Origin of the sequence: Ensifer sp. PDNC004 (assembly GCF_016919405.1) — a bacterium.
In the GTDB taxonomy this organism is placed as follows: Bacteria; Pseudomonadota; Alphaproteobacteria; order Rhizobiales; family Rhizobiaceae; genus Ensifer.
Genome location: NZ_CP070353.1, coordinates 394,073 through 502,680, shown reverse-complemented (window position 1 = coordinate 502,680; position 108,608 = coordinate 394,073). Strand labels below are relative to the sequence as shown.

Here is a 108,608-nt window from a genome sequence, read left to right as displayed (position 1 = left end):
TGCCAGATCGATTTTGACAGGAGATTTTCGGCAGAAGGAGACCGCCAACAATCAGCAAAAACAAAGAGATGCATCGGTTTCCGGACTCTGTTTGTGACGCATTTCCAGCAGGACCTCACGCGGATCAGTCGAAGTCGACGCCCATCGCGTCGCGGATCGAGCCGCTTTTTGTGAGCCGCTTCATCGCTTCCCGGCTCCGCCCCGGTGCCTGCCCGGCCTTGCCGGCCGGCCTTGGCCTCGCCACTGGCGCTGCCGCCCTCTGCAGCTTGCTCATCGCCCGTTTCTTGGCCTGCTCGGCCGCGAGGCCGAGACGGGCATAGTGGGCGAGCTTGAACAGGCGATGGTCAGTGACCTCGCGCACCTCGGCTTCGGAAAAGCCGAGTGCTTCGGCCACGTCGAAGGCGCCGGCGAAGAAGGAAAGCCGCCCCTCGCCATCGGCGATCTCGGGAAAGGCTTCGATCAGCTTGGCGTTTTCCGCCTCGAGCTGTTCGTCGCTCGCCGCATCCGCCAGCGCCTCCACGACCGTCGCCGGCGCCTCGGCAATCGAGAGGATCTCGTCGATCCTGTCGAGCCCCGCCTGGTGCAGCGCCCATTGCCGGCGATAGCCGTCCGGGTCGAGGGCGGCCATATGTTCCGGCGGCTCGGGCGGGATCTGGCTGGCGATGAGATTGGCAAAGGCATTGGCCGATTGCGCCACCCGGCTTGCCATGCCTTCAAGCGCCCGCCCGCGATTGGCGATGTCCTGCGTCTTGTGGCGATAGTCGCGGTCCCGCATGTAACCGAGCTTCAACTCGGAAAACGGCACCTCCTCGCCGCCCTTGAGCACGACCAGAAAATCCGCGGCGTCGTTGGCCGCCGCGTCCTCGTCAGGCTCGCTCGGCTCGTCGTCGGAATATTGCGGGTCGTCGTGGCCTTCGCCGCGAATGTCGTCCGCTCCGTACTCGTTCAGCTCTCCCTGCTCCAGGTTGGCCTCGTCGTCTTCGGGCTCCCAGAAATCGAGGTCGGCATCGTCAAGCCCGGTTGCGGGATCAACGGTTTTGCTCCCGCCAAATGGCAGGTTGGCACTATCGTTCGTCATGGCGTGACCTTCTTGAGTAAAAAAGACATTCGCACGCGGTTGCTTCCGCTTAGGAATGCCCAATAAAAGCGCTTGCCCGTCAGGCGGGTGCGCCCTTGCCGTCGGCCTTGGCTTGTTCCGTCAGGAACTTGAGCTTGGCCCGGAAGTTTCGGATGGCGCGGGCCTCGGCGGCATAGGCCGCCCGGCCGGTGTCGTCGGTAAGGCCGGCATGGATGCAGCCGTTGATTGCCGCCCATTCCAGCTCGTTCATGATGTCGTCGAAAAAGCGCACGTCGAGAATGTCGCGCGCAGCCGCCGCCCGTTCCTCTGGTTTCATGCTTTTGACCTCGGTTGGAGAGCCGTCGCTTTCGATCGAAATTTTCGTCGAACGCTGCCTTGATTCTGCTTTTGTTCCGCGCCACCGCTGTGCGAGCTGGAGCAGTTTGCCACTCCAGGTCACATTGCAATAACCAAACGAAGATGCCTTCCCAGCCGTTTCAGCATCAAACGCCTCTGTCCGGATGCCGGTCCCGGCGCAAGTGGTGATCGGAGCGGATGGCCGGCACCAGTCACAGACGTGCGCGTCTATCGAACGAGGAACCCATGAGAAGACGATCGAGCTTGGTATTGTCAGCCCTGCTTCTCGCCGCCGCGATTTCGCCCGCATCGGCGGACGGCCAGTTCGGCAAACCGCGCAACCTCGTCAAGGCCTTCCTGCTCAAGGACGACAAGACCTTCGATCACGCGACGAACTGGTGCGGCAATGAAAGCATCTGCACCCTCACGGTCGGCGATTATGAAATCGGCTTGCGCTTCTTCATGGGCTACGAAAGCTACCGCCTGCGTGTTGCGTCGTCGTGGGATGGCGACAATCCCTGCTGCTTCTTCGCGGATGGAACTTACGAGACCTCCGTCGCAAGCGGCCGCCCTCATGGCGAAGCGCTCTATTACAAGACAGACACCGGCCGCCTGAAACTCGGCACACTCTACATCGCGCTCGAAAGCCTCCATTAGCCAGAACGACCGCCTGCGCGAGGGATTGATTCTGCTTTTGTTCCGCGCTACCGTTATGCGAAGCCGAAGAAGAGATGCCACTTAACCGGGCATAACCGTGAGGCCCTGAAGATTTTTCCAGCAGGAGTTCGCGATGGAAAAGCAAAGCAAGAAGCGATGGTTCGAAATGCTCGCGCTCGATAGCGCCTTCTGGCTGACGATGGACAACATCGGTTGGCTGGTTGCCGAGTTTTTCCTTTATGGAACTACCCGCCTCATTGTTCGCCTTTTCAGCTTCGGCCGGCTTGTCATCGAAGGTTTCTACGACAATCAGCCCGGATTTAGTCGGTTCGGTCTGAAACGTGAGGCGGGTGGACGTCTGTTGATGAGCGCAGACGCCGCAAAGATCGTGGCCCTCTGCTTCTGGGCACTGTGCCTCGCCGCCATCGGCTTTACCGTTAGGGGATTTGGAGCGTGAAAAAAGTAGGCGTTGCATTGGACGCGATCGCCGGGGTCGCCTTCAATATTCTCGATATCATCGTCGTCGGCTTTTTGCTGCACCGCGTGGCACGTTTCATCGTGCCACTGTTCAGCTTCGGTCGGGTACAGGTCGAAGATATCTATGCCTCGGGCAGCGGCTTCAACTGGCTGGGCCTGAAGCGCCAGGAGGACGGACGCTTCCTCCTGAATTCCGACATGAGCATGGTCGCAGCCGCGCTTTTCTGGGTTCTGTGCCTTGTCGCATACCTGACGGTAACCCGCGGGTTTTAGCGAAGAGCGGCTGACGTCGCAGATTTATTCGCGCCACCGGCCTTGTGCCTCTCGCAGCGAGGAGCGGCCAGGGAATAGGTTTTCCCAAAAGCCGCGCCCGGTGGACTCCATTTCACCGGCAGGTTTTTCTGGGGCAGGTGTTTCCGGCAGTCGAGATGTCCGGGACAGTGGAGTCATTCTCGGGGCTCCTTTGAGTTCCTGCGCGTCCTTCCCGTATGCCCCTTCCCAGAATTCAGGATTCTGGCGGTAGATTTCATAGGCATCGTGCCACTCATTGCCAAATTCCTGGGCAATCCTGTCGGCATAGGCCTCGGGCACGTTGAGGGTATCGTTAAACATCGACTTGCCAAGCTTCCTTCCGACCCGCTTCAAGCCCTGATTGATTAGAAAATTCATCGCACTCTCCTTGTCACCTGCGAGCCCCTAAAGGGCCCCAGTGGTTGCGTAAGCTGATGTTGTTTGGTCAGGTTCGATCCCTGGGCCGAGCCGTTGATCCTGGCCCGGCGCTAATTCGGATAGCGATTCTGTAAACTCGCTCAGGTGGTCCAGGCCGGTCACTCTACAGTTTCGACAACTCGCCCTCAGCGTGCAATTGTCAAACGTGCTCACATCGCCGAGGTCATCCGATGTCCGAAAAGTCCAAGACGTTCGAAGTCTTCCGTGCCGCAGTCGGCATCGCGTTTGTGCTGCTGGTTTCAAAATGGATTGATCAAGCTCTTCCGGACTCGTCGTTCTGGGTAAAGGTCGCTGCCGGTCTTGCTGTGGTGGTGCCCCTCGGCCCTGCGCTTGATGCGTGCCTAACGTTTGGGTACAGAACCTGGAGACGTCGATAACAGGTCCGGCCGCTGGAAGAGCGGACTTCGTGCGACATTCGCCAATCGCGCCTCGTTTCGTAGAGGAATAGGCAGGAAACCAGAGCCGGCCTCAAACGTTTGTGGCGCCCTCACGGCTTCGCAAGCATCTCTTGGGCGCTCCGTCGCAATACCGACAGGTAAGCGACTTCCGGGACCCCAACCCGATCCCCTGCGCTCCCGCAAAAAGGCCTAATCGTCGCGCTCTATTTGCTCGCCCGCTTCGTGCATCGGTTCTCTTGGCTGATGCAGGCGATCTCCGCCGTCGAGCATTGGGCAACGCCATTGACGACCGCGCAGTGCGAGCACTGATCGGTGAATTCAAGGCAATCCGGATTGGCCTTGATGAAAGCCTCAAGGCTTGCATTCTCGGTCTGCTGCGGTTCAGGAACGGCATCCACAGCCGGCTTATCCGCCGCATGAGCGGTCGCCAGCCCCGCCATGGCAATTACCAGGCAAAGCGCTACGCGAAAGCTGAAATGCCTCATCTCCTGCTCCCCCGGAAGGCAAATCCGGACGCCGCACAAAACGGCGGTCCGTTGTTAATTGCCAGAGAGTGCCGTCACCGCGGCGATCGTGCAAGCGGCCTTCCGCCGCCTACCCTCACCCCAGTTCGTTGCGGATCGCCCGCATGAACACGCTGGCGCCGATGCCGATCAGATCGTCGGGAAAGTCATAGTCCGAATTGTGCAGCCGTGCGTGGTTTTCGCCGGCCCCCAGAAAGAACATCGCCGATGGCGCCACCCGGCCGAAGAGCCCGAAATCCTCCGACCCCTTCATCGGCAGCACGCCCTCGCCCGTGTCGTGGCTCACGCCCTCCTCGTCCATGGCGCGCTCGAGCGCGGCGACGGCGACCTCCGCGTTGCTGCACTGGTGAAACACGTCCTCATAGCCGATCGTGACCTTCAGCCCCGCAGCGCCCGCCTGTTCGGCAACCAGCGCTTCGGCGCGGGCGACGAGATCGGCCATACGCTCGTCGGTCAGCGTCCGAAGCGTCGCCCAGATCTCGGCATAGCCGGGGCTGATGCCGAAAGCTGCCTCGCCAAGGCGGGCATGGGTCACCGTCACAAGCGTATAATTTTCGTCGAGCGGCCCGTTGTTGCCGAGCGCCGTCAGCCCGGAAAGCAGCGACGCGACAGCAAAGGTCGGTGCGATGCCGTCTTCCGGCGTCGAGGCATGCGCCGTCTTGCCCGAAAGCGAAATCCGCATGCCGCGCGAGGCGCAATTGACCGGCCCTGACCGAAGCGCCGCATGGCCGAAACCGAGGCCCGGAAAATTGTGCAGCGAGAAGGCCAGATCCGGCTTGATCTCGGCAAATTTCGGATCGGCAAGCACGGCTGCCGCCCCGGCACCATTCTCCTCCGCCGGCTGGAACATGAGGATCGCCCGGCCCTTCGCCGGCCGCTCGCGCCCCAATCCCCTGGCAAGCGCCATCAGGATCGTCATGTGTCCGTCGTGGCCACAAAGATGGCCCTTGCCGTTGATCTCCGAGCGATGTGCGATCTCCGAGATCTCCTCGATCGGCAGCCCGTCGAGCTCGGCGCGCACCATGACCGTCGGCCCCGGCTCTCTGGCCTCATAGATCGCCGCTACCCCATGCCCGCCAAGGCCCGTCATGATAGCATCGGGCCTCGTCTCGGCCAGCGCCGCAGCGATCGTCTCCGCCGTCTGCCGCTCCTCGCCAGACACCTCCGGCCGCCGGTGCAGGTCACGCCGAAAGGCAGTGAGCGCCTCGAGTTCACGATCGATCAGAAACATTCACACCCCTCCTATGGAATGCCTGCTCTTAGCAGGTCCTGGAGGGTGCCGCCATTCGCGTCGTCTCGCTTCTCTCTGGCCAAAGAGCCGGAAGCGCCTCCTATAGCACGAAGCCCCGTCTCAACGTTCAACCTGGTCCCGCTTCGCCTGCAAAGCCCGCACCGGCTAAGCATCTTGCCATTGAACTGAATAATGTCCCGAAGCTCGGGATGCTCATTGACATAAGACCGAATGCGCGCGGCCGTTTCCGGCGCCATCGTCTTCATCGTGTTCGGATTGACCATGCGAGCGCCCCAGTCTTCGGCCGGTTCATTTCTCAATTGGCCAGCGCGGATAAATAGTCCCTTTCGCGCACCAGTTTGGCCCGGATCGCCTCGGCATCGTAAAGAAATTCGCCGCCTTCGCCGCCTTCCGGACGATACATGGCAAGCATGCCTACCAAATCCTGGACATAGTCGTTATCCGGGTAGGCATCATCCAGTGCGACCTCAATTTCGTTCGCCAGGAGCATGCTGGGCCGGTCTGCGGCAATGAACGCGTCCAGCATCGCCTCAATAGCCTTGTCCATCAAACTATCGCCTTTTCGGATTGATAACAGTCGCCCCCGGTTGTCCGGCTGCAGTCCGGCAAAGATTCAGCTAGGTGGACGGAGCATTCCAGCTCGGGCATCGCAATCTCGACGTTCGCATTCGGCCTGCCAACACTGATCGACGATACTTTGGTAACGTTCGCAAAGTTCGAGCCAGCTTTTCGCATCCGCCGGGGTGGAGACAGCCGAGTCGGCGGCGTGGCGGTGAGCGCGTATCACTTCGGCTTTGGCTTCGCAAAGGCATTCGAGATCACGCAGTTGCTCCGTAAGAGTGTGCAGGACCGCTGTGTCCTTCGTCCCCCCAGCCGGGTCACCGATTCCGGGTTCCGGATCACGCCTTCCTGCACGATCAATTGCTGGCGACGGGCTGCTGGAGCCAATCCCGACCCTGCCCTATCCTCGCTTATTTTTCGGATTGCGCCAGCGCAGCTCTAACATTCTTACCAGTCGCCTTTCTGCATTCCACCGACGAAGATCGGAGCTATCCGGCTGTCTGCAGCTATCCCCCCCGTCAAGCTCGACCCGTTCGCATTCTGCGCTCCAGCATTCGGTGAGGAACTTTTCAAACCACTGGCATTGTGCAAGCCAGTTGCGCGCCGCCCCCCGGTCGCTCGCATCAGGATCGGTGGCATGCAAGTCCGCCCGCGCCAACTCCGCCTTGATGCGGCAGAGCCAATACTGACCACACGTTGCCTCGTCGAGCTTCATACCGAGACGTAACCACCGGTCCCATCTGGGAGCGTTCCCCTCCCCGATAGCGGGCCTTCGCCCGTATCTCTTGTCACGAAGCCGCAGGTCCGCGTCCCACCATCGTTCCTGTTGCTCAAAAGCGTTGCGCCACGATGCAAAATGCTCGGATTCGGCGTGCCAACGTTCATCACCCTCGGGATCGACCTCTCGAAGTGCCGCACATTGGCGCATGAAGGATTCGATCTGCTCGCTTTTCTCCGGTTGCCAAGCCCACTTTGGCCAAGGATTGAAAGGGCCATCGTCCTCGATCACGACAGTGTCCCTGCGCCGGGGGCGCTCAGCGGTCCAACTCTCACCCTTCACTGAAGGTGCCGGCTTAACCTGCTTCATTCCACGCGCCCTCCGACGACCACCAAGGAAAATACTCCTAGGTTTTCATCGAATGTCAAGTTCCCGCAGGCTGGGCCTCCTGCATCCGCCGCTGGATTTCCTCGGGCGTCGACTTGGTGAAGTAAAGGCGGGCGATTTCAGCCCCGCCGCCGCCACCGTCTTGGCGATGCCGTTTTAGAGGTTGTCTGGCGAGACGTAAGGATTGACTCGAGCGTCGCGATAGTGCCACGCGTCTTGCAAGACGCACAAGGTCTCCTTCGCGCACGGCCTAGCCCATCTACCTTGGTTCTGATCGGTGTTGATCAATCAAGGCAGCCCAGGTTTTCAGCGGGAGTTCGAGGCACAGATAGCTTACCAGGAACACCACATAATGTGGCCCGAACAATGCAATAGCGAAGATGAGTGCGCCCTCGTCGAGGTTGGGGGGCAAATGGCCGGTGCTCAGGTAAACGTAGACCGTGACGCTTGCGAGGTAAAGCGCGAGCAGTCCTGCGACCGTCAACGTGATCAGCAATATCCTCTTAAGGACACCGATGCTCGGGAGATGGATGAAGGAGAAGGCATAGAAGGCAAAAACGAACGCAACCGCCTGAAAACTGAAGAAGCGCGGATAGAAGAACCAGCAGAAAACCGCCGTGACCGTGTACGCCAGAAAAACTCGAACTGCATTCATCGCGGCGTACTGCATCATGCCCTTCCCTCCAACAGCGAAACCCGCTCGACAAGCCGTTCGTCGCTACCTTTACGTGCAATATGGCCTTTCTATTGCAGGTAACCGATTCAAGCCGTTGAACATCCGCATTAAAATTTATCTTTGTATCTTTTCGCTCGTTCCAGAGCGTCATTCAGCCGGCTCGGGAACGCGGTTTTCTCAACTGGCCCGAACGGGCCAATACCATCGATTGCCTGTGATACGCCCGCGGTGCATCCGCCAATAGCGACAGGAAACCAATCCCAGGGCAAAGGATTGCCGCCTATGCGCTCTGCGCGGCTCATAATCTCCTGTTCTTCTTCGGGCGTCGTTTCATACCTGCGAACGACGACGTCCTTCCCGCCCGTCTTCTGGAAGTTCACATATTTGTCCAACGACACGCCTGGTCCGGTCAACACCCGGCCCTCTCCCATCTCCTTGTCAGGATAGTGTCCGGCTGGATCATAAATGTAGTTCGCCCACGGATCTCCTTTGCGATTGAGAATGACGATACCGCTGTGTCCTTCGTCCCCCCAACCGGGAACCTTGTTCTCAGGGTTGGTGTTTGAGATTACATAGGTGTCCGCCACCTCGATGCCTTTATCGCGCCCACGCTCCTTGCCCCAGTTCGGCAATCGGCTGTTCGCCTCTTCACCGAAATCGCGCAACTCCAGCGCCGTAGTCGACCTTTGGCCAGTCTCGTAGGTGTCGTCGTCCGGGGTAAGACCGAAGGTGTTGAAGCCGCGTCTGGTGTTTCTAATCATCCCGGCATCCCTCCAATATGCGCAGCAGTCAGCGCCGTTCCACCGGCCATTTCGGCCAGGTTCTGCTCGCGTTTCAGGTTCAGTTCGGCGTCGATCTGGTAGCGCTTGAGCGCCCCGTTCTGCTGGATTTCCGCCAGCTTCAACTCGCGCTCCATCTCCAGCTTGCGCTTGGCGGTCTCACCCTCCATGCGCGCCTTCTCGTTCGCCAGCTGCATTTGCATCTGCAATTGCTGCATGCCCACATCCTGCTGCGGCTGGGCCGCCTGCATCCGCTTCTGGATGTCCTCGGGCGTCGGCTTGGTGAAGTAGAGGTCGGGCGATTTCAGCCCCGCCGCCTCCACCGTCTTGGCAATGCCGTTGTAGAGGTTGTCGGGCGAGACATAAGGGTTGTCGGGCCCGAGCGTCGTCAGCAGCTTCTCCTGCAACTGCTGGATCATCTGGATCATCAGCATGTCGCGCTCGCGGGTGCCGGCACCAAGCCCGGTATTGACCGTCGCATCCATGCCGGCGTTCCAGTGGCGTGGATCGAAGCTCACCCATTTGCCGCGCAGGCGCACGGCCCGCGGCCGGTCCTGGTGTTGGATCGTCAGCCCCAGCAGACCCTTGAACACCCGCCGCAAGCCTTGCGCAAAGGTGCGCACCATCAGCTCCGTCTGGCCGATGCCCGCCTGTTCGACGAGTGCCGTCGCCTTCGCCGTCATGTTCTGCAGCGCGTCCGGCGCCAGTCCGCTCGAAGCGTCGGAAATACCGGTGCGGTCGGTTGCCTCCTGGTCGAGATAGCCGAGCATGGAGAAGGATTCGCGCGCCACGAACGGCACCGCCGTATAGCCGACGGCGCCGCGCACATCGACGCCCTGGCCAACGCGGATCGGCTGGCCGAATTTTGGGTTCAGCACCGATTCCGGGTTCTGGATCACCCCTTCCTGCACGATCGGCTGCTGGTTGTTCTGCCAGTAGAGATTGTCGAGCGTCTGGCGCAGAAGCACGGTCTTCACCCGCTGGATCTCCGCCATATCGTCGGTGATCGCATTGCCTTCGCGCTGGTGCGGCCGCCGCTCGGTGATGAGATCGGCAAAGGGCACTTCGTCCCATTCCGCATCCTCAAGCAGATTGTCGGCCCCGGTGCCTCCGGCAAAGACCAGGCGGCGCAGTTCCGCAATGCCGTCGTCGTCGGCATCCACCTTCACATAGAGCTCGTAGTAGTCCACCTCCTGCAGCGCCGTCGCCGTCTCCTCGCCGTCGCCGAAGATGCCGCGCCTGCGGGCAAACTCTTCGTCCTCGCCATCGGCATCGCCGGCAATGGCAAAGCCTTCCACGAGGTCGCGGTCATAGCCCATGGCGATGAGATCCGAGCGGCGCATCCGCCGCTTGATGCCGGCGATCGGGCTGTCGTCGATCGAGATCGCGTCCGGATGCACGAGGAATTCTTCGAACGGCACGGCGGCAAGCCTTGTTGCCCCACGCTCGGCGGTGCGACGGATCTTCACGGTGAAAACCGGCTGCTCCACCGGCCCGGTCGGCAGCTCGATCTTTTCGACCGATTGCGCCTGCTCCAGCACCTCCACCGTGTCGTCGGCGATCAGCTGCACCAGCGCCGCCTCGTCGAGCCCGCTATGGGTCGAAACGTCGACGCTTTTCTTCCTCTCGTACCACCAGCGGATCACGCCGTTGCCGAGCTTCAGCGCGTCGTGCGCCGCATCCTGCACCGCGTCATAGCCGTCGCTTTCGGGAAAGACGATGTAGTTGATGTAGTCGGTCGCCTGCTCGGCCCCCGCCTCGTCGCCCTGGTTGACCGGCTGGTATTCCACCACCTTGTCATTGCCGAGCACGGTGCGGATCAGCGAAGGCAGCACCTTCTTCACCGCCGCCCGCACGTCGCGCGAAACCACCTTGGAGCGGTTGGCCTCCGCCGGCACGTCGGCCATCACGCCGTCATAATATTCCATCGCCCGCACCCGCCCTGCGGAAAGCTGGTCGCGATAGTCCTCGCAATCCCTGACGAGCTGGCTCACCATCTCTGTCAGTTCCGTTTTCGTCATCGCAGCCATCTAGAGAACCTTCCGATCGGTAAAGGCCCAGGCGGCGCTGTCGGCCTTCACCCGGGCATGGCGTTTCATCATCAGCGCGTAGCGGCTGGCCGAAATCACGTCGTCGCGTTCCTTGACGATCCGGCCGTCCTTGCGGTGGTAGAGCCTGAATTCCTCGAACCAGTCGCCGGCGGTGGAAAACACCTTGAAGCGCCCGGTCTGCATCCGCTGCAGCATGTCCAGCACCCCCGCCTCGACACCGTTGCTGCCGTCGTCGAAGGTCGCGCGTTCGGGCAGCATGGAAAGCCCCTGCCCGCGATATTGCGCCGCCAGCTGTTCGCCCGAGCCCTTGTCGTGCTGCAGGCCGTCATGCGGCCAGGCCCAGGGCAGCCAGGGCCCCCAAGGCTTCAGTGCGGCCGCATGGATGATCGGCGTCGCCTCGCGCTCGCGGTAACAGCGGGTCACGTAGAAGACATCGGCGTCCCGGTCCCAGGCACAGAGCACCGCTGCGAACGGATGGTCCCAGCCGAAATCGAGCCCGCCGATCTGCACCCAGTGTCTCGGGATCTCGAAAGGCTCGACCCGGATCTGCTCCTCCGTCACCGGGAAGATCCGGCCCGAACCGAGCGTCGGCACGCCCTTGGTGCGCGCTTCCTTCTCATGCGCCGGATAGCTCGCGACGATCTTCGCCCGTTCTTCCGGCGTATAATGCGCGGCATCGTCGATCGTCATGGTCACCACGGTCCGGTCCTCCGAAGGTTCGAGCAGATAGCGGCTGACGACCGAGCTCATGCCCTTCAGCGGCGTAAACGTCACGGCAACCGAGCCGCCGGTCGCATTGGTGCGGGTGATGCCCTCGAAATAGACATCCTCCGGCGGCTCCTCGTCGAACCAGACATAGTCGACCGTGTTCGCCTGCCACTTCGCCCGCCCCTGCTCGTAGGCTTTCAGAAGCAGTGTCGAAGTACCGCCACTCGCATGGCGCACCGTCACACTGTCGAGCGCACCCGAGGCGCTGGAGCGTCGGGTCCAGCCTGCAAGCGCCGATTTCGGCAGATAGCCGGTGCCCCATTCCTCCTCGCTCATTGGCGGGCCGACGAGCAGCCGCTGCACGCCATCGCGCGTCAGCTCGTGCGATTCCGAGCCGCCGATCATCGTGATCGGCCGGTCGAACCGTCGGCCCGCCCACCAATGAGGATAGTCCCCGGTCAGGTGCATTGCTGCCTCGGCAGCGCCCGCCAGCGTCTTGCCGAGCTGGTTGCCGGCCATGAACAGCCGCTCGCGAAAGGTTGCACCCGCCGCGTGAAATTCCGTCTGCTTTGCATAGGGCTGATAGTAGGAAAGCCTATTCGTGTTCTGCCGCCGCCCGATCTCCATCGCCAGTTCCATCCGCTCCCTGAGAAGCGAGGAAAGGCTTGATGGTCTGGTCGAGCTTGCGGATCCGCTCGAGAAGTTGCTCATCCGTCATCTCGCCGATCTGGTTGGCATTGATGGTCACGTCCTTCGGCATCAACGCCGCTATCGTCTTCAGGAAATCATTCGGGTTCTTCTCGATCAGCGCGTGGATCGCAGCCGCACCTCTGGCTTCCCAGGCCGAAAGCATGTCTTCGAGAAAGAGCTCGCCAAGCTTGTTGCGCACCGCCTTGCGGGCGCGCGGCCGCGGGATGGCGCCTACCCGATCGGCGCGCGGCAGAAAGCGCCCGGTTTTCGGGTCCTTGGCGGGTTTCACTGTCATGGGGATTTGCTCCTGGGCACGAGGAAAATGCTCCTCCTGCGCAAGTTGGGTCGGCCACCGCTTGACCAAAAGTTGCATTCTGCCATCAATACCGCCCACCGTTCCGGTAGCGGTATTGGGAGGCGATCACAGGTGATCCGGCGTTTGTGGACGAAACTGCATGGCATGTTCGAAAGGTCGGCTCCGCCCCTGGCCGAAGTCGGCGAGCCGACATCTGCGAAGGTCTTGGCGGCCAAGTCGGGAACGCCGATGTCTGCGGGTAACACCATCGTGTCGCCGCGGCTGTTCGAGCTTGCCCAAGCGGGTGATGTCGATGCCCAGGCCGCGCTCGGCGAACATTACTTTGGCGACCGCGAGGAACATTATGCCGCCAGTTTCCAATGGAACGGGCTCGCGGCCCAGGCGGGACACATCGGCGCTCAGGGCCGGCTGGCCACGATCTATCACGAGGGGCTCGGCGTGGAGCGCGACCCGGAGAAAGCGTTTCGCTGGTGGTATAGCGCTGCCCGACAAAATCACCGCGGCGCACAATTGATGGTCGCCGCAGCCTATGTAGGCGGTACCGTCGTGAAGGCTGATCTGCCGGAAGCGGCCTATTGGGCGTCGCCCTCCTATCTCAATGCCCGAGACGATCCGCAACAATTGGAACTCGTCGATCCCTATTACCGGTGGGTCCTGAACAAGTTGACCGACGAACAAAAACTGGCGCTCATAGAGCGGCTCGAGCGTCAGATGAAGCGGGATTGACGGGCGGCACTTCGATCGCAGCGCCCCCTCCTCGCACACAGCAGGCGTGACAGCCGGTCACAGAAAAATGCGTGTGTCACGCCTGATGTCACGCTTGCAACCTTGACTTCAGGTTGCATCCAGTCATCAATACCGCTCACCGGGTTGCTCCCCATCGGGTGCTTCTGGCGCAATGCATCGCAAGCGCCCCTGCTTTACCGGCAGTGGCCAGGAAAAAGCCAAATTAGTTCAAGATTTTGAGTAATTTTTCGGCCTAGCAGTCCAGCCGCGGGAACCATGCAATGAATGCAACAGGTGCCAGATGATCCGCAACACGTTCAGCAAGTTGAAGACCATTTTCACCCCGCGGCCGTCCGCAACGAATATCTCGCCCAGGTTGCTTGAACTGGCGACGTCAGGAAATGTCGACGCCCAGGCAAAACTCGCCGAAATCTATTTCAACGATGGCGGCGCGGAACACTATGCCGCTTCGCTTCATTGGAACCGCCAGGCCGCCCGCCAGGGTCATCCGGCTGCCCAGGCCCGCCTCGTGACCATCTATCAGAGAGGCCTTGGCGTCGAACGCGATCCGAAGGAAGCCTCGCGCTGGCTGCGCAGCATCGGCCAGCCCCGCCCCCGATATGAGGCCGGCGCCGCCGTCTCCGGCAAGATCGCCAAGCAGGAAGCCTAAGGTTCTTCGCGTAAAAGTGCGCAGCGTTTTGCGACACCAGCATGCGGGCGCCAAAGACGAAAACCTAAGTGCGAACCCTAAAAATTGCGCGTCCCGGTGCCGTACCAGCCGCCGCCCGCACACGGTCACATGTCGCAGCCGGCGCGGATTTGAGTTTTTGAACATCGGCATCAGCGCACAGGCACAAGATCGCACCCGACTCGCCGGAATCAAAAAGGCCGCTTCAATGACGAAACGGCCAGCCTGTAATATCCTTAGCCCGCTTCCGGTCGCTTGGCAAGCCCCTTTGCCAAAATTTGTTTCCGTTTTGTTCGATTTTTTCAGTTGCCCGAAAGCGTCTGCCCCGTGCCTCTAAAGGCCCTTGCGCTCGATTGGTGATATAATCACAACCACCATGCAAAGCCGCTTGCGCTGCCGGTCCATCGCCAAAGGATCTCGGACCACGCGGCTGAATGACGATCCGTTTCGATGAGGCGGCGCGAACGCCGGTCTCGCGACCACGGGAGGTTCCCATGTCACGACAATACCTGATCGCCGCCCTCTGCGCGGCGCTTCTCGTGGCTGCCGGCTGCACCACCGACCAGACGAGCCGCACCAGCACGCCTGCTCCGAGCCCCAGCTACCAGGGCATGCAAGGCGCCCAGGGCATGAGCCAGGGCGGCGGCGGCGCTGGCGGCTATTGAGGCGCTGATGCCCGGAAAACGCAAAGCTGGCCCGGCTCGACCTTGGTCCAAGTCGCTTGCCCGCGCAGTGTCGCTCCCGTGCAAAGCCTCGGCCGAACGCGCCGCGCAACAGCGCCATTCGGATTGAACAAGTTGGGCCGACATGCGTTGAGTAACCATGACGCGCATTCTCGCTGCCGCGCCATTTGTTTGCGCGCATTCTGTGTTAAGCTTCCCCTTGGGAGGAAAATGCCATGGAGAATTTCTTCGCACTCGCCGCCATCGTCGTCGGCTCCGCAATCCTGGGGCTCGCGCTCGCCTACGGTTTTCGTCGCAAGGACGCGCACCGCCCTCCCGAACATGACGACGCGCGATTGAAGTTCTAACGCGCGAGGCTCCCACAAGACCACTTCGCCCCGAAGCGACACCTGCGGCGCTTAGCTGCTCGACGCTCGCTAGCGCAGAGCCAGCGATGCGCTTTTGCAATCCTTGCGAGAATCATTCACGCGCATAACCTGCGCGTTCTTGCAAGGTCCCTTCCATTAAAACCCTCGCCCGCCTGTTGATCGCCGGCATCGTCGCCCGCGTCACCGCTTGATGCTGCGGCCGAACTCTCCCCCGCAAACCAGACGTGGGCGAGACAGGTCAGGGAGCCTCTCGTGAGGCCGCTATCGTCCAAAGTCGAGGTATCCAGAAAGCGGTAGCGCGCCTCATGACTCACACGAACTCCTTCGCGGCTCGACCGTGCAATGGAGGTTGTCTTCCTCCCCTTGCTCGCTCTTAACCCGCCCCATCGGAACCTTTCCCGTCCCCTCGCCTTACTCCTTCGACAGGACCAACTGAGGAGATGCGAGAATGAGCAAGGCGAACCCGGAAACGCGTGATCTCAGGCAGCCAGCGGAAGAGGTCGCGCAACCGGCCGAACCGACGATCATGCCAATAGGCAAGATCCCGCCGCTCCCCGTCGACCAGATTCCCGCGGGTGACGACCCGACGCCAACCGACCAGGGTCGCGTGCCGCCCGTTCCGAGCCGCGACGAAGCCAATGTCGATCCGGACGATGCCCTGCCTGACGACCGCGAAGAGAAGATCCTTGAGGATGATCCGGGGCGCGAGAAGACCCGCTTCGACGAGGAGATGCCGCGCAGCAGTCGATAGCGGCTGCCTCCCCCCCCCCATGCATGGCCGCGTTCCTCAGCCGATTTGAACGCCTGAAGACAAGAAGAGGCCCGCCGGTCAGAAACCGGCGGGCCTCCGTTGAAACACGCTCGCCTCAGAAATAGGGCGAGTAGCACTGCTGGCGCGGGCCGCCATAGGGCTGGAACGAATTGTCCCAGGCGCGGTAGGAGCGATAGCGCGAATAGCACCAGTCGGCATGGCGCGGGTTGACGCCGGTCTCGTAGCGGCGCGCCGGCGGAGCGGCAATTGCGCCACCGATCACGACCCCTGCGCCAAAGGCGGCAAGCGGATACCACCAGCCGTCATTGTGGCGGCGATAGCCATAACGCTCGGAGCGATAGCCGCGGTAACCCCGGTAGTAGCCATAGCGGTCGCCGCCATGCCAGCCTTCCCGGTAGCCGGGCCGGTATCTCGGGCGATAGTCGTCGCGCCAGCCGCGCGGATAGCGCCGGTAGTCCCGGTCGCCATGCCAGCCGCGGTCGCGCACCAGCTCGACGTCGCTCTTCTGCACCCGCTCGATCGCAACAGCCGGCAGGGCGTTTGCCGGCGTGATGCCCGAAAGAGCCGTTATCGCCGCAAGCACGACGATGCCAATCTTCTTCATTTCATCACCTGTCCGTTTGTAACAGGTGCGAGTTTTGGCCGGGGCGACGTGAACCCACAATGAATGCGACAATCCTAATATGCAACGCAACTCATAGGTTGTTTTTCTGTATTGACGCAGCCGCACCCTCCGGGGCCGAAAAGCTGTCCCCGGGGAGGCCCGCCATACCCGGGGCGCGCGCCGTCATCCGCTCACGCCGGCGCATCCGCCTTTCCGCGCAGCTTCAGCGCATGGGCAATCAGCGTCTCCACCACCTGGCCATAGGCGATGCCGTCTGCCGCCAGCGCCTTGGCGTACATGCTGATATTGGTGAAGCCGGGAATGGTGTTGATCTCGTTGATCATGAGGCTGCCATCGACGCGCAGGAAGAAGTCCACCCGCGCCATGCCGGCGCAGGCAAGCGCGCGGAAAGCCCGCGCCGCCATGTCCTTGGCCTCGGCGATCACGTCATCGGAGAGTTTGGCGGGCGCCTCGACGACCGCGCCGCCGGCATCGACGTATTTGGCGTCATAGCTGTAGAAGCCGTGGCTGGCAGCCGGAATAATTTCGCCTGGCCGCGACACGGTGAGCCGTCCTTCGGCATCCTCCAGCACGGAGCATTCGATCTCGCGTGCCTGGACGAACTCTTCGATCAGCACCTTGTCGTCGTGCCGAAACGCCTCGTCGAGCGCCGCCTGTAGCGCGTCCGGGCTGTCGACGCGGCTGACGCCAACGGAAGATCCCTGCCGTGCCGGCTTGACGAAAACCGGAAGTCCCAGGCTTTCGAGGATGGTTTCGCTCGAATAGGCCTCGCCCGCATGCAGGCCGATCGCCCGCGCAACGGCAATGCCTTCAGCCACCAGCAGCCGCTTGGTGAGCGCCTTGTCCATGGCGACCGCCGAAGCCGCGACACCGCAGCCGACATAGGCGACGTCGGCCGTTTCCGCATAGCCCTGCACGGTCCCGTCTTCGCCGAAGGGGCCATGCAGAACCGGAAAGATCAGGTCGATCGCGGGCAGCAGCCCTTGGCTGCCGTCGGCACCAATGGTCACCGCCCGCCCCCGCCCGCCCGGGATCAACGCCACCTGTGTTCCCGATGCCGGGATTGCCTTCGGCAACTCCCCGTCTTCGAGATCGACCAGCATCCAGCGGCCGTCCCTGGCGATCCCGATCGGCACGATCTCGTAGCGCGTGCGATCGAGCGCCGCCACCGCGTTGCGCGCCGACATCAGCGAAACCTCATGCTCCGCCGACCGGCCACCGAACAGCACGGCAATGCGCAACTTACCTGTCATGATCCTTTTCCCTCCAGAATCGTGGTGCATCCTGCGCAACCAAGCGAGCGAACATGGCAAGAAGAGGTCGAGACACGCGCCATCGTTACGGAAGGAAAATTTTCCTCTCTCCGGCAACCTTGCCGCTTGAATTCATCCGGACGAAGTACAAGTGATGCGCGAACACAGATTTGAAGGAGAAACTGCCGATGGCCGAGGTCCTCGTATTCCACCACGCCCAGGGGCTGACACCCGGCATGCACGCCTTTGCCGACGACCTGCGCGCAGCCGGCCACGTCGTCCACCTGCCCGATCTCTTCGAGGGGCGAACATTTGCGAGCATCGAGGAGGGAGTTGCCCATATCGAGGCGGTCGGCTTTGACGAGATGCGCGAGCGCGGCGTGCGCCTTGCGGATGCCTTTCCGGAAAACCTCGTCTATGCCGGCTTCTCCTTCGGCGTCCTGGCGGCGCAGAAACTCGCCCAGACCCGCCCCGGCGCGGGCGGCGCCCTGCTGTTTTACTCCTGCATCCCGATCAGCGGCCAATGGGCCTTCGGTCCCTGGCCGGAAGGCGTACCGGTGCAGATCCATGGCATGGACAACGACCCGATCTTCGTCGGCGAAGGCGACATCGACGCCGCCCGCGAGATCGTCGAGAAGGTCAGCGATGCCGAACTTTTCCTCTACCCCGGCGACCAGCACTACTTCGCCGACAGTTCACTGCCCTCCTATGACGCGGCGGCAACGGCGCTTTTGACCAAGCGCGTGCTCACCTTCCTCGAGCGGGTTTGAACCCTTGCGAAACGCTGTGGTGGATGCAGGCCATACCGCGCAGGAGGCACGAAGCGCGTCGGGCACATGAAACCGGCCGCCCTCAGGGAACCGCTTTCTTGACCAACAGAGCCGTCAGGATCGCCGCCACCATCAGCTGGAACGTCAAAAGCACGCCCATGCTGACCGCAAAAAGATAGGTATCGCGCCATAGGCGGATCGCGTCGCCATCGATCTGCGCGTCGACCATCTGGTTTGTCCAGCGAAGCGCGACAAGAGCGACGAGAAAAAGTACGACGAAAATCCCGGCGGAGACCCACGATCTCGTCTTATCCGGCGGGGATCCGAGAAAAAAGCAGTAGATCAGCACCAGCCCCGCGCCGGCCGCGCAAGACATAGCGATCGCCTGACCACTCCAGCCGTCAAACAAAAGGGGTTTCAGGAGTTCGGTGTAAGAGGACAGCCACACGACCAGTGGACCGGGCAGGATTGTCAGGAAATGAAGCCGCTCCATCATCGCCCCCTTATTCCAGCACGGGCACGAAGAGCGCCCGCTTGGTCCCATCCTCACCCAGGCTCCGTAGCGTCACCGCATCTTCTCCAAGGTCCAGCTCGGCGTTGTAGGGAAGCGTCATTGTGAATGTCTTGCGCTCGTTTGGGCGGATTCGCGCCAGTTCCTCGTTCCAGCCCTGCTGCTCGAACTGCCTGGAAAGCACGAATGGCGGGAACAGTTCGAACCCGGAGACAAGTTCGAAGGCGCCCGGATCAAGCTCCTCCAGATGGAAATCGATCTTGTAGCTGTAGGTCTTGGCCTCGCTCGCCAGGGTGAAGCGCGTATCGATGACGAAGGCGACCAGTTTCTGCGACTGCTCGGACCGGTCGGCATCGAGAACGGTGAAGCTCCTCCAGAAGAATTCGCCCACACGCCGCAGAAACTCGGAATATCCCGGCCCGCTCTCGGGTGGATTACCATTGCCTCCCTGCCGAACCAGACCGGCACAACTCGCGTCCGGAAAGCCGTTCGTCATCTGCCTGGGCGTCGGCAGATAGTTTGCGTCCTCCTGATGTTGCCACCTGTTTCCGTATCGAATGCAAGTCGTCACGAAGTCGGGCCTCTGCGCTCCTGGCTTCGGATAGTTTGCGGGCCGCTGTTTCCGGAAGGCACAACCGTCGGGAACCATCACGTCGTCCATTCCCGCAGCATACCAGCTCAGGGCCAGCGCGCGCCCGGAGTCATTCTTGACGCAGCTTTCGTATACATCCACGTTTCCGGCAGTATTGTTTCTTCGGATGGAAGACGTCGTAAACACAAATCCGCTCTGGCCGTGATTATCATGTATGTTGCCGCGGCATGACTCGGCGAAGAATTCGCCCCGCGTGTAATTTGGCGGACACTGTTCTTGCGCTATGCCGGGCGTTGAATAGCCAATCGCTGCAGCAACGATGAAGAAGCACCAGGCTGGTTTCATAACCCCCTCCAAATTTGCAGCGAAATCCGGCCTCCTTGAAGGTATATGAGCGCTTGTTTATATGCAATCACAAGACGAAAACCACGGCTAATCAGTTGTAGCTATTCGGACGGTCCGCCGCGGGGAACTTGAGGCAAGCACCACGGCCGCAAGGCGTTACAAGGCCTGCGAGGCGCAATCATCTTTTAGCGCTGGAAATCAGACATATTCTAGAATTACTATAGCAATGCCAGAAGACAGAAATAATGAACCCTCTAGATCTGAATTATACTAATACAAATTCTGAAATAATTCCGGAGAAGCCGTGCTTATCTATTCGGACGAAAACCTCGAGGTCATTCACCGCGAAGGCGCATCGCCCTACCTGCTCGTCACCTTCAACGAGATGGAGATCCAGGCAAACGGAAGCCGTTACTGGGGCCAGCGCTTCTGCGAGAAGGCGGACATCTCGGCGCTCGGCTTCATCAGCCGGCGGCCCAACTGGTTTCCTGCGGCAAGCGTGGTCAAGGCGGTCGAGGCCGCAGCCCCCATCCTGAAGGCAGCGCCCGAGCGCATTCTGTACGGCCATTCGCAGGGTGGTTATGCGGCGCTTCGCTATCGCCGGCGCTTCAATGCCACCACGGCCATCGCCTTTTGCCCGCAGGTCTCGATCGATCCGAAGTCCGTTCCCTACGACAATCGCTTCATCAGGCATTTTTCGCCCGAACTGCACGGCAACATGGGCATTTCGCCCGACCAGGCGGCCGGCCGCGCCTACATCTTCTACGATCCCTTCCACGCGATCGACCGCCGCCACGCCGAGCGCATCGCAGCACTTCAGGCCGAAACGCATCTCGTGCGCGTTCACATGACCGGCCACGGCACCGTCCGTGTCTTTACCGGCACCGAGCGTGCCCTTTCGCTGATCGCCGCCTGCAGAACCCATGACGTTTCGCGCCTGAGGGGCCTTGCCCGCGCCGCCCGGGTCGATGCGCCCATGCGTCCCTATCAGGTCGCCGTCGCCGCCATGGCCCGGCATCCCGCCTGGTCCGACGCGCTCGACGCCCGCTTCGGCGACCGTTTTGCGCCAACGGAGCGGGTCAACTTCCTTTATCACCGCGCCAATCGCCACATCGGCGACGGCGATCTCGTCACCGCACGCAATATGCTGGCGAAGGCTCTTGCCCTCCTGCCCGGCGATCCCGCCCTCACGCACCGGCTGAAGGAACTCGACGCTCGCATCCTGCGCGAACGGAAGGTTGCGAGGAGCCTCGTAGGGTAGGATAGGCGATGTTATTCGGCCGGCTGCGCGTTGCTTAGCTTTCCTCGTGGGGCGGAGCGCGTCGGAGATAGACCTCATCGACGGCTGCCAGGAGAGAGCTTTCGGTTGAGGTAGACAAGTTGAACTCGAACATAAGAAACCGGGCAAGATGTTCGGCGCAGCTTCCCTCCCGCGGTATCTGGTGCTCCGCGCAGGTCGCCTCGAACACACACCGCAGCAGCTCGATTTCCGCGACGCTCATCAAGACATTTCCATTCGCGTCAGACACGGGCGTTTACCTCGCCTTCTTCAGGCCCGCTGGGGTGCGTTGAGAAGCACAGCGGAGGCCAAATTGCTGGTCGAGGCTGGCCATAGTCCAGGAGCCGATATACAACCGCGCTCCCGTCCAGGACCCGTCACGTTCCACACGCCTGCCATATTGATCGAGTTCGCCCGTGTTGCCGGTTGCCCCACCGTTTCGCAGCCAAAGCGCGAGGCCAATCTGATGTGTGCGATGGAGCGGTTTCATTGGCGTCTATCTCCTTGTCTTGACGCAGATCCGTTGCTCTACAAAAGCCGGTGGCGCTCCTGCGTATCCCGGCTGCGCTTCAATATGCCGGAGCTGTCATGACGTTCCTGCGGCCTGTCGCGTGCCTTTTGACTGGCCGGCTTTGCGACCGTCAGCACAAGACCACGGTGACGGATTTCAGGTTTAACCCGGAATAGTCGCTTCAATGTTTCGACATAGCGCATGGCATTCCTCAGTGGCTGCGGGTCATTCCCCAGTCGATCGGTTCCAGATTGCTTTCAGCGCTGACCCGCTCCTGTCCGAGTTCATCGTTGCGAATTCGATATTGAGGGGCGTTGTCGCGTAGCGGCATCTTTGCGGTGATGCGATAGGTTTCAGCGGTTCTCGGTGAGAGATTATGACGGTCTCGCAGGCGAACGGACAGCCCGACGGGATAGCGATGTTGGGACATGGTTCTATCCTCACTGTCCGGGCGCATCTGATATCTCGGCGCCGCTGAGCGCGACCAAACGCGCCAACTCGTCTGGTTCGATTTGTATCAACCGCATGCGGTAGTGGTTCTCGACTGTCGCGGGCAACTTGATGAAGGTGGCAACACGGCGGTAGGCGAGCCAGGAAAGCCCTTCGATCGGCACCTCGTCGTCATCGATTTCGTAGGCGCCGGCGACGATCGTCTCATCGACGCCCGGCAATCTGAACGGTCGGTCGAAATGGATTGTCCGGTGAATCGTTCGGTCGAACATGACATCTCCTCCCGATACCGGCAGTCGCCGGCACGCGATCTCGTTTGATACCGCTGCGTGCGGCAGCGCTACGACGCGGCGATCTAAGGGGGAAATGGCGGGTCGAGGTTCTGACGCCGCGAGAAGCCAAGCAGGCTTAAATCGATTTAATCAGGGTGCGCGTCAATTGAGGTCTATTCAAGGCCAAGATGAGGCAAACCCTTCGTGGCCTGGATACCCGGGCGCAGGCGGCTGGCGACCGCTGACGAAGCAATCGGCCGCTTCAATGACGCGAAAGTCTGGCATGCGGTCAACGAAAAAGCCCGGGGCGAAATCGCACCGACCTTCCTCATCATCGCTCTTACACCAGTGCCAGCCCATCCGTGGTCAAAAGTCTAAAGCGACACGGCAATTGCGAGCGGCGAAACGTTCAGCGCTCACCTGCATGACGTTTCCTACGAACCGGAGGTGGCCGCCACGCCGGAAGGGAGAGCCTTCCGGGGATAATCGTTACCTTGCCTGAGAGACCGGCGCGCGCCCCATCCACACGGCTCCGGTCGCGTCCGCCCGCCCCCCTCAGGCCGGTTCGAGCGTCGCGTGTTCAGCCGAACATGCGACGCTCGTCGCGGTGCGCAGCCGCGCTGACGCGAAGGCATTCGAACCCGCCATCGCGGCAAGCGGCGCGGCGAAGCGCGAGCCGGCTTGAAACCGCGCCACTGACAGCGGCCGATCCGCGCCGCTCGCGTTCACGCCCCTTCCTTCTCCCGCGAAAGCCCCAGCTGCCAGTGCAGCTCCATCAGCCCGCGCTTCAGCCAGGCGAGCTGCGGTTCCGGCATGGTGCGCAGCATCTCGTAGTCCATGATGCAGACGTTGAAGACCGTGGTCTTCACCTGCGGCCCGTCTTTCAGCTTCAGCAGCACGCCTTCGAGTTCCATCATCCGGTTTGCCGCCTGGCGTGCGCCGCGGGCGCGCTCGGCGCTGGTCTCGCCGGCAAAGCCCTTGACGTCGAACAGCGACTGCGCCCGCACGCTCGGGAAAGGAATGCCCGTGAGGCTGTAATAGCGCGCCATCTGCCGGCTGTATTCGTCTCCCGCCTCGCGCTCATGCGCCGTCAGCTTGCCGTCGAGGAACATGCGGCCGAGCGTGTAGCCGGCAAAGGGGCTGGCAACATCGGCGTCGCGTCTGCCGGAAAAATGCATGCGCCGGCGCGCGTCCATCGCCACGGAGCAGACCTCGCGCTCGCTTTCGCCATGCTTGATCTGGCCGCCCGGATAGCGCGCCACATTGGCCTTGCGCGGCCGGCCCGCCCGGCTGGCGCGCTTGATGCGGATGCGCTCTGCCTTGGATGTCATCGTCTCTTCTCCTTTTGCAATCTGCATGTGCCCTCGCCCGCTGCACCTGTCTGCGACTGCGGGCGGATGAAACGCGTCTGGAAATCAAAGTGCCGGAGCGCCGATCCCGTCGGCACCGGCATTCGCGGGCAAATGGCCCGGCCGCTGCGCCCGACCGCACCGCCGCTCCTTGCCGGGCTCGCGCTTGTTGACGGCGTGCAGCACAGAGGTGTGGTCGCGCCGAAAGATCCGCCCGAGCGCCGGCAGCGAAAGATCCGGCCGCTCGTCGTAAACGGCGGTCATGCAGCGGTGCCGCGGCTCGACCAGCCGCCGCTCGCGGGCGACGCCGATGATCTCCTCGAAGCTGATCCCCGGATAGGCGACAAGCACCTCCTCGATGATCGCCCGCACCGGCCGCCGGTTGAACAGGTCGCTGTTTGCCGCCGCCGTCGCGCCGCAGATCAGCCGCGCCTGCGAGAGGATGCGCGCTTCGGCATCGGCAAGCGCCAGCTCCAACTCCTGGATCCGGCTTGCCTGCGCCCGCACCTGAACGGCGACGATGCCGACGAGATCGTCGAGCGTCGCCGGCTTTGCCGCTACGCTCCCCGCGTCGTCCGCCCCGAAGGGCATCGTGTCCGCCACCCCTTCCGCTACCTGTCCTGTCGTAAATTCAGTGCCTTCAGACCGCATGGAAAACCTACCTCGAAATGGCTGGATTGAGATTTGCGTGCTCGACGCCCGCCGCGGCCGAACCGCGAAAGGCGTTTGCCACGGCCGGGGTGTGCGCGGCGGCATGATCAGTGCGCCCATCAACCGCGCCCCTATCGGCCGCTATGTTCGCACCTTGCGCCCGCCCGTCAGCGGAAACGCCGTCCTTGGCTGCCGCATGCGCCTGACGGAAGCCTTCGACCAGCGCCCGCACCCGGATGCGGCTTGCCGGCGATCGCCGATCGTCTGCCGGGCGTGGCGTCAGCGCCGCAACCATCTCGCGCTTGCGGGCAAGATCCGCCCGGAGGCCCAGCGCTTCCGCCTTGGCGAGCGCTGCCAGCACCGGCGGCTTGGGGATCGTGCCCAGAAGCACGTTCGGATTGGCGGCATAGTCGCCGCGGATCAGCTTCTGCGTCGCCGCCGAAAGGCCCGAGGCCGGCACGCCGGAAAGCGCATAGTGGTAGACCGCAACGATCTTCCTCGGTTCGATCGTCGGGGGCATGGTCATGCCGGCCGTCTGCATCGCGTCGAGGCTGCGCAGCACCGCCGCCTCGCTGACACAGGCCAGCCGCTCAGTGAGCGCGGTAATCTCCCGGCCCAAGGTCGAAAGCCGGGCCTCCGCCGGCGAAATCATCATTTCTGAATAGGTCATTGGTCTCGTTTCCGTTCAGTTGGTTTTCGATTGTCTGCCTGCATTCCCGCTGATGGCGGGCAAAGGCGGTTTCCTGTGGCGGCGCCTGGGGGTGATGGCCGCGACGGGTCTGCCCGCCGCCGCGCAAGCCGCGGCCGCCGGCGTTGCGCATCCAGTTTCGCCAGGCGGCGGCCCAGTCGAGCTTGGTCGCATCGCGTCCGGATTTGGCGCGCCAGTAGTCGCGGAACTTGTCGAACTCGACGCCCGCCTCGGCCCGGCCGAAACCGAGCCCGGCGGCAAAGCCCCAGTCGGGCTCGAAATCTTCGGGCAGCCGCGTCGCCCGGCCGCTCCCCTTGGGCCGCGAGCCTGCCGCGTCCGGCACGGCTGCGGCCCCACCCGGATTCGGGTCGGGAGAGTTAGTTTCTTTAGGGGGTACGGGGGAGCTTTCTTTATCAGAGAGGGTACCGTTCGCCGTCACCGTGACATCGCGTGACGTCACGCGCGCCCGGCGGCGCTGCTGCCTTTCGCGGTCACCTGCCCGGCGACGCTCGATCTCGGAGACGTGCCCCGCTTCGGCAGCGCGCACGGCAGAAAGGATCATCTCGGGCGACGCGCCCGATTGAACCAGAGCTTCGACGATTGCGGTAATGCGCATTTGCTCAACCCCTCGCCGGCGGGCAGGAATGAAGGCGCCGCGCCTGACGGGAAACAGGGCTCGACACCTCGCTGCGGCGACGAAGGCTAGCCTTGGAACCGGCCTCTCCGCTCGCCAGCCGCACCCGAGTTCCACGCATCGGCAAAACCCCGCGCCCTCCCGGCGCCTTCCCTGTCACATCATCGTCAGCCATGCCGTTTCCCATGCCTTCCCCATTTGGCCGTACCCATTGGCACGGCCATTCGTCGCGCCTGCCGCGCGCCCGCTTCCGATTGTTCTTCCCGTCCCCGCCCGGCTGCCCACCGTCAGGCAGCAACCGGTCGTCTTTCAGTTCCGGCACCTCCCGGTGCCGAGACGCCACGCCCAAGGAGGGGCACGTCAACGGCCGGAGCCCGCGACCTTGGAGCACCCGGCGCGCACGATCCGCGCGCAGGGTGCCGGATGCCGACGGGGCGCACGTCACCGACCGCGGACCATCATCGGCCCGCGTGGCAAACCCTGCGCCGGCGCACCGGCATCGATTGGAAAAGCGAGAGGTCGCCGGGGAGGAAACGACGACCTCTCGCCTGGACCACCGCACAGAGTGCGGCGATCGATACTGAACGCGCCCCCGGTCGGCATCGGCAGGAAGCGGATCGATGATCCGCCCCGTGCCGTTCGCCGGCCCCGGTGGCGCCATGACGGATACTGCAGCGGTTTCTGCTGCTCATTTCCGTTGACATCCTATTCATAGTAGGATTTCTTATTGTCATCAAGAGGAAAATTCCTATTGGACGACAGAAACGGAATCTGGGATGCCAGTGTCATGGACGAATTGCGCCACCTCATCCGGGAAGCAGTCGACGCGAAGAAGACGACCTACAAGGATCTGTCGATCGCGATCGGGAAGAACCATGCCTATATCCAGCAGTTCGTGGAGCGGGAGACGCCGCGGGAACTGCGCGAGCGCGACGCCCGCGCGATCGTCGAGCTGATCCAGGGCGCTGCGACCGCCGGCGAGGCCGCGCCCAGACGCGCGCCGGGTTTTGCGCCGCAGATCGTGCCCGGCGAGCAGCTCGTCGGCCATCGCGATCTGCCGATCTTTGCGGCCGCGCAAGGCGGCGACGGCCATGTGATCGTCACCTTCGATGCGGTCGAATATGTCAAGCGCCCGTCCGTACTCGAGGGCGTCAAGGGCGCCTATGGCATTTACCTGACCGGTAGCTCGATGATCCCGGCCTATGAGCCGGGCGACATGGCGCTCGTCCACCCGCATCTGCCGCCGGCCCGCGACAAGGACGTGGTGCTCTACCATGTGCCGCCTGCCAACGATGCCGAGGCGATCATCAAGCGCCTCGTCTCGTTCAACGACCGCGAATGGACGCTGAGGCAATACAACCCCTTCCTGGAGTTCACCGAAAGCCGGGTCGAATGGTCCTTCTGCCACCGGGTCGTCGGCAAATACAGCGCGCGGTAAACGGGGCGAGCACCACAAACAATCACAGGATTTTAAAGAGATTGAGCGGCAATCCGGTCGGGATCGCCGAGTAGCCGCCCGTTAAGGCACGCCGCAATCTTCCAGCCCCCTCGTCGCGCTTTAAGTCTTTGATTTCTCGCCCATCGCCGCCGCAAACAGCACAAATATGCGAATTGCCTTAGTCGGAACACCGATCGACCAAGGCCTGAAAAGCAGCATCAACCGCTGTCCGAGGGCTGTTTGCGACCACCCAGATCGGATCGGCCGCAGCGACGACCCTATCACCGGAACCACCAAGGTCAGCCGCCCGAACCGCCTCGAAAATGGCGCAGGCGCGCTTGCTCCTGCGATTGTACGCAAGCTCGAACATGGCCTCTGGAGGCCCGGCAGGATCGGCAAAAACCTGCACGAAATAGGCCCGAAATCCGCGCCTGTCGTCGCAAAAATTGATCTGTCGCAGGAGAGTGGGGCTCAACTCGGCCTCGTCAACCGGAATGGGCGAAGACCAATATTGACCGGTAGACGGCTCGCCGCTTGCACGACTGTCGACGGACATCATTTCACGCCTCCCAACATTGCGCGACGACATTACCACGCCGCGCCCAGCTCGTAACCAATAAACGTTGAGTGGCTCCCAAGCGGTGAGCGCCTTATTCGACCGCTCACGGATGTGACCGTTACGGGCCACCCCTGCTCGGCGACAGCCGTCACGCCGCCATCGCCTCCTCGATCTCCGTGGGCAGGTCGCCGATCGTAAAGAGCACCCTGGCATCCTCGAACTCACCGGTCGCCAGGTCGCCCGAGCGGCTGAAGGCGATCACCCCCACCTTGGTCGCCGACAGCCTTTCGGCCAGCCGTTGCGCATGCTCGGGCCCGGTCGCCTGCACCGGGTCGTCGGCGAGAAATGCGCCGCGGCTCCCCAGCGTGAAGCTCTGAACGACGAAGTAGGTGATCATCCCATGCTCCTTTTCCGCCACCTGGAATGGCGGCCCCACAGTGGCGCAATCCTCCGAACAAAACAAGAACAAACGGCCCGTCATCGACAACTTGCGTGAGGCGCTTCCTGCCGGCAGTGTTTTTCCTATTGACTTGTGGATAGGATTTTTCCTATATTCAGCACGGAAACACAACCGGAGGGGCCGACAGGAAACCCGCGAAGGGTGTTCCAGCCTGCACCTCGAACAGACGAGGTGAACGATGTCGGATGCGATCTCCGTGGGCGCCGCAAAGGCGATGAGCGCTACGCCCTTTCTCCAGCGCCGAGAGATCATTCTCGCCATGATGACGCTCGGTGCCGGCACCTTCTTCGATGAGACGGACACGACGGGCACCACCTACAAAACGGCAGCCGATTGGCTCCATGTGCATGACGGCGAGCATGTGGAGCGGTTGATCCGCTTCGATCTCGACGCACTTCATGGCGAAGACGTCACCGAGAGCGTCGCCGATGCCTGGCTGAACGGTTTCGACCAGAGCCCCGAGCAGGAACACAGACTGCCCGCCTTCGTGCGAACATCGCAGGCCTGGGAACGCTGGTGCGCCGATTTCGGTGTCCGGCGCGCACCGTTCAGCCAAACCGCCCACGGCACCCTCAACCACCGCCAGCAGTTCGGAACCAGCCTGCGATGACCGTCACGCTCGACAGATCCGCCCTCTTTGCGGCCATTGAAGCCTTCTGGGAAACCGAAGGCGGCAACGATCGCGGTATCGAGGCGGCGATTTCGGCCTACCTGCAGCGCCAGGGGCTTGCCACCTTCGATGGCATGGCGACACGCAAGCGCGCCGCACTCGCCGCCGCCACCGCCCGGCCCGCGTGACCTCCGCCCGCCGGAACGCCCTCACGCGCCCAATATTGGCAATCTCCATTCATTTGCGAACATGCTAATAAATAAACAAGGCATCGCGGAGGAGAATCCATGCCACGGCTTGCGCAGCTCTATTTCAAGACCGCAATCATCTTTCTGATCATCGGCCTCTGCATGGGCCTGCACATGGCGATCAGCCAGGACCATGCGGCAACACCGGCCCACGCCCATACGAACCTGCTCGGCTGGGTGACGATGGCGATCTTCGGCATCTATTACGCGCTCAACCCGGCCAAGGCCGAGCGGCGTCTGGCCCTCGTCCAGTATTATGTCTACACGTCAGGCGTCGCGGTGCTCGTGCCATCGCTCTACCTGATGACGACAGGCAGGCCGGAGATCGAGCCCATCGTCGCCGTCGCGTCGATCGTCGCCTTCCTTGGCGTGCTGCTATTTGCCGTGGTGATCTTCAGCAGCGCTGAAAGTCCCGCGCGCGCCAGCACCGCCCCATCGCGGTAGATAGGCCGCCGCAGCCCCGGGCGCCTCGTCTCGCGTCACTTCGATGTTGATTTCAGCACGCGATGGGTCGCATCGTCCAGCGCGTGGCCGGTTTCGACACCATCCTGCCGAAAACCGCGCGCCGTGTTGGCGCAAGCCGAGAGCGTAAGCACCGCCAGGCACAGGAGCGTCAGCATTGCTTTTGACATGATCGTCTCCGTCATTTCCTCCAATCGGAAATGAAGCGCTGACCGACAAAGTCAATCGATCGCCTTGAAAACCGTACAGTAGAGCGACCGCAGGGCTGGCCTGCCCGCCACCCGGCCGGGCCACTTTATTTTGGCAACCGTACCAGAATCGGCGAATCCGGCCTTTCCCGCGCCGGCGGATGCACGTTAGCTTCCGTACCGCGCAGTACGTTCTTTCTGGACTGCGCTTCCCCGCACCCCGAGCCATTTTGGGTGCCTGCTTGCCCCGCCCTCGTGCGGGGCTCTTTCTTTTCGCGGGGCCGCCGGGTCGTTATCCCCGCTCATTCGCCCCTCACCTCACTCCACTTTGAACACCGCGTCGCCGACAAAGACGATGACATATTGCCCGCCCTCACCCTCGCGCGCCCAGCCCTGCAGCACCTCCGCATAGGGCGTGCGCCTCCAGGCGTCCGGGTGATCCGGATCGACGAGAACCGTCACCTGCGGCCCCTGGCGATAGATCATCATATGCGCGTGCGCCGGATCCCACGCCTCGCCGAGCGTCTCGTCCGTGCGCCAAAGACAGAGAAAGTCGCGGCAAAGCTGCGGCCGATCTTCGTAGATCCGGCACCCAGTACCCGTACAGTGCCGACACCAGGCATTGGCCGGCTTCTCCAGCGCGTCGATATCCGGCAGCCGGCAGCAGAGCGTGCAGGTGCCGCAGGCGCGCTCGGCAAGCGGGATGGCGCTGAAATCGGAAGATGCGGTCATGCGGCGTGGTCTATCACCGCGGCCGGCCGCAAGGAAACCGGCAAAACATCGAACCTACCGCGGCCGCCGACGCCGAGCGATTGCCGGCGTCAGCCTAGACGAGAGAACGAAGGCGATGCGACCGCCCACCCGTTACCCGATCCGCGGACAGCCGCTGCGGTTGGCCAGATAGATCCGTGCATATTGGCCACGTCGGGTTTCGCCTTCGACGACGATCCGGTTGCGGCTCATCGCGGCAATTTCCGGATCACGCAACCCGGCGCGATAGGCCCGGCGCAACGCCTGGCCGGAGCTGCAGCCACGCGGGCGCACGTAATCTTCGTCGTCGTAGCGCCGCTCGCGGCGGAAGTCGTCGCCGTAATAATCCCGGTCGCGCCCGATATAGAGGTCGAGCGATTGCGCCGGCGAAACGGCCGGCATTGCGGTGACCGATCCCGCGGCCACCAGGGCCGCCATCAATAGCTTGCTCATCAAGTTTGTCATGTCTGCCTCCTCCACTCCTGGCGCTTCAGCGCGAACGTGGATGAAGGAGAAACAGGGCAGCGGGCGAAAAGTTTCGAGGAAAAACAACGAAACGCCATCCGCAGGCCCGGGCTCGATGCCGTCGGGTATCGCCGGCGAAGGGCTTTTGCACCCGCAGAGACTGTGGCGCCACGGCCCGCTCAACGTGTGCGGGCCGATGGAAAGGCACCTTCCCGATCCCCATATCCGTGCAATCGTATGGATTGCCACGTCTGTGCTTTTGATTTAGTCCGGGATTATATTATTTATGACAAATGTCGGAATGAGCATGACCGATATCGCTTATCCCTTCCAGAATCGTTCCGATGCCGAGTCGATCACGGATCGAAGCTTCTTCGATCGCATCGCGACCTGGTACGAAACGACCAAGGTCGAGCGGCGTGAGCGCAGGATGAACCATGCGGTCGATCTGCGCTGCGTTAGCCCCCAGGGGCAGACGTCGCTCTATCCCGATGACCTGCCGCTGATCTTTTTGACCCGCAACGACGCCAAGCTGATGCCGGGCTTTCTCGCCCATTACCGGTCGCTCGGTATCACCCGCTTCATCTGTGTCGACGATGCCTCCAGCGACGGCACGCGCGAGTTCCTGCTCTGTCAGCCGGATGTCGATCTGTGGGCGTCCTCGGTCCGTTACAAGGATGCCCGGCGCGGACGCGCCTGGAGAGAATCGCTTTTTGCGCTTTATGGCGGCGAGCGCTGGTATGTGAACGTCGATTCCGACGAGTTCCTGATCTATGACGATTGCGAAAACCGCACGCTCTGGTCCGTCATCCACGCGCTCGAGGGCCTGAAGATCTCGCGCCTGCCGGCGCCGATGCTGGACATGTACCCCGTCGATCTCGGGGCCGCCGACATCGACCAGCTGAAGACCAGCGCCCCTTGGGAGGTCGCCGATCACTTCGACAGCCGCGGCTACACCCTGACGACGACCAAGCGGGCGATCACCATCAAGGGCGGCGCCCGCCACCGCGAATTCGAATCGGACCTCGAGCTGATCAAGTATCCGCTGATCTTTTGGGACGAGGACTGTCGCTTCGGCCCCAGCATCCACCAGCCGCTCCCCTACCAGCGCAACTTCTCATCTATTCTCGGCACGTTGCTCCACTTCAAGTTCTTTGCCGACTACCAGAAGGTCATCAACGACGCGGTGGCCGATGGGCAATATTTCGACGGCTCGGCGGCCTACGCCAAGATGACGGATGCGCTGTCGAGCACCGGCGCGCTGCAACTCTTCTCCGAATCCTCGCTGAAGTTCGATGGATCGAAGCAATTGCTGCGGCTCGGCTTCATTACCGCGGTCCCGAAGGCGGCCGACGAAGGCCGTTAAAGCGCGTTTGTTGGCTCGCGCTTGCAGCTTCATTTAGCCGGCTGTCTTTGGGGTAAAACCACCTCGCCGACCCCCACACACCAGTTGCGGATGCATGTGCCGGGCGGTACCAGCCTCTCCGCGCCACGCTCGGCATGTCTTTTTCAACCGACCCGCGAACCGGCCTGTTGATAATTCGACCAACCGCTCCATTTACAGCTTCAAGGCACTTAACCTGAGGAGAAGCCTTGATGAATCGAAACACCATCATCGGTATCGTGGTTGTCGTCGTGCTCATTGTACTTGCAGTGATGTTCCTCAAACCGGGGGCGAACCAGCAGGCAACCGAGACAGCACCGGCAACGACGACGACACAGCCAGCAACCACCGAGCAGCCAGCGACGACCCAGCAGCCCGCAACGACAGACCAGTCGGCGACACCGCCTGCAACAACCACGCAGCCGTCGACGACGCAGCCTGCGACGAGCCCGTAATCGCCCGATAGCGCCCGGCGCCGAAAACGCAATCACCCACGGGCGGCGCCCGTGGGTGATCTTTATCCGGATTGCGAAAGCGAAGTGGCGACGGGGTATCGCCCCGTTCGCGAGCTAGGCCCGCGCTATTTCCTCACCACGGCTTGAATATTGGAAGGCATCATCGAATCGATCTTGTGATCGTCGGTGTATTTCCACGTCGTATCGTACTGCTGAGTAATGAAGACGTCGAAGAACCGGGCCGAGCGCGCCATGAGTTCGATGAACGGCCGCGCCAGCGGAAACACGTCGCACTGCAGAAGGATGCGCTGCATCAGAATGCCGATCGTCTCGAACGGCATGCTCGAGCCGCGCAGGTCTTCGATCTCGCTCCAGTCCTTGAACAGCATCTTGAAGGAGAAGGGCGTGAAGTGGAAATAGTTCTCGGGCCCCTCATGGAAGGAGAACACCGCCGAGGCGGAGATGATCAGCTTGCCGTTCGGCTTCAAAATCCGGCGCATGTCGTCGATCAGCCGCTGCGGATCGGGAACATGCTCGAGCAGGCCGGTACAGAGCACGATATCGTAGCTTTCGCTCTCGATCGCATCGAGATGGTAATGCGTGTCGACGACGAGATCGGCCTTCTTGCGATCGGACTTCGAGACCAGGAACGAGTTCGGGAAAAACTCAGTATAGTCAACGTCTTCGGTGTGAACGATGATCGTGCGCTTGTTCGAAGCATTTTCCTGGCATAGCCGCACCAGGTTCTTCGTCGAAAGCTTTCCCCCGAAGTAGTTCTTACGCGAGAGCTTTTGCCAGCGCGTGCGTTTCGCCCGCTGTTCCTTGCCGCTGAGTTCCGGGGAAGTCATTTCCGTCATGGATTACCCGCCTTTGTTTTGTGGCGCTGGCATATCTTATCGGCGGTAAGCATTGCAAGCGCCATGACTGTCAGTACTGGATTGGCGTAGCCGTAGGACGTGAAGACCGAGGCGCCCGCCGCATAGAGGTTTTCGACGCCGTGCACCCGGCCATCGCGATCGATGACGGACATGTCGGCCGAGCGGCCCATGCGCGTCGTGCCCATGAAATGGGAATGGATGCCGGTGATGTCCCAGGGCTTGCCCACCGGCGGAAGCGTCGGGATCAGCTTGCCGATATTGTGACGCAGCAGCAGCCCCGAGAGCTCGTCGAGAAATTCGCGGATCGACGCCTGGTCCTCCTCCGTCAGCGACCAGCGCACGACGCCCTTCGGCAGCCCATGGGGATCGCGCGCCTCGCTCAGCTCGACCCTGTGCTCGGCATTGGGATGCTGGTCGAAGAAACCGCGCACGACCAGGATCGAACCGCCCGGCCCGAGCAACCCCATCTTGCCGATGACGTTGAAGGCGACCTGGCCGACAACCGCCAGCACCGAGGTCAGGCGACGACGCAAGGTCGATTGCGGGCGATCGCCACCCTCGCCGGCAGCCACCACGTGCTGCGCATGTTCGAGAAGCTTGAGCCCGATCGATTCAAACCGTGGCGAAAACTGAACATAGTGGTTCAGCTGGTCTCTCTTCCGATCCTTGCGCACGCCGACACCAAAGCGCAGCGAGCTGCTACCGCTCTTGTGGTCGCTGAACATTGGCCCCGCCGTCTTCACCGTCTTGAACAGATGAATGCGCCCGACATTCGCCTTCGGATGGGTCGAAAAGAAGCGGCCGATATTGTCGTTTGCCAGAAACCCGCCCTGGCGGCTGTTCAGCATGATGCGCGGGTTTTCAAGCCCGCCGGCGCAAAGCACGAATTCCGGGGCGGAAAGCTCCACGGTCCGCCCCTCGCCGATCGCCGCCCGCACTGCGCCGACGCGATCCCCGGCAGCGGTCGGGATCACCTGCAGCACCCGGCAATTATAGACGATGGTGAGATCAGGGTTCTTGCCCGCAAGCGCCTTCAGATAGTCCTGACCGTTGAAGGCCGGGCGGCTCCACTGGAATCGCTTGACCGAGACCGCCGGGTCGGAAACGAAATCCCGCCAAGGCGCCGCGCCGCCGTCATAGGCGGGCACCCGGTCGATATCGTCGATCGGCTTCAGTTGCAGCAGCTCGATCGCCTGCTGGTAGTAGCCGTCGAGTTCCGCCCGCTCCAGCGGCCAGTCGTTGCATGACGTCAGGTCGACGTCTTCAAGCGGCGCGACGCGCCCGGACCAGAGGTTGGTCGCCCCGCCGATCTGGAATGAAAGCCCGAACGGTTCCTGGTTGGCGATCTCGAAGAAGGGCGAGCTGTCGGAGTTGACGAGGTTGTCGCCGGTTTCTAGCAACGTGACCTTCAACCCTGCCGCCAGAAGCCGCGTCGCCATGGCGCAGGCCGCGGCCCCCGATCCGACGATCAGCACGTCGGAGCCGATCGCCTGCAGGGCCTCGTCGCTGCGCGCGCGCGCGTCAATAATATTCGTGGTGCCCGTCATCGCTGCTGCACTTCCACCCGCGGTTTCAGATGCCGGATGTCCCGACCTTGTTACCGTCATAGCTAATTGAGCAAAGCGGGCAAGCACGCTCGTCGATATAATCAGGGAAAACCCGCCCATGCGGCCGGCGGGAGGCCGTGGTCACACGTCGGCCCGATCTCGCAGAAAGTCATTTGCCTTCCCGAAACATAGGACGCTAGCCTGCCAAGCCTGATTGGTCAGGGGCTGCCGTGCGGCCGGCCCCCGTCGGGCTAACCTGTTGGCCGGTTCACCACCCTGTTCCCTTCTGGCTTGCCAATGCTATGAATTCAACACCACCCGTGGAGCCCTGAATGCGCGTCGTCTTCCTCTGTTCGCTGCTGCTTCTCTCGTCCTGCATCCCGCACATTCCGGAAGAGGTTCTCGATGCAGGCTGGTGCCGGGACATGGCGGCAGCAAAGGCCAAGGCGACCGGCAAGGGGCGGGAGAACCTTGCCGCGGCAATGATCAAGCATGACTGCGCGGCCAAGCTCGCCGCGCCAGTCCCCCAGTGAGCCGATTGTCCTTGGACCCGACGTTCATCGGCCGCCGGTTGCTGCGGGAAAAAAGGCCCGCCGAAGCGGGCCTCAATTGTGTTTGATCATCACCGGGTAGCCGACCGGCATCTGCCAGAGCGAGATGTCGGCGATTTCCGGCTTCTTCATGCCTTCTTCCGCTTCCGCGCCGATGTCGCGCAGCATGCGGTCGGAGAGGTGGCTGATCTGGTTGAGCGTCCGCTGACGCCTCCAGACGGCACGGAGGAAAGCACCGACCGTACGGCGGAAGCCGAACGTTCGAAACAAGTCGTCCATGATCGCCGGCAGAGTGCCGGCGGCGTTCAAGTGCAATTCGCGCATGATTGTTTCCCGCCGCGCAAAGCGGTCGGGCCCTCTAGATTATAGATGCGCGCGGACACGGAAATACGTTCCGGGAACCGGTCACATCAAGTCAAAATGGAAAATACGAAAAGGCGGAACGTGGGCGACGCTTATGCGCCAAAGTAACCCATAGCATTGCGGCGTGGTCGTCGTGACGAGCATGCCACTCCACCAGAGGCAAGCATCTGCACAAAATTGATCTTCATCGTATGCCTCCTCTAGTTTGAGTTCCGATTTGGCGAAAATTACACGAGTTTACTTCCCCGGCAAGAGGACAATCTGCAGGCGCAGGATTGGTGACGCACCTGTTGCATGACGGCAACAGGTGCGTCTGGCGGATGACAAAGCCCCCGCCCGGCCGCGCCATGCCCACAAGCCCAGCCTTTTACCAACCCGATCAAAGAACCATTCCTGACGGCGCCTTGACTATCCCTGGTTGCATGCGAAAGATGTCTGTCGGGATGATTGAACGGAAGCGACGGGGGAACAGAAATGTCGACAGGAAGGTGGAACGGCGCGCTCCTTGCGCTCACAGTAGCGGCTACAACAGCAATGGCGGCACCGGCGTCAGCCGAGGCCTACGCGCTTTATCGCGGTGTGACGGCCACGCTTCCGGCCGGCACCGTGTCCTGGGTCGCCGCGAACTTCGGCGTCAGCGGCTCGCCGCCGATGCTGACGTTTTTCCACTTCGCCAGCGACGATGCGGCGCGCCTGGCCATGCCTTCGGCCCAATGTATCGTGAAAGTTGATATTGGCGCCGTGGTAAACCCGGCACTCGGCGCGACAGCGCAGATCGGTGACGCCGATATCCACGTCAATGCGGCGCGTGTTGACCAACCGCTTGCGTTTCCGTGGACGGCGACGTTCGACAACAATCCGGCCGGTCACTGGGCAATAGCAAAGACGGTCCTGGTGTCGCCGACCAGCAATGCTGCGGCCAGCCGGGTCGCTGCAGCGGGCTTCATGAGCCTTGCGACCGCCCCCGGTTCGGGTGTGACCGTCATCAACGGACTCTATCCCAACTGCACCGTCGATTGACTGGGCCTGCGGACCTCGAAAGCATGGCGGCAACGGAAGCCTGACGGCGCTGACGGTCCGGCCGCACAAGTGGCCTCAAGGTTGTCGCGCCGACCGGTAAGCCTCCGATACGCTGCCTTGCGGCCAGCACTTGAGGATCCTTGATCCAGCCCGTATGGAACAGGCATCAATTCGGCTCAGACCAGACGGATGTTTTCCATGAATTTCGACGCTCAGGACCTCAACGGCGCCTGCCACTGCAAGACGGTTCGCTTCAATGTTCGGCTAAAGAATGGTCTTCATACGGCCCGCCGCTGCACCTGCTCCTACTGCCAGCTGAAGGGCGCAGTTGCCGTCTCGGCGGCCAAGGACGGGGTGACCGTGCTTTCGGGCGGCGAGGCCCTGACCAGGTATCAGTTCAACACACATGCAGCAGAGCACTTCTTTTGCTCGAAATGCGGCATCTACACCTTTCACAAGCCGCGCTCCAACCCCGATTTCTACGGCGTCAACGCAGCCTGCCTGGAGGGTGTAAGCCCCTTTGATTTTGAAGAATTGCCGGTCAACGACGGCATCAATCATCCGATGGACACCAAGGGTTCGACCGGCCCCCGGCTCGCCGGAACCCTGCGCTATTTTCCGACCAAGTGATTCACGCGACTTGCAAGATATGGCAGCGACGGCGGCCCAGCCGTCGCACGTGTCGAGCGAGACGTTGAGCGCGGCAACAGCAGTATCGTCGCTTGCTTGGCGAAAGGCCGATCACGCTGGCACAGTCCTGTCCTCGCGATCCCACGCGCCGCCCGCCCCGCGGGCCAGCAGGGCGCGCTCCGCACTGGGCTCGCAAGATCGAACCGGCTTGTTTTGAGAACGGAAAACGCGCCGCGACATTTGCCCCGGAACCCGAGCGCACGCGATAGTCACGAGTGTAGGAATTCTAATCTAATCAGCGCTTTAGGAGAAGTTTTGGTGGGTGATCACGGGCTCGAACCGTGGACCCGCTGATTAAGAGTCAGCTGCTCTACCAACTGAGCTAATCACCCATCCGCGACCGCTGCGGTATGTCCCGCTGCTGTCGTGAGGGGGCGTATAAAGGCGTTCGGCTTGGTTGTCCAGCGCCTTTGTGAAAATCTTTTGAAAAATTTCATGGGGCTAGCGCACCCCCTGTGGAGAACTTGCCCTGCCTCCGCCAGGCGCGTTACGACCAGCTCCGCGCGCCCTGCAGGTACAGGCCAAAGGGGAAACGCGACGAAAGACCCGTTTGACGCGAGCCGCATGCTCGGCATACTGCAACGAAGCGGGGCAGACGATACGAGCGATGATTGGAGAGGTTATCCCCATGCGCAGTACGATCGCCACAGGAATGCTCGTCGGTATCCTTGCCGGCGTTGCCACGGAGGCGAGAGCAGACCTGCCGTTCTTCAACGCCAGCTGCCCCGGCCGCATCGAGGTCCACGCCGATCGGGGCGGTCCCGTCTACATCAACGGTAGCGAAGCACGCCTGAAGCGGTTCAGCAAGGACTACTACGAGGCGAGCTAGGGACGAACCACGGTCTCGATCAGCGTCAACCGCGATGGTTCGCCCTCGATCAGTTACACCCGCCGGGGCGCCGGCAATGGCGTCTGCCGTGTCACGTCGGCCGGCGGAAACACACGGCCACGCCCGGAGCGGCCGCCGCAATATGACGACACGCAACAGCCGGATCGTGTCGACGCAAGGATGATGCCGCGCTTCTGCCAGGGCGAAGCCTCCGCCGCCTTCGGCGTGCGCCCCAATCGCATCACCGTCAACATGGCCTTCCGAAGCGGCCGCTATTATTGGGTGCAGGGCAACTACGATGGCAGCCGCGGCGCCACCTTCTTCAATTGCCGCTTCGACCTCAGGGGCAACTTCATCGACGTGCGCTGAGCCCGGGAACGATTGAAGGCAAGACTCTGGCCGTTTCCGACCGCTCCGGCGGAAACGGCTGTGAGTTTCTCATCGCGAGATGCAAATACCCTCTTGAGTGTGATGAGGTCGTGCGCTAAAGCGACGCCATGGATGGGTGATTAGCTCAGTTGGTAGAGCAGCTGACTCTTAATCAGCGGGTCCACGGTTCGAGCCCGTGATCACCCACCAAAACTTCTATTAAAGCGCTGATTAAGCTCAATTTTCCAAAGCATACATCTATGCCTCAGAGGTAGAGTTCGCCGGCTGCGATCTTCACTGCATGGCCACCGATACGGGCATTGCTGATCTCGCCGCCCGCAATGTCGAGATGCAGGTGGATGAAGGACGGCCGCCCCATTTCCACGCCCTGCTCGACGAGCACCGGATGATGTCCGTCGACGAACTGGTCGAAATAATGGATCGCGCCGGAAAGGGCCGCGACGGCCGAGCCGGTCGCCGGATCCTCAAGGTTGCCGGCACCGGGCCCGAACTTGCGAGCATGGAAGCGCGCCGTGTGGTTCACGCCGCCGCGACAATAGACGTAAGCCGCGGCAAGCCGACCCTCGGCCATCGGCGTCAATTGCTCCCAGCGCAGCGAATCGAACTCGATCGACGAAGCGGCCGCAACATCATGCACCGGCACCATGACGAAGGGTGCGCCCGCGCTCCAGAACGAGGGCACGTGATTCTCGAAGCCGATCTGCGAGAGCTTCAGGCTCAGTGCATCTGCGATCGCCTGTCGGTCGAAGCGTGCGTCGAGCCTGACGGATTTGCGCGGCAGGTCGAATTCGGCAAAGCTCGCCTGCCCGGCCTTGAGCCGCACGGCACAGCGCACCGGCCCCACCTTTTCCTCCAGTACCTGAACGAGGTCGATGCCCTCTTCGATCGCGCCGTGCTGCGCCTCGGCGATCGCCACGGCCGCGCCGACGGTCGGATGGCCGGCAAAGGGCAGCTCCTGACTGGGCGTGAAGATCCGCAGCTTCGCCGTATGTGCGGCACCACCGGGCCTGCGAATGAACACCGTCTCGGACAGGTTGAATTCCTGCGCGATCGCCTGCATCGCCCCGTCCTCCAGCCAATCGGCACCGAAAACCACCGCCAGCGGATTGCCCTCCAGTCGCCTGTCGGTGAAGACGTCGTAGATCGCGTAGCTGAGCGCCATTCATGTCCCCTTGCGAATATGCCCGAACTTTGCAGCGTTGGGACGCGGGCGGCAAGACTTAAAAGCACCGGTACACAACTCGACGCGGATCACGTTTTCTTTAGCTCCCACTCCCGCAGCATGCCTCGCCGTCCAAGCGGCCAAAAGCCCGCCCGGACTCAGCCGGCGTCCATCCGCCGTCGCGCAGCCATCAGGAAACCCGCGCTAAAGCACGCGAATACAAGAGGATACGACGCCCCGTTGACTCAAAATCAGAGCGGCTTCTCACGCCGGAACAGCCAGTCGAGGATCGGCGGGATGAAGGGCGGATAGTTGTGCGCCACGGGGTCCGGGCCAAAAACCGCGATCGCCTCGTCGATCTCCGGTTCGGGATCGACGGCGATATGCGCGGCAACGCGCGCAACCAGCGCTGCCGCCTTCTCCGGATAGCGATAGACGCGGATGAGCGTCACGGCGCGGCCCATATGCAGCAGGTGATAACCGGGCTCCACCGTCGCGAGCGAAAGGTCGATGCCGGTTTCTTCCATCGCCTCGCGGCGGATATTGCCGTCGATGTCGCAGCCGCCATCGACGATATCCTCGGGCTCCAGCGAACCGGAGGGGCTGTAGACCCGGCCGGGATTGGCGGTATGCCCGCCCATGCGCACCAGAATCAGCGCACCGTCGGAGGAAAGGATCGCCGGCATGGCGAAGAGATGAAAGGCACCCTTTGCCCGCGTCTTCCGCCACCAGAGAAAGGTCGAATAGGGCACCACATGCCCCTCGCCCCGTAGCCGGCCGTCGTCGATGCGAAGCGCCTTCAGCAGCACCATGCGCCCATCGAAGAGATGCGGATTGGCGGCGATCTCCCGTTGCCAGTTTTCCTGTGCGCGCTCCACCTCCTCCAGGTGAAACGGATGGGCTGCGCCGGCAACGCGGACATCGACCGCATCGATCGGGATGATGGCGCCTTCGGCTGGCCACTCAGCCGTGTTGCTCTCAAGGGCGCTCATGTTCACACATCCAGGGTGATGGCCACGGGGCAATGGTCGGACGCCTTCGGCCTGTCCCAGCCGGTGCGCGGATAACGCTCCACCTCCAGCTCCGGCGGAAAGATCGTGCGGAACGGCTGGCCGCCGCGAATGACCTCGGGCACCTGGTGTGCGTTGCGCTTGGCAAGCGCCGGCGACAGCCAGATATAGTCGAGCTGGCAGAGATGCCGCTCCTGCGGCCCGCGGCTGTGAAACAGCGTCCAGCGGTCCATCACCGGCCGGCGCAGCATCGGGTTTTCGGCGAAGCCATCATGAGTGAAAACGTCGAGCGAACTCGTCTCCTCCTCATGCGGAACGAACTGGTAGCCCGTGCGCCGGTCGCCGAGGATGTTCACCTTCTCCTGGTAGTCGTTCAAGTCGCCGCAGATCGCAAACATCTTGTCTGCCGTGTGCCCGCGGCCAAAGCGGCTTTCGATGATGTGGCGCACGGCCGAGGCTTCGGCGACGCGCAGCGGCATCGTCGCCTGCCGGCCGTCGAGCCCTTCGCGCGCCGGCCCCATCGATTTGAAATGCACCACATAGAGCGTCAGCGGTCGCCCGCCGATGCGAAGATCGAGCTCCAGGCAGTCGCGCTTGAAGATCCGGTCGGCCGGCCGGTTGGTATGGGCGATCTGGTCGTTGAAGAGGTCGAGGTCCTCATAGGTCAGCCCCGCATGGCTTTTGACCTCCAGGCACTCGATCGGCTGGCCGTCGCGCGTCTCCTCGCGCATCAGCACAGCCACATCGATCCCGCGCGAATCATTGCCTTCGATCAGGTACTTCTGGCGATAGCCGTTGCCGACCATGCGGAAGAGGTAGTTGTATTCGAAGGCCTGCAGCGAGGCCATGTTGTCGGCTTCCTGCAGGCAGAGGATATCCGCATCGCAATCGGCGATCGCCAGCGCCGACATCTGCCGCGTATCGTCCGTATGCGCAATCGTGCGCGCCTCCTCCAACCGCTGGTACTCGGCTTCCGTCTTCACGTCGAAGAGCCGCAGCACCCGGTCCTGTTTCAGCTGGTTGCGAAATCCGGAAAAGTCGAAGCGGCTCAAAAGGTTTTCGATATTGAAGGTGGCAAGGCGAAGCGACATTTATCAATTCCGTGGCATGAAATGCCGGGAGCTTAAAGCAATTCCAGGAAAAGTGCGAAGCGGTTTTCCGTCCGGAATCCATTGAAATCCCGTACACCTCAGCGGCCTTTCGCTTCGAGCGCGACCTATCGCGTCGGACCGCCACGCAAATATGATCCATGTCATTCAGAACACGAACCAATGTGCTCATATGGCATTATCGCGTTGTCTATCGCACTTGTTGGAGGATGGGGTTGAACACGGAAATCGAAATCAAGCTCGAGCTTCTCCCTGAAGATCTCGATCGCTTTACCGAATCCGGGCTTCTGGGTGAGCCGGCAAGCGTCGAAAGCCAGCGGTCGGTCTATTTCGACACGCGTGCCCGCGACCTGTTCCAGTCGGGCTTCACCCTGCGCATCCGCACGGTCGGCTCTGCCCGCACCCAGACGATCAAAGCCACGGGCGCGAGCGCCTCGGTCTTTGCCCGGCCGGAATGGGAGCAGCCGCTGGGCAGCGACGAGCCGGTGGTCGACCACACCACGCCGCTTGCCGCCCAGTTCGACCTTGAGCCGGGCGATCTGCAGGCGCATTTTGCCGTCGATGTCGAACGCACCAGCTGGAAGGTGAAGCAGGATGGCGCCGACATCGAGGTCGTGCTCGACCGCGGCCGGATCACCGCGGGCACCCGCCAGACCACGATCGGCGAGATCGAACTCGAACTCAAGGACGGCGCGCCCGAGGCGCTCTTCACGCTTGCCCGCCGCATCGAGGCGATCGTTCCCATCCGCTTCGGCGTCATGTCCAAGGCCGAGCGCGGATTCCGTCTCATCGATGCCGAGCAGATGGTCTTCAAAGCCGAGCCGGTCGAACTCGACCGCGAGATGCGGGTGGCAAAGAGTTTTCGCACAGTCGCCCTTTCCTGTCTTCGCCACCACCGCCTGAACGAGGACGTGCTGCGCGTGCGCCAAAACCCGGAGGCGCTGCACCAGGCCCGCGTTGCCCTTCGGCGCCTGCGTTCGGCCTTCTCGCTCTACAGGGATCTGCTTCAGGACGATGAAAGCACGCGCCTGAAAGGCGAGCTGAAATGGCTGGCAGGCGCCTTCGGCAAAGCCCGCGACGTCGACGTTCTCCTGGGCCGCGCATCGCAGCCGGAACTTGTCGACCGGCTGAAGACTGCCCGCGTCGCCCGCTATCGCGAACTGTTCGAAGCGCTCGACGACGGTCGTGGCCGCGCCCTGATGCTCGACCTCTACGAATGGCTGCATTGTGGCGCCTATCTCTCGTCACCGCCCGCCGAACTTCATGATCGTCCGGTGACCGATTTCGCCGAGGCGGTGCTCGACCGCGAGCGCCGGAAGCTGAAGAAGCATGGTCGTGCGCTCGCCAAGGTCAACGACGAGGAACGGCACGAGGCCCGCAAGGACGCCAAGAAGCTGCGTTATGCCGCCGAATTCTTCGCGACGCTGTTCGACGACAAGCGCGGCGCCAGGCGCCACAAGCGCTTCACCACGGCCATGGCCGCGCTGCAGGATGAACTCGGCACGCTCAACGACCTGGTCTCGTCGCCGCACGTGCTGAGCGATATCGGCCTTGAGGACCACCCGGACGCCGGAACGCTCGTCGTAGAGGCGAACAAGGACAGGCTCATCGACCGCGCACAGGCCGCGCTCGACGATGTGATCGACGTCAAGCGTTTCTGGCGCTGAGCGCCTGCCAGCCGGTCGGTGTCACTCGGGAAAGAGAAAGGTGATGCCGGCCCGCACGCCCCAGCCGTTCGGGCCGTTGTCGGGCGAAGCCGCCCAATAGCGCGCGCCAAGCTGAAGGCTCACCGGCTGCTCGCCGAATTTGGTGAGCTTCGACACGGAAAAATTGATCGGCACGCTCCACTGGTCGTTTTTCCAGTCGTAGGTGCTTTCCGTGTTGAGCGCGAAGGTCCAGGCATCCGGTGTGGTGTAGGACAGGAACGGCTGCAGGAAGGTCGAACTCACGTCGTCCCGGTTGTGGTCGCCGGCAACCGACCAGATGTGGTTGGCGAGCACGCCATAGGTCCAGTGGTTATCCTGCTTGAGCAGTACGGCCGTCGGCCCGACGCCCCATTTTTCGCCGCCGAGCAGATCATCCGTCGCCGTCGGCAGCAGGAACGCCGGCCCCGCGCCCCAGATAAGGCCGCCGGATGTCGGCTCCTTGGGCGAGAAGAAGAAGCTCTGCAGCGTATCGCCGAGGCCGAACTGGTGGCCACTGTCACCGGCAATGTCGTTCTGCCAGGCGACGGGCAGGATGGTGCGGGAGATGACCGTCCAGTCGTCGTTGAGCGAAATCGGGATGACCGGCTGGATGTTCAGCGTCACCTTGTTGCCGTCATCGGGGCCGTAGCCGCGGTCGTAGTTGAACTGGAAGGGCACGCTGATCAGCGAGGCGACCGGGTTCGAGAGCTTCTTGGCGAGGTCGGCGCTGGAATCCTGCGCAAAGGCATGGGGCGCGGCGAGCAGCGCGGCAACCAATCCCGCCGAAACGACACGTGGATGCATCGACAGTCTCCGTTCCGAAACACGATCTTTGCCGTTCAACTACACACGAAATCGCGAAACGGAGCCAGAGAGCGCAAGGGATTGCCGGAGCGGGTTCACCCCGGCGCCGCTTCCGCCAGGGCCTGCCGTGCCGACGTCAGGCCGAAACCGTGATCTTCGGCGGCTGCCAGGAGCCGTCGAGGATCTCGTCCTTGCCCCAATAGGCGCGAATATAGAGCGAGAAGATCCCGTGCGGCGCCGGCAGCCAGTTGCTGTCCTTCTCCCCGCCGGGGCGCTCGGCGCTGACATAGAGCGTCAGCGAGCCATCCTCATTGTGCTTCAGCTTGTCGCTCTTGGTGCCCAGCGAGTAGCGCTTGAAGTCGTTGGTGTGGAAGAGGTGCTTGTCGTTATAAAGGGTCAGCGACCAGAAGCCGTGCACCGGCGGCTCCTCGCCGGCGGCAAAGGTGATTTCGTAGAGCTTCACGCCGGTCAGCTGGTCGCCGGCGCCGTCGAAATCAGTATAGAAATACTGCGTCTCGTTCGGCCGGTTGTTGAACATGTTCGACCTGGCGGTGCCGGTCCGGTTGAAGTAGTCGATGCCCCATTGTCCATTGTTGACCGAGCGGTTCCAGCCATTGCCGGCCGGAAGCCCGTTGCGCTGCCATTCGAAGAAGGGGCGGATGACCTTCTCCTCCGTCTCGATCGCCGTGTCGACGAGCATGCCTCGAAGCTCGGGATCCCGCTCGGCCGCGTCGAGCAACAGGCGGAACTGGGCAAAAAGCGCCTCCTCCCCCGGCAGCGGATCGACCGCGGCGATGGCGTCGCCGAACTGGTCGAAGAACGTCTCCGGCGTCACCCATTTGGTTTCGCCGTCGGTCGCGCCGCCATTCAGGGGCGGCGCCGGAATGTCGGTCAGCTTCGCCCAATCGATGGTTTTCGCTTCGCCGGTGAATTCCTTCAGCGGATAAAAGACCACCTGGTTGATCAGCGGCTGGATCGCCTGGTTGTCGTCGCTGACATCGGTCTGGAAGATGCGGGGAATGGCGCTCGCAAGCGATGTCGGGGAGCGGATGATGTCGGTGATGCCGGCGGGCTTCAGCCCGTCCCAGTCGGGGCCGACAAGAAGATAGAAGCCGGGCCGCGTGCCATAGGGCTTGCCGAGCTGGCCGAACTGATCGGTGCGGGCATCGTAGAGCGAATAGAGCCAGAAGCGGTCGCCGAAGTCGGGCACCTGCGCGACGACAGGCTCGTCGTCGAGCTCGAAGAAACCGAGGCCATAGACGACGTCCTGGTTGGGGCATGTGACGAAGGTTTCCGACGGCTCGATATAGTCGTGCAGCATGCCCACCTGGCCGCGCGGGGCCACCGGCGAGAGCCCGCCGAGCAGGCCCGCATAGGGCGCCTGGGTGATCTTGGCCCGGCGGTTCAGCATGTTGACGATCGGCCAGCCCCAGATATAGGCCATTTGCCCGATGGTGCGGGCATAGCCCGGATGCATGGCGACGCCGGTGACCGGCAATGTCGGCGCACCCGGCCCGAGCGCCTGTTGTGCCGCGGCGGGCGTGGCCGAGGTCGCGACCGAGGCGGCCGTCAGCGCCGCCGGAACGGCCGCTCCGGCGCCGATCGCGGCAAGCGAGGCTGCGCCGATCCCGCCTTTCATCATGTCGCGTCGAGTGACTTCAAGATTGCTGCCGGATGTCTTCATCATCGTCTCCAGGCGTCCTGATCAATCAGCTTTGGGACGGGCAGCCGCACAGGCGCCCCGTTTTTGGCATACCATCCATCTCGCCCGGCTTGGTCCTCGCGCCGGGAAACCGGCTTTCGCCCTCACCCGTGACGGTTCAGGGCACGGATCGCTCGCAAGAATGGTTCTCTGTTTTTTTCCTCAACTGCGGCATTTCAATGCCCGGCAGCACGGTCCGCGCAGCGCCATCGGACACCGCGCATAAGGACCGCTATCCTGCCGAAACAAGCCGTTCGGCGAAAGTACGTAACTGTTAAAATACGATGCAAATGGCGGCGCAAAGCAGGGCGATCTTGCGTTCACCGACCGCCCCGCTTTGGGAAACCGTCACAGGCTCAGCGCCGGCCGTCCTGCGCCGCCATCGCCTTTTCGATCCTCAGCGCCAGGTCATCGCTGACCGGCACCATCGGCAGGCGCATCTCCGCACTGTCGATCAGACCCGCGCGCCACAGCCAATGCTTGATCGGCCCGGGGCTCGGCTCGGCAAAGAGCAGCCGCGGCAGATCGGCAAGGCGCTGCCAGGCGGAAAGTGCTCCCGCCTGGTCACCGGCAAGGAGCCTGTTGCGGATGTCGGCAAAGGCTGCGGTCTGCACATGGGCGGACGCAGTGATCCCGCCTTCCGCCCCTTGCGTCAGCGCCGTGTAGAACAGCGGATCTTCACCGGTCAGCACGGCGAAATCGCTGGGCTTGTGACGCAGCAGATCGAAGGATTGCATCGCATCCGCTGAACAATCCTTGACGCCAACGATGTTTCTCCGCTCCGCCAGTTGCAGCATCGTCTCGTTGCCGAGGTTGACGCCCGTCCGGTAGGGAATGTTGTAGATCAGGATCGGCCGGTCCGTGGCGTCGGCAAGCGCCGAGAAATGCGCATAAAGACCGCGCTGCGACGGCCGGGTGTAATAGGGGCAGGCAATCAGATAGCCATCGGCGCCCCAGGTCGCCGTCCGCTCCAGCGCCTTCACCGACTTCCGCGTATCGCTACCGGAAAGCCCGAAATAGACGGGGATGCGCCGCCCCGCTGCAGCCAGGGTCTCGTTGGTGATCGCAACCACCCGCTCGCACTCCGCCTCGTCGAGCGCCATGCCCTCGCCCGTGGTCGCGCCGAGAATGAAGCCGTCGATCGGCTCGGCCGCATAGTGGACGACCAGCCGGCGGAGCGAGCGCTCGTCCAGTTCACCGTCGCGAAACGGCGTGATCAGCGGCAGCCAGAGGGCGCCAAGGCCCGGCGATCGTGTTGAAGCTGTGCTTTCCATAAAATTCCATCTCCTTTGAAAAACCGGAGACGGAGAGCGCAAGCGAAAACCCCGTCCGAACCGGCGGGGTCGATCTGATCCTTGTGCTTGCTATGCTCTGCGCGCAACGACCGTCAGCCCCGGATACGGGGCTTTTTTCATAGTCGTCAGTTTTGCGAGGCGGCAGGTCATGGTGGTGAAGGTCGAACAGTCCGGCTGCCTTGTCAAGGAGGACCGGTGCCGCACTCAGTCCGCACATCTGCCTTCGCTCAGTCTGGACATTCCGCGCCGGTCTCCACCCAGGCGGTGATCAGCGCGGCGAACTCCGGTTGCGAACCGGGCGGCGCACTGCGGCCCTCACCCGGATGCCAGGCCCAGCCGACCAGGTGATCCTCGCCCATGTGCTTGATGAGATCGGCATGGGAGCGGTTGCCGTTACGCTCGGTGTCCTTCACCTGTTCGCAGATCTCGCGAACGGTGAGGCCCTGCCAGGCCATGCTTTCGGGCGCCAGCTGCCAATGGGCGTTGCCGGGGATGGACTTCAGCCGGCTGCCGACGATCGCCCGGTTCACCGCGCCGTGGCAGGTGCTGCAGGCAAGGCCGGCCGGCCCCATCGAACTGTCGGCGGCGATCATCAGAGGCACATGCGGGTGCATGTCCTCGCCCTGCGTCGGGCTGCGCGTTGCCGGGTGGCAGTTGATGCAGCGCGGATGGGTGAGCACCCGGCTCGCCTCGGCAAAGATCGCCTTCGAGCGCTGGCGCGCATCGGTGATCGAGGCAAAGTCGGCCGCGCCTTTCAAGGCGCCGCCGCTGGCGGTTTCGGCAAAACCGCTGACCGGCTCGAAAGTGGCGATGAGACCTGCCGCCACGAGCGCGGATGCAAGCGAGAGAGCAAGGGCGGGCTTGTTCATGGTCACACCCTCCTCAGGTCGCCCTGGTCGATCGGGAGGGTTCTGAGCCGCTTGCCGGTCGCCATGAAGATCGCGTTCAGAAGCGCCGGCGCCACGCCGGGCGTGCCCACTTCGCCGATGCCGCCGGGCGCCTCGGCGCTCGGCACGATATGCACCTCGATCGGCGGCGTCTCGTGAATGCGCAGGACAGGCGCATCGTCGAAATTCCCTTCGACCACCGCGCCGTTTTCGACGGTGATGCGCCCGTAAAGTGCCGCACTCAGGCCGTAGACGACGCCGCTCTGGATCTGTGCTTCGACCGTGTCCGGGTTGATCACCTGGCCGCAATCGACCGCGCAGACGATACGCTCGGTCTTGAACCTGCCGTTCCCGTCGAGGCTGACTTCGGCGACCATCGCCGCGAAGCTGCCGAAATCCTCGGCAACCGCGATACCCCGCCCCCTGCCCTTGGCAAGCGGGGTCGACCAGCCGGCCTTCTCGGCTGCAAGGTCGAGCGCGCCGAGCAGCCGCGGCTTGTGCTGCAGCAGCCGCCGCCGGTATTCGAGCGGATCGATGCCCGCCAGTTCCGCCAGTTCGTCGATTCCGCATTCGACCGGGGGAATGTTGCGGGTGGCGCCGACACCACGCCAGTTGCCGGTGAGCATGCCATCCGGCGCCTCTTGGCGGGCAAAATCGGTCTGCCTGTTTTCGATCGCATAGGGCGTTTCGGCCCCCGCCATCTGGTCGAGGTCGACACCGTCCTTGGTAAAGCCCGGGAACCAGCGCGCCATGACCGACGGGCCGATGACCCGGTGCCGCCAGGAGACCGGCATGCCGTCGGCCCCGAGCGTCGCCGTCACCTTGCTGTAGTTGAGGTAACGATAGCAGTCGTGACGGATGTCCTCCTCCCGGCTCCAGGTCACTTTCACCGGGCCCTTCACCTGCTTGGCGATCTTCGTCGCGAGGATCACGCCGTCGACATCGAGCCTGCGGCCAAAGCCGCCGCCGAGCAAGTGGTTGTGCACCACCACCTTTTCGACCGGCAGGCCGGTCACGTCGGCCGCCGCCTGCCGTGCCCGGCTCATGATCTGCGTTCCCACCCAGACCTCGCAGCCATCGGGGCGCACATGCACGGTGCAATTCATCGGCTCCATGGCGGAATGGGTCAGGATCGGCATGCGGTAGACGAATTCGTGCACCGGCCCATGCTCGGCCTCGGCCTTGGCGACATCGCCTTCGCTGACATGCGGCAGGGCTTTGCCGTCGATCGCCGCATCCATGAGGTGCTCGAGTTCGGCTTGCGAAACCGAGGCGCTCGGCCCCGGATCCCATTCGATCGAAAGGGCCGCGAGCCCCTTCCGCGCAGCGCCGGTATTGTTGGCGACGACCGCGACGGCCTCCTCGATGCGGACCACCTGACTGACGCCCTTGATCGCCATGGCCGGGGCCTCGTCGACTGAGCGCAGCTTGCCGTTGAAGTGCGGACAGATCGCGATCGCCGCATAGGAGACGCCATCCGGGCGGGCATCGATGCCGAATTTCGCCGTGCCGTTCACCTTCTCCGGGCTGTCGAGACGATGCACCGGCTTGCCGATCACCCGGTAGCTGGACGCCGGCTTCAGCGGCACCTCCTGCGGCACGACTTCAGAGGCCGCAGCCGCAATCAGGCTGCCATAGGCGGCGCGCCGGCTGCCGGCGGTCTCGACCACATGTCCCGCCTCGGCCTTGCAGGCGTCGGGCGAAACGCCCCAGTCGCGCGCCGCAGCACCGATGAGCATGATGCGGGCCGCAGCACCCGCCTTGCGCATCTGCTCGTAGACACCGCGGATCGCAAAGGAACCGCCGGTGATCTGGTCGCCCAGCAGCGGATTGGCATATTGCTTGGGGTCGGCCGGCGCATGTTCCAGCACCACCTGGTCGAGCCCGACCTCCAGCTCTTCGGCAAGCATCATCGCGACCGCCGTATAGATGCCCTGCCCCATTTCCACCGAGGGCATGACGAAGGTGATCTTGCCTTCCTGGGGAATGCGGATGAAGGCGTTCGGCGAAAAGGGCTCGCCCGCTGCGACGGCCGCCTGCGGCCTGAAGCTGATCACCAGCCCCGCACCGGTCAGCGATGCGCCGATCAGAAGCTGGCGGCGCGATAAGGAAAGGTTCGTTCTGTCGAAGATGGACATGGCATCACCCCCGCGCCGCAAGCTTGATGGCTGCACGAATGCGCGGATAGGTGCCGCAACGACAGATGTTTCCGGCCATGACCGCATCGATGTCGTTGTCATCAGGCGTGGGATTGGCGGCAATGAGCGCGGTCGCCGACATGATCTGCCCGGATTGACAGTAGCCGCACTGCACCACGTCGATGTCGAGCCAGGCCTGCTGCACCCGTTTGCCCTCGGGCGTGTCGCCGATCGCCTCGATCGTGGTGATCGATTTCTCCGCCGCCTCGGACACCGGCATCACGCAGGAGCGCGCCGCCTGCCCGTCGACATGCACCGTGCAGGCGCCGCACATGGCGATGCCGCAGCCGAATTTGGTTCCGGTAAGCCCTATCGCGTCGCGCAGGACCCAGAGCAGAGGGATATCGCCGTCCACATCGACGGCATAGCTCTTTCCATTGACCGTGAGGTTGTAAGGCATGCGACCATCGGCCCCTCAGGGCCGCTCCCCTGTACATGCGAAGGCGCGAAAATACCAACAAGGCGGACGATCGGCCAAATTACATTCTTGTGAGGTCCCGTCGGGAAAATCCCTCCGCCACCGCCGCCGGACGCCATGCGTAGAGGAACGAGCGCTGCTGAAACGAAATCGGGATGCGCCGCGGCTGGTGACCAGCTCCGGCACATCCCGATGATATCAATAGGTTTTTTTAAGCGGAAATCAGAGGAGATTGGTCTCGACGTCGATGTTGCCGCGCACCGCCTTGGAGTAAGGGCAGATATCATGGGCGGCGTGGATGATGTCGTGCGCAACGTCGCGGTCGAGACCATCCAGGCGAACGTTCAGCCGGGCACGCAGGAAATAGGAGCCGTCGTTGACGTTGAGATCGATCTCGGTATCGACCTGCGGCCCGGCCGGGAGCTTCACCTTGCGCTGCAGCGCTGCAAGCTCGATCGCGCCCAGGTAACAGGCCGACCAGGCGGCGCCGAACAGGTTTTCCGCCGCCGGATGCGGCTGGGTGAGCTTGAGTTCCAAAGTGCCGTCTTGGCTGATGGTGCCGCCGTCGCGGCCGCTGGTGTTGTGGGTCTTGCCGGTGAAAAGGAGCTTCTCGGTCATGTCATTTCCTCTCTGTTTGATTTTTTATCGGATCCGCTTTAATCGGATGCGATGTTTATAATTGAACCACGGGATACCGTCAACACAATTGCGATTTAATCGGATGCGATTTATATTAAGTGCAGACAACGAAAAGGAAAAAAGATTCCCATGTCCACGTCCAAGACTGCCAAGGACCCCGGCACTGCATCGCCCAAGCGCGGCAAGAAGCTCTCGAACTTCCTGTGCTTTGCCATTTACTCGGCAAATCTTGCCTTCGGCCGTGCCTATAAGCCCCTGCTGGACAAGCTCGGCCTGACCTATACCCAATACGTCACCCTGGTGGCTCTGTCGGAGGAAGACGACCAGACGGTGAGCACGCTTGGCGAAAAGCTCTTTCTGGAATCGAACACGCTGACGCCGATCCTGAAGAAGCTCGAGGCTGACGGTTACCTTCAGCGTCGCCGCGATCCCACGGACGAACGCCAGGTGCGGCTGACGCTGACGCCGGCCGGCCAGGCGCTGGTGGATGCCGACCCGGGTGCTGCGCTGACCGACGCGATCGGCCTCGGCGACGACTTTGCGACGGTGCAGCAGTCGGTGGCAAAGCTGCGCGACAACCTGCTGAACGCCGGCCAGGCCGGAAACAGGAAATAGCAAAGGTCGCCGAAACGCCCGCCCGCCGCCACCGCGATTATCGTTCGCATAAAAAGGTCGGCGCCCTGATCGGCGGATTTCAGCATTGCACTGGAGGGCGGCGCGCCGCCCTTGCCGCTTGGCACGATCAGGCGCTCAAGCATTCACGCGGCGCCATCATTTCCGCGGCCTTGGCGTAGCCGCCATCCATGCCGTCGAGAAAATGCAAGTGCGCATCCGGCCGCGCCGACGGCACAAGGCAGGTCATCAGCGCGTGGCTCTGCCGATGCAGCCCGAAGATGACCTCGCCGCGCGCCTTGGCCGCCGCAAGGATCGCCTCGATGCGGTCGATCTGCTCCGCAGTGCAATCCACCGTCAGGCGCAGTCCGTCGTCATATTTGCGAAAATCGGAACTGGCAGCCACGCCCGCCCAGCGCTCGGGCGCAACCTGCACCCGCGCGTCCTTCGGCACACCCATTTCCTCCGGCAGAGGATGCGACTGCCGCGGCCCCTGATCGAAGACGGCGATCACCGCGCGCGCAACGGCGGCAAAGCGCTCGGGCGTGACGTCGTCGGCGGGTTCTGCCAGCAGCGACAGGATCTGCCCCTGCCGGCTTGGAAACGGCCGCCATTCGCACGCAAGGCCGGTCAGATCCGGCTCGCTGCCGTGGCTTTCCGGCGACAGCAGGTAGCGCCCCTGCTTCAGCTGCCGCTCCGCCCATTTGAGCCCGCCGCCGGCAAACATCGCATAGGTCGCATGCTCCGATGCGGCATAGCGGGCGATCCGCACATCCTGGCCATGGTCCCTGACGTCCCGGACCGTCAGCAGGCCGACACGCAAATCGAGGTTAAACCGGTCCCTTGCCAAGGCCGCGAGCTGCCGCAGCGCCGAACGCGCCATGGCCTCCCCGCCCGGCGCCAGCGCAAAGGCCGCGCCATCGCCGCGAAACACGAAGGGAAAGTCGAAATCGCCGCGCGCGTTGCCGATGGCGGCAATCGCCGAGGCGCCGACATAGTTGACGTCCTCATAGCGCCCGGCCCGGATCGCGCCGGTGGAATTCACGACGTCGGTGATGCCGATCAGCCAGTCGTCCGGCAGCGGCACGTAGACATCGGGATCAAGCACGCGGGAAAACTCGCGATAGGCGCGAACGGGCGCAGCGTCACCAGTGTTGTGCATGTCCATTCTCCGTACCGACGAACCCGAGCAACCCTCTTGACCGCCTGCCTCCGGCAGGCGCTTCCGATCATCCGGCACCGCCAAATTAGATCGGACGCGATATAAATACCGACCAACGACGGAATGTCAAGATTGCACTATTAAATCGGATACTATTATTATAGCTGCAAACCGGCGTCATCACGCCGGCACGTCAGGGATCAGGAAATCGCCAAGACCTCGAGTTCCTGGTCGCCGACAGTGACGAGATCGCCCACCGACTTGCCCATCAGAATGCGCGCCACCGGCGCCACATAGGAGATCGACCCCGCCTTGGGATCCGCCTCGTCCTCGCCGACGATCCGGTACTTCTGCACCCGCCCGTCGTCACGGCTGAAGGTCACCGTGCTGCCAAAGGCGACGATCTCGTTGGAGGCAGGTTCGGGCATCAGCTGTGCGGTGCGCAGCCGTTCGGAGAGATAGCGCACGTCCCGCAAGGGTCCCGCCTGCTGCCGCCGCTTTTCGTTCACGTCGTCGATCGTGGCTGCCGCTTCATAGGCGACCCGCGCCTCCTGCATCTGCGCCTCCAGCGCCGTCAGCCCCGCCTTTGTCACCAGGTTCGGATGCGGCGAAACCGCCCGGTCCGGCAGCAGCGTCTCGGCGGCGGTTTCGGCACTTTCTTCCTTGGTGAAGGCAACGCTCAATCTTCAAAACTCCGTATCGCGGGCAAGAGGCCGGTTTCATATCGGCCCCGGACCGGCCTATCAACACTATAAGCCGCTTGCCCACCCGCCGGCCACCGGAATGTCCACCTGCTGCCGCGTGGCCGAAGCCGGGCCGCGATTGCACCACGCGTGCATCCTGCCCTCTCCTAGTCGCCGCCGGAGACCACCAGCTTTTGCTTCGCGCCGCCGCCCGAACGCGCGATCGCATCCACCACCCGCACACGGAACTCCGCGGGTTCGGCTTCGACCGCCTCGAGTGCCGCACGCACGCCCAGTTCGACGGCAGCGTGGACGGCGGCCGCATCGGCGCCTTCAAACACGGCGATCGCGATTTCCAGACCACCAGACAGTTGCACGAACTGGAATTGCCGCACCCCGGCCGCACCCGTCAGCGGCGAGCGAAGCCGGTGGGCGTGCACATTGACCGTTCCGCCACCACGCCTGGGCAGCCGCAGCGTCTCTTCCCTCCGCCCGGCAATCGACCCGATCCGCCAGAACGGCAGGCCGCAGCGGCACGGCTCGGTCGCCATCGCCACGATGTCGGAGATCTCGTAGCGCACCAGCGGCAGCGCGCGATTGGCAAGGGTCGTCACCAGCAGCTTCGCGCCCTCCACGCCGTCGGGTACCGGGCGGTCGTCTCCGTCCACCACCTCGAAGACGAAGCTGTCTTCGGCGAGATGCAGCCCGTCGCCAAGCAAGCATTCGTGGCCCATGGGTCCCGCCTCGGTGCAGACATAGCTGTCGGCGATGGACGCCTGCCAGGTTTCGGCCGCAAGCTCGCGCACCTCCTCCGTCAACGTCTCGGCGCTGGTTCGGAAAAGCCGCGGCCTGATCCTCAGCCGCCCCGCCTGCTGCTCGCCCACCAGGACACGCACGAAGGACGGATAGGTCGAGATCACCTCGGGCTGGTTCAGGTTGAGGCCCTCCACGATCTCCTCGATGGGCATCAGCACGTTGAACCGGGGCGCCGGGGGCCTCAACGCCCGAAGCTCCACGCCGATATGGTAGGAAATATGGACCGGCGACGAGGCGAATATGGCAACACTGCGCGTCGTCTCGTCGATGCCGACGATCGCCTGGAAACGCACCATGTTGGCGATGGCCGATAGCCAGGCTGCGGGATCGAATACCGCGACCCCACGCTCGCCGGTCGTGCCGCCCGTGGCAACGGCTCTGTATTCACCAAGCAGAAGCGAGCCGGAAGACTGTCCGCTGAGATGCCCCTCGACCAGTTGCCGGCTCAGCCTCGGGTCGGTAACGATCCGGTCGAAATTCTCCATAAGCGCCCGCTTCGTCAGCACGGGCAGATCCTTGAGTGCGGCCCCCTGCGCCAAGCGGTCGCCAATGGTTTCGCGATAGTAGGGTGACGCACTGACCGCATGCCTAAGGGCGGATTGCAGCGCGCCGCCTTGAAACGATCGCAACAGCTCCCGCGACCATTCCGAGCGCAGCAGACGCTCCCGTGCCGTCTTCAGCAGAAGGTCGCGATCGAGCGTCGGAGACGCGGCGGTGACTGGCGACATCGGATCAATCCTCGTGTCCTGCTTCAGCCTGGAACCGCGCCAACTGCAACCGGGCACGGTCAAAAGGTCGGCATGCGGACGAACCGTCGCTCCGGCAGATGGAACCGGAGCCCCTTGCCGCGAAAAGCGGAAACGGTCTGCCTGCCCGCTGCAACCGGGATTTGCGGCGAAACGTCCAATTGCACCTCAGGGCCTTGATTGTATCGCGAAAGCGGGGATCTATGCGACTGCAATGCGGAATACCCGCCCCGCCCCCAGTTTCGACGCAGGGCGACCAGGCTTCGGCCGGATTCGTCGCGGCACGACCAGGAGGAGAAAAGCAGTTGGCCGAACCCTTTGTCGTCTATGGAGCGTCAGGCTCCGGCTCCGTGCCGATCGAGGCGGCCCTCAGCCTGCTCGGCGTACCCTATCGCGTCGAGGATCACGCGCCCTGGGACGGAAAGCAGGAGGCGGACAGGCTGGCCCGCATCAATCCCCTGCGCCAGGTTCCGGCGCTCGTGCTCCCGAACGGCGAACTGATGACCGAAAGTGCCGCGATCCTGATCTGGCTCGCCGACGCCCACCCCGAGGGCCGCCTGGCCCCGGCCGTGAGCGACGCAAGGCGACCGGCTTTTCTCCGGTGGATGACCTTCGTATCCGCCGCCATCTACGCCCTCTATTGGATCGCCGACGACCCGTCCCGCATCGCCGAACGGGAAGAGGACCACGCCACTGTCAAGGCGCGCGTGTTCGACCGCGTCGCCCACTGCTGGCAGCGAATGGGCGCGGAGCTGCAACCGGGAAAATATCTTCTCGGCGACGAACTGTCGGTCCTCGACCTCTATGTCGCCACCGCCTCGCGCTGGTCTCCCGGCCGCCGCCGCTTCTACGAGGTCGCCCCGAAGCTCGCAGACGTCATCCGCCGCGTCGATGCCGACCCGAAGCTGGCCACCCTCTGGGCGGAACGCTTTCCTTTTACGCAGGGCTGGGAGCGCTGAACGCGATGGGTTGGCCGTCGTAACCCATACTGACAACGATTGGCTCTCTTTACGATACGCCCGTGGCTTTACGGAAATTAGTCTCGTGATTGCCAGCGTCAACCGAACCTACCGGATTCGGGAAGGTGCGACGACGTTCAGAGATGTCGCCCAGCCGTGACGGGCGTCGGCAAACATTCGGCCAATCAGCGTCTCAGCGACGAGATCTTCGCCTGAAGCTCAACGGCACCGATGCCTGCGAGGGTGCCCCCGTGAAAGAAGGCGTCGTCAGTGATTTCCAGGCCGCTCCAGGGCGGCGGAGCCAGGGCCATCAGCGTTTCGGCCGAACCGGCCTCGACCTCCGACAGGATCAGCCCGGAAAGCGCGCCTTCAAAGACGTCGATGCTGTAGACCAACCCCTCGAACTCGCGGCGGTAGCGGCGCTTGCGAACCCTGTTTCCGGGCAGTTTCGACAGCAGTTCATACTCTTCGGCAGTCAGATAGATGTTGACGATCGGCTGAGATGTGGTGCTGTCCGACGGGTATTTCTTGCAGAACTTGAACTCGGGCGGGCGGGCATCGCTGAAGGTGATGGCACGAGCCCGGAGCCGGCTCCCGGTCACGTAGAGGTCCTCGATCGTCCGATAATCGTGCTGCGACAGATCCGGGCAGCGATCGACGAGAAAGCGCCGCTCGTTCTCGATTTGCGCGTATTTGGGAGTCTCGATTTCGGCAGGCATCATTTTCGCTTCATCCCATGGCCCGGTGCGGCAGGCGCACAATAGGTCTGTTGCGGATCACTGCAAGTTCTGCCACGGCTGACGGCGACGGGATTTCGAACGCCCGAGGCTTCCACGTCAGACGGGGTGCCGCGTGTCGGTCTGCCATACGAGGGACCTCAACCATGCACCAGGATAACGCTCCACCGCTCCTGAGCGAAGACAACCTGCGCCACATCACCCGTTGGGCAATCCTCTGCGCCGCACGCGCGCTGCCGGTCTTCGAGGCCGTCGTGCCGGGTGATCCGCGACCGCGCGAGGCGATCGCCGCGGCTGCCGCCTTTGCCGAGGGCGGTCCGCGCACGGCCGTCTTGCGCAAGGCCGCCTGGGCCGCCCAGGCAGCGGCGCGCGCGGTTGACGATCCCGCCGCCAAGGCCGCCGCCCGCGCCGCCATTGCCGCGGCCGGTGCACCCTATACCCACCCGATCGAAACGCCGCACCAGATCAACCATCTGCTCGGACCCGCAGCCTACGCCATCCAGGCGCTCTCGCTTGGCGTGGATGACGAGGCAGCCGCCACCGAAATTGAACTCCGGCAGCTGATCGCGCTCGCATCACCGGAAATCCGGCGCATCGTCGGCAAGTTGCCGGGACGAAAGCCCAGCAAGGGCGCGTTTCACGCCCTGCTCTACCGGCTCGACACGGCCCTGCGTCCCTGATCGCGGATCAAGAATTCACGCTCTGCGCTCCATCTGCAAGGTTCGGGTCCGCCGAGCCTCCCCGCTCCTTTTTCGCCTCATCGCTGAGCCAGGCGATCACGGTCTGCAGGCTGAGCGACTTTCGGTAGCGCGGCCAGACCAGATAGAAGTCCGAAGGCCCGGTCATCGATGCCTCGAACAGGCGGATGAGCCGCCCTTCGGCGAGATCGCGCGCAACGAAATCGCGGTTGGCGAGCACGATGCCCTGGCCGGCCGTCGCCGCCTCGATCGCGTGCGAGGTCTGGTTGAAGCTGATGCCTTTGAACGAGGCCTGCCGGCTGCCGCCGAAATGCCGCTCGATGAATTCCGGCCAGAAATTATGGGCGTCGTGCAGCAGCGTATAACCGGCCAGTTCCTCGGCTGTCTGCGGTGCCGGCCGCCCGGCAAGCAGCATCGGGCTGCAGACCGCGACGATCTCCTGCTCGAACAGCAGTTCCACCGCCAGCCCCGGCCCGAAGGGTGGCCGCCCGTAGCGCACGGCGAGATCGACGCCATCTGCCTGGAAGCTCGACATGCGGTCGGTCGCCAGAATATGCAGGTCGAGATCCGGATGCCTTGCGGTGAAATCCGGCAGGCGCGGGATCAGCCAGCGCGACGCGAAGGACGGCGTGGTGCTGATCGTCAGCCGCACCGGCTGGGGTTTCAGCCCGTCGGTCGCCCGCGCGATGATTTCGAGCGCCCGCCTGACATCGGCGATATAGGCGCGCCCCTCGCCGGTCAGCGCCAGCGCACGCGGCAGCCGCTCGAAGAGCTTCACCCCAAGCTCCGCCTCGAGCCCGCGGATCTGCTGGGCAACTGCGCCTTGCGTCACGCCCAGTTCCTCGGCGGCGAGGCGAAAGTTCAGGTGGCGCGCCGCCACCTCGAAGACTTTCACGCCATTCAGCGAAGGGAGCTTTCCCGGTGCGTCATTCATCGAATAGTTTTTCTACTGCCACATGAAAGCGAAACTGTTTCGCGGTTGCATGAAGGAGATGGTATTTCAACGGCAGCACCCGCGAAAGCGGCATTCCACGGATACGAATGAGGAGATTGATAAAATGGCAGTAGAAAAAGTGGCCGTAGTCACCGCCGGCGGCTCAGGCATGGGCGCCGAGAGCGCCAGGCGCCTGGCCGCCGACGGCTACAAGGTCGCGATCCTCTCCTCCTCCGGCAAGGGCGAGGCGCTCGCCGCCGAGCTCGGCGGCATCGGCATCACCGGCTCCAACCAATCGAACGATGACCTGAAGCGTCTTGTCGATGCGGCCATGGAAAAATGGGGCCGGATCGACGTGCTGGTCAACAGCGCCGGCCATGGCCCGCGCGCCCAGATCCTCGAAATCACCGACGAGCAGTGGCACACCGGCCTCGACGTCTACCTGATGAACGTCATCCGCCCGGTCCGCCTCGTCACGCCGATCATGCAGAAGCAGAAGGCGGGCGCGATCATCAACATCTCCACCGCCTGGGCCTTCGAGCCGTCGCCGATGTTCCCGACCTCGGCCGTCTTTCGCGCCGGTCTTGCCTCCTACACCAAGATCTTCGCCGACACCTATGCGGCCGACAACGTGCGCATGAACAACGTTCTGCCCGGCTGGATCGACAGCCTGCCGGCGACCGAAGAGCGCCGCGATGCCGTGCCGATGAAGCGCTACGGCACCAGCGCCGAGATCGCCGCCACCGTCGCCTTCCTCGCCTCGGATGGTGCCGCCTACATCACCGGCCAGAACCTGAAGGTGGATGGCGGCCTGACGCGCTCCGTCTGAGCGCGAGCCGCCCCTGTTGCCCCGTCGCGCGCCTCACCGGGCGCGCGCCAGCCGTCGTCGCCTCGCTCAGGCCGTCACGACCGGCGCGGTGTCGATGGCAGCATCGGCAAGCCGGTCGGCAACGGGTGCTCTCAAAGGCATGGTCACGGTCACGCGGAAATGCGCCGGGGAGACCGGTCCGGCGATGAGCGAACCGCCTTCGGGGAAGCGCGCCTTGACGCGCTCTTCGACGTTGGCGAGCCCCACGCCGAGCCCGGACCGTTTGACCATCGGTAAGACCTCGCCGGCATCCGACACGTTGTCGACCGAAAGCTGCAGCCGGTTTTCCGCCTGCGATGCGCTGATCGTGATCTTCAGATCGCCGGAAGAGCACCCGAGCCCATGCTTCACGGCATTCTCGACGAGCGGCTGCAGGATCAGGCTCGGCACCAGCGCCGTCCTCAACTCTTGCGGAATGTCGAGCGTGACGCTGATGCGATCGGAGAAGCGCTCCTTCTCGATCGCCAGATACTCCGATTGCAGCGCCAGTTCTTCCGAAAGCGCCAGGTCCCGCAGCGGGTCCATCTCGAGCGTCTTTCGCAGAAACGACGACAGCGACATCACGACCCGGCTCGCCTGCGACGACGCGCCCTCCTCGATCAGGCCGACGATCGAGTTCAGCGTGTTGAACAGGAAGTGCGGGTTGATCTGGTAGTAGAGCGCCTGCATCTTCGCGGTCAGCGCCTCTTCGCGCGTGATCGCCAGCCGGCGCTCCTGCGCGCGGACCTTCAGGTTGTACATGTAGGCGATGAAAAAGCAGGACCAGCCGAAGAACAGCGAGATGCCGTAAAATAGCGTGTAGCAGACGTTCTCGATCGTATAGTCGATGCCGATGGCGGGCTTCACATAGGTGAACAGGTGATAGTCGACGGTGGTTGCGACCGTCGATGCCAGAATGGACAGGACCGCCGACACGAAAACCTGGGCCGCGATGTTTTTCGCCCGCATCATCGCCACGATGTGGGAAATCATCAGCGTGATCAGCACGCATACCAGCGACACGACCAGCTTGATCGGCGCGTAGTCGACAGGATTGACGCCCAGCACCACCCAGAGCCCGCCGGTCATGAAAAACTCGGCCGCCCAGAAAGAGAGCACGAGCTTGATCACCCGGGAAAAGAACGCTGCGGCGCTCGTATCCGAATGGTCCATGTCGAAGGTTTTTCGGTAGAAACTTCCAAGCACCATCATTCCGGCCACCATCCGCATTCAGTCGTTCGCGTCGTTCAATCTATTTGCCTCAATTAGCGAAAATCAACCAGTGCAGGCAAATCAACCTTTGTACGCCTTGGGAATGGAGGGCGCTGTGTACGCGTTGGGGCTCCCTGCGCGGTCAAGGAAGCCAGCATAGTAGGTCAGGTCGTCCTCCCAGGCCGCATCGCCCTCTGCGCGCATCTTCGCCGCTATCCCATTGTCTTTCCTTGAGAAGCTCCTATTTCCCAGACGAACCACCGAAAAAGGAGCTCCGCATGAACCGAAACGGCCTCTATCTCGTCATCGCCCTGCTTGCCGTCGCCGTCGTCGGCCTCGGCATCTATGTCTACCAGGAAGAGACGAAGCCGGGCGTCGAGATCAAGATCGGCCAGGACGGCGTTTCGGTTCAGGAAAACTAGGACGCAGGCAACGGGCCGAGCAATGAAGGCCGGGCACAGCGGCCCACCGCCCGTTGACCGCCACAAAGGCCTGGCTCTATACCAAGATGCTCGCCTGAACTGAGCAGAGGAATTGTCGATGCTGGAGCTTGTTCTCACCCACTGAGCGTCTCGATCGGTCGAGACGCGAAACCGCGCCACCGGCGAACGATATCCGTCGTTCGCAGTCGATGGCGCGCGACCACGGTTTCAAGAACAGGTTTTACCATGACAATCACCGACATCCGCTCCGAACAAGCGAGCGATATCCCCACCATTCGACAGATCACCAAGGCAGCTTTCGCGCCGATGGCCTATAGCAGCCGGACCGAGGCCGAAATCATCGACGCGCTGCGCGACGCCGGTGCCTTGACGCTCTCGCTGGTCGCCCTCGACCAGGGCGAGATGATCGGCCATGTCGCTTTCTCCCCGGTCACGATCGACGGAGAGGACCTTGGTGGAGACGATATCGGCTGGTACGGCCTCGGCCCGGTCTCCGTCAGGCCTGACCGCCAGAAAGGCGGCACCGGCGGCAGGCTGATCCGCGAAGGCCTGGCGCGCCTGGCCGGCACCGGCGCGAACGGCTGCGTCGTCCTCGGCGAGCCGGACTACTACCAGCGCTTCGGCTTCGAGCACCACGCCGGCTTGTACCTCGATGGCGTGCCGGCCGAGTATTTCATGGCCCAGGCGTTCGCAGGCCCGGTGCCCTCCGGCCGCGTCCGCTACCACGCAGGCTTCGACGCAAGCTGACCTCACCACATGCCTCGGAGCGGGATGCGGCGCCCCCCATACCGCTCCGATCGGTGCCAGCCGATCGCTGGCCGCTGCACGTCTTTGTCGGTCGCTGGTCGACAAGCCGGACGGGGACAAGCGCATGGCCGGCCTCAACTGGAGTGGCGCGGCAGCGACCGGGTTCGACCTTCGCGCCCGCACGAGGTCCGCCGGTGGCTGCTCCAGGCGCAAGGCTGATAACTCGCCGACACCGGGGACGTAACACGCACCGTTTCGACGCCGCTCACAAGACCGAGTATAGTGCCGCCCCTGCGGCTCGTGGGCGCAAGGTGGAACGCAAGGGCCTTTCCCGAAGGGAGTTCGTCGCGCTCGTGGCCGCGCTGATGGCCATCGAGGCGCTGGCGCTCGATATCATGCTGCCGGCCTTGCCGGAGATCGGCGCTGCCTCTCAGGTCAGCGATCCGAACGACCGCTCCCTCGTCCTCACCGTCTTCCTGATCGGCTTCGGCCTTCCGCAGGTGCTGTTCGGGCCGCTCTCCGATCGCTTCGGCCGCCGCCCGCCCATTCTCATCGGCCTTGCCGTCTATATCGCCTGCGCTCGCCTCGCCCGCCATGGCGGACTTTGCAGCACTGCTGTCGCTGCGCTTGATGGCGAGCCTCTGCCTCTTCGGCGCCTGCGTGCTCACCTGTTTCCTCGTCGCCGAGAAGGGCCGCCTGTTCGGCGACGGCAGCGTCAGCACGGCGTCGGCGCTGGACGCACGAGCATCTTGATTTTGCCTCCTGAATGACCGCCCATGGCGACAACCGTCGCGACTCGCCGCTGCCCGGCGATCGCGGGAGGACCGCGAAGTCGAAACGCCAAAGGTGCCGCGTTGAAATCAAGCGTTTCCTTCACCGCCACACTGCTGCTCGTGGCCGCATCCGCGCCCGCCTCTGCGGCGATGGCCGGCGAGACGAGCACCGCGCCCTCGGGCACCTATTGCGGGCAGCTCTCCTCCGCCGGCGTGCTCTCGGATGCCGAGACGCATTTCGAAACCGCCGCCGATGGCACGGTCGTCGGCAAATATGTGTTTTCCGATCAGGGCCACTCCGTCGACGGCGAGCTTGCCGAAACCGGCGACGATGGCGACAGCAGCGATCTCACCCGAAGCTTCATGTGGCGCGACAAATACGGCTACGGCCAGTTGTTCGTCACCTTCACTCCGGATTTCTCCGAATTCGTCGGGAAGTGGAATGCAGGCGGATCAGAGTTTCTGCCGTGGGACGGCCACCGCTGCCACCAGGCAATCAGCTAGCGCGCACAAGCAAGGCCGTCTTTCGCAACAAAGCGGGTCCAGCCCCCTCACGCCGCAACCACACCCCGCATCAGCCCCTCCAGCCAATCCGCAAACACCGTGAGCCGGCGCGACAGATGCTGGCGGTGCGGATAGAGCAGCGCCATCGGCATCGGGGCAGCGTTGTGGTCCGGCATCACCGCGACAAGCCGCCCTTCGTGGATGTGGTCGATCACATCGAAGGCCGGGATCTGGATGAGGCCGAGGCCGGCGAGGCAGCAGGCGATGCTGCCTTCGGCGCTGTTGACGCTGACCCGGCCGGCCACGGAAACCGTGCGCGCCTCTCCCGCCTCGATCCACTCCCAGTCCTCCACCCGGCCGCTCGAGGGAGACGCATAGTTGACCGCGAAATGTTCGGCGAGATCGGCGGGTATTTTCGGCGTGCCGTGGCGGGTGAGATAGTCGGGGCTTGCGACATTGATCAGCCTGAGCGTGCCGAACGGCCGGGCGATCAGGCCGGAATCGGCAAGCGGCCCGACACGCAGCGCACAGTCGACGCTTTCCTCGATCAGGTGCACCGCCCGGTCGGTCATGCCGAGATCGATGTCGATGCCGGGGTAGCGCGCGAGGAACTCCGGCAGCGCCGGCGCCACGATCAGCCGACCGATGCGGCTCGGCAGGTCGACGCGCAGCCGCCCGGTCGGGCCGGAAGCGCTGCGGCGAAACAGGTTCTCCGCCTCGTCCATATCGGAAATCAGCCGCAGGCAGCGCTCGTAGAAGGCGGCGCCATCCTGGGTCGGCGCAACCTTGCGGGTCGTGCGATGCAACAGCCGCGTTCCGAGCCTGGTTTCGAGCGTCTGCACCGCCGCAGACACCGAGGAGCGCGGCAGGCCGAGCGTATCGGCCGCGCGGGTAAAACTGGCGCTTTCGACGACGCGGGTGAAAATGCGGAAAAGCTCGATCCTGTCCATGCCAGTTGCATCCATTGTTCGTCATTTCTGACAAGTCATGTCATGGACGGACGCTTTATGCCAGCGACGCCGACGATATTCTCTCCCTTGCGATGCGCGTCGCAGTCCGCCCTCACGTTGGCGGCGGCACGGCCCGCGCTATTTCGAAACGCGGCGTGCGGCGTTCGTGACGATCAACAGGCCCGCTGCCGGCCGTCAGCACCGGAGCAGTCACGGGACCGCGTGTTGACGACAGCATCCCCGCTCGCCGCAAACCGGCCGCAGCAAGCGGCCGACAAAAGGAGAAACCCATGGCAGACCACAGCATCAACGGCAAAACCGTCCTCATCGCCGGCGGCGCGAAGAACCTCGGCGGCCTCTTGGCGCGCGATTTCGCCGAAAACGGCGCCCGTGGCGTCGCGATCCATTACAACAGCGCGGCGACGAAGGCGGCAGCCGACGAGACCGTGGCCGCGATCAAGGCGACCGGCGCGGTCGCCCACGCCTTTGCCGGCGATCTCACCAGCGCCGCCAATGTCGAAAAGCTCTTTGCCGATGCCAAGGCGGCGCTCGGCGGCATCGACATCGCCGTCAACACCGTCGGCAAGGTCCTGAAGAAGCCCTTCGTCGAGATCACCGAGGCCGAATATGACGAGATGAGCGCGGTCAATTCCAAGTCCGCCTTCTTCTTCCTGCGCGAGGCCGGCAGGCATGTCAGCGACAACGGCAAGGTCTGCACCCTCGTCACCTCGCTGCTCGGCGCCTTCACGCCCTTCTATGCGGCCTATGCCGGCACCAAGGCGCCGGTCGAGCATTTCACCCGGGCCGCCGCCAAGGAATTCGGCGCGCGCGGCATCTCGGTCACGGCAATCGGACCCGGCCCGATGGACACGCCTTTCTTCTATCCGGCCGAAGGCGCCGACGCCGTCGCCTATCACAAGACCGCCTCAGCCCTCTCGGCCTTCTCCAAGACCGGCCTCACCGACATCGAGGACATCGTCCCCTATATCCGCTTCCTTGTCTCCGACGGCTGGTGGATGACCGGCCAGACGATCCTCGTCAACGGCGGCTACACGACGAAGTGACCGTATCGCGCGGCGAGGGTCGCGCTCTCATCCGGACGGCGACGTCGCCCCTCATCCGCATGCCGGCACCTTCTCCCCGCCTGCGGGGAGAAGGGACACGCGGCACCCGCGCGCCTCGTCTCAAAGCAAGCGAGCAAAGCGGGGCGATGACTGCAGAGCGGCTCCCGGCGGGCCTCTCCGATATCAACCACGCCTGCCACATCTTCGACGCATCCCCTCTCCTCGCCTGCGGGGAGAGGGTGAGGGTCAGCGGCTGGCGCGATTGCCTCTCAAGGGCAGCAAGGCACGTCCGTTACCGCCGCGTCCCTGCCCTACAAAATTCGATTGGAATTTTAGAACGTTATATAATGTGATGCATGGGGCCGCATGGCGGACAACCGATCTCAGTGGATGAACTTCATGGCGCATATCCCGTTTCTCGTCCGTCGCCTCCTGGCAGGCCTCGTGCTCCTTCTGGCAGTTGCCCTGCCCACCCTCGCGCAGACGACGCCGCCGCCGGTCACCGTCATCCTGACGCCCGGCCAAAGCCCTGCCGAAATCGAGGCGATCCTGCGGGCTGCCGCCAAGGCTGGCGGGCCGGTGACCGTCGAGTGGCGGGAGGGTGCCGGCAAGGCAGCGCCCGCAGCCGCAACGCCGGGTGATGCGGCGACACCTGCCCCGGCCGACACAGCAACGCCAGCGGCCACGCAGAACGCGGCCGACGCTCAAGCCCCCGCAAACACAGAGAATGCCGCAGCCACGCCGGCCGCTGCCCCGGAAGACAGTCTGGACACGCTTTCCGCACGATTTATCAACGGCTTGCAAATGGGCGTTGCCGGCATGTCCGGCATCGCCGGGGTCATGGCTGACGTTGCGGCAGGCATTCGCGCCGAAGGCTGGTCGGTGGCCTCGGTCGCGGCAGTGGCCGCACTTGCCGTTGCCGCCGGGCTTGCCGCCGCCTTTGCCTGCCGCCTCGTCATCCATCGCCTGTTCGGCGCCTCCTTCGAGGTGGTGGACCTCTTGCACCGCATGCGCGCCTCGATCATCCGGCTCGGCTTCGACATCGCCTATCTCGTGATCTTCGCCGCCGTCGCCCACGGATTTGCCCATCTGCTCCTGGCGCGCGGCACCGCCTCGGCCGAGCTTGCCCATGCGCTGATCACCATTGCCGTCGCTTCCGCCGCCTATGCCGTTGGCGCGCGCTTCCTCTTTGCCCCGACGCGGCCCGAGATCCGCCTGCTCGACATCGCCCACCCGCGCTTTCACGCCAACATGCTGTTCGCCTATGGCGCGTTCGGCGCCGTGGTCGGCGCCAGCCTGCGCTTTGCCCACCAACGCGGGCTCGACGTTGCCGCCACCGACGGCTGGCTGCTGATCGGCGTCACGATCCTGACGCTCGTCAAGCTCCACTGGTTCATCGCCGGCGCGAGCGATATCCGCGCGCTCTTTGCCGGCGAAAACCCCGGCCCCGTGCGTCGCGCTATCGCCTTCGGCGTGCCGGAGTTCTATGCCTTGAGCGCCATCGTGCTCTGGCTGATGAGCGTGATCGTCGCCGGCAGCCCCAACAGCGCGGCCTGGAGCTTTGCCGGCGGCATGACGCAGATCATCCTGCTCGCTCTTCCGATCCTCGCCTTCGGCATCCATTCGCTGGTAGGCGCCGCCGCCGAGCGCCGTCGCACGCCCGCCTCATCGAGGCTGCACGCGGCGATCTCCGGCAGCATCCAGACGGCGCTTGCCGGCGCCACCTGGTTGATCGGCCTGCATATCATCATCGAACTCTGGCGCTCGGTCATGGTCCAGCACGACACCGCCGCTGCCGTCGGCTGGATCGTCGTTCTCGAGCGCATCAGCCTTGCGGTCGTCGCCGCCTGGGTGATCTGCAGCTTCCTCTGGCGCAGCTTCGAAGCCTTTGCGCCCACCGCCCGCCTCGCTTTGCCCGGCGACAGCGAAGACGACACGGTGGTCCAGCAGACAAGCCGCCTCTCGACCATCCTGCCGCTCGTGCGCAACCTCATCTTCGGCGGCATCTTTGCCGTCACCAGCCTCGTCATCCTCTCCGCGCTCGGCATCAACATCGCGCCGCTGATCGCCGGCTTCGGCGTGCTCGGCCTTGCCCTCTCCTTCGGCTCGCAGACGCTGGTGAAGGATGTCGTCTCCGGCATCTTCTTCATCGCCGACGATGCCTTCCGCGTCGGCGAATATGTCGATACCGGCAAGCTCAAGGGCACGGTCGAGCGCATCTCGCTGCGCTCACTTCGGCTGCGCCACCAGAACGGCCAGATCCATACGATCCCCTATGGCCAACTGCAGGCGGTCACCAATTTCAGCCGTGACTGGAGCACGGTGAAGTTCGAGCTGAAATTCGAGCGCGATGCCGACCCCGAGAAAATCCGCAAGACCATCAAGAAGGTCGGCCTTGCCATGCTCGAAGACCCCGAGATCGGCGGCGAATTCCTCGTGCCCCTGAAGATGCAGGGCATCCAGGACGTCACCGAAAACTCGCTCGTCGTGCGCCTCAAGTTCACCGCCCGCCCCGGCAACCCCAGCATCCTGCAACGCGAATCGATGAAGCGCCTGCTGCCGGCGCTGCGCGAAGCCGGCCTCGACCTCGCCTCCAACGCCGTCACCGTGCGCTCCGGCGCCGCCGGTGCAGCCGAGGCGGAGGCGGCCGCTGCCAACCTGGCACTGGCGCGAAAGCCGGTGGCGGCCGAAACGGCGGACGCGGAGGGATAGGCAGGCATACGCTGGCGGCAGCGGTGGGGACAGGCCGGTGCTGTGGCGAGACGAAAGCGCCCACCCTGCTCTCGCAGCCTGGACGCAACAACGTCCGCCGCCAAGACATCATCTCCGCCCACCGCGATCCGGCGACAAGGACCCGCAATCAGTCCACGTGCCGCGACGACCTTTGCGTGTATGGTGGGCCACGCGGGCGCGACAGGAGCGCCTTTCGATGGAGCATTCGGGAATGGATAACGATCACCTCTGGTACTGTCTCGTCGGCACGAAGGATACCAACACCGGCATGGCCCGCTTCCTGCTCGCCGTCGGCGCATTCATCGTGCTCTTCGGCATCCTCTTCTGGCTCCTCGGCCTCTAGGGCCGTCCGACGTCCATCCCCCAATCCGACACGAGCGTGCAGAAGAAACCGAGCGGATACGCAGGCGCGCCTCAGGCGTCCGAAGGCGCATGGCTGCGCCCGGCGCCCTTCCGTTTCTCAAAAGGACCAGCCCGCAGTACACCGCAAAGCTGCATGCGCCCGCACCTTCTCGCTGTCCCCGCGGGAACAATAGTCGGCTCCGGCCATTTGCTAGAACAGGTTCAACGAAAGGCCGAAAGGCCTTTGACCGGAAAGCTGAAGGCTTCCGGGTCGAGCAACGCCCGGCGCAACGAAGGATCAAGGCCGGGCAAGAAGGAAGTCGGAGCAACGCCATGCGCATCATCCTGGTAGCCCTTGTCGCCTCAGTCATGAGCATACTGGTGTTCAAATATGCCGACCATTCGCTCGGCAACACGCAGATCGTTGCAACGGCCGAACAGCTGGCCGCACTTTAAGGTTCCCCCTTTGATCGAAGGTTTCCCTCTTTGATCGCGCTGGAAGCGGAACGATGCTTCGGCCCGGTGCCGCCCGCGATCCCCATCTCTGACTGAAGGCGGCACCCGCACTCGAAGTGCCATCACGAGGATTGCCTTGTCCAGTCGGCGCGAAGGACATCGTTCGCGGTCCGCCGCCGCCCGCAAACCGCTACCGTTTTTATCCCAACGTCTTTGGCCGCTGCCCCGCAGGCGGACAGACATAGACACGTCGCCGCCACATCCCTCCCTGCCCGTCCCACCCCGCTTCGGCCGAGCGATGCAATTGGTAGCGCCCAATTTCGCAACCTCTAATAGACACCGAACGATCGGAGAACGGTCCGAGCACGAAAGTGGTTTTCTCCTAGCCTCCTCCCCCATTTGGGGGAGGAACATTTCGTGAAACCACCCGAGGCGAAAGCGCGCATCTTGCTAACCGCTAAAGTTGTCTTACATAGGCATGGGCAACAATTTATACGATTGAATAAATGAACCTCCGTCTCGTCGCCGGCAGCATGTCCGTCGCTCTCCTGTGCATCGTCGCAATCGTCCTGTTCGCGCCGCGAACCGAGCAATACATGAGCTATTCCAAATATGAGTGGACCCTGTCGGCGCTGCGCAAGCGCCCGGGCGCGCAACCGCAATATGTCGAGGCCTGCGTGTCGGAGTACCTGCCCGACCTCAAGGACGATGCGCTGGAGGGAACGCCCTATTCCAGTCGCGAGGAAATGGCGGAGGACGTCTGCCGGCGCTACTTCAAAGTGTTCGTCGATGGCAGGCTGACCTTCGCCGAGTTCAACCGCTCAATGTACGAGGAACTTCCATTCTCGGTGGTCGAGGAAGCAGAGCGCCGGGAGCCGCGCCCTCCGCGCAGCGAGTGAAGGCCAAAGGTCTCGCCTCTGCACGCACTGTCGCTGCTGGCTCATCCAGCACTTCGTAGCGGTCAGTTCCGTCAGCGCTCGCCTGAGAACGTCCCGGCCGCGCATTCACTCGACGAGACTCCCAGGACGCCGTGCACCCGCCGGCGCTGTCCGCCGATCCCCGGCAAACAGCGGCCCGCCATGCGGCGCCAGCTCTTCTTCGGCCAGCCGGATCAAATCCGCCGCCTGTCCTGCGCTGGCGTTGCAGACAGCCGCGTCGAAACGCTCCGCAAGGGCCGCGTCGGCCCGCAGGAGCAGCCGCGGCAGCCATTTGCCGCGGCCGGACCATCTCCCGCGCCCAAGCAGCATCAGATCGGCGAGCGGCCGCATCAGTTCGGCGGCAATGGCGCGGATCTCGGCGGCCGGGCGTGGATCGCGCAGATCGTCCACCAGGTCGGTGATCTGGTAGCGCAGTCCGTTGCGGATTTCCGGTGTCAACGGCGCCGGTCCTCGCTCCAGGCGTTGTCGCGCCTCGGCCTGGAGTGCTTCGGCACGCGCCCGCTCAGGCCCGATCGCAACACCGCCCGCCACCATGTCCGTAAGCACCGGGCAGCCGCCCGCCATGTCCTGGTCGGCAAACCAGTTGAGCGTCTCGAAATCGTGCACGAAGGCTTCGACCGGAAAGCCGTCGAAATGAAAGCTCTCCCGCCAGGCGGCAGGCAAGGCCTCGTGCAGAACCACCAGGTCGATATCCGAGCTTTCCGTACCCTCACCGCGCAGGATCGAGCCCGCAACGATCGCAAAGATTGCCTGCGGAAAGCGTTCCGCAAGCACTGCCTCGGCCACCATCACCGCCCTCGCCGCGCGGCCCGCCGCCGCTGGCGGGTGCTTTTCCGCCTCCCCGGTGTCTCCAGTCTCGTCGCGCATTCAAGCCTCCAAACGCAAGAACCCTCCCGATATGGCGTCATCACATCGGGAGGGTCCTTGAAGCAGGCGATGGATGCGTATGCTATTGCAGCGTGCGGGTCGGTACAGGCTCTGACGCCGGCTGGCCGACGGCGGCCCCTGCCGGGTTGGCGGCTGAGCGTGCGCCATCGAGGCCAGTCGCGACCACGGAGACGCGGAACGTGCCGTCGAGCGAGCGGTCGAAGATCGAACCGACGACGATGTCGGCCTCGTCATAGACCTCTTCGCGAATGCGGGTCGCCGCTTCGTCGACTTCGAACAGCGTCATGTCCATGCCGCCGGAAATCGAGATCAGCACGCCGCGCGCGCCGCGCATTGACACTTCGTCGAGCAGCGGGTTGGCGATCGCCGCTTCAGCCGCCTTGAGTGCCCGGCCCTCGCCGGTCGCCTCGCCGGTGCCCATCATGGCGCGGCCCATACCCTTCATCACCGACTTCACGTCGGCGAAGTCGAGGTTGATCAGGCCTTCCTTGACGATCAGGTCGGTGATGCAGCCGACGCCGGAGTAAAGCACCCGGTCGGCGATCACGAAGGCATCGGCAAAGGTGGTCTTGGCGTCTGCGATGCGGAAAAGGTTCTGGTTGGGAATGACGATGACGGTGTCAGCCGCCTCGCGCAGGCGCTCGATGCCCTGCTCGGCCGTCTCCATGCGGCGCTTGCCCTCGAAGCTGAAGGGCTTGGTGACGACGCCGACCGTGAGGATGCCCGCCTTGCGCGCGGCCGCCGCAATCACCGGGGCTGCGCCCGTGCCGGTGCCGCCGCCCATGCCGGCGGTGACGAAGCACATATGCGTGCCGCCGAGGTGATCCATGATCTCGTCGATCGATTCTTCCGCCGCCGCCCGGCCGACATCCGGCAGCGAGCCGGCGCCGAGACCTTCGGTGACGGCAGCGCCGAGCTGGATGATGCGCGACGACTTCGACATGGCAAGCGCCTGCGCGTCGGTGTTGGCGACCACGAAATCGACGCCCTGAAGCCCTTCGTTGATCATGTTGTTGATGGCGTTGCCGCCACCGCCGCCGACCCCGATCACGGTGATCTTCGGGCGCATTTCGGTGATCGTGGGCTTCTTGAAATCGGTCATGGCTTGTCTCCTAGAGCCAGCGCCTTGCGGGCGCCCGGCAGCGGCGAATCGGGCAGCTTGTATTTTAGGAATTGAAAAAAGCCATGGAGAAGGCAAGCAAAAAGGGCGACGCGCCTATCCACATATGAATTTTAGCGGGGGCGCAGAGGCGGCCGGACTTCCGCCGCAGAATGGCGAAAACATACAAACAATCAAATCTTTACGCCACATCCGCCCCTCGACCTGACCCTCTCAACGCTGCGCGGAGAGAGGAGACGCAGTCGATGGCCGGCTCCCAAACAGGGACGCGCGGCAGCAAAGACGACTGCCGCGATTGGCTGATCGAGCCTCTTTCCGCTGAGATTGACGGGCGAGCGAGCGGCTGCCGCAAGTTCCCTTGTCCCCGTCAAAACGGCGAGAAGGTTCCGGCAAGGGGATGCGGGGCCGATCGCCGTCCCTGCGCTTTGCCCCTAGGCTTCAAAGCTCGGCCGCGCGCGCACCCGCTCCAGCCAGCCCTGGACGTTTTTCGCCGAGCCCGGGATCTCCATGCCGAAGACGTCGCAGAGCCAGGCGGTAACGCCGGCGGTGATGTCGGCGATCGAGAACTGATCGCCGGCCAGATACGGCCGACCGTCGGAAAGCTCGTCGTCGAGCCAGCCCCATTTCTTCGGCACGGCCACCCGCTCGGTCTCCGCAAAGGCCGGAAACTGTGTCAGCCGCTCGGCAAAGAAGGCATCCGAATGCAGCGCCACATTGCCGACGGTACCGAGGATGACCAGTTCGGCGCGACGGTTCCACATCTCGATCTTGGCGCGGCTGACGGCATCATGGCCGAAGAGCTGCGGCTCGCGCTTCGTCTCTTCGAGATAGCGGCAGATCGCGACGCTCTCGGTAATAATCGTGCCGTCGTCGAGCTCCAGCACCGGGATCTGGCCGAGCGAATTGACCGCCAGGAACTCCGGCGCCTTGTGCTCACCCTTGGCGAAATCGACATCCACCATCGGCAGCGAAATCCCCTTCTCCGCCATGAAGATGCGCACGCGATACGAATTCGGTCCCATGCCCTGATAAAGCTTCATCCTATCCTCCTGTCGATGAGGCGACCGCCCCGTTCCTCCTGAACCGCCTTTAAGCGGGATACTGATTGTTTATAGCAACCGGTTTCATTTAACTCAACGGTTTATTTCAAGGCACGATGAATTTTGTGGGCTGGTGCGGGAAATGGCGGAATCCCTTCAGACGTCACAGGCGACCGAGCCCATGCACTTGAAGCGGTCAGGGCGTCATGCTTCCTTCACTTGAAAACAGGAGCTTGCCATGTTCGCCCGATCCGCCGTCGCCTGCCTCGTCCTCGTCCTTGCCACCGGTCAGGCCACGGCCGCCCTTGCGCCGAATTTTCAGCGTGCCCGCGAACTGAACGCGGTCATCAACGCGGTCGCCGTCGCCGTTCCCAAACACCCGATCGACAAGGTCATCAGCCAAGGCCGCGACCGTTATGCCGTCGTCGCCGGCAAATGCACGGTCATCGCGCGGATCGTCGGTCTGCCGGCAAAACCGGGCGTCGTCGGCCCGCGCCAGTTCGAGGTCGAACTCGACAAGCCCGATTGCGAGTGACGCCAACCGTCCCTAGAGCCTCCATCCCTGGCTCATCACGAACCGCGCCGTGTCTCCCGGCATGATCGCCCTGTCGCCAAAGGCTTTCAACGACTGGCCATCCGGCAAAGCCAAGGTCAGGGCAAAACGCTCGCCCTCAAAGACGCAGGAGACGACGCGGAGCGCCATGCCCTCGCCGTCGTGGCGCACATGTTCCGGGCGCACGAGGACGTCACGAACGGCGCCATCGCCAGCACCTTCCATGCGGACGCCAGGAAGCGCTGAACGCAGCAGCGGCCATTCCAGCGCCCGCGGCGCGCCCTCCGGTACCGCGAGCTTGAGCACCGAGCCGCGGCCGATGAGGCCGCCGACGATGGCGCCTTCGGGTCTGGCGTAGATCTCGGCGGGCGGCGCCATCTGCATCAACCGCCCCTCGTGCATCACGGCGACATCGGTCGCAAGCGCCATCGCTTCCGCCTGATCGTGCGTCACATAGATCATCGTCGCGCCAGAGCGCTCGTGGAAGATGCGGAAGGTCTCCTCCATCGACTTGCGCAAATGCTGGTCGAGATTGGCAAGCGGCTCGTCGAGCAGCACCACGTCGGGCGAAGTCACCAGGCAGCGGGCGAGCGCCACCCGCTGGCGCTGACCGCCGGAAAGGGCTGCGGGTCGGCGGTCGGCATAGTCCGTCAGTTTCACCAGCGCCAGAGCATCGGCGACGCTCCGTTGCCACGCCGAGCCCGAAATGCCCCGCACTTTCAGCGGATAGCCGACATTTTCGGCCACCGTCATGTGCGGCCAGAGCGCATAGGACTGGAACACCATCGCCATGTTGCGCCGCTCCGGCGGCAGCGCCCGCGCGGCATCCGAAAGCCGCCTTTCGCCGAAATCGATCGAGCCGTCGCTCGGCTGCTCGAAGCCGGCAATCATCCTGAGCACCGTCGTCTTGCCGCAGCCGGACGGCCCGAGCAGCGCCAGGAAGCCGCCCTCCCGCACCGTCAGCGACACATCCGAAACCGCCGGCCGGCCGCCGCCGAAATCCTTGGTGAGGTGATTGAGGATCAGTTGCGCCACGGCAGCACGCCTTTCGGAAGGTGGTTTGCAAGCGCCTCGAGTGCCGCCATCAGCACCACGACCATGACGACCACGAGCACCGAAAGGGCTGCGGCCAGGTCCGACGAGCCGCTGTCGTCGAGATTGAAGATGGCAACGCCAAGCGTCTGGGTGCCGGCCGACCAGAGCAGCGCCGAGACCGTCAGCTCGTTGGCGGCGATCAGGAAGACGAGGATGATCGCAGCCCCCGCCGCCGGCGCCACCAAGGGCAGGATCACGTCGCGCATCCGCCTGAAGAAACCGGCACCCGCAAGGCGCGCCGCCTCTTCCAGCGACGGGTCCATCTGCAGGAAAGCACTCATCACCGGCTTGAGGCTGACGGCGAGGAACGAGGAGAAGTAAGCAATCAGGATGATCCAGATGGTGCCGTAGAGCGAAACCTTGAGGATCGGCAGAGGTGCGGCAAAGGTGAGGATGAATGCGACCGCAAGCACGATGCCCGGCAGCGCATAGGGGATCTCGATCAGGATGCCGAGCGTATTGGCAAGCCACCCCTTGCGCCGCGTCATGAGATAGGCCGCGGGCACCGAGACGGCGAGCAGGCCGAATGCGGCCGTTGCTGCAAGGAACATCGAATTGCCAAGCGCCTTCAGCGTCATCGGCTGACGAAAGAGGATTTCTTCGTAAGCGCGAAGCGACACGGTCTGAAGGTTGAGCGGCACGCCATAGGCCGGCACCACCGAGCTCGCGACAAGAGCGGCGAGAGGTGCGACCAGCACGAGAAGCAGGATCGCCACGAGGACCAGCTCGACGACCGGGCGGAAGCGGCCGAGCGAAAAGGCGGCATTCGCCCCGGAAAGGCCGATGATGCGGTAGTCCCGGCCGACAAGCGCCTTCTGCTGAAGGATCAACCCGGCGGCGGCAATGACGGCGATCAGGCTGGAGAGCAGCGCGATCTCGCCGAAGGTGCCGGCGCCGAAGCTGGCAAGCCGCGTATAGATCAGGGTCGGCAGCACCTCGATGCCCGCGGGAATGCCGAGGATCGCCGGAATGCCAAAATTGCCGACGCCGGAGACGAAGGCGATCGCCGCACCGGCAATCAGTCCCGGCAGCGACAGCGGCGCGACGATGTCGCGAAAGACGCGAAGCGGCGTGGCCCCGGCAAGCCGTGCCGCCTCCACCCCGTCGCGCGGCGAGGCCGATAGGCCCGCTTTCAGCGCCAGGAAGACGAGCGGCGCATGCTGCACGCCGAGCAGCAGCGATATGCCAGCCAGCGAATAGAGCGGCTGCGGGCTGCCGAGCGGCGGCGCAATCCCGAGGGTTTTTAACAGCGGGCTCGCCGGCCCGGTCATCTCCACCCAGGCAAGGGCCGTCACCTGCGGCGGGATCATCATCGGCAGCATGAAGGCGAAGCTGAGCGTAAGCTTGCCGCGCACATCCGTCAGCGCCACCACGAAGGCAAAAAGCGCGCCGATGACGACGGAGACGACCATGCCGCCGGTCGCCGTAATCAGCGTGTTGCGGATCGCCGCAAAGGTCGCGGGCTCCGTGAGCACGCCAATCGACCGGCCGGAGACGAGCCCGGAAAAACCGGCCTTCGCCAGGCTGAAGAGCGGCAGCAGGCAGAGAAGAAACAGGCAGGCGAGAACGAAGGGCGCCAGCCAGCGCGGCTCGGCAGCGGGGCTGGCGCCTGCCCGTAGCTTGGGCGCGCCCATCGTCCGGCCTTGAATGGGAAAGCGCAGCCAGCGGGGCCGGCTGCGCGCATCGTTACGTTTCAGCATTGAACCGATCAGTTCGTGCCGAAGATGCCGGAGAAGGTTTTGAGGTCCGCATCGGAATTCTTCACGGCCTCGGCCGCATTGACCGGCAGCACCTTGATCGTCTCGCGCGCCGGATAGCCCGCAGGCAGCGCCACGCCGTTGCGGGCCGGAATATAGCCCATCTTCACCGCCGTCTTCTGGCCTTCCTCGGACAGCAGGAAGTCGACGAACTTCTTCGCCGCCTCGACGTTCTTGGCGGTCTTCAGGATGCCGACGGGCTCGGTCACGGCAGACACGCCCTCGGCCGGGAAGACGAATTCCACCGGCGCGCCCTTGGCCTTCTCGCGGATCGCTATGAAATCGACGAGCATGCCATAGGCCTTCTCACCGGTCGCAACCGCCTTCAAGACGCCGCCATTGCCGCCGGCAGCCGTGGCGCCGTTTGCGGCGAGCGCCTTGTAATAGTCCCAGCCGAGGCCATCGATGCCGGTCAGGGTCTGAGCGTGAATGAGAGCCGCACCCGAGGTCAGCGGGCTCGGCATGGTGACGAGGCCCTTGGCCTCGGACTTCACGAGATCCTGCCAGCCCTCAGGCTTCATGGCGGCGGAGGTATTGTAGACGATCCCGGTGGTGATCATCTTGGTCGAGTAATAGGCGCCGTCCGCATCATAGAGCGCCGCGTCGTAGTTTGCCGCTTCCGGCGACTTGTAGTCGGCGAGATGGCCGGCTTCCTTCAGCCGCTGCATGGTCACGGTGTCGGCGATCAACAGCACGTCGGCCACCGGATTGCCGGCCTCGATCTCGGCCATCAGCTTGGCCATGATCTTGGTCGTGCCCTCGCGCACCCATTCCACCTCGATGCCGGGATTGGCGGCCTGGAACGCGTCGACCGTCGCCTGCGCATCCTCGTTCGGCTGGCTGGTATAGAGCACCAGGCTCTCGGCATAGGCCGCGGTCGAAAGCAGGCCTGCGACAACAGCGCCGGCAAGGACGGAGACAAACGATTTCATGGATATACCCTCGTGTTGAAACTGGCGCCGAGGGATAGGGCCACCCTTTTACAGGGGTATGACAGAACCGGGGGACGCGCGATCTGTGGGTCCCGATGCAGGTCGCGCAAATGTGCGCAGCGGTTTTGCGGCGACGACGTGCATAAAAACAAGAGCTTCACGCGATGAGCTTTAGCGCGCGCCCGTCGATATCTGGCTGCGGTGGAGCACATAGGCATTGGCCAGTGTGTACAGGAAATCGCGGTCACTGTAGTGCGCATAGTGGTCCAGCCTGTAGACGCGCGCGAAATTTCGGGCAGCGACCTCGAACTCCGGTCCGAGTGCATTGTCGACATCGCCAAAATAGAAGCCGATGGCCTTCAGGTATTTCTGAATGAGGCGAAGGTCGCCCTCCGCCGACTGGATGGTCAGCTTGTTGAATTCGTTGGTGGTGAAGATCGACAGGTCGTCATTGGTGTTGCGGTGCTCGAAGGTCATGACATAGCCGAGGTTCTCCGCAGCGATGAAGGCGTGCATCGTCTTCAGGATGACGTTGTAATCGACAGGCTTCCCGCTCAAGGGCGCCATGCCGCGGTTGAAGAACAGCATCATCGAGGCGATCCGCGACGTCATGGAAAAGGGACTGCTCGGCGAGTAGCCCAGCACCTCGAAGACGCAGCCGTCGGCCTCATAGTCCTCGGCCGGATCGAGCACCCGGCGCAGATACTCGTTGTCCACACCGATAATCCGGTTGTCCTTGCCATAGTGAAGCCGGCCCTTGATGGGAGCGCCCTCTTGGGTCGCGGCCTGCCCCGCCTCGACGGCCAGCTCGCGAATGGCCATGCCGAGCCGGCCCATCAGCATTGTCGCGATCACCGCCTCGACAGCGGCCTTTTCCATGCCGTTTCTGGGAATGACCGCACTGCCGTGGCCGACATAGGCATCGAGCGCGCCGAAGCTTGCTGCGAATTCCCCCTGCAGCTGGCCGTACCAGTTGGGCAAAAGCGCCTTCAGCGCAAAGCTTCGCCGCTCCAGCTTCCGCCACAGCGCCGCAAAGTCGTTAATGGTGATCTCGAAGACATACGGAATATCGAGTGCGGCATTGAATTCGTCTGCCATTGAGTACCTCCCGAAGCACTCGGCACCACCACCTGCAATAAAGAATCCCCCAAGCTACACTCACATATCGACCGAAGGCGTCATAGTCATCCATAGGGGTTAGTGCGGTGCGGCACAGGCCGGCCCCACCGAAACGATGCGCACCGACGTTTTTTTTTCAGAAAAATTCGCGGCCATGTCACACCAGCCGTTGCTCGCTCGTCATGGTATCGGAACCAACGAAAGGAAACGGAACCATGACTGCCAAGATCGACCTTTTCGCCGCTGCCCCGCAACTGATGAAGAGCTGGACCAGTGTCTCGATGGCCGTGGCCGCGAGCCTTGACACCACCATTATCGAACTCGTGAAAATCCGCGCCTCGCAGATCAACGGCTGCGCCAACTGCATCAACATGCACACCCAGGAAGCCCGCGAAAAGGGCGAGACGGAACAGCGCATCTACCTGCTTTCCGCCTGGCGCGAAGCACCCTGCTATTCCGATCGCGAGCGCGCCGCGCTAGGCTGGACCGAAGCACTGACTCGCCTGTCCGAGGGCCACGGCCACGATGCGGCCTATCAGGCGCTGAAGGACCATTTCACCGAGGAGGAACAGGTGAAACTTACGCTGATGATCAACGTCATCAACGGCTGGAACCGTCTCGCCGTCGGCTTCGGCCTCTGGGTCGACCCGGCAGCCGCCAAGGCCGCCGCGCAGGCTGCCGCCTGATGGCGGTGAGCGCCCATGAGGACGCAGCGGCGGTCTTCGATCCGCTGCGTCCAAGACTCGTCCGCGTCGCCTACCGCATGCTCGGCTCGGTCGCCGATGCGGAGGACATGGTGCAGGAGGCCTTCATCCGCTGGATGGGGGCCGACCGCACCTCCGTGCGCGAGCCGGAAGCCTTCCTGCGCCGCACCGTCACGCGGCTCTGCCTCGACCAGTTGAAATCCGCGCGCCTGAAGCGCGAGACCTATGTCGGCCCCTGGCTTCCCGAACCCGTCGTCGAGGAAGAGCCGGAGGACGACGTCACCCTGCCCCTGATGCTGGCGCTCGAACGGCTCTCGCCCTTGGAGCGCGCCGCCTTCCTGCTGCACGACGTCTTCGGCCAGAGTTTTGACGAGGTGGCCGTGACGATCGAGCGCGATGCCGCCGCCTGCCGCCAGCTTGCAGCCCGCGCCCGCACCCATGTGCGCGCGGAACGCCCCCGCTTTGAGATCGAGCAGCAGCGCGGCCTCGAACTTGCCAACGCCTTCTTTGCAGCCTCCCGCCACGGCGACATGAAGACGCTCGGCGCCATGCTTGCAGCCGATGTCAGCGTGCATGCCGACGGCGGCGGCAAACGCCCGGCCGCAATGCAGCCGATCCTCGGCTTTGATCCGGTGATGAAGGTGCACGAGCAACTGGCCGCCCTCTTTGCCAAGCACGGCTCGACGCTGATACGCGCCGGCTTCATCAATGGCCTCCCCGGCTTCGTCACCCGCGAGGCCGACGGCGAGCTGCAGACGACGGCGCTGGAGATTAAGGATGGCAAGGTCGCGGCGATCTACGTGGTGCGCAATCCGGACAAGCTGGCGCATCTGCATTAGGCGCAAGCTGTCGCGACCTGTCGCCTCGCGTTTCAATTGTCGGAGCGCTGGCCCTCGCTAGAGGCCCGCGGATCGGCACCCAAGGAGCGGATCGGTCGGTTTGACATGGCGTGCGGTGCCAGAGGGCGCCGCATCGAACGCGACGTCCCTCCAAGGCTCCAAATGCCCAACAGGCGCTAAGCCGCCCGCCCCCGCTCGGCACCACCCGCTTCGGGTATCCGCGCGATCACCTTGATCTCGAAATCGAAGCCGGCGAGCCAGTTGACGCCGATGGCGGTCCAGTTCGGATAGGGCTTTTCGGAAAAGACGCGGTCCTTGACCGCAAGGATCGTTTCGAACTGGTTCTCCGGATCGGTGTGGAAGCTCGTCACGTCGACGATGTCGTCGAAAGTGGCGCCGGCCGCCTTCAGCGTCGCTTCGAGATTGTCGAAGGCGCGCTCCACCTGGCGGGCGAAGTCCGGCTCCGGCGTGCCGTCCTCACGGCTGCCGACCTGGCCGGAAACGAACAGCAGATCGCCGGAACGGATAGCTGCGGAGTAACGGTGCTGCTCGTAGAGCGCATGCCGGCCGGCGGGAAAGATTGCATCACGTAACGTCATGGAACTTGCCTTTCTGGTTTACGGGATCGGCACAAAGGAGGACGAGCCGGATGCCGGGCCCTCCTTCACAAATGCCTTCCAATTTGATATACGGAACGTATCTGAAATAGCGAAATACGGCACGTATGTCAATTCCATATACGCACCGTATCTGAAATTGAGGGCGATGATGGCCAGAAGCCGCCAGGAAACGATGGAGGAAAACCGCGCGAAGCTGATTTCGGCGGGCCGGAAGGCCTTCGCGGAAAAGGGCTATGCCGCCGCCTCGATGGATGAACTGACCGCCGATGTCGGGCTGACGCGCGGCGCGCTCTATCACAATTTCGGCGACAAGCGCGGGCTGCTGGCCGCGGTCGTCACCCAGATCGACGGCGAGATGGCCGCCCGCGCCAAGGAGATCGGCGCCGGTGCCGCAGCCGGCGACCACTGGCAGGCGATGCTTGCCGAAGGGGCCGCCTATATCGAGATGGCGCTCGATCCCGAGGTGCAGCGCATTGTGCTGCTCGATGGCCCGGCCGTGCTCGGCGATCCCTCGAAATGGCCGAGCCAGAACAGCTGCCTGTTGGCGACGAAGCGGTCGGTGGAGCATCTGCTGGACAAGGGCGTATTGAAACCGGTCGATGCGGAAGCGGCCGCGCGGCTCTTGAGCGGTGCCGCGCTCAACGCCGCCCTCTGGGTTGCCGCCAGCGACGAGCCGAAGACGGTTTTGCCGAAAGCGATCGACGCCTTCCGCGCCATGGCGACCGGGCTGCTCGCGGATCGCTGATCCGCCAACGAACCAGTCTCGACGACCGCCGTGGTGGAGACTATCCGCGCGTGCCGGCCAGTTCCCAGAGATCGATGCCGCCCGAGCGCCCCTTCACATGCACCATGCCCATCGCGCGGAAGTCGAAGAGATCGGCAACGGCTGCATGCACCGCCCCGCTCACCAGGATCGAGGTGTTGTACTCCTTGTTCAGCCCTTCGAGCCGCGAAGCGACATTGATCGTGTCGCCCATGGCCGTGTATTGCTGGCGCGCAATCGCACCGAAGCTGCCGACGACCGCCGGCCCCGTATGCACGCCAAAACGCGTGAACAGTTCCGGACGACCGCCTTTGCGGTTGGTCTCGTTGAGGCGATCGACCGCTGCCTTCATCGCCAGCGCGCAATGACAGCCATTCTCGATGTGCTGCGGATCGGCAACCGGCGCGTTCCAGATGACGAAAATGCTGTCGCCGAGATACTGGATCACCGTTCCGTGGTACTGCTCGGCCACCGCGTTCAGCATCTCGAAATAGGCCGAAAGAATATCGACGACCTCCTCGGGCGAATGCTGTTCGGAGATGGTGGTAAAATCGCGCACGTCGGTGAAAAGCGCGGTCACCTCCTGTCGCCTGCCGCGAACCGCCGCGCCGCCCTCGGGGTCGATGATCCGGCGGACCACCTCGCGCGGAACGTAAAGCGCAAACTGGACGATGGCGCGCCGGCTGGCGGAAAGCGCGCCGCCAAGCGTGTTGATCTCGGTGATCCAGGAATGCGGAGCGTCGTTGCCGGCAAAGTTCAGGTCGCCGATCCGCCGCGCCTCGTCGGCAAGGTGATAGAGCTTGCGGCTGATCACCCGTGACAGCATCAGCGAGCCGATGACACCCGCCACCAGCAGGCCCCCGGCAATCATCAGGTTGCGCACCAGCAGCCGGTTTGCCTGCGCCACCAGGTCCTGCAGCGGCACGACGATCGCGACCGAGCTGCCCTTGAACTGGCCGGCAACGCTGACCGGCGCGATCTGCACCAGATAGCGCTCGCCGGCAAACTCGGCCTCGGTAAGCCCGCCACCCGCATAGACGGAGTCCTTGCGCAGCCCGGCGACGACGTCGAGGCTCGGATCGAGGCTGCGCATATCGGCCCCGCGCCCGCCCGACCAGGCCCCGAGGATCATGCTCATGACCGCGGGATCGGAATGGGCGACGAGGTTGTTGTCGCTGCCGATGACATAGGACCGGGCCCGCGGCGAGATCTCGCGCGCATCGAGCAGGCGGCTGACGGTCTGCAGGTGAATGTTGGTGCCGACCACAATGCCGCGAGTCCCCTTCAGCGGCGCTGCCAGCGCCAGGGTCGGCACCTTGAGCGTGCCCGTGACATAGGGCCCGACGGAAACCGGACCGCCGGTTCGAAGGGCCGCCTGATACCAGGGGGTCTGACGCGGGTCGAAATTCGTGCGCTCGAACGGACGTTCCCCGATCTGCTTGGCCCCAGCATCGAGGAAGCGAAGCGTCGAGACTGTGCCCGCGTCCTGCCCATGGGCCAGCAGGCGGACCGCAAAGGCCGTGCCCACAGGCGCTTCGAGCGCCTGGCGCACATAGTCTCGCTCCGTATTGATCACCTGCAGGTAGGAGCCGTCGGGATAGCCCGCATAGATGCTCGTCGCGTTGGAAACGCTTCTGAGCACCTCCAGGAAGAATTGCTCTTTCGGCTGCAGGTCGCCGGGTGGCGCGACGGCCAGCTGCGGCACGGTGGACGCAAGCGCCACCGCCTCGTGGCCGCCTTCGAGCGCATTCCTGTAGCCCTCGATCAGCCGCAGGCTCATCTCGCGCATGTGCTTCTCGCCGGCAAGGATCGCCGCCTGCCGCCCCTGGCTGAAGGCCATCCAGATGATCGGCGTTGCCGTTAAGACGAGCAGCGCGACCACGAGCACGCTGAGATGCACCCTGAGAGGCCTGGACCAGTTCACGCAGTTCCCCCGAAACGCGACTGTACGCCGGCGACCCTAGCACCTGCCTTCATAAGGAGGAATGCATATTCTTTCAAAGAAATAGGCCATTTCACGCCCTGACGAGAGAATGAAATGGCCCGGTTCAGGTGAAGGCTTTTCTTGCCTCAGTTCAGCGGGATGGCGTTGCCGTCCTTGCTGTCCTGATAGGCGGAGGAGAGTTCGTCGTATTTCGCGCGGATCGCCTCGGCGCGGGCCTTCAGGCCGCTCCGCTGCGGCTCGGGCAGAGCGTCGATCAGCGCGTGGATCGACTGGCCCTTCCAGAACGCATTCGTCCGGTTGTAGCCGCCGGGCTCCAGCGTGAAGACCTCCTTCAGGATCTTCAGGTCATGCGGGATGGAGAAACTGTCGCGCGAATCCTCGTGGCTGAAGAAGTAGAAGAAGTTGTCGAAGCCCGCCCAGGTGATCGCCGAAAGGCACATCGAGCACGGCTCGTGCGTGGAGAGGAAAATGAGGTCGCGGCTGTCCGGGCGCTCCGTTCCCTCGATCTCGTAGAAGCGCTTCAGCGTGTGAACTTCGCCGTGCCAGAGCGGGTTTTCCGTTTCGTTGTTGGTTTCCACGAGCACGGTCGAAAGATCGGATTTGCGCATCAGCGCGGCGCCGAAGATCTTGTTGCCGGCGGCAACGCCTGCTTCCGTCGCCGGAATGATGCCCTTCTCCATCGTGCCGAGCAGCGCATCGAGGAGCGCGTAGTTGTCGGTCTGCTGTGTCATTCCCAGTGTCCTTTCGTTGGGGTTCAAAGCAACGCCAGGAAAAACAGGAAACGGTCCCCTGCCCGGAATGGCGGTATTTCAAAGCAATCCTAGGAAAAGTGCGAAGCGGTTTTCCGTCGAGGATTGCGTATTTCAGAGCAATCCTAGGAAAAGTGCGAAGCGGTTTTCCGCCCAGGATTGCGTATTTCAGAGCAATCCTAGGAAAGGTGCGAAGCGGTTTTCCGTGCGGGATTGCATATTTCAGAACAAATCCCGGGAGAAGTCTGAAGCGACCTCCCGCCGGGATTGGGCATGCTTAGAGATCGCGCCCGTTCAGTGCGCCTCGATCAGCGGCACCTCCACGCCCTTGGCGTCGTAGAGCTTGCCGTTGAGGAAGTAGTCGCCGTCATGCAGGCGGGCAATGTCCTGGTAGCGGATCGTGCGCTCCGTTGCCGCCACGAACACCGATTGCTGGTCGGAATTGCCCACGGTGAAGTGGTTGAACAGGAGGTTGAGCAGGATTGCCATGACCGCCGCCGACGAGATGCCCGAATGGAAGATCGTCGCGACCCAGGTCGGGAAGTGCTCGTAGAAACCGGGCGCTGCGATCGGGATCATGCCGAAGCCGATCGAGGTCGCAACGATCACCAGGTTCATGTTGTTGTTGTACTCGACCTTGGACAGCGTGCGGATGCCGCTGGCTGCAACCGTGCCGAAGAGCACGATGCCGGCGCCGCCGAGAACCGAGGTCGGAACGGAAGCAACGATACGCCCCATGACCGGCAAGAGGCCGAGGGTCACCAGGAACATGCCGCCGGTCGCCACCACGTAGCGGCTCTTTACGCCCGTCACCGCCACGAGGCCGACATTCTGGGCAAAGGCGCTCTGGGTGAAGGAACCGACGATCGGCGCGAGAATGCTCGACAGCATGTCGGCGCGAAGGCCGTCGCCGAGCCGGCGCGAATCCACCTTGGTCTCGACGATCTCACCGACGGCGAGAATATCGGCCGAGGTTTCGACCAGCGTCACCATGATGACGATCAGCATCGAGATGATTGCGGCAAGCTCGAAGGTCGGGTAGCCGAAATGGAAGACCTTCGGCAGTGCGAAGACCGGACCGTTGGCAACCTGCGAAAAATCGGTCATGCCGGCCACATAGGCGATGCCCGTGCCGATGACGATCGAAAGCAGGATCGAAAGCCGCGAGATCGACGCATTGCCGAGCTTGCTCAACAGCAGGACGATGATCAGCGTCACCGCTGCAAGCTGGATATTGGCGGTGCTGCCGAAGTCCGGCGCCGCCTTGTTTCCGCCCATGGCCCAGAAGGCCGCAACCGGCATCAGCGTAAGACCGATGGTGGTGATCACGATGCCGGTCACCAGCGGCGGAAAGAAACGGGTGATGCGCGAAAACACCGGCGTGATCAGAAGACCGATCAGCGAAGCCACGATCACCGCGCCCAGAACCGCCGGAATGCCGCCATTGCCCGAAATCGCGATCATCGTCGCAACGCCGGAGAACGAAACGCCCTGCACCAGCGGCAGGCGGCTGCCGAAGAACGGCACGCCGATCGTCTGCAGGATGGTCGCAAGCCCGCCGGCAAAAAGCGAGGCGGTCACGAGCAGGCCGACATCGGCGGAATTCAACCCGGCCGCCTGGCCGAGGATCAACGGAACGGCGACGATGCCGCCGTACATGGTCAAGACGTGCTGCAGCCCGTAGGCCAGATTGGCACCGACACTCAGCCGTTCGTCTTCGGGATTTTCCGGTAGTGCATTTTCCTCTGCAATGCTTGCCAAGGGTATCTCCTCCATACCTTGTGCGATTGCCCCGTCTCCAGCGGGACAAGCAAAAAGGTAACCGAAGGAGGACAAATCTCGTCTTCCTAAAAAAGGCGAAACACCTTTCGGGATTCGACTGGGAATAGGTAACGGCCGTTTCGACGCCCATTCGGGCCGATTGGCAGCGACGGCCAAGACCGACTTCCGACCGGCTGCGGCACCCGAAAGCCCGGTCAAGCGGGTCCAGATAGACCCAAAGATGGAACGGCAGCAATCTTCAGCTTGGCGTTGAGTTCAGCTAAAGAATTTGTCGCGAGTTCTCGCAATAACATATTCCAACAGGTTGAAAACATGAAAAAGTTTAACTTCGCCCTTCTGGCGTCGGCAGTTGTCATGTGCCTATCGACGACAGCAAAAGCCGAGGACCTCGTCTTCACGCTGAAGAACGGGACCAATTCTGTCCTGAACAATTTCTACGCCTCTCCGACCGGCGTCGACAACTGGGAAGACGACATCTTCGGCCGGCAGGCTCTTGGCCCCGGCGAAGAGATGGAAATCACCATTGCCGACGGCCGCAGCGTCTGCCGGTACGACATGCGCTTCGAGTTCCAGGGCGACGATCTCGACACGACGACCGATACGCAGGACCTCTGCGAAATGGGTTCCTACACGATCCACGAGTAAAGAACGCCCGGCGGGGAGCCTCAGCGGACCCCCGCCGCATGCGCCTTCAGGCGGCCTCCAATACACCGCTAGCGCGACAGGTTTCGGCAAAGGCGATCGAAACGGCCGAGAGCTTGATGGCCTGCCAATAGCGGTAGTCGTGCACCAGGGCCGTCGAAATCCAGCACGCGCCGCGATTGCTCGTCTTCGCCCAGCCGATCAACCCCGCCTCGCGCGCCAGGCCAAAGAGCCGCGCCGTATGGGTTCTGGAAATGCGGTACCGGCTCGACAGGGCATTGGGAGACACTCTTCCGATCCAGATCGGCGCAGCACTTTCGCCAGCCAGCGCTGGCGCATTCTTGATCAGGTCGTGCAGCACGCTGCTTCCGGAATCCGAACAGACGAACTTGGCGATGCTTGGTGGCGGCTTGTGCCAGTCGCGACGCGCCAGCAGCAGGCGCGCGAAACGGGGCTGCGCGCCATGCAAGAGACCGGGCTCCTGCCGCGACAGCGCATAGCGGTCGCCGCCATCGATGAGATCGAGCGCGCGCAGATGAATATCGAAGTAGCGCCGGATGAGCGCCTCGCTCATCTCCGTCGCGCGAACAGCGCGCTGGCGGCCGTCTCCACGCTCCAGCGGTTCGACAAAGCGGTATCTCCGCATTTCCAGGAGAAAGGCATGCACCGTGTTGCGGCTTGCGATCGCGCTCATGGTGCGGGCGAGATTGCCCGGTGAAATCGGCAGGCAAGCCCTATCCTGCAGATGCTCGAAATGCATGGCCATCGTCATCTGGCTGAGCATCCAGCGCCGCAGATCCGCCACGTAGTGCACTTCCCGCGGCAAGGCGAGATGCGTTTCCAGCAGTTCGCGCGCAGCGGAATCGAGCCCCTCGCGAAAACGATCCATCCGGACCAGATCTTCGGCAGTATAGGGCGGCGACAGCGCCGCGGCGGAAACGACGGATAACGGCATGATCGGGAGTTTCCGGCAGGGTCGACCGCGCGGGATGGCGGCCGACCGGAAGGAAGGTTGCAGACCCATCATACTGGGATCGCAGACGAAATCCAGCGTCCGGAGACCTGCCGCCAGGCCGGGAAGCGCCCGCTTCGAAACCACCCGCGACTGCCGCCGAAAGCGCCCCGCGCAGGCCGCCCGACGAGCCGCCTATCAAGCCGGAAGCGGCGGCATCTCGGGCGCGACGAGCCCGCCGAAAGGATCGTGCCAGACCTCGATCTCGTCCAGCCGCCCGGCCCAGCGCGCAAGCGCCGGATAGTCCGCGATCGGCAGCCGCGCCGCGTCGTTGTAGGGCAGGAACGTCGCCATGCGGAAATCGGCATAGGAAATGCTATCGCCCAGCAGCCAGGCGCGGCCTGTCAGCTCTTCCTCCAACAATCGCGCCGCCCTGTGAAAGCCCCTCAACCCCTCCTCCACCATCGCCTCTTCGCAAGGGCCGATGCCGTAGCGCAGCTTGGTGCCGCGCTCCCAATGCACCATGTCGCAGGCCTTCACGAAGTTCTCCTTACCCCAGCTGATCCAGCGGATCATCTCCGGCTCGTCGTCATCCCTTCGCCAGAAATTGGAACCGAGCTTTCGGGATAGAAAGCAGGCGATCGCATCCGCCTCCCAGAGCGCCCGGCCGGGACGCTCCAGGATCGGCAGAAGCAGGTTGGGATTGAGCGGCCGATAGCGGTCCGCTTGCCCCGGCGCCAATGGCTCGGCAAATTCGAAGGCGACCTCGGCCTTCAGAAACCGCGCTGTTGCCACGGCCAGACGCGGATTGGGGTTTCGGCTGAAATAAAGCTTCATGCGGCGTCGCTCCCTGTTACACTTCATGAAGACGAACCAAGGCGGCGTTTGCCGACAGCCGGAAACAACAATAATCGGCGATCGCGGCGAAAGCCGGCGATCGGCGATCGATAGCCGCCGATGCGGTTTCCAGCCAGCCATCTGTGAATTCGTTTCTCAATTCCTGCGAAATCCGCCTGCCTAATGCCGATCCGCAGCCCGACCTATCTCTCTGCCCGACAGCGATGCCTCACCGATCGCAGCACCGCACATCAACACCTGCCATTCAACAGCAAAGGACAGGACACATGACACTCAAGGATATTCTGCCCGGCAAGCTCGGCTTTGGCGCAGCTCCGCTCGGCAACATGTTCCGCGAAATCCCCGAACAGGAAGCGCTTGCGACCGTCGAGGCCGCCTGGAACGACGGCATCCGCTATTTCGACAACGCTCCCTTCTACGGCGCCGGCCTTGCCGAGATCCGCATGGGCGAGGCGCTCGCCGGACGCCCGCGTGACGAATACGTCATCAGCACCAAGGTCGGCCGGGTGATCCTCGACGAGATCGAGGATGTCAGCGCCCGCGACCTCGGCGAGAAGGGCGACGTCTTCCGCTACGGCCGCCCCAACAAGATCGTCAACGACTACACCCATGACGCGACGCTGCGCTCGATCGAAGACAGCCTCAAGCGCCTGAAGACCGACCGGATCGAGATCGCCTTCGTCCACGACGTCGCCCAGGATTTCTACGGCGACGAATGGCTCGACGTCTTCGAGACCGCACGCAAGGGCGCCTTCAAGGCGCTCGACAAGTTGCGCGACGAGGGCGTGATCAAGGCTTGGGGGCTCGGCGTCAACCGGGTCGAGCCGATCGAACTGCTGCTGGCGCTCGAAGGCCCCCGCCCCGATGGCTTCCTGCTTGCCGGCCGCTACACCCTGCTTGACCATGATCGGGCGCTGCAGCGCGTCATGCCCGAAGTCACCAAGCGCGGCCTCGGCATCGTCGTCGGCGGCCCCTATAGCTCCGGCGCGCTCGTCGGCGGCCCGAACTTCGAATATGCCCCGGCGACGCCCGCCATCCTCGACAAGGTTGCGCGCATCAAGGCGATCGCCGACCGTCATGGCATCTCGATGAAGGCGGCCGGCCTGCAGTTCTCGCTCGCCAACCCCGCGGTCGCCGCCGTCATCCCCGGCGCCAGCCAGCCTTCCCGCATCGCCGAAGACCGCGCCGCCCTCAACGAGGCCGTTCCGGCCGACTTCTGGCGGGACCTGCGCGCAGCCGGCCTCGTCAACCCGGAGGCGCCGCTGCCGATTGCCGGCTAAGCAATTCCAGGAAAAGTGCACAGCGGTTTTCCGACCGGAATTGCGTCTGTACGAAACCTTGAAACCCATCAGGCCGGCGCGAAGGGCCGCAGGGCCTCGACCAATCCGGTCGTTCCATAACGAACCTCGCCGCCCGGCTCGACGTCGATCAGCCCGCCCTTGTTATGGGCGTCGTAGAGATCGACCAGAAGCCGGGCGGTGCTTGCGCTCAAGGCCCGCTCCAGCGCCTCCTGCCACGCGCCGCGCGGCACCGCTTGCGCCATGATCGTACGCCCGAGCAACGGGCCCAGGGCCGCGGCCACGTCGCTGGCGCTATAGCGGCGCGGTCCCTCGACATGCACGATCTGCTCCACCGTTTCCGCGACCGGGCGGCGGAGCAGGTCCGCAGCCATGCGCCCCACGTCTCCGGTCGAAACGGCGGCAAAGCTCCGCTCCACCGGATGATGCAGGCTCGGAAGGGCACCGGTCGCGATCGCCGCCGGGATGCCGCGCGCCCAGCCTTCCATATGCTCGGCCGATCGCAGGAAGATCTTGGGCATGTCGAGCCGGCGAAGCCGCTCCTCGAAGAGACGGAAGACGGTGGGCATGCCGATATCCTCGGGCACGTGGGCGCCATAGTCGGAGATCGCCAGCACGCGTTTCGGCCGCGCCTGCGCCAGCGCTCCCACCATGCTCTCGGTGAGCGAACGCATTTCCGCTCTGGCATCTTCGGCCTTGAGCGGCGGCGGCAGGATGATCTGCACGGCCTCGGCTTCCGCGATCGCCGCCCCGAGCGCTGCCGTGTCACGCAAATCGGCAAAGGCGACGTCGCAGCCGATCGCCTGCAATGGACCGGCCTTTGCCGGATCGCGCAGCACCGCCCGCACCGGCAGCCCCTCCGCGCGCAGGGCCGACGCCGTTGATGTCCCGACCTTTCCGGCCGCTCCGAGAATGACGAACATGATCTTTTTTCCTTGCTGAAGACGGGCAAGGACTAGGGATCAGGCGGAACCCGGTCGCACAGATTCAGCCAGGATTTTGCAGCTTCGGTCAGATTTCGCCGGAGCGCCGCATGATTGCGCCCGGCGTCTCGCCGAGCAGCCGGCGCATGGTCGAGGCCATATGGCTTTGATGGGAAAAGCCCGCGGCGACCGCGATCTCGCTCGCCGGCAGGTTCGTCGTGGTCATCAGCGCGCGGGCAAATTCCACACGGCGACGGATGACATATTGATGCACCGGCAGGCCGGTGCTGTTGCGAAAGAGGATTTTCAGCCGGGTGGCGCTCAAGCCCGCGACCGCGGCGAGATCGGCCAGATGAAGCCGCTGGTCCAGATGGGTCTCGATGTACTCGGTCAGCCCCCGCAACTGCCGCGCCGAGAGCTTGGGTTCGCTGTGCCCTTCCGCCCGCGCGCCGCCGGTCGCGCTTTCGATCAGCCGCACGGCCAGCGCATTGGCGAGAAGGTCGACATAGAGCGGATCGGACGGCGTCTCCGCTTCGAGATCCGCCTTGATCGCCCAGCCGATCGCCTCGAGCCGGGCATCGCGGACCTGCATCTGCGGCAGCAGCTCGACGCTCTCCCGCCCGAGATCCGCCGCCACGCCATCGAGCAGCGCGCGCGAGAAACTCAGCCTGAGGATCCGACAGTCCGCATCGTCCTCCCAGGAACCGTCGACGCCCGCCGGCACGATATCGATATCGCCCGGCTTCTGCACCCGTCGCATGCGCCGCCCGCCGCAGCGGCAATCGGCGTTGACCGGCGGCCCGAAATGCATGCCCAGCCGATGCATGTCACCGCCGGGCACATGCACCAGCCCGCGCGGAATATGGATGAAATCCGCGGCAAGCCCCTTCCACGCCCGTCCGGCGCTCGTGAACAGAACCTGCGGCGTCTGGATTGCGGAAAGTGTCATGATCTGTCGCCGTCCTGATGCCGGTTTGCGGGCACCATGCTACGTCCCAAACGGCCACCGAACAACCACGCGCAAAAACCTGCGGACGACAAAGGATCAGAACGGGGGTCAGAACGGATTGACGTAGTTGGTGATCGCGATCTGGCGCAAGAGCACCCGGCGGATCACGTGCGCAGCCTTCACCCGCTCGGTAAAGATCGCCGCATCGCCCGTGGCGCCGGCCGGCAGCCGTGCGGCGAAGGCCTGGTCGTCGAGTTTCACCCGCACGATGAACGGCGCGGCCGAAAGCGCCTCCGGCGTCACCGCCGTGCCGGACACCCTCGCCTGCCCGGAGGCGATCGCCTGCAGCACGCTTTCGACCGTGCCGGTGTAGGTCTCGCCGGGCGCGAACTTGAAGGTCGCCTCCACCATCTGTCCGGGCTTGATGTAGCGCGCGTCGATCTGGTTGATCTCGACCCCGATGATCGTTTCCGACGTGTCGATGAAGGCCATGGCCGGCGACAGCGGCAGCGTCGTCACGCGCGCGCCCTTGCGCAGCGCAAGGTTGGTCACGTAGCCATCGGCCGGCGCCCGCACCGTCGTCTTGCCGAGCTCCCACTCGGCATTGCTGATCTGCGCCTTCAGATTGTCGACGTCCGCCTGGCGCTGCTGGACGTCGAATTCGGTTGCGGCATCACGCGACTGCAGCTTCGTCATCTGCGAAAGCCGGAGCTCCTGCAGCGACAGCTGGGCCTGCAGCGCGTCCACCTTCGCCTGGTAGGGCACGGGATCGATGCGGAAGAGCACGTCGCCGGCCTTGAGCGGGGCGTTGGAAACGACCGGCACCTCCAGCACCTCGCCTGAGACATCGGGCACGATCGCGACCGAATTGCGCACCACCAGCGCCTCGCCCTGCGGCGCGCCCCAGTTCATCGGAATGAACAGGCCGACGAGCAGCAGCAGGAACACGATCGCCGGCGAAATCTTCCAGAAGAGATTGAAGGTAACGATCCTAAGCTTCACCAGGAGGAAGAGGATCGCCAGGTAGACGTTGAAGAGAAAGACGATCATGGCTGGCGCGCCTCGCTCGGATGAACGTCGCCGGCGGGGACAGCGCCCGGAGGCGCCCCGGTCGGACGCGGCACGTCCACATAGGCCCAGACGAGCGCGATCGGCCAGAGCGCGAAGCCGAGGAACAGCGTCACCCAGCCCGCGACATTGACGGCCTCGCTCCAGGGATGGTTGCGGCGTCTCGCAATCGAGCCCGGCAGCATGGCGAGAAATATGAGAACCGCGACCGTGCTCACCACAAGCACGATCAGCACGATCCAGGCGAAAAGATCGATGAAGCTCATGAAGTTGCGCTCCCTTCATGACAGGGACGCTAGCCGCAAAGGCGGGCACTGCGGGAGTACGTAACAGTTACCGCGCCATACGGCTGCCCCTTTCGAGGGCGCAGCCATGAACCTTGACCAGTGAACGGCAGCCCGCCTCAGGCGAGGTCGCCGTGATCCAGCGGATAGACCGGCCGCCGCACGCGCTGGAATTTCCGCGCGCCGATATTGGCGCTGCTGAGGCCATTGCCGTCGATCTCAACGATCTCGGAGGCGATCGGCCCAAAGGCGGCGCGGAAGTGCTGCTGCGATTTCACGACGACGATGGCGTAATCGGAAGGCTCGATGCCGACGGCACGGAAGAGGTTGCGATCGAGCATCTGCTGGCGTTCGCTGCAGATGAGGATGTCGATGCCTTCGACGTGTAAGCGCACGCTCGGTCCCATCGTCGCCGGCAGGCCCTGGAACATTGGCCCCTCGAACACGATCCTGCCGTCCGAGATCGCGTCCACCCTGCCCTTGACCTTGATCGGACCGCCGCCGACTTGCGGATCGATCTTGCAGCCGAGTGTCACCTCTCGTGTCGCGCCGATGCCGGCAGTGATCAGCTCGGCCACGACTTCCGGATCGCAGAGCGCGCCGAAAGCCGCCCTCTCGACGCCGATCGCCAGCAGCCGGGCGAGCACGCAGGTGGAATCGCTGTAGGCGCCGCAGCCGGGATTGTCGGAGAAATCGGCGATCACCAGCGGCGCGTTCGCATCTTTCGAAAGATGCGCCGAAACGATGCCGGGCAACGCGTCGAGCGGCAGCTGCACGTCCTGATGCTCGCGCCGGTCCCAGATCTCGCGGCAGAGACGCTCGGCTTCCGCTTCCGCGTCTTCGGGCGAAACCCGGTTGCGGTCGTAGCAGATGACCGCCGAAGGACCGGTGTTGAAGATATCGGCATCGTAGAAGCCGGCATTGATCGAGGTCGAGAGCACGCCGTCGCGCGCTGCGATCCCGTCGGCAATTTCGAGCAGCTCGGTCATGGCGCAGGCGTGGGTCGTGCGCCCGTCATTGCAGCCGTTCAGCATCGGCGGCTGGCGGATGGCGAGCGCCGCGCGGGTTTCGCCGCGCATGGCGCGGTTCAAGAGCGCGCCGGCCTTGTGGGCGCATTCGGCCATGTCGACATGCGGATAGGTGCGGAAGGAGACGGCGATATCGAGCAGGCCGGCCATCTCGGGCGCCGAATTGGCGTGCAGGTCGAAGGTCGCGGCGATCGGAAGCTCCGGCCCGACGATGCCGCGCACTACCTCCAGCAACTGGATCTGCGCATCGTCAGCCGTTTCCGTGCACATGGCGCCGTGGAAGACGATGAAGACGCCGTCGAGCCTTTCGCCTTCAAGCGCGCCTTGGAGATCGGCGACGAAGCGTTGCCGCATCGCCTCCTCGATCCTGCCGCCGGGCTCGGCCCGCGCCGCCACCGTATAGACCGGCTGCCAGCCATAGCGATCGCAGCAGTCGATGAAGCCGCCAATCTCCGAATTGGTGCCGCGGCAATGGCTCTCGATCTCGGCCCCGACGAAATAGTGGCAGGCCTCGAAATCGCGAAACCCGGTCTTGAGCTTCGAAAACGTGTTGGTTTCCTGGTTGAATTCGAGAACGGCGACCCTGAAGCTCATCGCATGCACTTTCATTTGCGGATTGGAGAAGAAGAAGACGGGCGCCGGGGAAAACGCGAAACCCCGGCGCCGCCCCTGTCCGCCTGTCGCGCGATGCGTCGAACGCAGAACGCGACAGGCGAAGTCTGGGTGGAGTTGGACTTGGATCCGCGGCGGCGCTCACGGTACCTTGGAAGAGACGTCCCTCACGCATCTTTCGAGGAGGTTGCCCTCTCATCGGGTTGAACCCGAGGACGAGCCCTCTCCCCGCAGGCGGGCAGTGGGAACGCGTTCAGCGGCCCCCCTTCACCCGAGGCATGCCTTCCGATGGAGGCACAGCGACACCGCCGAGAGTGGAGCGAGCGGCTGCCGCACCCTCCTTCTCCCGCCAAGTGGGGCGAAGGTGGCCGGCAGGCCGGATGCGGGGCAGAACCGCAAACCTCAGCCGGCACGGCCGCAGACCTCAGCGGGCGCGCGTCACCCTCAGCGGAAATACTCGCTCGTGGTCTTCGGCTTGGCCATGATGTCGAAGTCGAAATACTGCTTGCGGATCTTGTCGTAGGTGCCGTTTTCCATGATCGTCTTCAGGCCGGCATTCAGCTTGGCAAGCAGCGCCTCGTCGCCCTTGCGCACTGCCATGGCGTTGCCCTCGGCCGTGTCGAGCACGAAGCTTTCGCCGACAAAGGCGCAGCAGCCGCTTTCTTCCTTGGCCAGCCACTCGGTAAAGGCCATCTGCCCTTCGAGGATCAGGTCCAGCCGACCGTTTTCCATGTCGAGAAACACTTCGCTCATCGTCGGATAGAGCTTCACTTCGCTATCCGGAAAGAACTGCTGCAGCGCTTCGACCGCGACCGAGCCGGACTGCGTGCCGATCACCTTGCCCTTCAGCGCCTCGGGCGAAATGTCCTTGAGGCCGAGATCCTTGCGGGCGACGAAGCGCATGGCGTTGAAATAGTAAGGGGTGGTGAAATCGACCTGCGTCTTGCGATCCGGGTTGATCGCCATCGAGGCGATCATGACGTCGAACTTCTTGGCCTGAAGTGCGGGAATGATGCCCGCCCATTCGTTGGTGCTCCAGACGCAGTCCGCCTTGATCTCGGCACAGACGGCCTGGCCGATATCGTAGTCGAAGCCTTTGATCTCACCGGCGGCGGTTACATAGTTGAACGGCGCGTAGTCGCCCTCGGTGCCGATCGCCAGCGTCTCGGCCTTGGCTGTGCCGGCCGCAAGTAGCACCGCAATCGCAGACATGGTCATGAACTTCTTTATCATCTCGCTCCCTCTGTCCTTCCCTTCGACCGGGCAGGCAGCCTCATCCGCAGCGGCATTCGGGTCGCACCCGACCTGCCCCTATGCGCGGAACTGCCTGTGTTTTCGGCCGATTTCAGTTTTCGTTTTGCTTTATTATGCTTCGACAATGCGCGAAGACAGCCGCCCTTCGCAAGGTGAAAGAAATCATTCCAGACATCGAAAAAATTCATGCTACGCTGCCGGCGACCCAGACCTGGAGAAGCGGATGCGTGATCTGCCGAGCCTCAAATCCCTGCGCGCCTTCGAGGCGGCCGCACGCAATGGCAGCCTGACGGCGGCGGCCGACGAGCTCTGCATCGGCCAGGGCGCGATCAGCCACCAGATCCGCAACCTGGAGCTCAATCTTGGCCTTCGGGTTTTCGTGAGGAAACAGCACGGTGTCGAACTGACGCCGGAGGGCGGGCTGCTCTACGCCTCCTGCCAGCGCGCCTTCGACGATCTCGAAGGCGTCGTCCAGCACATCCGCCCACGCACGAGCGACAAGATCCTGCGCGTCCGGGTCGGGCCGTTCTTCTCGATGAAGGTGATCGCGCCGCGCATCTCGGAGTTCCTCACCGCCAATCCTGGTGTGCAGATCCACCTCTCCCACCTCGAAACCATCACCGCCGGCACCGGCCCGGCCGATGTCAGCATCGCCTATTGCCTGCAGCCGCCTGCTGGACGCTTCACCCGCAAGCTGCTGCGCGAACGCCTGGTGCCCGTCTGCGGCCGCGACCTTTGGCAGGAAGACAGGCAGGCGCTGCTGTCCGGCAACCGGCTGCATTATCGCGGCCTTCAGGAATGGCAAAGCTGGATCGCCTCTTCGGGCCTGGCGCTGCCACGCAGCCGCCAGGACCTGATCTTCGACGACCAGCACATCATCCTCGAAGCGGTGAAGGAGGGCCAGGGCGTGGCGCTGATCGACCGCACCATGGCCGAACACGAGTTCAAATCCGGCCAGATCCGCCTCGCCCACGACCATTTCTACGAGCCGGCCGAAACCTACCAGTTCGTCTGCCAGGAGGACCTGTTGCGCACGAAGCCGGTAACGAAGGCCTTCCTCAACTGGCTGATCGCCGAGATCGAGGAGCGGGAGCGGCAATCGGCGGGAGGCGGCAAGGACGCATATTAAAGTAAGCCCTTCTATCCGAGGCGCTATTCAGGCTCGCGTTGCAAGAAGTTGTTGAACAGCCAAGCTAAGCTGCTTGTTCTCCTGTTTTAACCACGCAATTCTCTCAATAGGGCCACTTAGAACGAGCCGTACTGCCTGAGCATTGGAGAGACATTCCTCATCGCGCTCGCAATGAAGTCCTCAGATCACCATGCAGAGCGTTAAGCGGATTATGCCCGTCGATAAGTTCTGCGGCTGCCACGATAGTCTGACAGACCGACACGAGCATCAGACGATACGCCTTACCCCGCCTGCGGCGCCCCATGCGCGTGGATCACCGCATCCGCCTCCTTGCCGTAAAGCTCCTCGAAATGGTCGAAGCTTTTTGAGAAGTAGCCGATCCCTTGCGTCGCCGCCCTTAGTGTCCGGGCGAGATCGTCGAGGGCCGATCCCGGCACCAGGGCGCGAAAGATGTCCCAGCCCTTGGCGGTCTCGTCACGGTCGAAGCCGAGCACCTGGCCCTTGTAGGTGGAGATGATCGGCACCAGGCTGCCGGAATAGATCGACGGGATGTGGATCTCGACGCGGATGACCGGCTGCATCAGAACCGCGGACGCCTGCGACAGCGCCTGGCGCACGCCCATCTTGGCGGCTGCGCGGAAGGCGAAGTCGTTGCTGTCGACCGCATGGTGCTGGCCGTCGGTGAGCGTCACGCCGACATCGATCACCTGAAAGCCGAGCGGACCCTTCTCCATCGCTTCGCGCGCGCCCGCCTCGATCGCCGGGATGAAGTTGCGCGGCACCGCCCCGCCCTTCACCGTCTCGGCAAAGGAGAAGCCGGCGCCGCGCTCGTTCGGGTGCACGCTGAGCTTGACGTCGGCAAACTGCCCGGCCCCACCGGTCTGCTTGCGGTGGCGGTAGTGCACATCAGACGGTTTCAGCACGGTCTCGCGATAGGTCGGGCTCGGCGGCCGGTCGGTAACGCCGACATGGAAGACGTCGGCAAGCGTCTTGCAAAGGTCGCGCAGGTGCATTGGCCCCTGCACGCAGACGAGCTGCGCACCGCTGCCTTCCTCCTGCATGACCGCAAGCGCGCGGTCGGTCTCGGCGAGCTTGGCGAGCGTGCCCGAAAGCTTGGTCTCGTCGCGCTCGCTGTCGGGCACCAATATGCGCACCAGCATCGGCGTCGGCGGCGCCGTCCAGTCCGGCGCCTCGGCACTGGAGTTGGCGGCGAGCAGCGCCGGCACCGGCAGGTGGTCGGCCTTGACGGCGGCAAAGATCGCGCCCGCCTCCGGCGTGGCGTTGGGCAGCGGCTTGCCGGTCGCCGGGTCCTGCAGCGAGCCGAGGCTGCCGCCGCCGAGCGTCGCGCCCTGCTTGATGCCCGCGGTCAGCGCCCTGACCAGCACGGTCTTGCCGACATTTGCCTTGTGATAGGCGTGGAAGCTGACGGCCGAAAGGGCGTTCTCGGCGATCGGGCCGGCCTCGGCCAGTCGCTTTCGCAGCGCATCGACCTGAGGCGCCTCGTGGCGCAGCGCCTTCATCAGCCGGAGAATGCCGTTGGCGTGGCTTGCAGCGCCCACCAGCACCGGGATGATGCGGTTTTCCTTCAACAGCCGCGTGGAGATCGCGTAGATCGTGTCGTTGGCCGGCGCCCGGTCCTCGATCAGCTCTTCCAGCAGCCAGTCGTCGAATTCCGAGAAATGCTCGAGCAGCTCGGCCCGCGCCTCCTTTTCCCGATCCATCACCGTGTCGGGGATTTCGATCAACGCCGAGGTCTGCCCCTCGCGGTATCGCCAGGCGCGCTCGGAGATCAGGTCGCAGGTGCCGACGATCTTATCGCCCTCGCGGATCGGTACCTGGCGCAGGAGCAGCATGTGGCCGGAGTAATCCTGAAGCGCTGCGATCACATCGCGCAATCGCCCCTGCGGCTCGTCCATGCGGTTGATGAAGAGAATGCAGGGCGTGCCCGACGCTTCGATCGCCTTCAGATAGGGCGCGGCCAGCACCGCCTCCTCCGGCACCGGCGAAACGCACAGCACGCAGGCGTCGCTGGCGATCAGCGCATGCTGCGCATGGCCCAGCGCCTCGGTGCCGCCGGGTGCGTCAAGCGCACACCAGGGCTCATTGCCAAATTCGAATTCCGTTAGGTTCAATCCATAGGGTGAAGCGGCTTTTCGAGAGGCCCCCTCCAGACCGGCCAGCTTGTCTACCAGCGTGGTTTTTCCGGTCTGCGAGGGCCCTAGTACCGTGAAGCAGCGCATCGGCAATCCTCCCCTGTCGCGATGACGACGGGCGCCGAGCGTTGCGACGCCCTTGTTCTATTAATTCTAGGGCAACTTTTGCGCTTTCAATGGTAGCCGGGCACGATGGCGGCAAGTCTTTGCGCTTCTGCCCCCGTTTCCGGCGCTAACCGCTTGGAATCGATCAGCATGGCGGCTCCAAAAAATCGGCGCGCTCCGGCGCGGCTGCCGCCGTTCACCGCTGTGCCCCCAGATCTTTTGGTCCTCACCCCTCGAAAACCGATTGCAAAACAGAACCGGTTTTGCAATAAACAGGCCCGTAAAGACCTGACGACCGATCCGCAAGCGTCCCTTCCGCATTGGAGACTACGCGCATGTCCCTCACGCTTTACCAGCACCCGCTCGCTTCCTTCTGCCACAAGGTGCTGATCGCGCTTTACGAAAACGAGACCCCGTTCAAAAGCAGCCTGGTCGACCTGCTCGACCCGGAAGAAGCGGCCCGCTTCGCAGCGCTCTGGCCGGTCGGCAAGATGCCGGTCTTGACCGACAGCGCCCGCGACGTGGTGATGCCGGAGACGTCGATCATCATCGACTATCTCGACCGCCACTATCCGGGCCGCCAGCGGCTGATCCCCGATGATCCCGACACGGCACTGAAAGTCCGGCTCTGGGATCGCTTCTTCGACAATTACATCCATGTGCCGATGCAGAAGATCGTCACCGATACGCTGCGGGCCGAGGGCGAAAACGACACCCGCGGCGTTGCCGATGCCCGCGCGGCACTCGCTCTGGCCTATGGCATGGCCGACAAGCACTTCGCCACGCATGCTTTCGCCGCCGGCGATGCCTTCAGCCTTGCCGATTGCGCCGCCACGCCGGCGCTCTTTTACGGCGGCATCGTCGAGCCCTTCGACGGGTCGCATCCGCATCTTTCAGCCTATTTCGAGCGGCTGCTCGAACGCGCGTCCGTGCGCCGCGTGCTCGCCGAGGCGCGACCCTATTTCCACATGTTCCCCTACCGGAAGCTGATGCCGGAGCGGTTTTTCGAGATCTAGAGCGTGTCGTGCAAAAGCGCGTAGCGGTCTTACGATAACGACATTCGCCAATTCGAGGACTTAAAGCGCGTCGCGCGTTTCAAAGATCGCGGCGCGCTTTAGTTGTCGGCGCGGTACCGCCTTGGATCGGCCTGCTGCTCGAGCCACATGGCGTTTTCAAACAGCACCCGTTCGTCGGAAACGCCGCGACGAAACTGGCCGGTGATGTGGCGGGCCAGCCGGTCGGCGCGCTTGCCGTAGCGCGGGATGCTGCACCAGATGCAGACGCGGTCGAAGGTGCGCTGCAACATGTCAAGATCGTCAGGGCCGATCTGACTGTCCGGTTCGCGTGCAATCTCCTGCATTGAAACCTCCTGGCTGCCATGGACGGGCGTGCCGGCATCCGTTTGCGTCGCCGACCGCAGGTCTAAACCGATCATGTATTTGAGGGCACCGCTCTCGCGGGTGCCTCGCTGGTAGCAACTGAAGATGCGTCTTGCGATTGCCTCCGCCATCGCGCAGTCGCGCGAAAGTCCGCGCTCGCGCAGGATCTCTGCGAAAACCTGCTCTATTCTGTTCATGTCGTGTGGGAGAAACGCCTGTGCGCTGGCGGTGGAATACATCGCGCGACCTCCTGGACTGGGGCGAAAGCGCAATGATCTTCGAGCCGACGGGGCCCGTATCACTGCCCAGCGATGGCGGCAGTATGCGCCGTTCGGGAGATAAAGCAACGTCGCCACGCGCGAACACTGCCGCGGGCGATCGTTTTCGCCCCGGACGGTAATCATGCATTGCCCTCGTCCCGCCGGTCGAAAGCGGCGCCCGGCGGACGAGCGGGAGGCCGCTTCGGGCCTATTTCACCTGCGCCGGCGGCGTGCCGATCGGGAAGGCGATGGTGACGAAGCCGGCGGTACCCTCCGGCCGGTTTTTGGCGCCGAACTCCTGGAAGACCTTGAGTGTCAGCGAGACCGGTGTTTCGGCCATCTTGAAATTGTAGCCAACGGTGCCGCCGATCGCAGCGATGCGGCCCTTGAAGGAACCGAGCCTTGCGCCGGCGCCGCTGTCGCCCGTTACCTGCTGGTAGAAATAGCCGGCAAGACCGGCGGAGAACTGCGGATTGAAGTGCTGCGTCACCGCCCATTCCGCGTGGAATTCGGTACCTGTCCTATAGTCGGTCGCCGGGTTTTCGCCGTTGAAGGTGAAGCCCGCAGCGCCCGAGAGATCGAGGCCGGTCTCCGGGTTGAACCAGGTGCCGGCAAGGGTGAAGTCACCGGCCCAGCGGTTGAACGAGAGATTGGCAAGCTCCCCCTTCTGGTAGTCGCCGATCGGCACGTTGACGCTGGCGTTCGCCGTCCAGTGGAAATCGCCGTTGTGCCAGCCGAGCGTCGCGCCCAGCACCGGGTCGCCGACGGTGAAGATCGAGTCGCTGACGGAGGCCGAGCGGCCTGCACGCGGCGCCGACAGCGTGGCGTCGACACTCGGCCCGCCGAACGGCACGATCGCGGTGAAGCCGAGATTGCCGCCAAGCACCTCCTCGGGCAGCACCCAGAGGCCTGTCAGGAAATCGGCAACGATCTTGGCATCGACTTCGCCGACGATCTCGCCGCCGAGCGGCAGTTGCTTGTTGCCCTTGAGTTCGCCGAAATAGAAATAGGTGTCGTTCTGGACATATGTTCCGGGCGGCGCCAGCAGGCCGGCCATCGGGCCTCGCGCGCCCAGCAGATAGAACCCGGCGCCGTTTTCGGCCGCATTCGCCGTCAAAGGTGCAACAACACAGCCCAGACCGGCAACGATCGCCGATGCGGACAGCAGACGCCTTACAACGCTCATCGAGTGATTCCCCTTAATCTCTCGACCAAACGATAACATTTTGCCGTCCCCAAGCCAGCCCTAAGAAACCGGAGCCGAAAGAACCGCAACATCCGATTGCGGCGTGTTGCCGGTCTACACACCCTGCCCGCACACGGACGCCGCGCCCATGCGATCGCCCTTGTTCGCCCTTGTTCGCCCTTGTGATCGCCCATGTGATCGCCCCTCGCTCGCCCTCCCGTGACCCGCCTCCTGACCCGCCTCTTGGCCACCTCTTGACCGCCCCCATCGCCTTCGGCTTTCATCGCGGGCGAAGGCTTCTCCTCCCGCTCCGCGCACCAGCAAAGGATCAGAGACCATGGAATACCGGCTGCTCGGCCGCTCCGGCCTGAAAATCTCTGTGATCACCATGGGCACGATGACCATCGGCGGCCGCGGCAAGTTCGCCGAGGTCGGCAATGTCGGGCTGAAGGAAGCGCGCCGTTACGTCGACCTCTGCCTCGATGCCGGCGTCAACCTGATCGACACCGCCGACATCTATTCGACCGGCGCCTGCGAGGAGATCATCGGCGAGGTGCTCGGCGGCAAACGGAAGAACGGCGTGCTGGTTGCAACCAAGGCGCGTTTTTCCATGGGCCCCGGCCCCAACGACGGCGGCCTCTCGCGCCAGCACCTGATCGCCGCCTGCGAGGCGAGCCTGAAACGGCTGAACACCGACGTCATCGATCTCTATCAGGTGCACGAATGGGACGGCCTCACACCGCTCGAAGAAACGATGGAGGCGCTCGACAGCCTCGTTCGCAGCGGCAAGGTCCGCTATATCGGCTGCTCCAATTTTTCCGGCTGGCACATCATGAAGGCGCTCGGCGTCAGCGCGCTTGAAGGCCGGCAGCGCTTCGTCAGCCAGCAGATCCACTACACGCTGGAGGCGCGCGAGGCCGAATACGAGCTGATGCCGATCGCGATAGACCAGGGGTTAGGCGTCCTCGTCTGGAGCCCGCTTGCCGGCGGCCTGCTCTCCGGCAAGCACCGGCGGAACGAAACGCCCGAGGGCACCCGCCAGCTCGCCGGCTGGAAAGAGCCGCCGATCCGCGACGAGGAGCGGCTATGGAAGATCGTCGACATGCTCGTGGCCATCGCCGCCGAGCGCGGCGTGTCGCCGGCGCAGGTGGCGCTCGCCTGGCTGATCGGCCGCAAGGGCGTGACATCCGTCATCATCGGCGGCCGCACCGAGGCCCAGTTCGCCGACAACCTGGCCGCTGCCGGCCTGAAGCTCTCCGATGAGGAACGCGAACTGCTCGACGCCGTCAGCCTGCCACCGGTCATCTATCCCTACTGGCACCAGCTCTGGACCGCCAAGGACCGGCTCGGCGAAGCGGACCTGTCGCTGCTCGGGCCGTATGTGTAGAAGCCGGCGCCTACCCGCCTCGCCAGCGCTTCGTCGGCATCGTGGATGCAAGCGCCATCGAAGGCGGCACTCGTGAAGCGTCGCCACAGAGCCGTCTGAGTGGTATTATCAGCCGGCACGGTCGCGGTGTCGGGCAGCCGGATGGTGCATCCCGTCAATCGCCTGGGCTTCATGCGGCGGATCTCCTGAGGGGGAGACAGCCATGGCACCTGCAAGAGCGGAGCGGCGGCTGGCCGCGATCCTGGCCGCTGACGTGGTCGGCTATTCCCGCCTCGTCGAGCAGGACGAGGCCGGGACGTTGTCGGCCCTCAAGTCTCTGCGCCGGGAGCTGATCGATCCGCTGCTCGCCGAGCATCAGGGCCGGATCGTCAAGCTGATGGGCGACGGTGCGCTTGTGGAGTTCGGCTCGGTCGTCGATGCCGTCGCGTGTGCGGTCGCCATCCAGAAACGCGTTGCCAAGGACCAGGCCGATATCCCGGCGGAGCGGCGCATCATTTTCCGGATCGGCGTCAACCTCGCGGATGTGATCCACGAGGTCGATGGCGATCTCTACGGCGATGGCGTCAACATCGCCGCCCGCCTCCAGACCGTGGCTGATCCCGGCGGCATCTGCATTTCCGGCACGGCCTACGATCACCTCCAGGGGAAGCTTGACTGCGACTACGAGTATCTCGGCGAACGCGCGCTCAAGAATATGGACCGGCCGGTGCGGCTGTATCGCCCCCTACTGGAAGAAGCGGCCGCACGGGCGCCGCCGCCGAGGCCCGCCCTTCCTGATCGGCCGTCCATCGCCGTGCTGCCGTTCAGCGCCATGAGCGCCGACCCGGAGCAGGACTTCTTCAGCGATGGGCTGACCGAGGACATCACGACAGCGCTCTCCAAGCTCAAGGGCTTCTTCGTGATCGCGCGCAACACGATGTTCACCTACAAGGGAAAGCCCGTGGATGTACGCGCCATCGGGCGCGAACTCGGCATCCGCTATGTTCTCGAGGGGAGTGTGCGCAAGTCCGGCAACCGGATGAGGGTGAGCGCGCAGCTCATCGATGCCGCCTCGGAAGTCCATCTCTGGGCCGAGAGGTACGACGGCGATCTCGGTGACATCTTCGCGATCCAGGACGAAATCACCGTAAGCGTCGTCGGCCGCATCGGGCCGGAACTGCTGGCGGCAGAGCATGCGCGCGAAAGCCCTAAGCCGCATCATGGCCTCGATGCCTGGGAATGCGTCGTGCGGGCAGTGTTCCTGTGTTCGCAACTGTCCGAGGAGAGCAGCGGGAAGATGCTGCCGCTGCTCGATCGGGCAATCACACTGGCTCCCGGCTATGCGCAGGCGCTGGCCATGAAAGGCTGGATTACCATGTGGCGCGCCTTCCAGGGGTGGGAGGACATGGGCTACGCGCTCGCCGTTGGCAGGGATTTCGTCCAGCAGGCCATTGCCGCTGATGACAAGGAGCCGTGGACCTACCTTGCGCAGGCGATGATCGCCTTTGCGACGCGGGACAATGCGCTGGCGATGGCAGCGATCAGCCAGGCTGTCGCGATTAATCCCAACTCCGCCTTTGCCCACGGCCAGTTGGGCCTTGCGCATGCCAATGGAGGCCGCGCCACCGACGCCATTCCTTGCATCGACCACGCCCTCAGACTGAGCCCGCGCGAGGCTTTTCTCGGCGACTTTCAGTTCTACTACGCCATGGCCCACTTCCAGGGCGCGAATTACGAACTTGGACTGCACTATGCCCGAGAGGCGCATCGCTTGCGCTCCGGCCACGTGGTTCCGCTGATCATCGGCACGGCCTGTGCCGGGCTGCTCGACAACCAGGAAGCTGCCACGGACCTGCTCGCACGGCTGAAGTCGCTCGTTCCCGACATCTCCCGCGACGCGGTCGCCGTAACATCGTCTTTCGTTCGCGCCGAGGACCGGGCGCGCCTCGTCGAGGGACTGGCCCGCGCCGGCCTGAATTGACGGGCTGGATTGATCTCAAGAGCCGATGGCGAGGAGCTGGGCAGAGGTCAAGCGGCAAGAGCCACCAGGACGCGGTCGCTCGGAGGCATGGAACAAAGACACCAGCCAGATATGGACAGCTGCAAACTGAGGGCGCCCTACTTCACGGCAAAGCAGTAGAACAGCCCCTCGCCGCCGGTGCCCTTGAAGGCCTCGACCGTGCAGCCGCCCCGCGTCGCGTGCGAAGAATTCCAGGATTTGGCCTCGGCGGAATCGTTCAATCCGGTGCGGTCGCTGTGGCCGACGATCGCCGAACCGTCGGCGCCACCCATCGTCCAGTTGCCGCAGGTCTCGGTCGCCGCGGTGCCGTCGGCCTTCGAGCCCGTCAGGATATCGTGGCGGTTGGGCGTGTCGCCGCGCCCGTTGATCACTTCGCCCTTTTCGTTGAGCGCCGTCTGCTTGGTCAGGTTGTTGCTGTCGCTGTGAAGCGATGCGACGTCATCGGCGATCTTCTCGCCCTTGGCGTTGTACCACGGTCCGGTGCCAATCCGGTCCTTGGCGTTCTCCGCATCCGTGGAAAGATAGGCTTTCCAGCTCTTGCCCGTGGACCCCGCCGCCTTGGCCAGTGTGTCGCAATAGGCATCCGCGCCTTGCAGGCCGCCGAGGTCGCCGCCCTTTCCGGGGTTAACGCTGGTGACGAAGAAGCTCATGCTGGTGTCCTGCGCAAAGGCGGTGCCGGAACAGGCGAGTGCGAATGCGATTGCTGCAAGTGCGCGCTTCATGACTCTCTCTCCCATCAACTGTGCCCGAAAGCCTAGCGATCGCCTTCAAGGGAGTAAAATCGAATTGACGTGATGGCAGATCCCAAGCCAGCAACCGGCTCAACCCTTGACTTTCTCGCGCTCACGATCAATTTATATCATATGATACACACGGTCACCGCATAGGAGACATTCATGGCCCTCGCACAACCGGCATTTGCGCCCGACCGGCAAGCTGCCCGGCAGGAAGAGGCTGTCATCGTCAAGGCGGTGGTGAAGGCCTGCGACCTCTGGAACCTCACCAACCGGGAGGCGGCCCAGCTCTTCGACGTGCCGATCGCCACCTGGAACCGCATGAAGGCGGGCGACTTCAAGGGCAAGCTCGACCAGGACAAGAAGATGCGCGCAAGCCTGATCGTCGGCATATTCAAGGGCCTGCGGCTGTTCTTCAACGGGCCGCTCACCTATCAATGGCCGAAGGCGGTCAACACCGGCCCGCTGTTTTCCGGCCGCTCGCCGGTCGACGTGATGATCGAGGGCGGCATTCCCGTGATGATGAAGGTCAGGCGCTATCTCGACGGGTTGCGCGGCGGCCTATGAGCGCGCTGCCGGAAGTCGACTTCAACGAGCCGGCAACCGTCCGGCTGATCTCGACCGCCTATATCGACGAGCCCGCGGTCAAGCCGCTCGCCGACGATGACGACGAGATCGAGATCCTCAACCGGCTGGAGGCGATGACCTCGGCGCGGCAGAGCCCGCTCGCCCTGCCCGTCGGCGTCGATCCGGCCGAACTCCTGAACGAGACCTTCGGCTACGGCTGGTCGCTGATCAATGCCGCCTTCTGCCATGCCCGCCCGCCGGGCAACCGCTTCAACGGCGAGGAGCGCGGCGCCTGGTACTGCGCCTTCGGCCCGCGCGCGCTTCAGACCTGTCAGGCGGAAATCGTCTACCACCGCACCCGGGCGCTCAGCGAAGCCGGCAGCTTCCACGATATCGGCCGCTACCGCGAGCTGATCGCCGGCTTCACCTGCCGCTTCCATGACGTGCGCGGCGAAAAGGATGCCGCCTATCTTTCGCCCGATACCGCCGTCGCCTACCCCGCCGGCCAGGCGCTTGCCGCCACCATTCTTGCCGAAGGCGGCAACGGCCTGATCTATCCGTCGGCGCGCGACCCCGAGGGCGAGTGCCTCGCCGTCTTCCGCCCCTCCGTCATCCAGAACGTCCGCCAGGGCCGCACCATCACCCTGGAATGGACGGGCAAGGCCGACCCGAAGATCGTGGAAGAGACCTGAGCGGCCGACAGGAAGGCCGATCCTTTCTTGCCACCGCAATGTTGCGGTAATGCGCCCGTTGGAGAAGGGCTTGCTTTCCGGATTTCGGCGCCTGCAGCGGCCGGGCCGGTACGGCAGAAACTGAAAACGTATAATCAAGTTGTTATTGACGCTCAGCCAAGCTGGACGCGTGTCCCCGTGCCTCCGGTTCCTTGCCCCCAACTCCCTCGCCCGCTGATCGGGAGAGGGAACGGCAGCGGCCTGGCTCCGCCTACCCTTTGGTTTCCCTGCTCGCCCCGCAGAGGAAACCGCTCGCGCCCCCCGGCGCAGGATGTGGACGCCGAGCATGCTGCAAGGTCCCTTCTCCCCGCTCGCCCCGCGGGGAGAAGGCGACCGCAGACGGGATTGAACAGAGACCGCAGCGCAAGGCCAAAGCGTCAACCACGAGGACCGAATGACGATTACACTCCTGCCCGTCGATACCGTCGATGCCGATGTCATCCGAAGGCTCGACGTTCACGAAAACCAGATGGATTTCATCGCCAGCAACGACGAATCTCTCGAAGAACTCGCCGAACGCCCCGAATGCGTCGGCTTTGCCGTGATGGCCGAAGGCGCGCCGGTGGGCTTCGCGATGTATGCGCTCGACCCCGATGATGGCAACCACTGGATCTACCGGCTGATGATCGACGCCGGCCACCAGGGCAAGGGCTATGGCGCCAAGGCGCTCGCGGCCCTGCTAGAACACATGGCCAAGATCCCCGAATGCGGCGACATCTATCTCGGCGTCTACCCGCAAAACGCCCGCGCCCACGCCCTCTACCACCGCTTCGGCTTCCGCGAGACCGGCATGGTGCTTGGCGAAGAAAAGGTCATGCGGCTCGACCGCAACTAGGCAGTGCGATCCGACATGGACCTTTCGCAGGGCCACCACTTCTACCGGTGCGACGTCAATGGCGTTCGAACCCACAAGGTCCATGTCTGCCGATCAGGACATTGGCACATCGGAGAGTATCTCGCCTTGAAGGCGCCCTCATCGACGCTGCCTTGGCGATCGAGCAAGGTTGACGTCCGGCACCGATTGCGGACGCCCCGCCAACGGGGCACTATGCCGCCTCGGAACAACAGCGGGAGCAGCCCATGCTCGACGGCTCATGCCATTGCGGCAACGGAAAGTGGACATTGAAGGGCAATCCCGGCCCGATCAC

121 protein-coding genes and 2 tRNA genes (1 of these 123 cut by a window edge) are annotated in these 108,608 nt (G+C 63.6%); 50 read left to right on the top strand and 73 right to left on the bottom strand.

The genetic code is table 11. The features are described 5' to 3' along the window. Positions 1-124: 124 nt before the first annotated feature. Both JVX98_RS10410 and JVX98_RS10405 read right to left on the bottom strand, forming a co-directional pair. On the bottom strand, positions 125-1,078 hold the full coding sequence (locus tag JVX98_RS10410) for a hypothetical protein (RefSeq protein WP_205238537.1): 954 nt from the start codon (positions 1,076-1,078) through the stop codon (positions 125-127). A 79-nt stretch (positions 1,079-1,157) separates the two neighbouring features. Continuing rightward, positions 1,158-1,394 (bottom strand): hypothetical protein, encoded by a 237-nt coding sequence (locus JVX98_RS10405; RefSeq protein WP_205238536.1) that lies wholly within the window; start codon positions 1,392-1,394, stop codon positions 1,158-1,160. 284 nt (positions 1,395-1,678) lie between these two features. Here JVX98_RS10405 and JVX98_RS10400 point away from each other — a divergent pair, with 284 nt between their 5' ends. The 3 genes from JVX98_RS10400 to JVX98_RS10390 all read left to right on the top strand — a co-directional run bounded on the left by JVX98_RS10400 (position 1,679) and on the right by JVX98_RS10390 (position 2,821). Further along, positions 1,679-2,071: a hypothetical protein gene (locus JVX98_RS10400; protein WP_205238535.1), complete on the top strand. Its 393-nt coding sequence runs from the start codon at positions 1,679-1,681 to the stop codon at positions 2,069-2,071. Positions 2,072-2,204: 133 nt separating this feature from the next. Beyond that, positions 2,205-2,528 carry a hypothetical protein gene (locus JVX98_RS10395; protein ID WP_192446478.1) on the top strand — a complete coding sequence of 108 codons (324 nt, stop codon included), beginning with the start codon at positions 2,205-2,207 and terminating at the stop codon, positions 2,526-2,528. Next, complete coding sequence (locus JVX98_RS10390; RefSeq protein ID WP_205238534.1) at positions 2,525-2,821, top strand: hypothetical protein; 297 nt, start codon at positions 2,525-2,527, stop codon at positions 2,819-2,821. The genes JVX98_RS10395 and JVX98_RS10390 overlap by 4 nt, the downstream gene beginning before the upstream one ends. Before the next feature lie 24 nt (positions 2,822-2,845). On the opposite strand, the gene JVX98_RS10385 is transcribed toward JVX98_RS10390, so the two are convergent. The 10 genes from JVX98_RS10385 to JVX98_RS10340 all read right to left on the bottom strand — a co-directional run bounded on the left by JVX98_RS10385 (position 2,846) and on the right by JVX98_RS10340 (position 12,316). Continuing rightward, positions 2,846-3,217, bottom strand: coding sequence for a hypothetical protein (locus tag JVX98_RS10385; RefSeq protein ID WP_205238533.1), 372 nt, complete (start codon positions 3,215-3,217; stop codon positions 2,846-2,848). Positions 3,218-3,878: 661 nt separating this feature from the next. Continuing rightward, on the bottom strand, positions 3,879-4,160 hold the full coding sequence (locus JVX98_RS10380; RefSeq protein WP_192446481.1) for a hypothetical protein: 282 nt from the start codon (positions 4,158-4,160) through the stop codon (positions 3,879-3,881). Positions 4,161-4,275: 115 nt separating this feature from the next. Further along, positions 4,276-5,430 carry an amidohydrolase gene (locus JVX98_RS10375; protein WP_205238532.1) on the bottom strand — a complete coding sequence of 385 codons (1,155 nt, stop codon included), beginning with the start codon at positions 5,428-5,430 and terminating at the stop codon, positions 4,276-4,278. Positions 5,431-5,746: 316 nt separating this feature from the next. Further along, positions 5,747-5,998, bottom strand: a complete 252-nt coding sequence (locus tag JVX98_RS10370; protein WP_205238531.1) for a hypothetical protein — start codon at positions 5,996-5,998, stop codon at positions 5,747-5,749. Between the two features lie 414 nt (positions 5,999-6,412). Continuing rightward, the gene (locus tag JVX98_RS10365) at positions 6,413-7,021 is read right to left on the bottom strand and encodes a hypothetical protein (RefSeq protein ID WP_205238530.1); all 609 of its coding nucleotides are present in this window, start codon (positions 7,019-7,021) and stop codon (positions 6,413-6,415) included. Between the two features lie 355 nt (positions 7,022-7,376). Next, positions 7,377-7,790, bottom strand: coding sequence for a hypothetical protein (locus tag JVX98_RS10360; RefSeq protein ID WP_192446485.1), 414 nt, complete (start codon positions 7,788-7,790; stop codon positions 7,377-7,379). A gap of 110 nt (positions 7,791-7,900) precedes the next feature. Further along, entirely contained in the window at positions 7,901-8,554 is a 654-nt protein-coding gene (locus JVX98_RS10355; protein WP_246764993.1) for a hypothetical protein, read from the bottom strand. Then, on the bottom strand, positions 8,551-10,602 hold the full coding sequence (locus JVX98_RS10350; RefSeq protein WP_205238529.1) for a phage portal protein: 2,052 nt from the start codon (positions 10,600-10,602) through the stop codon (positions 8,551-8,553). Before JVX98_RS10350 ends, JVX98_RS10355 begins: the two co-directional genes overlap by 4 nt. Beyond that, positions 10,603-12,042 (bottom strand): terminase large subunit domain-containing protein, encoded by a 1,440-nt coding sequence (locus JVX98_RS10345; RefSeq protein WP_205238528.1) that lies wholly within the window; start codon positions 12,040-12,042, stop codon positions 10,603-10,605. Continuing rightward, positions 11,927-12,316 carry a hypothetical protein gene (locus tag JVX98_RS10340; protein ID WP_192446488.1) on the bottom strand — a complete coding sequence of 130 codons (390 nt, stop codon included), beginning with the start codon at positions 12,314-12,316 and terminating at the stop codon, positions 11,927-11,929. The genes JVX98_RS10345 and JVX98_RS10340 overlap by 116 nt, the downstream gene beginning before the upstream one ends. Before the next feature lie 132 nt (positions 12,317-12,448). Between JVX98_RS10340 and JVX98_RS10335 the strand changes: the two genes are divergently transcribed. The 5 genes from JVX98_RS10335 to JVX98_RS10320 all read left to right on the top strand — a co-directional run bounded on the left by JVX98_RS10335 (position 12,449) and on the right by JVX98_RS10320 (position 15,553). Beyond that, the gene (locus JVX98_RS10335) at positions 12,449-13,063 is read left to right on the top strand and encodes a tetratricopeptide repeat protein (protein ID WP_205238527.1); all 615 of its coding nucleotides are present in this window, start codon (positions 12,449-12,451) and stop codon (positions 13,061-13,063) included. Between the two features lie 301 nt (positions 13,064-13,364). Next, on the top strand, positions 13,365-13,733 hold the full coding sequence (locus JVX98_RS10330) for a tetratricopeptide repeat protein (protein WP_205238526.1): 369 nt from the start codon (positions 13,365-13,367) through the stop codon (positions 13,731-13,733). A gap of 512 nt (positions 13,734-14,245) precedes the next feature. Continuing rightward, positions 14,246-14,416, top strand: coding sequence for a hypothetical protein (locus JVX98_RS10325; protein ID WP_205238525.1), 171 nt, complete (start codon positions 14,246-14,248; stop codon positions 14,414-14,416). A gap of 233 nt (positions 14,417-14,649) precedes the next feature. Continuing rightward, positions 14,650-14,781 carry a hypothetical protein gene (locus JVX98_RS32540; RefSeq protein WP_255380915.1) on the top strand — a complete coding sequence of 44 codons (132 nt, stop codon included), beginning with the start codon at positions 14,650-14,652 and terminating at the stop codon, positions 14,779-14,781. A 469-nt stretch (positions 14,782-15,250) separates the two neighbouring features. Further along, positions 15,251-15,553, top strand: coding sequence for a hypothetical protein (locus tag JVX98_RS10320; protein WP_192446492.1), 303 nt, complete (start codon positions 15,251-15,253; stop codon positions 15,551-15,553). A gap of 115 nt (positions 15,554-15,668) precedes the next feature. On the opposite strand, the gene JVX98_RS10315 is transcribed toward JVX98_RS10320, so the two are convergent. Further along, a complete protein-coding gene (locus JVX98_RS10315; protein WP_043619224.1) occupies positions 15,669-16,178 on the bottom strand; it encodes a BA14K family protein in 510 nt (169 codons plus the stop codon). A gap of 191 nt (positions 16,179-16,369) precedes the next feature. After that, positions 16,370-17,452, bottom strand: coding sequence for a D-alanine--D-alanine ligase family protein (locus JVX98_RS10310; RefSeq protein WP_192446493.1), 1,083 nt, complete (start codon positions 17,450-17,452; stop codon positions 16,370-16,372). A gap of 188 nt (positions 17,453-17,640) precedes the next feature. Here JVX98_RS10310 and JVX98_RS10305 point away from each other — a divergent pair, with 188 nt between their 5' ends. Further along, a complete protein-coding gene (locus JVX98_RS10305) occupies positions 17,641-18,222 on the top strand; it encodes a dienelactone hydrolase family protein (protein ID WP_205238524.1) in 582 nt (193 codons plus the stop codon). A gap of 82 nt (positions 18,223-18,304) precedes the next feature. On the opposite strand, the gene JVX98_RS10300 is transcribed toward JVX98_RS10305, so the two are convergent. After that, positions 18,305-18,718 carry a hypothetical protein gene (locus JVX98_RS10300; RefSeq protein WP_192446495.1) on the bottom strand — a complete coding sequence of 138 codons (414 nt, stop codon included), beginning with the start codon at positions 18,716-18,718 and terminating at the stop codon, positions 18,305-18,307. A gap of 7 nt (positions 18,719-18,725) precedes the next feature. Further along, positions 18,726-19,670 carry a hypothetical protein gene (locus tag JVX98_RS10295; RefSeq protein ID WP_205238523.1) on the bottom strand — a complete coding sequence of 315 codons (945 nt, stop codon included), beginning with the start codon at positions 19,668-19,670 and terminating at the stop codon, positions 18,726-18,728. A gap of 304 nt (positions 19,671-19,974) precedes the next feature. Here JVX98_RS10295 and JVX98_RS10290 point away from each other — a divergent pair, with 304 nt between their 5' ends. Further along, a complete protein-coding gene (locus JVX98_RS10290) occupies positions 19,975-20,931 on the top strand; it encodes a hypothetical protein (protein WP_205238522.1) in 957 nt (318 codons plus the stop codon). Positions 20,932-21,477: 546 nt separating this feature from the next. Here the strand turns inward: JVX98_RS10290 and JVX98_RS10285 are convergent. From JVX98_RS10285 to JVX98_RS10250, 8 genes are all read right to left on the bottom strand, one after another. Continuing rightward, the gene (locus JVX98_RS10285; protein WP_162741365.1) at positions 21,478-21,663 is read right to left on the bottom strand and encodes a hypothetical protein; all 186 of its coding nucleotides are present in this window, start codon (positions 21,661-21,663) and stop codon (positions 21,478-21,480) included. Between the two features lie 8 nt (positions 21,664-21,671). Further along, entirely contained in the window at positions 21,672-21,890 is a 219-nt protein-coding gene (locus JVX98_RS10280; protein ID WP_034793455.1) for a hypothetical protein, read from the bottom strand. Between the two features lie 10 nt (positions 21,891-21,900). Further along, complete coding sequence (locus JVX98_RS10275; RefSeq protein WP_034793452.1) at positions 21,901-22,182, bottom strand: hypothetical protein; 282 nt, start codon at positions 22,180-22,182, stop codon at positions 21,901-21,903. Positions 22,183-22,737: 555 nt separating this feature from the next. Next, the gene (locus JVX98_RS10270) at positions 22,738-22,911 is read right to left on the bottom strand and encodes a hypothetical protein (RefSeq protein WP_205238521.1); all 174 of its coding nucleotides are present in this window, start codon (positions 22,909-22,911) and stop codon (positions 22,738-22,740) included. Next, a complete protein-coding gene (locus tag JVX98_RS10265) occupies positions 22,908-23,513 on the bottom strand; it encodes a hypothetical protein (protein ID WP_205238520.1) in 606 nt (201 codons plus the stop codon). Before JVX98_RS10265 ends, JVX98_RS10270 begins: the two co-directional genes overlap by 4 nt. Before the next feature lie 84 nt (positions 23,514-23,597). Next, the gene (locus JVX98_RS10260; protein ID WP_205238519.1) at positions 23,598-24,134 is read right to left on the bottom strand and encodes a helix-turn-helix domain-containing protein; all 537 of its coding nucleotides are present in this window, start codon (positions 24,132-24,134) and stop codon (positions 23,598-23,600) included. A gap of 55 nt (positions 24,135-24,189) precedes the next feature. After that, the gene (locus tag JVX98_RS10255; protein ID WP_205238518.1) at positions 24,190-24,852 is read right to left on the bottom strand and encodes a hypothetical protein; all 663 of its coding nucleotides are present in this window, start codon (positions 24,850-24,852) and stop codon (positions 24,190-24,192) included. Then, positions 24,773-25,486, bottom strand: a complete 714-nt coding sequence (locus JVX98_RS10250) for a hypothetical protein (protein ID WP_205239544.1) — start codon at positions 25,484-25,486, stop codon at positions 24,773-24,775. Before JVX98_RS10250 ends, JVX98_RS10255 begins: the two co-directional genes overlap by 80 nt. An 805-nt stretch (positions 25,487-26,291) precedes the next feature. On the opposite strand from JVX98_RS10250, the gene JVX98_RS10245 reads away from it, so the two are divergent. Further along, positions 26,292-26,942 carry a S24 family peptidase gene (locus JVX98_RS10245; RefSeq protein ID WP_205238517.1) on the top strand — a complete coding sequence of 217 codons (651 nt, stop codon included), beginning with the start codon at positions 26,292-26,294 and terminating at the stop codon, positions 26,940-26,942. 178 nt (positions 26,943-27,120) lie between these two features. Here the strand turns inward: JVX98_RS10245 and JVX98_RS10240 are convergent, their stop codons facing one another. Together JVX98_RS10240 and JVX98_RS10235 are read right to left on the bottom strand one after the other, a co-directional pair. Further along, positions 27,121-27,501 carry a hypothetical protein gene (locus JVX98_RS10240; protein ID WP_192446504.1) on the bottom strand — a complete coding sequence of 127 codons (381 nt, stop codon included), beginning with the start codon at positions 27,499-27,501 and terminating at the stop codon, positions 27,121-27,123. 148 nt (positions 27,502-27,649) lie between these two features. Next, positions 27,650-27,898: a hypothetical protein gene (locus JVX98_RS10235; RefSeq protein WP_192446505.1), complete on the bottom strand. Its 249-nt coding sequence runs from the start codon at positions 27,896-27,898 to the stop codon at positions 27,650-27,652. Between the two features lie 241 nt (positions 27,899-28,139). On the opposite strand from JVX98_RS10235, the gene JVX98_RS10230 reads away from it, so the two are divergent. The 3 genes from JVX98_RS10230 to JVX98_RS10220 all read left to right on the top strand — a co-directional run bounded on the left by JVX98_RS10230 (position 28,140) and on the right by JVX98_RS10220 (position 29,263). Next, complete coding sequence (locus tag JVX98_RS10230) at positions 28,140-28,571, top strand: hypothetical protein (RefSeq protein WP_205238516.1); 432 nt, start codon at positions 28,140-28,142, stop codon at positions 28,569-28,571. Further along, positions 28,568-28,759 (top strand): hypothetical protein, encoded by a 192-nt coding sequence (locus JVX98_RS10225; RefSeq protein ID WP_192446507.1) that lies wholly within the window; start codon positions 28,568-28,570, stop codon positions 28,757-28,759. The genes JVX98_RS10230 and JVX98_RS10225 overlap by 4 nt, the downstream gene beginning before the upstream one ends. A gap of 99 nt (positions 28,760-28,858) precedes the next feature. Next, complete coding sequence (locus JVX98_RS10220; RefSeq protein WP_192446508.1) at positions 28,859-29,263, top strand: hypothetical protein; 405 nt, start codon at positions 28,859-28,861, stop codon at positions 29,261-29,263. Positions 29,264-29,298: 35 nt separating this feature from the next. Here the strand turns inward: JVX98_RS10220 and JVX98_RS10215 are convergent, their stop codons facing one another. The 3 genes from JVX98_RS10215 to JVX98_RS10205 all read right to left on the bottom strand — a co-directional run bounded on the left by JVX98_RS10215 (position 29,299) and on the right by JVX98_RS10205 (position 30,684). After that, entirely contained in the window at positions 29,299-29,451 is a 153-nt protein-coding gene (locus JVX98_RS10215; RefSeq protein WP_043626273.1) for a hypothetical protein, read from the bottom strand. Between the two features lie 336 nt (positions 29,452-29,787). Continuing rightward, positions 29,788-30,201 (bottom strand): hypothetical protein, encoded by a 414-nt coding sequence (locus JVX98_RS10210; protein WP_205238515.1) that lies wholly within the window; start codon positions 30,199-30,201, stop codon positions 29,788-29,790. A gap of 132 nt (positions 30,202-30,333) precedes the next feature. After that, the gene (locus JVX98_RS10205) at positions 30,334-30,684 is read right to left on the bottom strand and encodes a hypothetical protein (RefSeq protein ID WP_205238514.1); all 351 of its coding nucleotides are present in this window, start codon (positions 30,682-30,684) and stop codon (positions 30,334-30,336) included. Between the two features lie 382 nt (positions 30,685-31,066). Here JVX98_RS10205 and JVX98_RS10200 point away from each other — a divergent pair, with 382 nt between their 5' ends. Beyond that, complete coding sequence (locus tag JVX98_RS10200; protein WP_192447170.1) at positions 31,067-32,050, top strand: glycosyltransferase family 2 protein; 984 nt, start codon at positions 31,067-31,069, stop codon at positions 32,048-32,050. Positions 32,051-32,280: 230 nt separating this feature from the next. Then, a complete protein-coding gene (locus JVX98_RS10195; protein WP_192446512.1) occupies positions 32,281-32,523 on the top strand; it encodes a dynamin in 243 nt (80 codons plus the stop codon). A gap of 125 nt (positions 32,524-32,648) precedes the next feature. On the opposite strand, the gene JVX98_RS10190 is transcribed toward JVX98_RS10195, so the two are convergent. Further along, entirely contained in the window at positions 32,649-33,380 is a 732-nt protein-coding gene (locus tag JVX98_RS10190) for a class I SAM-dependent methyltransferase (RefSeq protein ID WP_051659275.1), read from the bottom strand. Continuing rightward, positions 33,377-34,948, bottom strand: coding sequence for a GMC oxidoreductase (locus JVX98_RS10185; protein WP_205238513.1), 1,572 nt, complete (start codon positions 34,946-34,948; stop codon positions 33,377-33,379). Before JVX98_RS10185 ends, JVX98_RS10190 begins: the two co-directional genes overlap by 4 nt. A 332-nt stretch (positions 34,949-35,280) precedes the next feature. Between JVX98_RS10185 and JVX98_RS10180 the strand changes: the two genes are divergently transcribed. Further along, the gene (locus JVX98_RS10180; protein WP_192446515.1) at positions 35,281-35,481 is read left to right on the top strand and encodes a hypothetical protein; all 201 of its coding nucleotides are present in this window, start codon (positions 35,281-35,283) and stop codon (positions 35,479-35,481) included. A gap of 72 nt (positions 35,482-35,553) precedes the next feature. Here JVX98_RS10180 and JVX98_RS10175 read toward each other — a convergent pair whose 3' ends face one another. Continuing rightward, positions 35,554-35,823 (bottom strand): DUF1127 domain-containing protein, encoded by a 270-nt coding sequence (locus tag JVX98_RS10175; protein WP_043626245.1) that lies wholly within the window; start codon positions 35,821-35,823, stop codon positions 35,554-35,556. Positions 35,824-36,336: 513 nt separating this feature from the next. Between JVX98_RS10175 and JVX98_RS10170 the strand changes: the two genes are divergently transcribed. Then, positions 36,337-36,882, top strand: a complete 546-nt coding sequence (locus JVX98_RS10170; protein ID WP_205238512.1) for a hypothetical protein — start codon at positions 36,337-36,339, stop codon at positions 36,880-36,882. Positions 36,883-37,080: 198 nt separating this feature from the next. Then, positions 37,081-37,512, top strand: a complete 432-nt coding sequence (locus JVX98_RS10165; RefSeq protein ID WP_205238511.1) for a GFA family protein — start codon at positions 37,081-37,083, stop codon at positions 37,510-37,512. A gap of 316 nt (positions 37,513-37,828) precedes the next feature. Here the strand turns inward: JVX98_RS10165 and JVX98_RS10160 are convergent. Then, positions 37,829-37,904: transfer RNA gene (locus tag JVX98_RS10160), tRNA-Lys, on the bottom strand. Positions 37,905-38,200: 296 nt separating this feature from the next. On the opposite strand from JVX98_RS10160, the gene JVX98_RS10155 reads away from it, so the two are divergent. The 3 genes from JVX98_RS10155 to JVX98_RS10145 all read left to right on the top strand — a co-directional run bounded on the left by JVX98_RS10155 (position 38,201) and on the right by JVX98_RS10145 (position 38,980). Then, positions 38,201-38,401: a hypothetical protein gene (locus tag JVX98_RS10155; RefSeq protein WP_205238510.1), complete on the top strand. Its 201-nt coding sequence runs from the start codon at positions 38,201-38,203 to the stop codon at positions 38,399-38,401. A gap of 180 nt (positions 38,402-38,581) precedes the next feature. After that, the gene (locus JVX98_RS10150; protein WP_205238509.1) at positions 38,582-38,770 is read left to right on the top strand and encodes a hypothetical protein; all 189 of its coding nucleotides are present in this window, start codon (positions 38,582-38,584) and stop codon (positions 38,768-38,770) included. A gap of 134 nt (positions 38,771-38,904) precedes the next feature. Continuing rightward, positions 38,905-38,980, top strand: a tRNA-Lys gene (locus JVX98_RS10145). A gap of 55 nt (positions 38,981-39,035) precedes the next feature. Here the strand turns inward: JVX98_RS10145 and JVX98_RS10140 are convergent. From JVX98_RS10140 to JVX98_RS10130, 3 genes are all read right to left on the bottom strand, one after another. Then, the gene (locus tag JVX98_RS10140; protein WP_205238508.1) at positions 39,036-39,953 is read right to left on the bottom strand and encodes a PhzF family phenazine biosynthesis protein; all 918 of its coding nucleotides are present in this window, start codon (positions 39,951-39,953) and stop codon (positions 39,036-39,038) included. Positions 39,954-40,204: 251 nt separating this feature from the next. After that, entirely contained in the window at positions 40,205-40,945 is a 741-nt protein-coding gene (locus JVX98_RS10135) for an NUDIX hydrolase (protein WP_205238507.1), read from the bottom strand. Between the two features lie 2 nt (positions 40,946-40,947). Continuing rightward, a complete protein-coding gene (locus JVX98_RS10130) occupies positions 40,948-42,054 on the bottom strand; it encodes an endonuclease/exonuclease/phosphatase family protein (protein WP_205238506.1) in 1,107 nt (368 codons plus the stop codon). Positions 42,055-42,281: 227 nt separating this feature from the next. On the opposite strand from JVX98_RS10130, the gene JVX98_RS10125 reads away from it, so the two are divergent. Beyond that, positions 42,282-43,739: a CHAD domain-containing protein gene (locus tag JVX98_RS10125; RefSeq protein WP_246764992.1), complete on the top strand. Its 1,458-nt coding sequence runs from the start codon at positions 42,282-42,284 to the stop codon at positions 43,737-43,739. Positions 43,740-43,760: 21 nt separating this feature from the next. Here JVX98_RS10125 and JVX98_RS10120 read toward each other — a convergent pair whose 3' ends face one another. The 7 genes from JVX98_RS10120 to JVX98_RS10090 form a co-directional block, all read right to left on the bottom strand. Further along, complete coding sequence (locus JVX98_RS10120) at positions 43,761-44,561, bottom strand: transporter (RefSeq protein WP_205238504.1); 801 nt, start codon at positions 44,559-44,561, stop codon at positions 43,761-43,763. Positions 44,562-44,697: 136 nt separating this feature from the next. Beyond that, complete coding sequence (locus tag JVX98_RS10115; RefSeq protein ID WP_205238503.1) at positions 44,698-46,245, bottom strand: DUF1254 domain-containing protein; 1,548 nt, start codon at positions 46,243-46,245, stop codon at positions 44,698-44,700. 374 nt (positions 46,246-46,619) lie between these two features. Further along, complete coding sequence (gene dapA, locus JVX98_RS10110) at positions 46,620-47,537, bottom strand: 4-hydroxy-tetrahydrodipicolinate synthase (protein ID WP_205238502.1); 918 nt, start codon at positions 47,535-47,537, stop codon at positions 46,620-46,622. 248 nt (positions 47,538-47,785) lie between these two features. After that, positions 47,786-48,427: an Isoquinoline 1-oxidoreductase subunit gene (locus JVX98_RS10105; protein ID WP_205238501.1), complete on the bottom strand. Its 642-nt coding sequence runs from the start codon at positions 48,425-48,427 to the stop codon at positions 47,786-47,788. 2 nt (positions 48,428-48,429) lie between these two features. After that, the gene (locus JVX98_RS10100) at positions 48,430-50,583 is read right to left on the bottom strand and encodes a molybdopterin cofactor-binding domain-containing protein (protein WP_113189608.1); all 2,154 of its coding nucleotides are present in this window, start codon (positions 50,581-50,583) and stop codon (positions 48,430-48,432) included. Between the two features lie 4 nt (positions 50,584-50,587). Then, on the bottom strand, positions 50,588-51,043 hold the full coding sequence (locus JVX98_RS10095) for a (2Fe-2S)-binding protein (RefSeq protein ID WP_205238500.1): 456 nt from the start codon (positions 51,041-51,043) through the stop codon (positions 50,588-50,590). Between the two features lie 240 nt (positions 51,044-51,283). Next, positions 51,284-51,679: an Ohr family peroxiredoxin gene (locus JVX98_RS10090; RefSeq protein ID WP_034793353.1), complete on the bottom strand. Its 396-nt coding sequence runs from the start codon at positions 51,677-51,679 to the stop codon at positions 51,284-51,286. Between the two features lie 150 nt (positions 51,680-51,829). Between JVX98_RS10090 and JVX98_RS10085 the strand changes: the two genes are divergently transcribed. Continuing rightward, on the top strand, positions 51,830-52,315 hold the full coding sequence (locus JVX98_RS10085) for a MarR family winged helix-turn-helix transcriptional regulator (RefSeq protein WP_192446525.1): 486 nt from the start codon (positions 51,830-51,832) through the stop codon (positions 52,313-52,315). 127 nt (positions 52,316-52,442) lie between these two features. Here the strand turns inward: JVX98_RS10085 and JVX98_RS10080 are convergent, their stop codons facing one another. From JVX98_RS10080 to JVX98_RS10070, 3 genes are all read right to left on the bottom strand, one after another. Continuing rightward, positions 52,443-53,474: a DUF3095 family protein gene (locus JVX98_RS10080; protein ID WP_205238499.1), complete on the bottom strand. Its 1,032-nt coding sequence runs from the start codon at positions 53,472-53,474 to the stop codon at positions 52,443-52,445. A gap of 200 nt (positions 53,475-53,674) precedes the next feature. Then, positions 53,675-54,157 carry a transcription elongation factor GreA gene (gene greA, locus JVX98_RS10075; protein ID WP_205238498.1) on the bottom strand — a complete coding sequence of 161 codons (483 nt, stop codon included), beginning with the start codon at positions 54,155-54,157 and terminating at the stop codon, positions 53,675-53,677. A 167-nt stretch (positions 54,158-54,324) separates the two neighbouring features. After that, positions 54,325-55,701: a phenylacetate--CoA ligase family protein gene (locus tag JVX98_RS10070; protein ID WP_246764991.1), complete on the bottom strand. Its 1,377-nt coding sequence runs from the start codon at positions 55,699-55,701 to the stop codon at positions 54,325-54,327. 323 nt (positions 55,702-56,024) lie between these two features. Here JVX98_RS10070 and JVX98_RS10065 point away from each other — a divergent pair, with 323 nt between their 5' ends. Further along, positions 56,025-56,678 carry a glutathione S-transferase family protein gene (locus JVX98_RS10065; RefSeq protein WP_205238497.1) on the top strand — a complete coding sequence of 218 codons (654 nt, stop codon included), beginning with the start codon at positions 56,025-56,027 and terminating at the stop codon, positions 56,676-56,678. 185 nt (positions 56,679-56,863) lie between these two features. Here the strand turns inward: JVX98_RS10065 and JVX98_RS10060 are convergent, their stop codons facing one another. After that, positions 56,864-57,400 (bottom strand): hypothetical protein, encoded by a 537-nt coding sequence (locus JVX98_RS10060; RefSeq protein WP_205238496.1) that lies wholly within the window; start codon positions 57,398-57,400, stop codon positions 56,864-56,866. A 161-nt stretch (positions 57,401-57,561) separates the two neighbouring features. Between JVX98_RS10060 and JVX98_RS10055 the strand changes: the two genes are divergently transcribed. Then, positions 57,562-58,095, top strand: a complete 534-nt coding sequence (locus tag JVX98_RS10055) for a putative immunity protein (protein ID WP_205238495.1) — start codon at positions 57,562-57,564, stop codon at positions 58,093-58,095. Between the two features lie 7 nt (positions 58,096-58,102). Here JVX98_RS10055 and gcvA read toward each other — a convergent pair whose 3' ends face one another. Further along, positions 58,103-59,047, bottom strand: a complete 945-nt coding sequence (gene gcvA / locus JVX98_RS10050) for a transcriptional regulator GcvA (protein ID WP_205238494.1) — start codon at positions 59,045-59,047, stop codon at positions 58,103-58,105. Positions 59,048-59,171: 124 nt separating this feature from the next. Between gcvA and JVX98_RS10045 the strand changes: the two genes are divergently transcribed. Beyond that, positions 59,172-59,876, top strand: a complete 705-nt coding sequence (locus tag JVX98_RS10045; RefSeq protein WP_205238493.1) for an SDR family oxidoreductase — start codon at positions 59,172-59,174, stop codon at positions 59,874-59,876. Positions 59,877-59,942: 66 nt separating this feature from the next. On the opposite strand, the gene JVX98_RS10040 is transcribed toward JVX98_RS10045, so the two are convergent. After that, positions 59,943-61,106 carry a sensor histidine kinase gene (locus JVX98_RS10040; RefSeq protein ID WP_205238492.1) on the bottom strand — a complete coding sequence of 388 codons (1,164 nt, stop codon included), beginning with the start codon at positions 61,104-61,106 and terminating at the stop codon, positions 59,943-59,945. 278 nt (positions 61,107-61,384) lie between these two features. Between JVX98_RS10040 and JVX98_RS10035 the strand changes: the two genes are divergently transcribed. From JVX98_RS10035 to JVX98_RS10020, 4 genes are all read left to right on the top strand, one after another. After that, the gene (locus JVX98_RS10035) at positions 61,385-61,528 is read left to right on the top strand and encodes a hypothetical protein (RefSeq protein WP_034793319.1); all 144 of its coding nucleotides are present in this window, start codon (positions 61,385-61,387) and stop codon (positions 61,526-61,528) included. Between the two features lie 246 nt (positions 61,529-61,774). Beyond that, positions 61,775-62,296 (top strand): GNAT family N-acetyltransferase, encoded by a 522-nt coding sequence (locus tag JVX98_RS10030; protein WP_205238491.1) that lies wholly within the window; start codon positions 61,775-61,777, stop codon positions 62,294-62,296. A gap of 365 nt (positions 62,297-62,661) precedes the next feature. Continuing rightward, complete coding sequence (locus tag JVX98_RS10025; protein ID WP_205238490.1) at positions 62,662-63,066, top strand: MFS transporter; 405 nt, start codon at positions 62,662-62,664, stop codon at positions 63,064-63,066. Between the two features lie 84 nt (positions 63,067-63,150). Next, entirely contained in the window at positions 63,151-63,573 is a 423-nt protein-coding gene (locus JVX98_RS10020; RefSeq protein ID WP_205238489.1) for a hypothetical protein, read from the top strand. A gap of 47 nt (positions 63,574-63,620) precedes the next feature. Here JVX98_RS10020 and JVX98_RS10015 read toward each other — a convergent pair whose 3' ends face one another. Further along, on the bottom strand, positions 63,621-64,523 hold the full coding sequence (locus tag JVX98_RS10015) for a LysR family transcriptional regulator (protein WP_192446536.1): 903 nt from the start codon (positions 64,521-64,523) through the stop codon (positions 63,621-63,623). 290 nt (positions 64,524-64,813) lie between these two features. Here JVX98_RS10015 and JVX98_RS10010 point away from each other — a divergent pair, with 290 nt between their 5' ends. The 5 genes from JVX98_RS10010 (at position 64,814) to JVX98_RS10000 (ending at position 70,017) form a co-directional block, all read left to right on the top strand. Further along, entirely contained in the window at positions 64,814-65,587 is a 774-nt protein-coding gene (locus tag JVX98_RS10010) for an SDR family oxidoreductase (RefSeq protein ID WP_192446537.1), read from the top strand. 399 nt (positions 65,588-65,986) lie between these two features. Next, positions 65,987-68,299, top strand: coding sequence for a mechanosensitive ion channel family protein (locus tag JVX98_RS10005; RefSeq protein ID WP_205238488.1), 2,313 nt, complete (start codon positions 65,987-65,989; stop codon positions 68,297-68,299). 232 nt (positions 68,300-68,531) lie between these two features. Then, on the top strand, positions 68,532-68,663 hold the full coding sequence (locus JVX98_RS32535; RefSeq protein WP_256364289.1) for a hypothetical protein: 132 nt from the start codon (positions 68,532-68,534) through the stop codon (positions 68,661-68,663). 332 nt (positions 68,664-68,995) lie between these two features. Next, a complete protein-coding gene (locus JVX98_RS32530; RefSeq protein WP_255380501.1) occupies positions 68,996-69,118 on the top strand; it encodes a hypothetical protein in 123 nt (40 codons plus the stop codon). Between the two features lie 506 nt (positions 69,119-69,624). Continuing rightward, positions 69,625-70,017 (top strand): hypothetical protein, encoded by a 393-nt coding sequence (locus tag JVX98_RS10000; protein WP_205238487.1) that lies wholly within the window; start codon positions 69,625-69,627, stop codon positions 70,015-70,017. 105 nt (positions 70,018-70,122) lie between these two features. On the opposite strand, the gene JVX98_RS09995 is transcribed toward JVX98_RS10000, so the two are convergent. The 3 genes from JVX98_RS09995 to JVX98_RS09985 form a co-directional block, all read right to left on the bottom strand. Next, entirely contained in the window at positions 70,123-70,923 is an 801-nt protein-coding gene (locus JVX98_RS09995; RefSeq protein WP_371826540.1) for a nucleotidyltransferase domain-containing protein, read from the bottom strand. A gap of 82 nt (positions 70,924-71,005) precedes the next feature. Next, entirely contained in the window at positions 71,006-72,046 is a 1,041-nt protein-coding gene (gene ftsZ, locus JVX98_RS09990; protein ID WP_192446540.1) for a cell division protein FtsZ, read from the bottom strand. 449 nt (positions 72,047-72,495) lie between these two features. Next, on the bottom strand, positions 72,496-73,104 hold the full coding sequence (locus tag JVX98_RS09985; protein WP_192446541.1) for a glutathione S-transferase family protein: 609 nt from the start codon (positions 73,102-73,104) through the stop codon (positions 72,496-72,498). Positions 73,105-73,342: 238 nt separating this feature from the next. Here JVX98_RS09985 and JVX98_RS09980 point away from each other — a divergent pair, with 238 nt between their 5' ends. Next, positions 73,343-73,639: a hypothetical protein gene (locus JVX98_RS09980; RefSeq protein ID WP_192446542.1), complete on the top strand. Its 297-nt coding sequence runs from the start codon at positions 73,343-73,345 to the stop codon at positions 73,637-73,639. Between the two features lie 12 nt (positions 73,640-73,651). Here JVX98_RS09980 and JVX98_RS09975 read toward each other — a convergent pair whose 3' ends face one another. The 4 genes from JVX98_RS09975 to JVX98_RS09960 all read right to left on the bottom strand — a co-directional run bounded on the left by JVX98_RS09975 (position 73,652) and on the right by JVX98_RS09960 (position 78,539). Next, positions 73,652-74,692, bottom strand: a complete 1,041-nt coding sequence (locus tag JVX98_RS09975) for an ABC transporter ATP-binding protein (protein ID WP_205238486.1) — start codon at positions 74,690-74,692, stop codon at positions 73,652-73,654. Continuing rightward, positions 74,680-76,386 (bottom strand): iron ABC transporter permease, encoded by a 1,707-nt coding sequence (locus JVX98_RS09970; RefSeq protein WP_205239422.1) that lies wholly within the window; start codon positions 76,384-76,386, stop codon positions 74,680-74,682. Before JVX98_RS09970 ends, JVX98_RS09975 begins: the two co-directional genes overlap by 13 nt. Positions 76,387-76,460: 74 nt before the next feature. Further along, positions 76,461-77,441 (bottom strand): ABC transporter substrate-binding protein, encoded by a 981-nt coding sequence (locus JVX98_RS09965; RefSeq protein WP_205238485.1) that lies wholly within the window; start codon positions 77,439-77,441, stop codon positions 76,461-76,463. Between the two features lie 171 nt (positions 77,442-77,612). After that, the gene (locus tag JVX98_RS09960) at positions 77,613-78,539 is read right to left on the bottom strand and encodes a peptidoglycan-binding domain-containing protein (RefSeq protein WP_205238484.1); all 927 of its coding nucleotides are present in this window, start codon (positions 78,537-78,539) and stop codon (positions 77,613-77,615) included. 236 nt (positions 78,540-78,775) lie between these two features. On the opposite strand from JVX98_RS09960, the gene JVX98_RS09955 reads away from it, so the two are divergent. Beyond that, positions 78,776-79,246: a carboxymuconolactone decarboxylase family protein gene (locus JVX98_RS09955; RefSeq protein WP_205238483.1), complete on the top strand. Its 471-nt coding sequence runs from the start codon at positions 78,776-78,778 to the stop codon at positions 79,244-79,246. Beyond that, complete coding sequence (locus JVX98_RS09950) at positions 79,246-80,103, top strand: sigma-70 family RNA polymerase sigma factor (RefSeq protein WP_205238482.1); 858 nt, start codon at positions 79,246-79,248, stop codon at positions 80,101-80,103. Before JVX98_RS09955 ends, JVX98_RS09950 begins: the two co-directional genes overlap by 1 nt. A gap of 176 nt (positions 80,104-80,279) precedes the next feature. Here JVX98_RS09950 and JVX98_RS09945 read toward each other — a convergent pair whose 3' ends face one another. Further along, positions 80,280-80,702 (bottom strand): RidA family protein, encoded by a 423-nt coding sequence (locus JVX98_RS09945; protein ID WP_205238481.1) that lies wholly within the window; start codon positions 80,700-80,702, stop codon positions 80,280-80,282. 169 nt (positions 80,703-80,871) lie between these two features. On the opposite strand from JVX98_RS09945, the gene JVX98_RS09940 reads away from it, so the two are divergent. Then, positions 80,872-81,468, top strand: a complete 597-nt coding sequence (locus JVX98_RS09940) for a TetR/AcrR family transcriptional regulator (RefSeq protein ID WP_192447176.1) — start codon at positions 80,872-80,874, stop codon at positions 81,466-81,468. Positions 81,469-81,508: 40 nt separating this feature from the next. Here JVX98_RS09940 and JVX98_RS09935 read toward each other — a convergent pair whose 3' ends face one another. The 3 genes from JVX98_RS09935 to JVX98_RS09925 form a co-directional block, all read right to left on the bottom strand. After that, a complete protein-coding gene (locus tag JVX98_RS09935) occupies positions 81,509-83,410 on the bottom strand; it encodes an adenylate/guanylate cyclase domain-containing protein (protein WP_205238480.1) in 1,902 nt (633 codons plus the stop codon). A gap of 146 nt (positions 83,411-83,556) precedes the next feature. Further along, the gene (locus JVX98_RS09930) at positions 83,557-84,162 is read right to left on the bottom strand and encodes a deaminase (RefSeq protein WP_192446550.1); all 606 of its coding nucleotides are present in this window, start codon (positions 84,160-84,162) and stop codon (positions 83,557-83,559) included. A gap of 312 nt (positions 84,163-84,474) precedes the next feature. Then, positions 84,475-85,941, bottom strand: a complete 1,467-nt coding sequence (locus JVX98_RS09925; protein ID WP_043619576.1) for a nucleobase:cation symporter-2 family protein — start codon at positions 85,939-85,941, stop codon at positions 84,475-84,477. Between the two features lie 375 nt (positions 85,942-86,316). Between JVX98_RS09925 and JVX98_RS09920 the strand changes: the two genes are divergently transcribed. After that, entirely contained in the window at positions 86,317-86,607 is a 291-nt protein-coding gene (locus JVX98_RS09920; protein ID WP_371258892.1) for a hypothetical protein, read from the top strand. Positions 86,608-86,653: 46 nt separating this feature from the next. Here the strand turns inward: JVX98_RS09920 and JVX98_RS09915 are convergent, their stop codons facing one another. Both JVX98_RS09915 and JVX98_RS09910 read right to left on the bottom strand, forming a co-directional pair. After that, complete coding sequence (locus tag JVX98_RS09915) at positions 86,654-87,559, bottom strand: hypothetical protein (protein ID WP_205238479.1); 906 nt, start codon at positions 87,557-87,559, stop codon at positions 86,654-86,656. 195 nt (positions 87,560-87,754) lie between these two features. After that, on the bottom strand, positions 87,755-88,393 hold the full coding sequence (locus JVX98_RS09910; protein WP_205238478.1) for a glutathione S-transferase family protein: 639 nt from the start codon (positions 88,391-88,393) through the stop codon (positions 87,755-87,757). A 287-nt stretch (positions 88,394-88,680) separates the two neighbouring features. Between JVX98_RS09910 and JVX98_RS09905 the strand changes: the two genes are divergently transcribed. Continuing rightward, a complete protein-coding gene (locus JVX98_RS09905) occupies positions 88,681-89,694 on the top strand; it encodes an aldo/keto reductase (protein ID WP_205238477.1) in 1,014 nt (337 codons plus the stop codon). 68 nt (positions 89,695-89,762) lie between these two features. Here JVX98_RS09905 and JVX98_RS09900 read toward each other — a convergent pair whose 3' ends face one another. The 6 genes from JVX98_RS09900 to JVX98_RS09875 all read right to left on the bottom strand — a co-directional run bounded on the left by JVX98_RS09900 (position 89,763) and on the right by JVX98_RS09875 (position 95,788). Next, entirely contained in the window at positions 89,763-90,635 is an 873-nt protein-coding gene (locus tag JVX98_RS09900; protein WP_205238476.1) for an NAD(P)H-binding protein, read from the bottom strand. 88 nt (positions 90,636-90,723) lie between these two features. Beyond that, complete coding sequence (locus JVX98_RS09895; RefSeq protein WP_205238475.1) at positions 90,724-91,584, bottom strand: AraC family transcriptional regulator; 861 nt, start codon at positions 91,582-91,584, stop codon at positions 90,724-90,726. 108 nt (positions 91,585-91,692) lie between these two features. Beyond that, the gene (locus JVX98_RS09890; RefSeq protein WP_205238474.1) at positions 91,693-92,634 is read right to left on the bottom strand and encodes an HlyD family secretion protein; all 942 of its coding nucleotides are present in this window, start codon (positions 92,632-92,634) and stop codon (positions 91,693-91,695) included. Next, positions 92,631-92,918, bottom strand: coding sequence for a DUF3302 domain-containing protein (locus tag JVX98_RS09885; RefSeq protein ID WP_192446557.1), 288 nt, complete (start codon positions 92,916-92,918; stop codon positions 92,631-92,633). The genes JVX98_RS09890 and JVX98_RS09885 overlap by 4 nt, the downstream gene beginning before the upstream one ends. A gap of 137 nt (positions 92,919-93,055) precedes the next feature. After that, positions 93,056-94,558, bottom strand: coding sequence for a M81 family metallopeptidase (locus JVX98_RS09880; protein WP_205238473.1), 1,503 nt, complete (start codon positions 94,556-94,558; stop codon positions 93,056-93,058). A 462-nt stretch (positions 94,559-95,020) separates the two neighbouring features. Then, complete coding sequence (locus JVX98_RS09875; RefSeq protein WP_205238472.1) at positions 95,021-95,788, bottom strand: transporter substrate-binding domain-containing protein; 768 nt, start codon at positions 95,786-95,788, stop codon at positions 95,021-95,023. Between the two features lie 265 nt (positions 95,789-96,053). On the opposite strand from JVX98_RS09875, the gene JVX98_RS09870 reads away from it, so the two are divergent. Continuing rightward, positions 96,054-96,959: a LysR family transcriptional regulator gene (locus JVX98_RS09870; RefSeq protein ID WP_205238471.1), complete on the top strand. Its 906-nt coding sequence runs from the start codon at positions 96,054-96,056 to the stop codon at positions 96,957-96,959. A gap of 281 nt (positions 96,960-97,240) precedes the next feature. On the opposite strand, the gene JVX98_RS09865 is transcribed toward JVX98_RS09870, so the two are convergent. Beyond that, the gene (locus JVX98_RS09865) at positions 97,241-99,199 is read right to left on the bottom strand and encodes an elongation factor G (RefSeq protein ID WP_205238470.1); all 1,959 of its coding nucleotides are present in this window, start codon (positions 99,197-99,199) and stop codon (positions 97,241-97,243) included. Between the two features lie 353 nt (positions 99,200-99,552). On the opposite strand from JVX98_RS09865, the gene JVX98_RS09860 reads away from it, so the two are divergent. Further along, complete coding sequence (locus tag JVX98_RS09860) at positions 99,553-100,233, top strand: glutathione S-transferase family protein (RefSeq protein ID WP_205238469.1); 681 nt, start codon at positions 99,553-99,555, stop codon at positions 100,231-100,233. Positions 100,234-100,331: 98 nt separating this feature from the next. Here the strand turns inward: JVX98_RS09860 and JVX98_RS09855 are convergent, their stop codons facing one another. Then, positions 100,332-100,835: a hypothetical protein gene (locus tag JVX98_RS09855; protein WP_205238468.1), complete on the bottom strand. Its 504-nt coding sequence runs from the start codon at positions 100,833-100,835 to the stop codon at positions 100,332-100,334. Positions 100,836-101,064: 229 nt separating this feature from the next. Then, entirely contained in the window at positions 101,065-102,042 is a 978-nt protein-coding gene (locus JVX98_RS09850; protein WP_205238467.1) for a transporter, read from the bottom strand. Between the two features lie 337 nt (positions 102,043-102,379). On the opposite strand from JVX98_RS09850, the gene JVX98_RS09845 reads away from it, so the two are divergent. Together JVX98_RS09845 and JVX98_RS09840 are read left to right on the top strand one after the other, a co-directional pair. Then, positions 102,380-103,429: an aldo/keto reductase gene (locus tag JVX98_RS09845; protein ID WP_205238466.1), complete on the top strand. Its 1,050-nt coding sequence runs from the start codon at positions 102,380-102,382 to the stop codon at positions 103,427-103,429. Between the two features lie 202 nt (positions 103,430-103,631). After that, positions 103,632-105,389: an adenylate/guanylate cyclase domain-containing protein gene (locus JVX98_RS09840; RefSeq protein ID WP_205238465.1), complete on the top strand. Its 1,758-nt coding sequence runs from the start codon at positions 103,632-103,634 to the stop codon at positions 105,387-105,389. Between the two features lie 137 nt (positions 105,390-105,526). Here the strand turns inward: JVX98_RS09840 and JVX98_RS09835 are convergent, their stop codons facing one another. After that, a complete protein-coding gene (locus tag JVX98_RS09835; protein ID WP_205238464.1) occupies positions 105,527-106,150 on the bottom strand; it encodes a hypothetical protein in 624 nt (207 codons plus the stop codon). Between the two features lie 174 nt (positions 106,151-106,324). On the opposite strand from JVX98_RS09835, the gene JVX98_RS32285 reads away from it, so the two are divergent. The 4 genes from JVX98_RS32285 to JVX98_RS09815 form a co-directional block, all read left to right on the top strand. Continuing rightward, entirely contained in the window at positions 106,325-106,729 is a 405-nt protein-coding gene (locus JVX98_RS32285) for an antitoxin Xre-like helix-turn-helix domain-containing protein (protein WP_192446568.1), read from the top strand. Further along, positions 106,726-107,421: an RES family NAD+ phosphorylase gene (locus JVX98_RS09825; protein WP_205238463.1), complete on the top strand. Its 696-nt coding sequence runs from the start codon at positions 106,726-106,728 to the stop codon at positions 107,419-107,421. The genes JVX98_RS32285 and JVX98_RS09825 overlap by 4 nt, the downstream gene beginning before the upstream one ends. Before the next feature lie 433 nt (positions 107,422-107,854). Continuing rightward, on the top strand, positions 107,855-108,295 hold the full coding sequence (locus JVX98_RS09820; RefSeq protein WP_205238462.1) for a GNAT family N-acetyltransferase: 441 nt from the start codon (positions 107,855-107,857) through the stop codon (positions 108,293-108,295). Positions 108,296-108,540: 245 nt separating this feature from the next. Further along, positions 108,541-108,608, top strand: partial view of a GFA family protein gene (locus JVX98_RS09815; RefSeq protein ID WP_205238461.1) — the 5' portion only. Its footprint extends 334 nt past the window's final position; only the first 68 of its 402 coding nucleotides appear in the window; the start codon lies at positions 108,541-108,543; its stop codon lies off the right edge, out of view.

Bases quoted from the DNA above. Each gene is read 5' to 3' on its own strand.
- JVX98_RS09845 (WP_205238466.1), top strand. From the start codon at position 102,380: ATGGAATACCGGCTGCTCGGCCGCTCCGGCCTGAAAATCTCTGTGATC.
- JVX98_RS10010 (WP_192446537.1), top strand. From the start codon at position 64,814: ATGGCAGACCACAGCATCAACGGCAAAACCGTCCTCATCGCCGGCGGC.
- JVX98_RS10055 (WP_205238495.1), top strand. From the start codon at position 57,562: ATGCACCAGGATAACGCTCCACCGCTCCTGAGCGAAGACAACCTGCGC.
- JVX98_RS10320 (WP_192446492.1), top strand. From the start codon at position 15,251: ATGAGCAAGGCGAACCCGGAAACGCGTGATCTCAGGCAGCCAGCGGAA.
- JVX98_RS10120 (WP_205238504.1), bottom strand. From the start codon at position 44,561: ATGCATCCACGTGTCGTTTCGGCGGGATTGGTTGCCGCGCTGCTCGCC.
- JVX98_RS09980 (WP_192446542.1), top strand. From the start codon at position 73,343: ATGTTCGCCCGATCCGCCGTCGCCTGCCTCGTCCTCGTCCTTGCCACC.
- JVX98_RS10245 (WP_205238517.1), top strand. From the start codon at position 26,292: ATGGACGAATTGCGCCACCTCATCCGGGAAGCAGTCGACGCGAAGAAG.
- JVX98_RS09970 (WP_205239422.1), bottom strand. From the start codon at position 76,386: ATGGGCGCGCCCAAGCTACGGGCAGGCGCCAGCCCCGCTGCCGAGCCG.
- JVX98_RS10375 (WP_205238532.1), bottom strand. From the start codon at position 5,430: ATGTTTCTGATCGATCGTGAACTCGAGGCGCTCACTGCCTTTCGGCGT.
- JVX98_RS09940 (WP_192447176.1), top strand. From the start codon at position 80,872: ATGGCCAGAAGCCGCCAGGAAACGATGGAGGAAAACCGCGCGAAGCTG.
- JVX98_RS10025 (WP_205238490.1), top strand. From the start codon at position 62,662: ATGGCCATCGAGGCGCTGGCGCTCGATATCATGCTGCCGGCCTTGCCG.
- JVX98_RS10230 (WP_205238516.1), top strand. From the start codon at position 28,140: ATGTCGGATGCGATCTCCGTGGGCGCCGCAAAGGCGATGAGCGCTACG.
- JVX98_RS10285 (WP_162741365.1), bottom strand. From the start codon at position 21,663: ATGCGCTATGTCGAAACATTGAAGCGACTATTCCGGGTTAAACCTGAA.
- JVX98_RS09880 (WP_205238473.1), bottom strand. From the start codon at position 94,558: ATGAGCTTCAGGGTCGCCGTTCTCGAATTCAACCAGGAAACCAACACG.
- JVX98_RS10360 (WP_192446485.1), bottom strand. From the start codon at position 7,790: ATGATGCAGTACGCCGCGATGAATGCAGTTCGAGTTTTTCTGGCGTAC.
- JVX98_RS09865 (WP_205238470.1), bottom strand. From the start codon at position 99,199: ATGCGCTGCTTCACGGTACTAGGGCCCTCGCAGACCGGAAAAACCACG.
- JVX98_RS10170 (WP_205238512.1), top strand. From the start codon at position 36,337: ATGTCGACAGGAAGGTGGAACGGCGCGCTCCTTGCGCTCACAGTAGCG.
- JVX98_RS09890 (WP_205238474.1), bottom strand. From the start codon at position 92,634: ATGATCGTCTTTCTCTTCAACGTCTACCTGGCGATCCTCTTCCTCCTG.
- JVX98_RS10265 (WP_205238520.1), bottom strand. From the start codon at position 23,513: ATGACATCCAAGGCAGAGCGCATCCGCATCAAGCGCGCCAGCCGGGCG.
- JVX98_RS09855 (WP_205238468.1), bottom strand. From the start codon at position 100,835: ATGTATTCCACCGCCAGCGCACAGGCGTTTCTCCCACACGACATGAAC.
- ftsZ (WP_192446540.1), bottom strand. From the start codon at position 72,046: ATGACCGATTTCAAGAAGCCCACGATCACCGAAATGCGCCCGAAGATC.
- JVX98_RS09850 (WP_205238467.1), bottom strand. From the start codon at position 102,042: ATGAGCGTTGTAAGGCGTCTGCTGTCCGCATCGGCGATCGTTGCCGGT.
- JVX98_RS09995 (WP_371826540.1), bottom strand. From the start codon at position 70,923: ATGCGCGACGAGACTGGAGACACCGGGGAGGCGGAAAAGCACCCGCCA.
- JVX98_RS10380 (WP_192446481.1), bottom strand. From the start codon at position 4,160: ATGAGGCATTTCAGCTTTCGCGTAGCGCTTTGCCTGGTAATTGCCATG.
- JVX98_RS10165 (WP_205238511.1), top strand. From the start codon at position 37,081: ATGAATTTCGACGCTCAGGACCTCAACGGCGCCTGCCACTGCAAGACG.
- JVX98_RS09945 (WP_205238481.1), bottom strand. From the start codon at position 80,702: ATGACGTTACGTGATGCAATCTTTCCCGCCGGCCGGCATGCGCTCTAC.
- JVX98_RS10000 (WP_205238487.1), top strand. From the start codon at position 69,625: ATGAACCTCCGTCTCGTCGCCGGCAGCATGTCCGTCGCTCTCCTGTGC.
- JVX98_RS09910 (WP_205238478.1), bottom strand. From the start codon at position 88,393: ATGAAGCTTTATTTCAGCCGAAACCCCAATCCGCGTCTGGCCGTGGCA.
- JVX98_RS10275 (WP_034793452.1), bottom strand. From the start codon at position 22,182: ATGTTCGACCGAACGATTCACCGGACAATCCATTTCGACCGACCGTTC.
- JVX98_RS10295 (WP_205238523.1), bottom strand. From the start codon at position 19,670: ATGAAACCAGCCTGGTGCTTCTTCATCGTTGCTGCAGCGATTGGCTAT.
- JVX98_RS10155 (WP_205238510.1), top strand. From the start codon at position 38,201: ATGCGCAGTACGATCGCCACAGGAATGCTCGTCGGTATCCTTGCCGGC.
- JVX98_RS10315 (WP_043619224.1), bottom strand. From the start codon at position 16,178: ATGAAGAAGATTGGCATCGTCGTGCTTGCGGCGATAACGGCTCTTTCG.
- JVX98_RS09915 (WP_205238479.1), bottom strand. From the start codon at position 87,559: ATGCCGTTATCCGTCGTTTCCGCCGCGGCGCTGTCGCCGCCCTATACT.
- JVX98_RS10250 (WP_205239544.1), bottom strand. From the start codon at position 25,486: ATGCGCATTACCGCAATCGTCGAAGCTCTGGTTCAATCGGGCGCGTCG.
- JVX98_RS10105 (WP_205238501.1), bottom strand. From the start codon at position 48,427: ATGAACAAGCCCGCCCTTGCTCTCTCGCTTGCATCCGCGCTCGTGGCG.
- JVX98_RS10225 (WP_192446507.1), top strand. From the start codon at position 28,568: ATGACCGTCACGCTCGACAGATCCGCCCTCTTTGCGGCCATTGAAGCC.
- JVX98_RS10060 (WP_205238496.1), bottom strand. From the start codon at position 57,400: ATGATGCCTGCCGAAATCGAGACTCCCAAATACGCGCAAATCGAGAAC.
- JVX98_RS09870 (WP_205238471.1), top strand. From the start codon at position 96,054: ATGCGTGATCTGCCGAGCCTCAAATCCCTGCGCGCCTTCGAGGCGGCC.
- JVX98_RS10090 (WP_034793353.1), bottom strand. From the start codon at position 51,679: ATGACCGAGAAGCTCCTTTTCACCGGCAAGACCCACAACACCAGCGGC.
- JVX98_RS10040 (WP_205238492.1), bottom strand. From the start codon at position 61,106: ATGATGGTGCTTGGAAGTTTCTACCGAAAAACCTTCGACATGGACCAT.
- JVX98_RS09905 (WP_205238477.1), top strand. From the start codon at position 88,681: ATGACACTCAAGGATATTCTGCCCGGCAAGCTCGGCTTTGGCGCAGCT.
- JVX98_RS10340 (WP_192446488.1), bottom strand. From the start codon at position 12,316: ATGACAGTGAAACCCGCCAAGGACCCGAAAACCGGGCGCTTTCTGCCG.
- JVX98_RS10115 (WP_205238503.1), bottom strand. From the start codon at position 46,245: ATGAAGACATCCGGCAGCAATCTTGAAGTCACTCGACGCGACATGATG.
- JVX98_RS09875 (WP_205238472.1), bottom strand. From the start codon at position 95,788: ATGTCTGCGATTGCGGTGCTACTTGCGGCCGGCACAGCCAAGGCCGAG.
- JVX98_RS10185 (WP_205238513.1), bottom strand. From the start codon at position 34,948: ATGACGGGCACCACGAATATTATTGACGCGCGCGCGCGCAGCGACGAG.
- JVX98_RS10395 (WP_192446478.1), top strand. From the start codon at position 2,205: ATGGAAAAGCAAAGCAAGAAGCGATGGTTCGAAATGCTCGCGCTCGAT.
- JVX98_RS09860 (WP_205238469.1), top strand. From the start codon at position 99,553: ATGTCCCTCACGCTTTACCAGCACCCGCTCGCTTCCTTCTGCCACAAG.
- JVX98_RS09920 (WP_371258892.1), top strand. From the start codon at position 86,317: ATGTGCCTATCGACGACAGCAAAAGCCGAGGACCTCGTCTTCACGCTG.
- JVX98_RS09835 (WP_205238464.1), bottom strand. From the start codon at position 106,150: ATGAAGCGCGCACTTGCAGCAATCGCATTCGCACTCGCCTGTTCCGGC.
- JVX98_RS09895 (WP_205238475.1), bottom strand. From the start codon at position 91,584: ATGACACTTTCCGCAATCCAGACGCCGCAGGTTCTGTTCACGAGCGCC.
- JVX98_RS10005 (WP_205238488.1), top strand. From the start codon at position 65,987: ATGGCGCATATCCCGTTTCTCGTCCGTCGCCTCCTGGCAGGCCTCGTG.
- JVX98_RS09840 (WP_205238465.1), top strand. From the start codon at position 103,632: ATGGCACCTGCAAGAGCGGAGCGGCGGCTGGCCGCGATCCTGGCCGCT.
- JVX98_RS10045 (WP_205238493.1), top strand. From the start codon at position 59,172: ATGGCAGTAGAAAAAGTGGCCGTAGTCACCGCCGGCGGCTCAGGCATG.
- JVX98_RS09950 (WP_205238482.1), top strand. From the start codon at position 79,246: ATGGCGGTGAGCGCCCATGAGGACGCAGCGGCGGTCTTCGATCCGCTG.
- JVX98_RS09965 (WP_205238485.1), bottom strand. From the start codon at position 77,441: ATGAAATCGTTTGTCTCCGTCCTTGCCGGCGCTGTTGTCGCAGGCCTG.
- JVX98_RS09820 (WP_205238462.1), top strand. From the start codon at position 107,855: ATGACGATTACACTCCTGCCCGTCGATACCGTCGATGCCGATGTCATC.
- JVX98_RS10305 (WP_205238524.1), top strand. From the start codon at position 17,641: ATGGCCGAGGTCCTCGTATTCCACCACGCCCAGGGGCTGACACCCGGC.
- JVX98_RS32285 (WP_192446568.1), top strand. From the start codon at position 106,325: ATGGCCCTCGCACAACCGGCATTTGCGCCCGACCGGCAAGCTGCCCGG.
- JVX98_RS09825 (WP_205238463.1), top strand. From the start codon at position 106,726: ATGAGCGCGCTGCCGGAAGTCGACTTCAACGAGCCGGCAACCGTCCGG.
- JVX98_RS10240 (WP_192446504.1), bottom strand. From the start codon at position 27,501: ATGATGTCCGTCGACAGTCGTGCAAGCGGCGAGCCGTCTACCGGTCAA.
- JVX98_RS10175 (WP_043626245.1), bottom strand. From the start codon at position 35,823: ATGCGCGAATTGCACTTGAACGCCGCCGGCACTCTGCCGGCGATCATG.
- JVX98_RS10350 (WP_205238529.1), bottom strand. From the start codon at position 10,602: ATGGCTGCGATGACGAAAACGGAACTGACAGAGATGGTGAGCCAGCTC.
- JVX98_RS10255 (WP_205238518.1), bottom strand. From the start codon at position 24,852: ATGACCTATTCAGAAATGATGATTTCGCCGGCGGAGGCCCGGCTTTCG.
- JVX98_RS09900 (WP_205238476.1), bottom strand. From the start codon at position 90,635: ATGTTCGTCATTCTCGGAGCGGCCGGAAAGGTCGGGACATCAACGGCG.
- JVX98_RS10235 (WP_192446505.1), bottom strand. From the start codon at position 27,898: ATGATCACCTACTTCGTCGTTCAGAGCTTCACGCTGGGGAGCCGCGGC.
- JVX98_RS10125 (WP_246764992.1), top strand. From the start codon at position 42,282: ATGGGGTTGAACACGGAAATCGAAATCAAGCTCGAGCTTCTCCCTGAA.
- JVX98_RS10180 (WP_192446515.1), top strand. From the start codon at position 35,281: ATGCGCGTCGTCTTCCTCTGTTCGCTGCTGCTTCTCTCGTCCTGCATC.
- JVX98_RS10035 (WP_034793319.1), top strand. From the start codon at position 61,385: ATGAACCGAAACGGCCTCTATCTCGTCATCGCCCTGCTTGCCGTCGCC.
- gcvA (WP_205238494.1), bottom strand. From the start codon at position 59,047: ATGAATGACGCACCGGGAAAGCTCCCTTCGCTGAATGGCGTGAAAGTC.
- JVX98_RS10150 (WP_205238509.1), top strand. From the start codon at position 38,582: ATGATGCCGCGCTTCTGCCAGGGCGAAGCCTCCGCCGCCTTCGGCGTG.
- JVX98_RS09985 (WP_192446541.1), bottom strand. From the start codon at position 73,104: ATGAAGCTTTATCAGGGCATGGGACCGAATTCGTATCGCGTGCGCATC.
- JVX98_RS10080 (WP_205238499.1), bottom strand. From the start codon at position 53,474: ATGCACAACACTGGTGACGCTGCGCCCGTTCGCGCCTATCGCGAGTTT.
- JVX98_RS10085 (WP_192446525.1), top strand. From the start codon at position 51,830: ATGTCCACGTCCAAGACTGCCAAGGACCCCGGCACTGCATCGCCCAAG.
- JVX98_RS10195 (WP_192446512.1), top strand. From the start codon at position 32,281: ATGAATCGAAACACCATCATCGGTATCGTGGTTGTCGTCGTGCTCATT.
- JVX98_RS10405 (WP_205238536.1), bottom strand. From the start codon at position 1,394: ATGAAACCAGAGGAACGGGCGGCGGCTGCGCGCGACATTCTCGACGTG.
- JVX98_RS10210 (WP_205238515.1), bottom strand. From the start codon at position 30,201: ATGACCGCATCTTCCGATTTCAGCGCCATCCCGCTTGCCGAGCGCGCC.
- JVX98_RS10130 (WP_205238506.1), bottom strand. From the start codon at position 42,054: ATGTCGCTTCGCCTTGCCACCTTCAATATCGAAAACCTTTTGAGCCGC.
- JVX98_RS10095 (WP_205238500.1), bottom strand. From the start codon at position 51,043: ATGCCTTACAACCTCACGGTCAATGGAAAGAGCTATGCCGTCGATGTG.
- JVX98_RS10355 (WP_246764993.1), bottom strand. From the start codon at position 8,554: ATGATTAGAAACACCAGACGCGGCTTCAACACCTTCGGTCTTACCCCG.
- JVX98_RS10300 (WP_192446495.1), bottom strand. From the start codon at position 18,718: ATGATGGAGCGGCTTCATTTCCTGACAATCCTGCCCGGTCCACTGGTC.
- JVX98_RS10220 (WP_192446508.1), top strand. From the start codon at position 28,859: ATGCCACGGCTTGCGCAGCTCTATTTCAAGACCGCAATCATCTTTCTG.
- JVX98_RS09960 (WP_205238484.1), bottom strand. From the start codon at position 78,539: ATGGCAGACGAATTCAATGCCGCACTCGATATTCCGTATGTCTTCGAG.
- dapA (WP_205238502.1), bottom strand. From the start codon at position 47,537: ATGGAAAGCACAGCTTCAACACGATCGCCGGGCCTTGGCGCCCTCTGG.
- JVX98_RS10205 (WP_205238514.1), bottom strand. From the start codon at position 30,684: ATGACAAACTTGATGAGCAAGCTATTGATGGCGGCCCTGGTGGCCGCG.
- JVX98_RS10070 (WP_246764991.1), bottom strand. From the start codon at position 55,701: ATGTCGCCAGTCACCGCCGCGTCTCCGACGCTCGATCGCGACCTTCTG.
- JVX98_RS10135 (WP_205238507.1), bottom strand. From the start codon at position 40,945: ATGAGCGCCCTTGAGAGCAACACGGCTGAGTGGCCAGCCGAAGGCGCC.
- JVX98_RS32530 (WP_255380501.1), top strand. From the start codon at position 68,996: ATGCGCATCATCCTGGTAGCCCTTGTCGCCTCAGTCATGAGCATACTG.
- JVX98_RS10030 (WP_205238491.1), top strand. From the start codon at position 61,775: ATGACAATCACCGACATCCGCTCCGAACAAGCGAGCGATATCCCCACC.
- JVX98_RS09955 (WP_205238483.1), top strand. From the start codon at position 78,776: ATGACTGCCAAGATCGACCTTTTCGCCGCTGCCCCGCAACTGATGAAG.
- JVX98_RS09930 (WP_192446550.1), bottom strand. From the start codon at position 84,162: ATGACACAGCAGACCGACAACTACGCGCTCCTCGATGCGCTGCTCGGC.
- JVX98_RS10100 (WP_113189608.1), bottom strand. From the start codon at position 50,583: ATGTCCATCTTCGACAGAACGAACCTTTCCTTATCGCGCCGCCAGCTT.
- JVX98_RS10325 (WP_205238525.1), top strand. From the start codon at position 14,246: ATGTCACGACAATACCTGATCGCCGCCCTCTGCGCGGCGCTTCTCGTG.
- JVX98_RS10140 (WP_205238508.1), bottom strand. From the start codon at position 39,953: ATGGCGCTCAGCTACGCGATCTACGACGTCTTCACCGACAGGCGACTG.
- JVX98_RS10310 (WP_192446493.1), bottom strand. From the start codon at position 17,452: ATGACAGGTAAGTTGCGCATTGCCGTGCTGTTCGGTGGCCGGTCGGCG.
- JVX98_RS10385 (WP_205238533.1), bottom strand. From the start codon at position 3,217: ATGAATTTTCTAATCAATCAGGGCTTGAAGCGGGTCGGAAGGAAGCTT.
- JVX98_RS10190 (WP_051659275.1), bottom strand. From the start codon at position 33,380: ATGACGGAAATGACTTCCCCGGAACTCAGCGGCAAGGAACAGCGGGCG.
- JVX98_RS10330 (WP_205238526.1), top strand. From the start codon at position 13,365: ATGATCCGCAACACGTTCAGCAAGTTGAAGACCATTTTCACCCCGCGG.
- JVX98_RS10370 (WP_205238531.1), bottom strand. From the start codon at position 5,998: ATGGACAAGGCTATTGAGGCGATGCTGGACGCGTTCATTGCCGCAGAC.
- JVX98_RS10280 (WP_034793455.1), bottom strand. From the start codon at position 21,890: ATGTCCCAACATCGCTATCCCGTCGGGCTGTCCGTTCGCCTGCGAGAC.
- JVX98_RS32540 (WP_255380915.1), top strand. From the start codon at position 14,650: ATGGAGAATTTCTTCGCACTCGCCGCCATCGTCGTCGGCTCCGCAATC.
- JVX98_RS10410 (WP_205238537.1), bottom strand. From the start codon at position 1,078: ATGACGAACGATAGTGCCAACCTGCCATTTGGCGGGAGCAAAACCGTT.
- JVX98_RS10015 (WP_192446536.1), bottom strand. From the start codon at position 64,523: ATGGACAGGATCGAGCTTTTCCGCATTTTCACCCGCGTCGTCGAAAGC.
- JVX98_RS10215 (WP_043626273.1), bottom strand. From the start codon at position 29,451: ATGTCAAAAGCAATGCTGACGCTCCTGTGCCTGGCGGTGCTTACGCTC.
- JVX98_RS32535 (WP_256364289.1), top strand. From the start codon at position 68,532: ATGGATAACGATCACCTCTGGTACTGTCTCGTCGGCACGAAGGATACC.
- JVX98_RS10345 (WP_205238528.1), bottom strand. From the start codon at position 12,042: ATGAGCAACTTCTCGAGCGGATCCGCAAGCTCGACCAGACCATCAAGC.
- JVX98_RS09885 (WP_192446557.1), bottom strand. From the start codon at position 92,918: ATGAGCTTCATCGATCTTTTCGCCTGGATCGTGCTGATCGTGCTTGTG.